The 115343-nt window shown below is 37.3% G+C and carries 117 protein-coding genes, 1 pseudogene and 1 riboswitch (1 of these 119 running past the window's edge); of the genes and pseudogenes, 57 read left to right on the forward strand and 61 right to left on the reverse strand.

Going from position 1 to position 115343, the window contains the following annotated elements; all coding sequences use genetic code 11:
* Positions 1–1784: pseudogene (locus MNY27_RS01020) on the forward strand (hypothetical protein); the annotation flags it as partial.
* Between the two features lie 18 nt (positions 1785–1802).
* Here the strand turns inward: MNY27_RS01020 and MNY27_RS01025 are convergent.
* From MNY27_RS01025 to MNY27_RS01040, 4 genes are read right to left on the reverse strand one after another with little or no spacing between them, the layout of a single operon-like run.
* Positions 1803–2408: a LuxR C-terminal-related transcriptional regulator gene (locus MNY27_RS01025; RefSeq protein ID WP_346391772.1), complete on the reverse strand. Its 606-nt coding sequence runs from the start codon at positions 2406–2408 to the stop codon at positions 1803–1805.
* A 1-nt stretch (position 2409) separates the two neighbouring features.
* Positions 2410–3747, reverse strand: a complete 1338-nt coding sequence (locus MNY27_RS01030; RefSeq protein WP_346391773.1) for an HlyD family type I secretion periplasmic adaptor subunit — start codon at positions 3745–3747, stop codon at positions 2410–2412.
* Positions 3737–5905, reverse strand: a complete 2169-nt coding sequence (locus MNY27_RS01035) for a type I secretion system permease/ATPase (RefSeq protein ID WP_346391774.1) — start codon at positions 5903–5905, stop codon at positions 3737–3739. The genes MNY27_RS01030 and MNY27_RS01035 overlap by 11 nt, the downstream gene beginning before the upstream one ends.
* 9 nt (positions 5906–5914) lie before the next feature.
* Positions 5915–7222 (reverse strand): TolC family outer membrane protein, encoded by a 1308-nt coding sequence (locus MNY27_RS01040; protein WP_346391775.1) that lies wholly within the window; start codon positions 7220–7222, stop codon positions 5915–5917.
* 182 nt (positions 7223–7404) lie between these two features.
* Between MNY27_RS01040 and MNY27_RS01045 the strand changes: the two genes are divergently transcribed.
* Positions 7405–10449: a DNA mismatch repair protein gene (locus MNY27_RS01045; RefSeq protein ID WP_346391776.1), complete on the forward strand. Its 3045-nt coding sequence runs from the start codon at positions 7405–7407 to the stop codon at positions 10447–10449.
* Between the two features lie 3 nt (positions 10450–10452).
* Here MNY27_RS01045 and MNY27_RS01050 read toward each other — a convergent pair whose 3' ends face one another.
* Positions 10453–10896 (reverse strand): GatB/YqeY domain-containing protein, encoded by a 444-nt coding sequence (locus tag MNY27_RS01050; protein WP_152183890.1) that lies wholly within the window; start codon positions 10894–10896, stop codon positions 10453–10455.
* A gap of 71 nt (positions 10897–10967) precedes the next feature.
* On the opposite strand from MNY27_RS01050, the gene flgH reads away from it, so the two are divergent.
* From flgH to MNY27_RS01065, 3 genes are read left to right on the forward strand one after another with little or no spacing between them, the layout of a single operon-like run.
* Entirely contained in the window at positions 10968–11693 is a 726-nt protein-coding gene (gene flgH, locus MNY27_RS01055) for a flagellar basal body L-ring protein FlgH (RefSeq protein WP_152183889.1), read from the forward strand.
* Positions 11638–13092 (forward strand): hypothetical protein, encoded by a 1455-nt coding sequence (locus MNY27_RS01060; protein ID WP_188109455.1) that lies wholly within the window; start codon positions 11638–11640, stop codon positions 13090–13092. Before flgH ends, MNY27_RS01060 begins: the two co-directional genes overlap by 56 nt.
* Positions 13093–13140: 48 nt before the next feature.
* On the forward strand, positions 13141–14385 hold the full coding sequence (locus tag MNY27_RS01065) for a GGDEF domain-containing phosphodiesterase (protein WP_346391777.1): 1245 nt from the start codon (positions 13141–13143) through the stop codon (positions 14383–14385).
* A 6-nt stretch (positions 14386–14391) separates the two neighbouring features.
* Here the strand turns inward: MNY27_RS01065 and MNY27_RS01070 are convergent, their stop codons facing one another.
* The 4 genes from MNY27_RS01070 to MNY27_RS01085 form a co-directional block, all read right to left on the reverse strand.
* Complete coding sequence (locus MNY27_RS01070; RefSeq protein ID WP_152183886.1) at positions 14392–15171, reverse strand: ion transporter; 780 nt, start codon at positions 15169–15171, stop codon at positions 14392–14394.
* Positions 15172–15180: 9 nt separating this feature from the next.
* Entirely contained in the window at positions 15181–16719 is a 1539-nt protein-coding gene (locus MNY27_RS01075) for a SulP family inorganic anion transporter (RefSeq protein ID WP_346391778.1), read from the reverse strand.
* 1 nt (position 16720) lies between these two features.
* The gene (locus MNY27_RS01080; protein WP_152183884.1) at positions 16721–19348 is read right to left on the reverse strand and encodes a valine--tRNA ligase; all 2628 of its coding nucleotides are present in this window, start codon (positions 19346–19348) and stop codon (positions 16721–16723) included.
* 82 nt (positions 19349–19430) lie between these two features.
* Positions 19431–20249: a GGDEF domain-containing protein gene (locus tag MNY27_RS01085; protein ID WP_152183883.1), complete on the reverse strand. Its 819-nt coding sequence runs from the start codon at positions 20247–20249 to the stop codon at positions 19431–19433.
* A 123-nt stretch (positions 20250–20372) separates the two neighbouring features.
* Between MNY27_RS01085 and MNY27_RS01090 the strand changes: the two genes are divergently transcribed.
* Entirely contained in the window at positions 20373–22451 is a 2079-nt protein-coding gene (locus MNY27_RS01090) for an ATP-dependent helicase (protein WP_152183882.1), read from the forward strand.
* Here MNY27_RS01090 and MNY27_RS01095 read toward each other — a convergent pair.
* The 11 genes from MNY27_RS01095 to MNY27_RS01145 all read right to left on the reverse strand — a co-directional run bounded on the left by MNY27_RS01095 (position 22448) and on the right by MNY27_RS01145 (position 32761).
* On the reverse strand, positions 22448–23233 hold the full coding sequence (locus MNY27_RS01095; protein ID WP_152183881.1) for an EI24 domain-containing protein: 786 nt from the start codon (positions 23231–23233) through the stop codon (positions 22448–22450). The two genes, MNY27_RS01090 and MNY27_RS01095, sit on opposite strands and share 4 nt — an antisense overlap.
* Complete coding sequence (locus tag MNY27_RS01100; RefSeq protein WP_152183880.1) at positions 23234–23755, reverse strand: YtfJ family protein; 522 nt, start codon at positions 23753–23755, stop codon at positions 23234–23236.
* A complete protein-coding gene (locus MNY27_RS01105; RefSeq protein WP_152183879.1) occupies positions 23752–24711 on the reverse strand; it encodes a DUF3137 domain-containing protein in 960 nt (319 codons plus the stop codon). The genes MNY27_RS01100 and MNY27_RS01105 overlap by 4 nt, the downstream gene beginning before the upstream one ends.
* Before the next feature lie 5 nt (positions 24712–24716).
* Positions 24717–25274: a LemA family protein gene (locus MNY27_RS01110; RefSeq protein WP_152183878.1), complete on the reverse strand. Its 558-nt coding sequence runs from the start codon at positions 25272–25274 to the stop codon at positions 24717–24719.
* A gap of 101 nt (positions 25275–25375) precedes the next feature.
* Positions 25376–26569: an NAD(P)/FAD-dependent oxidoreductase gene (locus MNY27_RS01115; RefSeq protein ID WP_188109454.1), complete on the reverse strand. Its 1194-nt coding sequence runs from the start codon at positions 26567–26569 to the stop codon at positions 25376–25378.
* Complete coding sequence (locus MNY27_RS01120) at positions 26569–27264, reverse strand: TIGR01621 family pseudouridine synthase (protein ID WP_152183877.1); 696 nt, start codon at positions 27262–27264, stop codon at positions 26569–26571. The genes MNY27_RS01115 and MNY27_RS01120 overlap by 1 nt, the downstream gene beginning before the upstream one ends.
* A 2-nt stretch (positions 27265–27266) precedes the next feature.
* Positions 27267–29489 carry an endonuclease MutS2 gene (locus MNY27_RS01125; protein ID WP_152183876.1) on the reverse strand — a complete coding sequence of 741 codons (2223 nt, stop codon included), beginning with the start codon at positions 29487–29489 and terminating at the stop codon, positions 27267–27269.
* Positions 29480–29809 carry a hypothetical protein gene (locus tag MNY27_RS01130; RefSeq protein WP_152183875.1) on the reverse strand — a complete coding sequence of 110 codons (330 nt, stop codon included), beginning with the start codon at positions 29807–29809 and terminating at the stop codon, positions 29480–29482. Before MNY27_RS01130 ends, MNY27_RS01125 begins: the two co-directional genes overlap by 10 nt.
* Positions 29810–31123: a UDP-N-acetylmuramate--L-alanine ligase gene (gene murC / locus MNY27_RS01135; protein WP_152183874.1), complete on the reverse strand. Its 1314-nt coding sequence runs from the start codon at positions 31121–31123 to the stop codon at positions 29810–29812.
* A 5-nt stretch (positions 31124–31128) separates the two neighbouring features.
* Positions 31129–31629 (reverse strand): hypothetical protein, encoded by a 501-nt coding sequence (locus MNY27_RS01140; protein ID WP_152183873.1) that lies wholly within the window; start codon positions 31627–31629, stop codon positions 31129–31131.
* Positions 31622–32761: a succinyldiaminopimelate transaminase gene (locus tag MNY27_RS01145; RefSeq protein WP_152183872.1), complete on the reverse strand. Its 1140-nt coding sequence runs from the start codon at positions 32759–32761 to the stop codon at positions 31622–31624. Before MNY27_RS01145 ends, MNY27_RS01140 begins: the two co-directional genes overlap by 8 nt.
* Positions 32762–32826: 65 nt before the next feature.
* On the opposite strand from MNY27_RS01145, the gene MNY27_RS01150 reads away from it, so the two are divergent.
* Together MNY27_RS01150 and MNY27_RS01155 are read left to right on the forward strand one after the other, a co-directional pair.
* The gene (locus MNY27_RS01150; protein WP_152183871.1) at positions 32827–33681 is read left to right on the forward strand and encodes a hypothetical protein; all 855 of its coding nucleotides are present in this window, start codon (positions 32827–32829) and stop codon (positions 33679–33681) included.
* An 18-nt stretch (positions 33682–33699) separates the two neighbouring features.
* Positions 33700–34212, forward strand: coding sequence for a c-type cytochrome (locus MNY27_RS01155; RefSeq protein WP_152183870.1), 513 nt, complete (start codon positions 33700–33702; stop codon positions 34210–34212).
* Here the strand turns inward: MNY27_RS01155 and MNY27_RS01160 are convergent.
* Complete coding sequence (locus MNY27_RS01160; RefSeq protein ID WP_152183869.1) at positions 34209–34937, reverse strand: response regulator transcription factor; 729 nt, start codon at positions 34935–34937, stop codon at positions 34209–34211. The two genes, MNY27_RS01155 and MNY27_RS01160, sit on opposite strands and share 4 nt — an antisense overlap.
* Positions 34938–35036: 99 nt before the next feature.
* Between MNY27_RS01160 and thiS the strand changes: the two genes are divergently transcribed.
* Entirely contained in the window at positions 35037–35237 is a 201-nt protein-coding gene (thiS, locus tag MNY27_RS01165) for a sulfur carrier protein ThiS (RefSeq protein ID WP_152183868.1), read from the forward strand.
* On the opposite strand, the gene acpS is transcribed toward thiS, so the two are convergent.
* From acpS to MNY27_RS01200, 7 genes are all read right to left on the reverse strand, one after another.
* Entirely contained in the window at positions 35205–35582 is a 378-nt protein-coding gene (acpS, locus tag MNY27_RS01170; protein ID WP_152183867.1) for a holo-ACP synthase, read from the reverse strand. The two genes, thiS and acpS, sit on opposite strands and share 33 nt — an antisense overlap.
* 12 nt (positions 35583–35594) lie before the next feature.
* Positions 35595–36152, reverse strand: a complete 558-nt coding sequence (gene fliL, locus MNY27_RS01175) for a flagellar basal body-associated protein FliL (RefSeq protein ID WP_152183866.1) — start codon at positions 36150–36152, stop codon at positions 35595–35597.
* Between the two features lie 61 nt (positions 36153–36213).
* Positions 36214–36861, reverse strand: a complete 648-nt coding sequence (locus MNY27_RS01180; RefSeq protein ID WP_152183865.1) for a carbonic anhydrase — start codon at positions 36859–36861, stop codon at positions 36214–36216.
* A 10-nt stretch (positions 36862–36871) separates the two neighbouring features.
* Positions 36872–37135 (reverse strand): hypothetical protein, encoded by a 264-nt coding sequence (locus MNY27_RS01185; protein WP_152183864.1) that lies wholly within the window; start codon positions 37133–37135, stop codon positions 36872–36874.
* Between the two features lie 73 nt (positions 37136–37208).
* Positions 37209–38555, reverse strand: coding sequence for a DNA repair protein RadA (gene radA / locus MNY27_RS01190; protein WP_152183863.1), 1347 nt, complete (start codon positions 38553–38555; stop codon positions 37209–37211).
* A gap of 401 nt (positions 38556–38956) precedes the next feature.
* Complete coding sequence (ftsY, locus tag MNY27_RS01195) at positions 38957–39838, reverse strand: signal recognition particle-docking protein FtsY (protein ID WP_152183862.1); 882 nt, start codon at positions 39836–39838, stop codon at positions 38957–38959.
* Positions 39838–40398, reverse strand: a complete 561-nt coding sequence (locus MNY27_RS01200; protein WP_152183861.1) for a TlpA disulfide reductase family protein — start codon at positions 40396–40398, stop codon at positions 39838–39840. The genes ftsY and MNY27_RS01200 overlap by 1 nt, the downstream gene beginning before the upstream one ends.
* A 57-nt stretch (positions 40399–40455) precedes the next feature.
* On the opposite strand from MNY27_RS01200, the gene MNY27_RS01205 reads away from it, so the two are divergent.
* Together MNY27_RS01205 and rny are read left to right on the forward strand one after the other, a co-directional pair.
* Positions 40456–41028 carry a 5-formyltetrahydrofolate cyclo-ligase gene (locus MNY27_RS01205; RefSeq protein ID WP_152183860.1) on the forward strand — a complete coding sequence of 191 codons (573 nt, stop codon included), beginning with the start codon at positions 40456–40458 and terminating at the stop codon, positions 41026–41028.
* A 3-nt stretch (positions 41029–41031) separates the two neighbouring features.
* Complete coding sequence (gene rny / locus MNY27_RS01210; RefSeq protein ID WP_152183859.1) at positions 41032–42600, forward strand: ribonuclease Y; 1569 nt, start codon at positions 41032–41034, stop codon at positions 42598–42600.
* A 23-nt stretch (positions 42601–42623) separates the two neighbouring features.
* On the opposite strand, the gene MNY27_RS01215 is transcribed toward rny, so the two are convergent.
* Positions 42624–43205, reverse strand: coding sequence for a DUF3365 domain-containing protein (locus MNY27_RS01215; RefSeq protein ID WP_152183858.1), 582 nt, complete (start codon positions 43203–43205; stop codon positions 42624–42626).
* 109 nt (positions 43206–43314) lie between these two features.
* On the opposite strand from MNY27_RS01215, the gene MNY27_RS01220 reads away from it, so the two are divergent.
* The gene (locus MNY27_RS01220; protein WP_152183857.1) at positions 43315–43989 is read left to right on the forward strand and encodes a F0F1 ATP synthase subunit A; all 675 of its coding nucleotides are present in this window, start codon (positions 43315–43317) and stop codon (positions 43987–43989) included.
* A gap of 10 nt (positions 43990–43999) precedes the next feature.
* On the forward strand, positions 44000–44263 hold the full coding sequence (locus tag MNY27_RS01225; protein WP_152183856.1) for a hypothetical protein: 264 nt from the start codon (positions 44000–44002) through the stop codon (positions 44261–44263).
* 12 nt (positions 44264–44275) lie between these two features.
* Here the strand turns inward: MNY27_RS01225 and MNY27_RS01230 are convergent, their stop codons facing one another.
* On the reverse strand, positions 44276–44545 hold the full coding sequence (locus tag MNY27_RS01230) for a hypothetical protein (protein ID WP_152183855.1): 270 nt from the start codon (positions 44543–44545) through the stop codon (positions 44276–44278).
* Positions 44546–44631: 86 nt separating this feature from the next.
* Positions 44632–44711, reverse strand: a riboswitch (cyclic di-GMP riboswitch).
* 133 nt (positions 44712–44844) lie between these two features.
* Between MNY27_RS01230 and gatB the strand changes: the two genes are divergently transcribed.
* Genes gatB through MNY27_RS01255 form a run of 5 tightly spaced genes read left to right on the forward strand, consistent with a single transcriptional unit; the run spans position 44845 to position 50782 of the window.
* A complete protein-coding gene (gene gatB / locus MNY27_RS01235; RefSeq protein WP_152183854.1) occupies positions 44845–46275 on the forward strand; it encodes an Asp-tRNA(Asn)/Glu-tRNA(Gln) amidotransferase subunit GatB in 1431 nt (476 codons plus the stop codon).
* Positions 46276–46280: 5 nt separating this feature from the next.
* Entirely contained in the window at positions 46281–47843 is a 1563-nt protein-coding gene (locus tag MNY27_RS01240; protein ID WP_152183853.1) for an ion transporter, read from the forward strand.
* On the forward strand, positions 47836–48555 hold the full coding sequence (locus tag MNY27_RS01245; protein WP_152183852.1) for an NAD-binding protein: 720 nt from the start codon (positions 47836–47838) through the stop codon (positions 48553–48555). The genes MNY27_RS01240 and MNY27_RS01245 overlap by 8 nt, the downstream gene beginning before the upstream one ends.
* Positions 48527–49414 (forward strand): NAD(P)H-dependent glycerol-3-phosphate dehydrogenase, encoded by an 888-nt coding sequence (locus MNY27_RS01250; RefSeq protein WP_152183851.1) that lies wholly within the window; start codon positions 48527–48529, stop codon positions 49412–49414. The genes MNY27_RS01245 and MNY27_RS01250 overlap by 29 nt, the downstream gene beginning before the upstream one ends.
* A gap of 9 nt (positions 49415–49423) precedes the next feature.
* Complete coding sequence (locus tag MNY27_RS01255; protein WP_152183850.1) at positions 49424–50782, forward strand: DASS family sodium-coupled anion symporter; 1359 nt, start codon at positions 49424–49426, stop codon at positions 50780–50782.
* Here MNY27_RS01255 and MNY27_RS01260 read toward each other — a convergent pair.
* Entirely contained in the window at positions 50779–50994 is a 216-nt protein-coding gene (locus tag MNY27_RS01260; protein WP_152183849.1) for a hypothetical protein, read from the reverse strand. The two genes, MNY27_RS01255 and MNY27_RS01260, sit on opposite strands and share 4 nt — an antisense overlap.
* Positions 50995–51060: 66 nt before the next feature.
* Here MNY27_RS01260 and MNY27_RS01265 point away from each other — a divergent pair, with 66 nt between their 5' ends.
* The 10 genes from MNY27_RS01265 to MNY27_RS01310 all read left to right on the forward strand — a co-directional run bounded on the left by MNY27_RS01265 (position 51061) and on the right by MNY27_RS01310 (position 58890).
* Positions 51061–51366, forward strand: coding sequence for a Dabb family protein (locus MNY27_RS01265; protein WP_152183848.1), 306 nt, complete (start codon positions 51061–51063; stop codon positions 51364–51366).
* Positions 51367–51519: 153 nt separating this feature from the next.
* Positions 51520–51729, forward strand: a complete 210-nt coding sequence (locus tag MNY27_RS01270) for a hypothetical protein (RefSeq protein WP_152183847.1) — start codon at positions 51520–51522, stop codon at positions 51727–51729.
* A 12-nt stretch (positions 51730–51741) separates the two neighbouring features.
* Positions 51742–53001 carry a M48 family metallopeptidase gene (locus MNY27_RS01275; protein ID WP_152183846.1) on the forward strand — a complete coding sequence of 420 codons (1260 nt, stop codon included), beginning with the start codon at positions 51742–51744 and terminating at the stop codon, positions 52999–53001.
* Complete coding sequence (gene prmC / locus MNY27_RS01280; RefSeq protein ID WP_152183845.1) at positions 52983–53816, forward strand: peptide chain release factor N(5)-glutamine methyltransferase; 834 nt, start codon at positions 52983–52985, stop codon at positions 53814–53816. The genes MNY27_RS01275 and prmC overlap by 19 nt, the downstream gene beginning before the upstream one ends.
* Before the next feature lie 3 nt (positions 53817–53819).
* Positions 53820–54302 carry a DUF4149 domain-containing protein gene (locus MNY27_RS01285; RefSeq protein WP_152183844.1) on the forward strand — a complete coding sequence of 161 codons (483 nt, stop codon included), beginning with the start codon at positions 53820–53822 and terminating at the stop codon, positions 54300–54302.
* 332 nt (positions 54303–54634) lie between these two features.
* Positions 54635–55306: a nitrous oxide reductase accessory protein NosL gene (locus MNY27_RS01290; protein WP_152183843.1), complete on the forward strand. Its 672-nt coding sequence runs from the start codon at positions 54635–54637 to the stop codon at positions 55304–55306.
* Complete coding sequence (locus MNY27_RS01295) at positions 55299–56474, forward strand: FtsX-like permease family protein (protein ID WP_346391779.1); 1176 nt, start codon at positions 55299–55301, stop codon at positions 56472–56474. The genes MNY27_RS01290 and MNY27_RS01295 overlap by 8 nt, the downstream gene beginning before the upstream one ends.
* Positions 56471–57127, forward strand: coding sequence for an ABC transporter ATP-binding protein (locus tag MNY27_RS01300; protein WP_152183841.1), 657 nt, complete (start codon positions 56471–56473; stop codon positions 57125–57127). Before MNY27_RS01295 ends, MNY27_RS01300 begins: the two co-directional genes overlap by 4 nt.
* The gene (locus MNY27_RS01305) at positions 57127–58086 is read left to right on the forward strand and encodes a hypothetical protein (protein WP_152183840.1); all 960 of its coding nucleotides are present in this window, start codon (positions 57127–57129) and stop codon (positions 58084–58086) included. The genes MNY27_RS01300 and MNY27_RS01305 overlap by 1 nt, the downstream gene beginning before the upstream one ends.
* Positions 58087–58158: 72 nt before the next feature.
* Complete coding sequence (locus MNY27_RS01310; RefSeq protein ID WP_346391780.1) at positions 58159–58890, forward strand: complement resistance protein TraT; 732 nt, start codon at positions 58159–58161, stop codon at positions 58888–58890.
* A 56-nt stretch (positions 58891–58946) separates the two neighbouring features.
* On the opposite strand, the gene MNY27_RS01315 is transcribed toward MNY27_RS01310, so the two are convergent.
* From MNY27_RS01315 to MNY27_RS01330, 4 genes are read right to left on the reverse strand one after another with little or no spacing between them, the layout of a single operon-like run.
* Positions 58947–59252, reverse strand: a complete 306-nt coding sequence (locus MNY27_RS01315) for a J domain-containing protein (protein WP_246153821.1) — start codon at positions 59250–59252, stop codon at positions 58947–58949.
* A gap of 2 nt (positions 59253–59254) precedes the next feature.
* Entirely contained in the window at positions 59255–60367 is a 1113-nt protein-coding gene (ftsZ, locus tag MNY27_RS01320) for a cell division protein FtsZ (protein WP_152183838.1), read from the reverse strand.
* 11 nt (positions 60368–60378) lie between these two features.
* Entirely contained in the window at positions 60379–61737 is a 1359-nt protein-coding gene (gene ftsA, locus MNY27_RS01325; RefSeq protein WP_152183837.1) for a cell division protein FtsA, read from the reverse strand.
* 1 nt (position 61738) lies between these two features.
* Entirely contained in the window at positions 61739–63193 is a 1455-nt protein-coding gene (locus MNY27_RS01330) for a peptidylprolyl isomerase (RefSeq protein WP_346391781.1), read from the reverse strand.
* 106 nt (positions 63194–63299) lie between these two features.
* Here MNY27_RS01330 and MNY27_RS01335 point away from each other — a divergent pair, with 106 nt between their 5' ends.
* Positions 63300–64595 carry an adenosylmethionine--8-amino-7-oxononanoate transaminase gene (locus tag MNY27_RS01335; protein WP_152183835.1) on the forward strand — a complete coding sequence of 432 codons (1296 nt, stop codon included), beginning with the start codon at positions 63300–63302 and terminating at the stop codon, positions 64593–64595.
* Positions 64596–64598: 3 nt separating this feature from the next.
* Here the strand turns inward: MNY27_RS01335 and MNY27_RS01340 are convergent, their stop codons facing one another.
* The gene (locus tag MNY27_RS01340) at positions 64599–65189 is read right to left on the reverse strand and encodes a class II aldolase and adducin N-terminal domain-containing protein (RefSeq protein WP_152183834.1); all 591 of its coding nucleotides are present in this window, start codon (positions 65187–65189) and stop codon (positions 64599–64601) included.
* A gap of 6 nt (positions 65190–65195) precedes the next feature.
* A complete protein-coding gene (gene dnaJ / locus MNY27_RS01345) occupies positions 65196–66320 on the reverse strand; it encodes a molecular chaperone DnaJ (RefSeq protein ID WP_152183833.1) in 1125 nt (374 codons plus the stop codon).
* Between the two features lie 87 nt (positions 66321–66407).
* On the opposite strand from dnaJ, the gene MNY27_RS01350 reads away from it, so the two are divergent.
* Genes MNY27_RS01350 through MNY27_RS01360 form a run of 3 tightly spaced genes read left to right on the forward strand, consistent with a single transcriptional unit; the run spans position 66408 to position 68985 of the window.
* Positions 66408–67514, forward strand: a complete 1107-nt coding sequence (locus MNY27_RS01350; protein ID WP_152183832.1) for an MltA domain-containing protein — start codon at positions 66408–66410, stop codon at positions 67512–67514.
* On the forward strand, positions 67507–68076 hold the full coding sequence (recR, locus tag MNY27_RS01355) for a recombination mediator RecR (RefSeq protein ID WP_152183831.1): 570 nt from the start codon (positions 67507–67509) through the stop codon (positions 68074–68076). Before MNY27_RS01350 ends, recR begins: the two co-directional genes overlap by 8 nt.
* Entirely contained in the window at positions 68077–68985 is a 909-nt protein-coding gene (locus MNY27_RS01360; RefSeq protein WP_152183830.1) for a phospholipase A, read from the forward strand.
* A gap of 5 nt (positions 68986–68990) precedes the next feature.
* Here MNY27_RS01360 and MNY27_RS01365 read toward each other — a convergent pair whose 3' ends face one another.
* The 5 genes from MNY27_RS01365 to MNY27_RS01385 form a co-directional block, all read right to left on the reverse strand.
* Complete coding sequence (locus tag MNY27_RS01365) at positions 68991–69782, reverse strand: shikimate dehydrogenase (protein ID WP_152183829.1); 792 nt, start codon at positions 69780–69782, stop codon at positions 68991–68993.
* Entirely contained in the window at positions 69779–71194 is a 1416-nt protein-coding gene (locus MNY27_RS01370) for an anthranilate synthase component I family protein (protein WP_152183828.1), read from the reverse strand. The genes MNY27_RS01365 and MNY27_RS01370 overlap by 4 nt, the downstream gene beginning before the upstream one ends.
* 33 nt (positions 71195–71227) lie before the next feature.
* Positions 71228–71869, reverse strand: a complete 642-nt coding sequence (locus tag MNY27_RS01375; protein WP_152183827.1) for an SPOR domain-containing protein — start codon at positions 71867–71869, stop codon at positions 71228–71230.
* A 103-nt stretch (positions 71870–71972) separates the two neighbouring features.
* A complete protein-coding gene (locus MNY27_RS01380; protein WP_152183826.1) occupies positions 71973–72515 on the reverse strand; it encodes a DUF1882 domain-containing protein in 543 nt (180 codons plus the stop codon).
* A gap of 15 nt (positions 72516–72530) precedes the next feature.
* Positions 72531–73778, reverse strand: coding sequence for a serine hydroxymethyltransferase (locus MNY27_RS01385; protein ID WP_152183825.1), 1248 nt, complete (start codon positions 73776–73778; stop codon positions 72531–72533).
* A gap of 160 nt (positions 73779–73938) precedes the next feature.
* On the opposite strand from MNY27_RS01385, the gene MNY27_RS01390 reads away from it, so the two are divergent.
* Both MNY27_RS01390 and MNY27_RS01395 read left to right on the forward strand, forming a co-directional pair.
* Positions 73939–74598, forward strand: coding sequence for a ferritin family protein (locus MNY27_RS01390; protein ID WP_152183824.1), 660 nt, complete (start codon positions 73939–73941; stop codon positions 74596–74598).
* 71 nt (positions 74599–74669) lie between these two features.
* The gene (locus MNY27_RS01395) at positions 74670–76097 is read left to right on the forward strand and encodes an acetyl-CoA carboxylase biotin carboxylase subunit (protein ID WP_152183823.1); all 1428 of its coding nucleotides are present in this window, start codon (positions 74670–74672) and stop codon (positions 76095–76097) included.
* A gap of 21 nt (positions 76098–76118) precedes the next feature.
* Here the strand turns inward: MNY27_RS01395 and lysS are convergent, their stop codons facing one another.
* The 4 genes from lysS to MNY27_RS01415 are packed head-to-tail and all read right to left on the reverse strand — an operon-like array spanning position 76119 to position 79680.
* The gene (lysS, locus tag MNY27_RS01400) at positions 76119–77636 is read right to left on the reverse strand and encodes a lysine--tRNA ligase (protein ID WP_152183822.1); all 1518 of its coding nucleotides are present in this window, start codon (positions 77634–77636) and stop codon (positions 76119–76121) included.
* 11 nt (positions 77637–77647) lie between these two features.
* Positions 77648–78133: a Fur family transcriptional regulator gene (locus MNY27_RS01405; protein ID WP_152183821.1), complete on the reverse strand. Its 486-nt coding sequence runs from the start codon at positions 78131–78133 to the stop codon at positions 77648–77650.
* A 1-nt stretch (position 78134) separates the two neighbouring features.
* On the reverse strand, positions 78135–78767 hold the full coding sequence (locus tag MNY27_RS01410; RefSeq protein ID WP_152183820.1) for a CvpA family protein: 633 nt from the start codon (positions 78765–78767) through the stop codon (positions 78135–78137).
* On the reverse strand, positions 78757–79680 hold the full coding sequence (locus MNY27_RS01415; RefSeq protein ID WP_152183819.1) for a GGDEF domain-containing protein: 924 nt from the start codon (positions 79678–79680) through the stop codon (positions 78757–78759). The genes MNY27_RS01410 and MNY27_RS01415 overlap by 11 nt, the downstream gene beginning before the upstream one ends.
* A gap of 132 nt (positions 79681–79812) precedes the next feature.
* Between MNY27_RS01415 and MNY27_RS01420 the strand changes: the two genes are divergently transcribed.
* Positions 79813–81162, forward strand: a complete 1350-nt coding sequence (locus tag MNY27_RS01420; RefSeq protein WP_152183818.1) for a 3-deoxy-7-phosphoheptulonate synthase class II — start codon at positions 79813–79815, stop codon at positions 81160–81162.
* A gap of 15 nt (positions 81163–81177) precedes the next feature.
* Here the strand turns inward: MNY27_RS01420 and MNY27_RS01425 are convergent, their stop codons facing one another.
* The gene (locus MNY27_RS01425; RefSeq protein WP_346391782.1) at positions 81178–82584 is read right to left on the reverse strand and encodes a DASS family sodium-coupled anion symporter; all 1407 of its coding nucleotides are present in this window, start codon (positions 82582–82584) and stop codon (positions 81178–81180) included.
* Positions 82568–84517, reverse strand: a complete 1950-nt coding sequence (gene abc-f, locus MNY27_RS01430) for a ribosomal protection-like ABC-F family protein (protein WP_152183816.1) — start codon at positions 84515–84517, stop codon at positions 82568–82570. Before abc-f ends, MNY27_RS01425 begins: the two co-directional genes overlap by 17 nt.
* 95 nt (positions 84518–84612) lie before the next feature.
* On the opposite strand from abc-f, the gene MNY27_RS01435 reads away from it, so the two are divergent.
* On the forward strand, positions 84613–85095 hold the full coding sequence (locus MNY27_RS01435) for a hypothetical protein (protein WP_152183815.1): 483 nt from the start codon (positions 84613–84615) through the stop codon (positions 85093–85095).
* A gap of 18 nt (positions 85096–85113) precedes the next feature.
* Here the strand turns inward: MNY27_RS01435 and MNY27_RS01440 are convergent, their stop codons facing one another.
* From MNY27_RS01440 to MNY27_RS01455, 4 genes are all read right to left on the reverse strand, one after another.
* Positions 85114–85302, reverse strand: coding sequence for a DUF2442 domain-containing protein (locus MNY27_RS01440; protein WP_152183814.1), 189 nt, complete (start codon positions 85300–85302; stop codon positions 85114–85116).
* A 257-nt stretch (positions 85303–85559) separates the two neighbouring features.
* Positions 85560–86438: a DUF808 domain-containing protein gene (locus tag MNY27_RS01445; protein WP_346391783.1), complete on the reverse strand. Its 879-nt coding sequence runs from the start codon at positions 86436–86438 to the stop codon at positions 85560–85562.
* Between the two features lie 4 nt (positions 86439–86442).
* On the reverse strand, positions 86443–87072 hold the full coding sequence (locus MNY27_RS01450; protein WP_152183897.1) for an NAD(P)H-dependent oxidoreductase: 630 nt from the start codon (positions 87070–87072) through the stop codon (positions 86443–86445).
* Positions 87062–87382, reverse strand: a complete 321-nt coding sequence (locus MNY27_RS01455) for a hypothetical protein (protein WP_152183812.1) — start codon at positions 87380–87382, stop codon at positions 87062–87064. Before MNY27_RS01455 ends, MNY27_RS01450 begins: the two co-directional genes overlap by 11 nt.
* 151 nt (positions 87383–87533) lie before the next feature.
* Here MNY27_RS01455 and htpG point away from each other — a divergent pair, with 151 nt between their 5' ends.
* Positions 87534–89465 carry a molecular chaperone HtpG gene (gene htpG, locus MNY27_RS01460; RefSeq protein ID WP_346391784.1) on the forward strand — a complete coding sequence of 644 codons (1932 nt, stop codon included), beginning with the start codon at positions 87534–87536 and terminating at the stop codon, positions 89463–89465.
* Positions 89466–89573: 108 nt separating this feature from the next.
* Positions 89574–90095, forward strand: a complete 522-nt coding sequence (locus tag MNY27_RS01465) for a hypothetical protein (protein ID WP_188109453.1) — start codon at positions 89574–89576, stop codon at positions 90093–90095.
* Positions 90096–90100: 5 nt separating this feature from the next.
* On the opposite strand, the gene MNY27_RS01470 is transcribed toward MNY27_RS01465, so the two are convergent.
* Both MNY27_RS01470 and MNY27_RS01475 read right to left on the reverse strand, forming a co-directional pair.
* A complete protein-coding gene (locus MNY27_RS01470; RefSeq protein ID WP_188109452.1) occupies positions 90101–90271 on the reverse strand; it encodes a hypothetical protein in 171 nt (56 codons plus the stop codon).
* Between the two features lie 11 nt (positions 90272–90282).
* Positions 90283–90588 carry a hypothetical protein gene (locus MNY27_RS01475; protein ID WP_152183810.1) on the reverse strand — a complete coding sequence of 102 codons (306 nt, stop codon included), beginning with the start codon at positions 90586–90588 and terminating at the stop codon, positions 90283–90285.
* Between the two features lie 184 nt (positions 90589–90772).
* Here MNY27_RS01475 and MNY27_RS01480 point away from each other — a divergent pair, with 184 nt between their 5' ends.
* From MNY27_RS01480 to MNY27_RS01490, 3 genes are read left to right on the forward strand one after another with little or no spacing between them, the layout of a single operon-like run.
* Positions 90773–91006, forward strand: a complete 234-nt coding sequence (locus tag MNY27_RS01480; RefSeq protein ID WP_152183809.1) for an OadG family protein — start codon at positions 90773–90775, stop codon at positions 91004–91006.
* A gap of 8 nt (positions 91007–91014) precedes the next feature.
* Positions 91015–92817, forward strand: a complete 1803-nt coding sequence (locus tag MNY27_RS01485) for a biotin/lipoyl-containing protein (protein ID WP_152183808.1) — start codon at positions 91015–91017, stop codon at positions 92815–92817.
* A 4-nt stretch (positions 92818–92821) separates the two neighbouring features.
* Positions 92822–94159 (forward strand): sodium ion-translocating decarboxylase subunit beta, encoded by a 1338-nt coding sequence (locus tag MNY27_RS01490; RefSeq protein WP_152183807.1) that lies wholly within the window; start codon positions 92822–92824, stop codon positions 94157–94159.
* Between the two features lie 226 nt (positions 94160–94385).
* Here the strand turns inward: MNY27_RS01490 and MNY27_RS01495 are convergent, their stop codons facing one another.
* Positions 94386–95342: a chemotaxis protein gene (locus tag MNY27_RS01495; protein WP_152183806.1), complete on the reverse strand. Its 957-nt coding sequence runs from the start codon at positions 95340–95342 to the stop codon at positions 94386–94388.
* A gap of 119 nt (positions 95343–95461) precedes the next feature.
* On the opposite strand from MNY27_RS01495, the gene MNY27_RS01500 reads away from it, so the two are divergent.
* The 5 genes from MNY27_RS01500 to MNY27_RS01520 are packed head-to-tail and all read left to right on the forward strand — an operon-like array spanning position 95462 to position 101391.
* Positions 95462–96271, forward strand: coding sequence for an HlyD family secretion protein (locus MNY27_RS01500; protein ID WP_152183805.1), 810 nt, complete (start codon positions 95462–95464; stop codon positions 96269–96271).
* Positions 96261–98009, forward strand: coding sequence for a molybdopterin-dependent oxidoreductase (locus tag MNY27_RS01505; RefSeq protein ID WP_346391785.1), 1749 nt, complete (start codon positions 96261–96263; stop codon positions 98007–98009). Before MNY27_RS01500 ends, MNY27_RS01505 begins: the two co-directional genes overlap by 11 nt.
* Before the next feature lie 9 nt (positions 98010–98018).
* Complete coding sequence (locus MNY27_RS01510) at positions 98019–99200, forward strand: aspartate aminotransferase family protein (RefSeq protein WP_152183803.1); 1182 nt, start codon at positions 98019–98021, stop codon at positions 99198–99200.
* Positions 99157–100386 carry a TolC family protein gene (locus MNY27_RS01515; protein WP_152183802.1) on the forward strand — a complete coding sequence of 410 codons (1230 nt, stop codon included), beginning with the start codon at positions 99157–99159 and terminating at the stop codon, positions 100384–100386. The genes MNY27_RS01510 and MNY27_RS01515 overlap by 44 nt, the downstream gene beginning before the upstream one ends.
* Positions 100387–101391 carry an SAM-dependent methyltransferase gene (locus MNY27_RS01520; protein WP_152183801.1) on the forward strand — a complete coding sequence of 335 codons (1005 nt, stop codon included), beginning with the start codon at positions 100387–100389 and terminating at the stop codon, positions 101389–101391. It abuts the gene before it with no gap.
* Here the strand turns inward: MNY27_RS01520 and MNY27_RS01525 are convergent, their stop codons facing one another.
* A complete protein-coding gene (locus MNY27_RS01525) occupies positions 101392–101766 on the reverse strand; it encodes a metalloregulator ArsR/SmtB family transcription factor (protein WP_152183800.1) in 375 nt (124 codons plus the stop codon).
* 155 nt (positions 101767–101921) lie between these two features.
* On the opposite strand from MNY27_RS01525, the gene MNY27_RS01530 reads away from it, so the two are divergent.
* Positions 101922–102404: a rhodanese-like domain-containing protein gene (locus tag MNY27_RS01530; RefSeq protein WP_152183799.1), complete on the forward strand. Its 483-nt coding sequence runs from the start codon at positions 101922–101924 to the stop codon at positions 102402–102404.
* An 8-nt stretch (positions 102405–102412) separates the two neighbouring features.
* On the opposite strand, the gene MNY27_RS01535 is transcribed toward MNY27_RS01530, so the two are convergent.
* Genes MNY27_RS01535 through gatC form a run of 3 tightly spaced genes read right to left on the reverse strand, consistent with a single transcriptional unit; the run spans position 102413 to position 104163 of the window.
* Positions 102413–103516, reverse strand: a complete 1104-nt coding sequence (locus tag MNY27_RS01535; RefSeq protein WP_152183798.1) for a type IV pilus twitching motility protein PilT — start codon at positions 103514–103516, stop codon at positions 102413–102415.
* Between the two features lie 12 nt (positions 103517–103528).
* Entirely contained in the window at positions 103529–103870 is a 342-nt protein-coding gene (locus tag MNY27_RS01540; RefSeq protein ID WP_152183797.1) for an arsenate reductase family protein, read from the reverse strand.
* A gap of 2 nt (positions 103871–103872) precedes the next feature.
* Entirely contained in the window at positions 103873–104163 is a 291-nt protein-coding gene (gene gatC, locus MNY27_RS01545) for an Asp-tRNA(Asn)/Glu-tRNA(Gln) amidotransferase subunit GatC (RefSeq protein ID WP_152183796.1), read from the reverse strand.
* A gap of 133 nt (positions 104164–104296) precedes the next feature.
* Between gatC and MNY27_RS01550 the strand changes: the two genes are divergently transcribed.
* The 10 genes from MNY27_RS01550 to MNY27_RS01595 all read left to right on the forward strand — a co-directional run bounded on the left by MNY27_RS01550 (position 104297) and on the right by MNY27_RS01595 (position 114754).
* Complete coding sequence (locus tag MNY27_RS01550; protein WP_346391786.1) at positions 104297–104893, forward strand: hypothetical protein; 597 nt, start codon at positions 104297–104299, stop codon at positions 104891–104893.
* A gap of 3 nt (positions 104894–104896) precedes the next feature.
* Entirely contained in the window at positions 104897–105886 is a 990-nt protein-coding gene (locus tag MNY27_RS01555) for a hypothetical protein (protein ID WP_152183794.1), read from the forward strand.
* On the forward strand, positions 105886–106713 hold the full coding sequence (locus MNY27_RS01560; protein WP_152183793.1) for a tyrosine-type recombinase/integrase: 828 nt from the start codon (positions 105886–105888) through the stop codon (positions 106711–106713). The genes MNY27_RS01555 and MNY27_RS01560 overlap by 1 nt, the downstream gene beginning before the upstream one ends.
* Positions 106710–107186 carry an HD domain-containing protein gene (locus MNY27_RS01565; protein WP_152183792.1) on the forward strand — a complete coding sequence of 159 codons (477 nt, stop codon included), beginning with the start codon at positions 106710–106712 and terminating at the stop codon, positions 107184–107186. The genes MNY27_RS01560 and MNY27_RS01565 overlap by 4 nt, the downstream gene beginning before the upstream one ends.
* A 23-nt stretch (positions 107187–107209) precedes the next feature.
* Positions 107210–107713 (forward strand): hypothetical protein, encoded by a 504-nt coding sequence (locus MNY27_RS01570; RefSeq protein WP_152183791.1) that lies wholly within the window; start codon positions 107210–107212, stop codon positions 107711–107713.
* The gene (locus MNY27_RS01575; RefSeq protein WP_152183790.1) at positions 107714–108421 is read left to right on the forward strand and encodes a sulfite exporter TauE/SafE family protein; all 708 of its coding nucleotides are present in this window, start codon (positions 107714–107716) and stop codon (positions 108419–108421) included.
* A gap of 76 nt (positions 108422–108497) precedes the next feature.
* Positions 108498–109316, forward strand: coding sequence for an HDOD domain-containing protein (locus MNY27_RS01580; RefSeq protein WP_152183789.1), 819 nt, complete (start codon positions 108498–108500; stop codon positions 109314–109316).
* The gene (polA, locus tag MNY27_RS01585; RefSeq protein WP_346391787.1) at positions 109316–112042 is read left to right on the forward strand and encodes a DNA polymerase I; all 2727 of its coding nucleotides are present in this window, start codon (positions 109316–109318) and stop codon (positions 112040–112042) included. The genes MNY27_RS01580 and polA overlap by 1 nt, the downstream gene beginning before the upstream one ends.
* 53 nt (positions 112043–112095) lie before the next feature.
* Positions 112096–113235, forward strand: a complete 1140-nt coding sequence (locus MNY27_RS01590; RefSeq protein ID WP_152183787.1) for an FIST N-terminal domain-containing protein — start codon at positions 112096–112098, stop codon at positions 113233–113235.
* The gene (locus MNY27_RS01595) at positions 113228–114754 is read left to right on the forward strand and encodes an EAL domain-containing protein (protein WP_152183786.1); all 1527 of its coding nucleotides are present in this window, start codon (positions 113228–113230) and stop codon (positions 114752–114754) included. Before MNY27_RS01590 ends, MNY27_RS01595 begins: the two co-directional genes overlap by 8 nt.
* Here the strand turns inward: MNY27_RS01595 and MNY27_RS01600 are convergent.
* Positions 114746–115006: an EscU/YscU/HrcU family type III secretion system export apparatus switch protein gene (locus tag MNY27_RS01600; protein WP_152183785.1), complete on the reverse strand. Its 261-nt coding sequence runs from the start codon at positions 115004–115006 to the stop codon at positions 114746–114748. The genes MNY27_RS01595 and MNY27_RS01600 overlap by 9 nt on opposite strands.
* On the reverse strand, positions 115003–115343 hold the final stretch of the coding sequence (locus tag MNY27_RS01605) for a hypothetical protein (RefSeq protein ID WP_346391788.1). The gene runs 934 nt beyond the window's last position; the window shows 341 of its 1275 coding nt (coding positions 935–1275); its start codon lies beyond the right edge, outside the window; the stop codon is at positions 115003–115005. Before MNY27_RS01605 ends, MNY27_RS01600 begins: the two co-directional genes overlap by 4 nt.

Raw genomic sequence — 115343 nt, forward strand, 5'->3', positions numbered from 1 at the left:
CGAGTGCAGCAGACAAAGCGGCAGCAACAGCATCAGAGAATCCAACTCCAACAAATCTTGCAGCCGCAGAGAGTGCACAAAACATTGCAAAAGATGCAGCCGATGCAGCAAAAGATGCAGCCAATACCCTAGAAGCAGCAATCTCTACACTAAGCGATGCAGCAGACGCGGCTAATGAGAGTATTAATCTAGATGATGCCAATGCAGCCCTAGACGCAGCTAAAACTTCAGCAGATGTAGCCAATGAGGCAGCTGAAATTAATGATAGAGTTTCTTATGTATCTGATAGTGATACAACAGCAAATACAGTGACAGAAAATGTGCCTGATGGAACATATACTGGTGTAACATTAAGTGCTATTGATGTAGATGGAGATGCAGTAACTTATTCATTAGCAGATGATGTACCATTCAGAGTTGAAGCTGATGGTAGGGTTGTAGTTGATAGTGATAATGCTATTGATTTTGAAACAAAACCAAGCTATACATTTGATGTAACAGCAACAAGCACAGATGGGACAAGTTCAACTCAAAGTGTTACTATAAATGTAAATGATGTAGTTGAAAATGTGGCACCAATTGCAATAGATGATACTGGAGACACTGCAGCTACAGGCGAATTATTGATTTCAGAAAACTTTGAAAATGGGGCAGAGGGATGGACAAACAATACGGTAACTGAAACAGATGGAAATGCAACAAATTTCTTAGGACAATTTGGTGGCACAAATGGAGAAGAGGGAATATCTAAAACATTTAATTTTGGTCCGGAACATGCAGGTGAAACTGTAAATATTGAATTTGATATGTACGAGATAGACAGCTGGGATGATGAGCAGTTTAATGTCTTTGTAAATGGAGAAGAAGTATCTAGTGATTATATGTCTCATTTTGGTAGAACTTGGAGTACACATGCAACAGATGAACAAGATGGCGGAACAGAAATTGACAATGTAGGAAGTAGTGGTCAATTTTGGTTAGATCACAATGAAGTACATCATTATACAGTTCAGGCAACTGTTGATGACAATGGTCAAGTTAAACTTGGATTTGGCTCGACATTAAATCAGTCTTTAAGTGATGAATCATGGGGAATTGATAATGTAATTATAACTGCCGGTTCAGATTGGAGTGGTGGTGCAATCACAACAGATGAAGACACATCAATTACAGACAGTGATGAGAATACTTTAGGAATAGCAACAGCAGCGACAGATTCTGAGACTATGACAAAAGATCATGATGAGAAGAAAGATCATGATGAGAAGAAAGATCATGATGAGAAGGATACAAAAGAGGATCACGGACATCATGGTGACAAAGGTCCACATGGAGATCATGAAAAAGCTGAATCAAAAGAGGATCATGAGAAGAAAGAGCATGATGAGAAGGATACAAAAGAGGATCACGGACATGATGATAATCTAGAAGGGCTGGTTATGTTAGTAGAAGGGGGTGAAAATATTGATCTGCATACTTTGAAAGATAATAGTTTAAACATAGATTCTATTACTTTAGATACTGGGAATCAACATGTTGAAAATATAAAATTAGAAGATGTTGTTGATATGACAGATGATGATAATATATTGAGAATTGATGGAACGGAAGGAGATACTGTAACTTTAAATACGACAGAAGATGGAAGTGGAGAATGGAAACTTGGTGATTTTAAAACAGATTCTGAAACAGGTCAGACGTATCAGGAAATTACAGGGACAACAGCTGATGATCAAACAGTGACATTGGAAGTAAATACGGAGATACATATAGAACAACATTAAATAAAATGTTAAAGAACTTTATTTGAGTAATAGAACCAAAGAGAGTCTGTCATTTACATGAAGTTTCGAGAAGATTGAACTTATATGTGCTTTGACAGTTCTTGTTGTAATATTCAATGTATTAGCGATTGCATCATTGGTTAAGCCTTCCATAACCAAGAAAAGGACATCTTTTTCTTTATTCGTAAGTCTATGTTCAATTAACTCTTTGGCTTCATCTGAAAGTTTCTCTTGTTTTACTGTTTTTGCAAGAGCAGCAGTAAGCTCTGGATAGGTCCAGACCTTTCCATCTGCGACACTTTGTATCATCTGCTGATAATGAACTTTTAGCATACGAGAGTTTCCGTAAGCTTTGACTCCATGGGAGATCAGCATTTTTCCCGTGACAATTTCGGGAGCATTCTCTAAAACAATAAGTTTATTTGGAAGTTGATTGGATGCTATCATTTTATTGACTTCAGGAGCTACGGAATCATAATCCGCAATAATGATATAGTTGTTAAATTTATCAATATGTTTTTGAAGTGACTCAAAGTCATAGAAAGAGAAGTGTTTACTGTCAGTATCTCTTTTTTCCCACTCTTCAATTCGATTGATATTAGCACTGAAAAAAATTATCTGCATCTTATCGCTCCGTAAAGATATACTGTTTTGATTTAAGGATAGGTTTTAGGATATACTGCATAACAGTCTTTTTACCAGTTATTATATCAACAGTTGCCGTCATACCCGGAATAATCTCCAAAGGATGTTCTTTTGAACCAAGATAGTTTTTATCAGTCTCTATATGAATAAGATAAAAAGTATTGCCATCTTTATCTGTAATTGTATCTGGTAAGATATTAACTACTTTTCCTTTAAGGCCTCCATGAATTGCAAAATCATATGCAGAGATTTTCACCATTGCCTCCGCCCCTGGATGGATAAAAGCAATGTCACTTGGTTTAATTTTAATCTCTAAGTAGAGCTTTTCATTTGTCGGTACGATTTCTACTAAGTCTGCACCAGGTTTTACAACTCCACCGATAGTATTTACAAAGAGTTTTTGGACAATTCCATCTACAGGAGATTTTACCATTGTTCTGTTGACTTGGTCATTATAAGCAACCTGTTGAGTTTTTAGTCTTGCTATCTCTGCTGTTACTTCATTGAGCTCTTTTTTCGCTCTGTTGATAAATTCTTGTTTTGATTCAATGCGTTTGTTTCTATATTCTTTGATAGCAGATTTCAGTCGAGGAAGAGAGAGTTTTGTAGTGAGAATATCATTTTGAATACCATTTGCTTCTCGTTTTAGCTTTAAAAATTCCACTTTTGATTTGATACCCTCTTTAACCATCGGCTCTGTCATTGCTATCTCTTCGGTAACATAGGATAGGGACTTTTTAAGAGAATTAATTTTGGACTTTGCCTCACGCAGTTCCTGTTTTCTCTGTTCTATCTGTTGAACAAGTGCATTATCTTTTGCTTGAAATTCCAATTTGTTAGATTCGTAGAGCTTTTTCGCTAGCTCAATCTGTCTTGCTAAATCTTTGTCATCTGTATCTATCCCTTTAAACGGAAGTCCATTGGCCTCGGCATGGAGTCTGAGTCTTTTTGCAAAGAGCTCATTATATGTCATTGTATTTGTTTTACTAGAAGAGATACTTTTAAGATTATTGATCTTAAGAAGTACCTCACCACGTTTGACTTTTTCTCCTTCATGAACTAAGATTGCTTCAACAATTCCACCCTCAAGATTTTGAATAATCTGGTTTTGTCCATAAGGAATGACTTTACCGCTTCCTCGTGTTATCTCATCTATTGTCGCAAAAGATGCCCACAGGATAAAGCCAAAAAGTGTTATAAGCCATAGCTTAATGACAATACTCATCTTTTTTGGTGATTGTTCTAAAATTGCAGAACTCAAAGAGTTCATAAATTCATAATCTTTTTCGTTATACTCGATACGTTTATTATTTTTCATTTTGAGAACCTCCACCTTGGAGTCTGCGTATTGCATCTTCTTTTGGCGCATCAATAAAGACTTGACCTTCATTCATGACAATGACTCTATCTACTATTTTTAGCAGTGTCATTTTTTGCGTTACTATGATTGCTGTTTTATCTTTGAGTGCATTTTGTAAATTCTCAAGAAGTTTTGCTTCAGTAACTTGATCCATCGCATTGCTTGGCTCATCCATTAAAATGATAGGAGCATCAAGTAAAAAGGCACGAGCGACACCTATACTTTGTCGCTGACCTCCAGAGAGACCTTGACCGCGTTCACCTACCGGCATTTCGTAACCTTTAGGATGCTTTGTTATAAACTCATGTGCACCACTGATTTGTGCGGCACGCATCATTGCATAATCAGTTGCATTGGAAGCTTTAAAAATGATATTGTCTTTTACCGTTCCTCGAAAGAGCATGACATCTTGTGAAACATAACCGATGTTTTTTCTCAAGTCTGCAGGATCAATCTGTGCGATGTCAATACCGTCAATAAGAATCTGTCCCGAATCAGGCTCATAAAGTCCTAAAATGAGTTTCTCAATCGTACTTTTTCCAGATCCAATTCGCCCAATTATGGCTACATTCTCTTTTTGATGGATGACAAAAGAGACATTTTTCAGTGCTGGTACATCTGCACCCGGATAGGTAAAGGTAACATCTTTAAACTCAATATGTCCTGTAAATGCAGGGGTTTCAAGAAACTTTTTCCCATCTGGTCTTTCACTTGGCTGTGAGATGATACTCTCTATCATTTCATAGGATGTTTTTGCATCATGATAGTTTGTAACGAGTGCAGCAACTTGTCCCATAGGTGCAAGTGTTCGTCCCGTAAGGATAACAATGGCAATCAATCCACCCATAGAGAGTTCAAAATCTTGAATCTTATAGACACCAACAACAATGATTATGACAGTATTAAGTTGAATCAGGAGCTGGGTAATTGTCGGAATCGAGGCTGAGAGGAGACGGGATTTGAGACTTTTTGAAGCAATCTCTCCTGTTGCTTCTTCCCATTTCCATTGTGCCTGTCCAAGAGCTCCAAGTGTTTTTAGGGTCTCTATATTATTGAGTGATTCAATCAAGATGGCATTTTTCTTTGCACTTGCTTCATGTGTTGACTCTATACTCTCACGCAGAGGCTTCTTTATAAAGAAAGCATATGCTAAAATGAGTGCCATTGTAAACATTGGAACAAAGACAATATTACCACCAATGTAGGCAATGACCGCTAAAAAGATAACAGAAAAGGGTAGATCAATAACTGCTGCCATTGTTGCATTGGTAAGAAAATTTCGAATATTGTCAAAATCTCTGATATTGTTTGCAAAAGAACCAACGGATGCCGGAATATGTGACATTTTTAGTGATAAAACTTTTTCAAATATGATGGATGACATAATAATATCACTCTTTTTTGCTGCTGTTTCAAGCAGGTAAGTCCGTGAAAATTTTGCAAAGGTGTCAATGACATAGACTATAACGACTCCTGTAGCAAATACCCAAAGTGTCTCTATCGCATTGTTTGGAACAACTCTATCATATACATTCATTGTAAAAAGAGGAGAGGCAAGAACAAAAAGGTTTACTAATAATGAAGCATAAAGAACATCTTTATAGATACCTGCTGAGAGTTTCAGTGTGGACCAAAACCAGTGTTTTTGTTTGATATGAAGCGTTCTGTCGTTTTCATCTTCATAATCGAAGGCTTTTTTTATCATAAAACCATAGCCAATGTATTCATCTTCTAAGTCTTCAACATCAACCCACTGCTCGATAGGCTCTTCTGCAGGCATAATTATCTTTGCTTGTGTTCTATCTTCACTAAATCTGTCCAAGATGCAAGCACCCTGATTGGAGAGTAAAATAATCATTGGAAGTTGCAGGTTGGAGATCTGTTTAAGTGGACGATGTACAAGGGATGATTTTAGTCCAGCACGAGCCGCAGCACGAGAGAAAAGCCCTTTGGCATTATTGATAGAAAAAAGTTCAGGTGCTTCTGCCCCCGGTTCTATAGGAAGACCTGCAGTCAATGCTTCAGCAGAGAATGGTTTATGGTATTTTTTTGTAAAAAGTACTAGTGTATCTAAAAGGGCATCCATTCTAAGGTTATCAGCTTGGGTAATTAGCATAGAGGATTCCTACTTTTTATTTGTATCAAGATTGACATTTGCATAGATATTGTTTGTATCATGCATAATTGTTGGTAGTAAAATTCCCATAGTATTTAAAATACGGTACTCTGCATATAAAATACTGTAGCGTGTTGTAATGATTTGTGCCTTTGCACGTATAAAGTCATTTTGTGCAGAGAGCAGATCAAGGAGTGAACGACGTCCTAGATCATATTCTTTGGCATAAAGCGCTAATGTCTTGTGTGAAAAATCTTTATATTCAATAAGGTATGTAAGTTGTTCCTGGAGTTTTTGACGTGCTGTCCATGAAAGATTGAGACTTTGAACAATATCACGTTTAATGCTGTTCTTATTTTCCACTTCCTGATAGACCTGTGAGAGACTTTTTTGTAAAGCAGCTTTGTCATTAAAACCATTGAAAAGATTATAAGATACAAAAGCCATGGCGCGAAAAACATTGTCTTTTCCCTCGATAGCACTGACATTATGGTTCAGTGTTTGTGAAACTTCAATATCTAACTTCGGATAAAATTGTGATTTTTTCTCTTTGTTTGTCGCTTGTGCAAGTTTGATATTGTACTCACTTACAAGTAAAGAAGGATTGTTCTTAAGAGAAAAATCAATGGCATCCTGTTTTGTTTTTGGAAAGTTTTTCTCATCAATCGTAGGTTTTGACATTTTTGCAGGGTCAAGCGTACGACCTAAAACTTTTTCTAAATTATAAGCAGCATCTAAAACATTGTTTTCTTGAACAACAAGGTTTGATTGTGCCAATGCCAAAGAAGATTCAATTTTATTGACCTCTGAGAGTGTTGTAAGTCCTGCTTTATACAATTTTTTGACTTTTGTTAATATCTCTTTATTAATTTTTACATTCTCAAGGGCAGTATCCATCAACTCTTGATTCTTTATAACTTCTAGGTAGGTGTTGACCATATCAAAAGAAGTCGTATTGACTGTATCTATATAACTATAAGCTGCAGCTAATGTTCTGTACTCTTGTTCTTTTACAAGGTAGGTTGTATTGAAACCGTTAAAGAGATTATGTGTATAAGTAAGTGAATTCTCATATATTGTATAGTTTTTACTGTATAGCTCTCTATCCGTTTTTTCTTCTCCTCCACCTAAAACCAAATCTATTTTAGGATAATAGCCTGACTCAGCACTTGTAATATCTATTTTTGTAGCATTATAGTTTCGTAACCTCTCTTGAATTGTTGGATTTGTCTCTAAAACTTCATTCATGACAGTTTGTAGAGTTTCTGCATTAAGAGTAGTAAGAAGTGTCAAAGTTAAAATAATTTTTTTTAGCATAAAAAAACCTATGTAATTAATTTTTTCTTATATCGTTTTAGATATGCTTTGATTATATCCAAGAAAATTTTCTAATTCAATATGAATCACCTAAAAATCGGTATTTTTGGCACTATTTTTACTTTTTATGCTTAATTTCTTATGATATAATCACAATATTATAAAAAAAGCAAAAGAGTCTTATGCGTTCATCAGAAATTGATAAAATATTAAATAACAAAGATAAACTTTTAACGCAGATTTATTTTGATTTGCAGCGTCATTTTGAAGACAAATACGGTCATGATACTGTAGTATTTATGGAAATTGGAACTTTTTTTGAAGTTTATGAAGTAAATAATGATGATGAACAGGTTGGAAAAGCAAAAGAGATAGCTGAACTTTTAAATATTCAACTGACAAAGAAAAATAAAAACATTGTAGAAAACTCTGATAAAAATCCACTCTTAGCCGGTGTACCCGCTGTTAGTTTTGAGCGCTATCTTAATCGTCTTATAGCAGAGCAAAAATATACGGTTATTGTTGTCAAGCAAAAAGGTAATCCTCCAAAAATCAGCCGTTATATCGCACAAATTGTCTCTCCTGGAACGAACTTTGACCATATAGTAGATAATGATGACAACTACATTGTCTCAATTTTAGTAGATAAGTTTCGTGATATCTATACTGTAGGCTACTCGGCTATTGATGTGACAACGGGAAAAACATGGCTCTATGAGACACACGGAACAAGTGAAGATCCGGCTTATGCACTTGATGAGGTTTTTAATCTTTTAAATGTCTACAGAACGAGTGAAGTAGTGATGACATTTTTGGATGGGATTGATAACCAAAAGCATGTGATGCAGTACCTTGAAATTCCTGAACACTATCATTATTCAGTCAATAATCAAAGACCAAAAATCGACTTTCAAAACGAACTTTTTAAAGAGGTCTATCAGATTCAATCTCTTCTCTCTCCGATAGAACATTTGGATTTAGAACGCAATCCTATGATTACGGAGTCTTTAGCGATTCTCATTAACTTTGTAATAGAACATGATTACCACATCGTTCAAAAGATGGCAATGCCGCGCATCATTGACAACCGCCGTTTTATGTATCTTGGCAACAATGCCTTAGAGCAGATGGGTATCATCTCAAAAGACCGCAAAGAGTTTACACTGCTCAAGATGCTTGATAAAAGCTCAACTGCCATAGGGCGTCGTCTTTTAAAAGAGAGACTGCTTAATCCGATTATGGACAAAGAGGAGCTTGAACGTCGTTATAATTTGATAGAGAAGGTAAACTCTCACGTGCGTTATCTTGATGAGATGATGCGAGGAATCTATGATATGGAACGTCTCTCACGCAGACTCTCCCTAGCACGCCTGCATCCTTTTGAGATGAATCATCTCTATGACTCAATGGTGAGTGTTAAAGAGTTGATGCAATATGTAAAGAAACATAAGATTCAGCGTACACCTTTTCATGAGAGTGAGCTAGATGAGTTTCTGCGTGAGATAGAAAAGAGCATCGATTTGGATGTCTCACGCAGGTTTACGAATGCTACAGTTGATGAGAACTTCTTGATGAGTGGTGTGGATGAAAGTATAGACACACTTGTAAAAGAGAACAGTGTTATGCTTGTTGCATTTGAAGATATTATGAAAAAGATAGAGGTAATGCTTGAAGATGCAGGGGCAAGCAGCAGTGCAAAGGTTGTCTCTTTAGGACTTTTGGAAAAAGAGGGTTACTATATCTCTTTAAGTAAAAACCGTTTTTCATTCATTGAGAGTGCATTTAAAAAAAATGAAGAGTTCTCCAAGTTTGTTGTCAAAAAGCTGACAAATTCCGTAAAAATTACCTCTACTTTTACGGATGAGCTCTCTGACAGAATCATGAAAAATCGTCGCAAGATCGTTACGCTTGTAAAAGAGCGTTATATTCAACTTCAAAATCTTTTTGAGCGACGTTATTCACTTCTTTTTGAACGTGTCATTGCCTATGTTGCAGACTTGGATGTCGGTGTGAGCTCTTCAAAGATAGCGCAGGAGCATAAGCACTCCCGACCGATGATAGTTGAAGCCAAAGAGGATGAGAACTTTATGCAGATTATGCAGCTGCGTCATCCGCTCATTGAGGTGCAAGAACGTGGTGGTATCTATGTGCCAAATGACATCGTTATGGGAAACCGTGACTACCTTGACCTACCGCATCCGACAACAGTGATGCTTGATGTACGTGTCCATGACGGACATGATATTAACGGTGTACTCTTGTATGGGATTAACTCGAGTGGAAAAAGCTCATTGATGAAGAGTATCGGTATAGCCGTTCTTATGGCGCAGTCCGGTTTTTTTGTAAGTGCAGCTGTGATGAAGTTCTCTATCTTTGATTCACTTTTTACCCGTATAGTATCTAAAGATAACCTTGCAAAGGGGCTTTCAACCTTTGCTGTGGAGATGTTAGAGCTCAAAAACATATTTAACCGTTCAAGTGTCCGTTCTTTGGTTTTGGGTGATGAGATAAGTCATGGTACTGAAACACTTTCGGGTGTTGCTATTGTTGCAAGTGCCATTCAAAAGCTCTCAAATGTACGTTGTCTCTTTTTGTTTGCAACACACCTGCATCAACTCTCAACAATGCCGGAAATCACGCGTTTAAATAATGTAGTGGATTTACACTTGAGTGTAGAGTATGATGAGGAAGCAGATAAGCTCATCTTTAATCGTGTGCTACAGGCTGGAAGTGGAAGTAGTATCTATGGATTGGAATTTGCAAAATCACTGCATATGGACAGTGAATTTTTAGAGACAGCAAATACCATCAGAAAACGTCTAGCCAATGATTTTGATGAGTTAGAGTTACTTGTGAAGAAGAAAAAATCAAAATACAACAAAGAGTTGTATGTAACTAAGTGTATTGTCTGTGGTGCTGTTGCAGAGGATGTGCATCATATCTCACATCAGTCTTTGGCAGATAAAGCAGGATTTATCGGACATTTTCATAAAGACAATAAACATAACCTTGTACCACTCTGTAAGGAACACCATAAGCAGATTCATGATGGAAAACTCCATGTAAACGGTTTTATCATGACAAGTAAAGGTTTAGAGTTACAGTTTGAAGAGCAGATGGCGAAGCCTGAACCTAAAAAAGTACAAGAGCCTGAGATAAATAAAAACGTGGAAGTAAAAAAGATAGAAGATGACGAGCCAAAAGGCTTCGTCTTGGATGATTGGTAGAATTTAAGAGAGTGACTTCTTCACACATTCGCTGACACGTTTACCGTCAGCTTGACCAGCAAGCGCTTTGTTGGCTGCTCCCATTACTTTTCCCATCTCTTTCATACTTGTTACTCCAACTTCAGCTATTATCTTTGTGATAGCTGTACAGAGTTCATCGTCACTAAGCTGAGCAGGAAGATAAGGCTCATAGTAAGCAATCTCCTCAAGTTCTATTTGCATCAGATCCTCACGGCCAGCCTCTTTGTATTGGTTAGCTGCATCATTTCTGCGTTTTATCTGTGTCTGGATAATTTTGATAACATCGTCATCTGTGAGCTCTTTTCTCTCATCAACTTCAATTTGCTTAAATGCTGATGTAAGCAGACGAAGTGCATCTCTTTTTTTAGTATCTTTGGCTTTCATTGCCTCTTTGACATCTGTATTTATTTGTTCGCGTAAACTCATGATATATTATCCTTATATGTGGAACTGAAATTGCTAGAATTATACACAAATATAGATATTAAAGAGATTTAATGCAAAAAAAATTAACTATTCCCTTATCTGTTGTAGTGATGGCTTACTTTTTTTCCGGATGTACAGCAAAACTAACAGACCCTGAGATCAATTTTGAACCACCGGCTTATGTTGAGCAGATGCCAGCACGTGAAGAGAAACAGGATTTTGCTTCAACAGGCAGTCTTTTTGGAAAAGGGGATAATCCTCTTTTTTCAGATCATAAAGCAATGCATGTTAATGATATTGTTACCGTTGTTATCTCAGAGACTGCAAAAAGTTCGAACACGGGTACAAAGCAGTTAAGTGAGAGTGATGAGTCAAATCTTGGTGGAGGTATCTTCTCCTCTGCCGGTGCTGCAAACGGAAATGTCAATGATGCCATAACAAAAGTCAATGGCTACAGTGATATCGGTTTTAAAACAAAATCTGACAATACCTATAAAGGGCAGGGTAGTGCTACAAAAGATGCTAGCTTTACGACAACAATTTCTGCTAGAATAGTAAAAGTACTTCAAAATGGAAACTATTTTATATCTGGTACACGTGAGATACTTGTGGATGATCAAAAACAGATCATCCAAATAAGTGGGGTTATCCGTCCGTATGATATCGACCAGTATAATAAAATAAACTCTACACAGATAAGTGATGCGAAGATTCTTTATAAAACTGAGGGAGATATGGACCGTGCAACAAAACAGGGATGGGGAACGAAACTTATTCAATCCGTTTGGCCTTTTTAGCCTTTTTATTTTACTCTGGGCAAATGGTCTCTTTGCCGAGAGTTTTGCTGACTTTAAAAGAGTACAGTCAGCTGCATACACAGAGTATAAAGATGAAAGGGACAATGCTTTTAATGCTTACTTAAAAGCACAGTGGAAAGAGTATAAGGCATACATCACACCTCCGATGTATACAGAGCCAAAACCAAAATCAATAAGGCCGAAAGAGGAACAAAAAGCTCCAGAAGTTGGACCTGCAGTCAAGATTCAGTTGCCAGAAAAAGAAAAGATAAAAAAAGCGACGCAGCCAAAAAAAGAGATAAAAAAAGATATCAATTTTTACTTTTTTGGTTCTGAAGTCGCTTTTAGTTTTGACAAAAACATCAAAAAAGCAAAGTTTTATCCACAAAATCAGGCAGGGATATCGAACTTTTTTAGTATATTGGCCTCTAGTAACTACAATACAACACTTAGCGAGATAGAAAACTACAGAGACACACTGCAACTAAATGACTGGGCCCTGTACCTTTTAATCTCAAAACTTTCACAACATATTTACACAGAACAAAATGAGGCAAAGATTTACAAATGGTTTTTACTTAACAAGCTTTCATATAATGTAAAGATAGCTCTGAGTGAAAGTCAAAGTATATACCTGCTGCACTACTCCAAAGATACAATCTATGCAACACCTCGTTACAGTTTTGATGATAAGTACTATTACATCATCTCAAAGTACAATCAACAAAATATCGAGCGTATCTATACCTATGAACAGGAGTATCCTCAAGCTGACAAACCGATAGATTTTAGGCTCAAAACACTCCCTCTTTTTAAAAAACAAAATGTTTCTAAACGTATCTCTTTTCAAGATTATGGTAAAGTTTACGAAGCATCATATAAGTACAATGAAAACATTTTAGACTTTATGAATACATACCCACAGGTGGATTACAGAGTCTACTTTAATGCACCGATGGAGCATGAAACCTACAGAGATTTGGCAGAAGATATCAAAAAATATACAGATGGTAAAAAGATAAGTGAGGCGATGAACATTGTGCTTCGTTTTGTACAAAAAGCTTTTAAGTATGAGCGAGATAATGAACAGTTTGGACATGAAAAAGTGATGTTTGCAGAGGAGACACTTGTCTATAATGCATCAGATTGTGAAGACAGAGCCATACTTTTTTCTTACTTGATAAGAAAACTTTTTGGTGTGAGAGTTATTGGTGTAAAATATAGCGACCATATGAGTACAGCACTCTATATCCCCTTAGAAGGGGACTCCGTAAGGTATAACAGACGTAGGTATGTATTGGCTGATCCAACGTACGTAAATGCTAATATCGGTCAGGAGATGCCAAAGTATAAAAATATAGAACCGGAGTCTTTTATCAAATTAAGAACCTATAAATAAAAATAAGATATAATATTTATTATTTTATTTTATATTATTAGGATAGATATGGAATTTACTTTAGAGAAAAAAGAGTGGGACTATTATACAGACCAGTTAAGTGGTTTGCCTAACCGTTTTGCACTTTTAGAGTATATCAAACTGCACAGCCGACTTAATATCTTTGTTGTAAATATAGATAACTTTAACAACATAAACAATGCCTACGGATATGTCGTAGGGGATGAGATACTTACTGAACTTGCAAAAAGATTACAGCTTCTAAAACCAAAGAATGCAAAACTTTTCCGTTTCGATGGAGATGAATTTGTATTTATTGTCAATGATTTTTTTAACTTTCGTGAGTTAAAAGATTTTTCTGAATCCATCATTTCATTTTTCAATCAAACAGAAATCGAACTTGAACACGATAATATCATCGTAAAAATTTCTGTAACCATCGGTGTTGCGATGGGTAATGGTATCATCACACTCAATCATGCAGCCGCTGCAGTACATGAAGCACGTCTTTATAAAAAAAGCTCTTACAAAATCTTTGAAACCAAATCAGAATATGCAAAGAAACAACAAGAGAACATCTACTGGATCAATAAGATACGCAGTGCGATAGAAGAAGAGAAACTACTTGGTTTTTTTCAACCTATAAAAAATCTACACAGTGGAGAGATAGAAAAATTTGAGTGTTTAGCAAGAATAGATGATGACGGAGGTTTGGTATCGCCTATCCGTTTTATGGAAGCGTGTAAGATGACCGGGACACTCTCTTTGATTACACGGCGAATAGTAACAAATGCTTTTCGTGTTTTTAGTGATACAGACTATGAGTTTTCCATTAACATCACATCAAATGATATCAACTTGGGGTATTTGGAAGAGTTTTTACTCCTTAATGTAAAAAAGTATAATATTGACCCTTCTCGTGTTGTACTGGAGCTACTTGAAGATATTGTGACACTTACAGAGTCTAATATGCTTGAACAGATCAACTCTTTAAGAAAAAAAGGCTTTAAGATCGCACTTGATGATTTTGGAGTTGAAAACTCTAACTTCTCACGTCTGTTAGAACTCAATCCTGATTATTTGAAAATTGATGGGATATTTATTAAAGATATTATTGAAAATGAAAAGAGTGAGCTGATTGTTGAGACAATAGTGCACTTTTGTAAACGAAGAGGCATTAAAATCATTGCTGAGTATATTCATAATGAAGTAGTGCTCAATAAAGTAAAAGAGATGGGTATTGACTATGCCCAAGGCTACTTTATAGGAGAGCCAAAAGAGAGTATAAAGTAAAAGATACTACTTTTTACTCTCAAGGAGGAGTTCTTTGAGCTCTTTTATCTCATTGTGTAACTCTTTTATCTCATCTTTTGCAACTACCTCTACTTGTGCTTCCTGATTCTCACTGAGATGATTCATAGCATCAACAACTACGGCAACAATCAAGTTAATCATGATAAATGTAACTATAAAGATAAATGGAACAAAAAAGAGCCATGCGTGAGGATATATCTCCATAATAGGACGTGCAATACCCATAGACCATGATTCTAATGTCATAATTTGAAAGAGTGTATAGAGTGAGCTTCCAAGAGAGCCAAACCAGTCAGGGAAACGATCTCCAAAGAGTTGTGTCGACATAACAGCTGCAATATAAAAGAGTATGGACATCAGTCCTGCAATAGAGGCCATACCGGGGATAACACTTGCAAGCGCCATAACAATTTTTCGCATTTGGGGAACGATTGTAATAACACGCAAAAGTCTGAAAATTCTTAAGATCCTAAAAATCTCAAAAACAGAATTTGCTGGGAACATTGAAACAAGGACAATACTTAGATCAAAGAGGCTCCAACCGTCCTTAAAAAACGAGACTCTGTGTGCATAGATGCGTAAGCCTATCTCTATGATAAAAATAGTGATGACAACAGTATCAAAAAGATAGAGTTCATCTTTAATATGTTCGTGGATGCTGGGATAGGTTTCTATTCCCATCGTTATACCATTTAAAAGGATAACTAAGAGAATAAAGTTTTTAAATTTTGGTGACTCGACTAAGTTGTATACTTTTTTATGCATGACTCCCTCCTAATAGTTAAATGCAACCTTGTATGTTGGATCATCCTCTTCATAGGTACAGTGTGGTCCTGCTTTTTTCATGATAGCTTTACAATCTCTGCTTAAGTGGCGCAACAGAAGGTTTTTCCCTGTATCTTCATATTTTTTTACAAGGGCATCAATCGCTTCAACGCCTGAAAAGTCTAGAACACGAGCATTTTTAAAATCAATAACCACTTTAGGAGGGTCATTTTTAATGTCAAAATTATCTGAAAATGTTGTAGCGCTTCCAAAAAAGAGCGGACCTTCTAGCTCATAAACCTTTGTTCCGTCTGCTTCTACGTGAGTCTTTGCCCAGATACGTGCATGTCTCCAAGCAAAAACAAGAGCAGAGATGATAACTCCGGCAATCACAGCTACCGCCAAATCTTCAACAACGGTAATGATGGTCACAACTACCATGACAAAAACGTCAGCACGTGGCATATGCTTGAGATGTGAAAAACTCGACCACTCAAATGTCCCGATACTCACCATAAACATGATTCCAACAAGAACACCTACAGGAATGGCATTGAGAACATCTGTAAGTGAGACTACCAAAATGAGAAGACCGACCGCTGCAGTAAATGAAGAGAGACGTCCAAGTCCACCAGAAGTGTAATTGATGATAGATTGTCCAATCATTGCACAACCTGCCATACCACCGAAGAAACCACTTGCGATATTTCCACATCCAAGAGCGATACACTCTTGGTTCCCACTGCCCCGTGTACCGCTCATCTCATCAAGAACAGCCAAAGTAAGCAGGGACTCAATAAGCCCGACAAGCGCCATAATAACAGCATATGGGAGCACCATAATGATAGCATCAAGACTAAAGAGAGTATCTGGAATGATGAGGTGCGGCAGCTGTCCTTTAAACTGACTCAGATCTGCCAAATCACCAACTGTAAGCGTATCAATACCTGCAAAATATACTACAAGGGAGATAAGTACAATGGCAACAAGACCAGATGGTACTGCTTTTGTGAATTTTGGAAGTATATACATGATGAGCATAGTAATAATTACTATGGCATACATTATCCAGCTTTGTCCCTCAAAAAATTTAAACTGTGCCATGGCAATAACAATAGCCAGTCCGTTCACAAAACCATAAAGTGCCGGTTGCGGTACAAGACGAATGAATTTTCCAAGTTTGAAAACTCCAAAAAGTACTTGAATAAGACCTGCAATGATAGTAGCAAGCAGGACATAATTGAGCATATGTATATAGAGTTCATCTCCGGTGTAGCCTTGGCCTTTTAGAAGGTTGTTTGCTTCAATAACAAGACCAATGATAACAACAGCAACACTTCCCGTCGCACCACTAATCATACCCGGTTTTCCACCGATCAGTGCAGTGATAAGACCTAAGATAAAAGCAGTATAAAGCCCGACAATAGGGCTTACTTCTGCGATGAAACTAAAAGCAATAGCTTCTGGTACAAGTGCAACGGCAACGACAAGCCCAGAGAGAATATCATTTTTGATATTTGGTGATGTATATTTTCTTATATCAAACAAATTATGCCTTTAGAGAGCTAAGCTGCTCTAAAACTTTTTCTCTTTTCGCTTGGGCTTCTGCAAGTGCTTCACGATTTTTCTCGAGTACATCTGCAGGAGCATTGGCTACGAAACGCTCATTATTAAGCATGCCATTTAGTTTTCCTATCTCTTTTTGGAGTTTTTCAGCCTGTTTTGTAAGTTTGTTGATGATAGGTGTCAGATCAATTGAGTCAGTAGGGATGAAAGTCTCACATTTGTCTGCGATGTCACTGACCGCATTTTCGATTTTTTCTTCTGTAAACTCCAGGTTTTCTACTTTTGCAAGTTTTGCGATAAACGGTGTCATCATTGCTTTATCTTTGTCAGATATACCATCAATCTTCACAAAAGCTTTCTCGATTTTTTGGTTTGCCATATCAACAAGTACTTTTGCACGGCGGATTGAGACAATAGCATCCATGATAATTTCAAATTTTGCTTCTTCTTTACGCTGTTTTGTTTTATGAGGGAATTTTTGAATCATAATGGACTCACCATCTTCAAGGCTAGTTCCACTGAGTTGATGGTAAAGATGCTCTGTGATAAACGGCATAAAAGGGTGGAGTAGTTTCATTGCTTCTTTAAAGATAGCACCAAGTTCTACTACAGCACCTTTGTCTGCTTTAGAGAGTTCGATTCCCCAGTCACAAAACTCGTTCCATAAAAATCTGTACATCGTAAGGGCTGCATCATTGAATTTATACTCATCAAGATAGGCACGTACCTCTTTTGTTGCTAGGTTCAAGCGGCTCATCATATAGCGACCTAAATCACTCTCAACACAAAATCCTGCCATATCAGGGAAAGTCTCTACATTCATCTGCAGATATTTTGCTGCATTGTAGAGCTTGTTCGTAAAGTTACGGTTGAGTTGGAGTTTCTCCTCGCTCATTCTGATATCACGCCCTTGTGCAGCAGAGATTGCCAGAGTAAAGCGTAAAATATCTGCAGAGTATTTATTAACCATATCAAGTGGATCGATAACGTTACCTTTTGACTTACTCATCTTTTGACCATGCTCATCACGTACAAGTGCGTGCAGATAGATATCTTTAAACGGTAGTTCACCAATGAAGTGCTCACCCATCATCATCATACGTGCTACCCAGAAGAAAAGAATGTCAAAACCGGTAATAAGAAGTGCATTCGGATAGAACTCTTTCATATCTTCTGATTTGAAAAGTTTGTCCATCTCGACATCACCATTCCCCCAACCAAGAGTTGAAAATGGCCAGAGTGCAGAGCTAAACCAAGTATCAAGTACATCAGGGTCCTGATGGAAATTTTTAGAGGCACATTTTGGACAAGCTGCCGGGTGTTCTTCAGTAGAAGCAAACTCATGTCCACAATCATCGCAGTAAAATACAGGAATCTGATGTCCCCACCAAAGTTGGCGTGAGATACACCAGTCACGAAGTTCACCCATCCAAGAGTTGTAAGAGTTTATCCAGTGTGGTGGGAAGAATTTTGCTTCACCTGCATTTGTTTTTTCGATGGACTTATCTGCTACCTCTTTACGTACGAACCACTGTTTTGAGATGTAAGGCTCAACTACGTTTTTACATCTGTAACAGTGTCCTACCTGGTGTTTATGGTCTTCGATTTTTACAATAAAACCTTCTTCTTCAAGGCGTTTTACGATAATATCACGCGCTTCTAAACGCTCTAAACCTTTAAACTCTCCTGCATAATCGTTAAGAATTCCTTTTTCATCAAAAACAGTGATAAACTCAAGGTCATGACGTTTTCCAACTTCGTAGTCATTCTGGTCATGAGCAGGTGTTACTTTTACCACACCTGTTCCGAACTCCATATCTACGTGAGTATCGGCGATGATTTTTACTTTTCTCTCTAAAAGTGGAAGTTTTATCTCTTTTCCGATGATATCAATGTAGCGCTCATCATCAGGATGAACCATAACAGCAGTATCTCCAAAATATGTCTCTGGACGAGTTGTTGCGACTTCAACAAAACCGCTTCCATCAGCAAATGGGTACTTGATGTGGTAAAACTTTCCATCTTCTTCTTCGTGTTCTACCTCGATATCAGAGAGTGCACCATCATGTGTACACCAGTTGACCATGTAGTTTCCACGAACGATCAAACCTTCATTGTAAAGATGAACGAATGCCTCACGCACAGACTTTTGCAGTCCTTCATCCATTGTAAAGCGCTCTCTTTCCCATGCAGGAGATACACCCATTTTACGGAGCTGTTCTGTCATGATACCGGCAGATTCTGCTTTCCATTTCCAAGCACGTTCTAAGAAAGCTTCACGGCCTATCTCCTCTTTTGTTGTTCCTTCTGCTAGGAGCTGTTTTTCAACTACGTTTTGTGTTGCGATTCCGGCATGGTCAGTTCCTGGTTGCCAGAGTGTCTTGAATCCATCCATACGTTTGTAACGAGTGATGATATCTTGGAGTGTAAATGTGAGTGCATGACCGATATGAAGGCGCCCTGTCACATTTGGAGGTGGCATCATAATTGCGAAGTGTTTATCTTCTTCTTGGATGTTTTTGTTGCCATCTACTTCAAAGTATTTGCGCTCTTCCCAAATCTTGTAGTATTTGTATTCTGTCTCTTGTGGATTGTACTTGTTTTCTGACATAATATTATCGCCTTAAAATCTATTAAATTTCGCGATTATATCCAAATATAGGTGAGGATTTGCTTATGTATTCAGAGGTTGTCTATATACCTGTAATTCTACTTTTGATCTTTACTTTATCATTGTACATATTTTTATCTGCATTTTCGATGATTTCTGCTAAGGAGTCGTTTTGCTGAAAGCTTGCTAGACCGAAAGAAAAGCTCAGTGTAAACATCTCTTCATGTGCTTTTAATTTTTTGGCAAGAATACTCTCTCTTGTCTTATGCAGACGTTTTGTTGCAAGATTTTCATGAGTACTTTCTGGAAATAAGATGATAAATTCATCTCCTCCGTAACGAACGATATCTCTTTCAATACTTTTTAAGTGGTTTGCCATAAAGATGAGAACTTTATCACCTATGATATGGCCATAGGTATCATTGATGAGTTTAAAGTAGTTTAGATCTATAATAGCAAGCAGACCGTTTTTTGTAAATCTTTTCTCATCATCTATATAGTTGTCATGAAGCCATTTTCGATTATAAGTATGTGTCAGTTCATCTCGATATACAGACTCTTTAAGTTTTTCTACTTCTTGACGAAGTGCCTCTGTCTCTTTGAGGACATCTTGAAGCAGTGTTTCATTTTTGTCTCGCATAGCAGTGATGGCTTTGGTTGTCGTTTCACTGAGTATGTTGGCATTTTTACTTGTTTGTGATTGTAATTCTGTTAAAAAGGAACACTCTTTTTGTAAAATTTCGCGTGAAATCTCATCTTCATTTTCTAAGGACAGATCATGATCATCTGCATACTTTGAAAATACGGAAGCATAGATACTTGGTGTGACAATATCCATATTTAAGATACTGTCTCTAGTATCATTTGTTACAATCTGCAAGAGATTTTCACTGTTTTGCATTTTCACAAGTACTCCAAATAATATTTGAGGACATTCTAACATCTTTACTATTAAATGGATGTTATATTGGTTGTTAATAAATATAATTAGCACACTTTAATAGTTACAAGGTATAATTCCGCCATGCCATTATCGCGTTTAAATGAAGAGCAGTATGCAGCTGCTACTTCCTCGTCCAATCAAAACCTTATTATCGCTTCTGCCGGAACTGGAAAGACTTCTACCATAGTAGGTAGGATAGCCTATCTTTTAAACTCCGGTATAGCCCCGCAAGAGATACTTCTGCTGACCTTTACCAACAAGGCTGCCGCTGAAATGGTTGCTCGTGTAGCAGAGTATTTTGGTGCAGATGTAGCTAAGAGAATAGATGCGGGAACTTTTCATGCTGTAAGTTACCGATGGCTTAAAAAACGCGATAAACGAGTTGTACTCAAACAGCAACGTGAACTTAAAACGCTCTTTCGTTCTGTATTTGAAAAGCGATCTTTTATGCACATAGATGCAGATGTTCAGCCCTATGGAGGTAACTATCTGTATGATCTTTACTCCTACTATCAAAACACAGAGTTAGAGAAACATTTTGAGTCTTGGCTTGTTGAAAACTATCCTGAGCATGAGCTCTTTGCAATGATATATGCCGATGTGGTCGATGAGTTTGAAGCTTTAAAAAAAGAGTATGGTTTTTTAAACTTCAATGACCTGCTTTTGGAGTTTCGAAAGATGGCCAAAGAGGCAGAACTCGGCTACAAAGAGGTACTTGTTGATGAGTACCAAGATACCAATGCGCTCCAAGGCACACTTATCGATGCGATGAATCCACCATCACTTTTTTGTGTTGGAGATTATGACCAGAGTATCTATGCTTTTAATGGTGCAGATATCACGATCATTGGTTCATTTACGAAAAAATATCCTGATGCAGTTGTTCATACTTTGACAAAGAACTACCGTTCAACGATGCCAATTTTGTCTCTGGCAAATAAGGTTATAGAGATAAATGAGAGAATTTATCCGAAAAAACTAGAAGTTACCAGAAACTATGATGCCGAGCTTCCAAAACTTCTGGCATTCGATGAGCTTTTTGACCAGTATCACGGTGTAGCGGACAAGATCTCACAAACTGCTACACCACGTGAGGAGATAGCTGTTATTTTTCGTAATAACTCCTCTGCGGATGGTATAGAAGTAGGACTGCGTGAGCTTGGTATCAACTGTAAGCGCAAAGGTGGAACGAGCTTTTTTGATTCACGTGAGGTAAAAGCTGTCCTTGATCTGTATACACTGCTTGTCAATGAGTCTGATATGATGGCTTTCATTCATCTTTTTGAATTTGCACGTGGCATTGGGTCTGCGATGGCAAAAGAGCTTTACATCGCTCTGAAATCTTTAGGGCACGGCAGTATGTTTTATGGCTTGTATGCACCTGATGAATCACAGAAAAATCCTTTTGAGAAGCGTAAGCTCAACCATCAGCTCGGTCTCTTTGATGACTTTTTAGAACTCGGTGCAGTAGGGAAGTATGCAAAGCTTGGATTTGAATCAAAATTTATGAAAAATCCAATCCTCAAGCATCCGAAGCTCACAAAAGAGTCAGCAACTTTTTTACATAATTTCTATCTGCTTTTTCGTGATTTAAAGGGCATTAAACAGCCCCGAACAATCGTACGTAAGATTGCAGATTCTGAGCTTTTTAAATACATCAGTGAGTATCTCTCCACAAAAAGAGCAACTCTTAAAGACGGAAGTATTGATGAGAAGCAAAAAGAGGAGTCGATGGTACGTATCTCACGTAAGATGCTTCTACTGCAGGACTTGGCGAAACCTTACTCTGAGCATGACAGGTTTTTAAATGCGATGATACTGGGCTCATCTGACCTCACGCAGGGTGAAGGAGTGAACCTTTTAAGCGTGCATGCAAGTAAAGGTTTGGAGTATAAAGAGGTCTATGTAGTGGATTTAATGGATGGTCGTTTTCCAAATAGGAAGCTGATGCAGCGAGGTGGCAGTCTTGATGAAGAGAGACGTCTCTTTTATGTAGCAGTTACGCGTGCAAAAGATATACTTTATCTAAGCTATGCAAAGTATGACAAAATTAAAAAACAGAACTTTCTACCAAGTCAGTTTCTTTATGAAGCCGGCTTGGTTGCAAAAGATGAAAACTATCGAGCGCTTGTTATGAAGGAAGAGAAAGAGGAGGACTAAGCCTCATTTCTTAACTGTCTCACTGTTATAAAGTAACTGTGTCCGAGATAGATAACATAAAAAACCGAAGCAAAAAATATAACGAACGGGATAAGTGAGAGCAGATAGAGCCCCAAAGTTTTAAGTCTGAGTGTACTTTCATAAAAAAAGCGAATCTTCATGTCTTCCTCTTTTGTACAGATACTAGAACTTACATCATAAGTCATCATCTTATGGAAGAAGTAGTAAAGTGGTAGATTAAAGGCGATAACATTGATGAAGGGAATGAAGTAGAGCGGTATCATCACTAAAAAGAGAATGATCATTACAAAAATCCATTTCATTGCTAAAAAGAGACCCTCAATGGCATTGGAGTGTCCTATCATTTCTACATCCTGATAATGACGCATCTGAATCTCTTTTAAGATCATATGCGTTAAAAATCCGATAACAATCACTGCAACAAAGATGGAGAGATAAAGTGTCATAAAGCCACCAATGGTATAGACTAAAAATGTAGCTATCCATGAGGTAAGTGCAGAGCTCATTAAAAATTTGATAATAGCCGTACCTTCAAGTGTGGCTGTAAAACTATCTGTGTGAGGGATGCCATTTTCAATGGTAGTTTGTGTAGAGTTTACTTCCAATGTTCCAAGTTGCTCAAGCCCGATACCCGCTACTATGAAAAAGAGGATATAAAGTACTATCATACTGATAACAAAAGGGAGTATAGAGTACTGCAACATCTTTGCAGTAAAAAGATCTTGAATACTTTTTTTTAAAATTCCTGTTTCATCATTCATCTATAGGTTTTCCTCAATGAGAGTAAATGCTTTTTGTATATCATCTTCGCTCATTTTACCAGATTTATAAAAAAGGAGTTTTCCGTTTTTATCAAAAATGAGGACATTGGAAGCATCATCACCAAGTTCCCACTCTCCAACTAAGACTTTGTTTTTATCTTTTACATAGATAGTGTCAGGAAACTCTTCTTGTTTACCTTTGAGTATAGACTCGATAACAAAGTTTGGTTTCCATGTTGCAGCTAAGTTGATAATAGCGATACTTCCGTATGCACCTTTTTTTCTATACTCTTTTTTCTTCAACGCCTGCGTGAAATGTTCATTTACATCTTTTTCATCAGGATCAACATAAAACATTACATAGACATTCTCTTTAAGCATAGATGAACTCCAAGCAGCACCATCTTTAACGAGTCCACCATTCTCACCTGAAATGCTTACTTCTTTAGGTTTTTCACCAACCGTAACTGCAAAAAGATTCAGTGTAGCTAAGAGCGCTACTATTCCCATTTTTATTTTCATACTTTACTCCATAGTTTTTGATTGAGTTTTAACTCTTCAACGATTCCAATCACGAGATGCAGTGTTGAAACATACTCCATTGCTATTTTATAGTTTAATAGTGAATGAAAAACAGATGGCTCAAACATATCATCATTATACTCTATGGCCATGTAGATTTTTCCACCTACAAAAGAGACATATATTGGCTGTTTTGTTTTCTTTTTATAATTGAGAAGTTTTTGCATAAGCGTATGCGTGAGGATATATCTGGCTTCTACCTGATCTGTTCCATAGACAACGAACTCTTTTTCAAAATCAACATTGTCCATTTTAATGAGCTCATCGCGTGAGAAGTTATTTGCCTGTAGCCAGCCGCCGATGAGGTCTCCCAAGAGAGACTGTGCACTATCAGGGAGTATAACGGTCTGTCCATGAAATTTTTTATGAAAATCAGAGACGATAAAAAGCCCTTTAAATATTTTCTCCCATGATTCTCTGCCTTTTGAACCTTTATGCTTTTTTTCTGCATGAAAATCTGAAAAAGCGATATCGATGTTGTCGATTTTTCCTCGTACATAATCATTTCCACTCACTCTGTCTGGGCGGCTTGTAAAGAGTTTTGAACGGTTGAAGTTTGAAAGAGGAATATGAAGGTCCGGAAGATAGTCTAAGTTTTCATCTATCTCTTTGATAAGTGGAGCGATGATCTTTTGTTTAAAGTCACTTGCATAATCACTTATAAGAAACTTGTATATCCATGCCCATCCTGCAATATAAAAGATAGCTATATAGACAAAAGCTTCAAACTCCAGATATTTAAAGATAGAAAAGACGATACCAAAAACAATGAGTGTATAAAAGATTCCTATCTTTATCACTTTGCTTTTAACGGCTTCTCTCTCTTTCTCTAGCTCCTCTAAGACAGGGTAGAGTGTTTTATAGTAAAAGTCTGTAAGCTCACTGATAGTTTTCATAAAAATTATTTAGCAAAAAGTTCACTTACATTTACATTTTTTCGTTCATTTTTACTGATAACAAAGACATCTTTTGCTTTGTAGCCCATTATTGAAGCCATAAAATTTGTTGGTATCATCTCCAAAGCATTGTTGTAATCTGTCACAGCCTGATTGTAAGCACGACGAGCTGCAGCGATCTGCTCTTCTACTTCATTTAAAGAGCGTTGCAGATGCATCACGTTTTCATTTGCTTTTAAATCAGGATAGTTCTCTACTGCTATCATTATAGAGCCCAGTGTTTTTGTGGTCTTAGCATCAAGGTCAATTTTTTGTTTATCAGAGAGATTTGGTTTATTTGCTTCACTTCTAAGCTTTGTAACCTCTTCTAAAAGAGATTTTTCATGCTCCATATACTTTGATACCGAAGCAACAAGATTTGGGATGAGGTTATAACGCTTCTTTAACTGTGTATCGACACTTGCAAAAATATTATCTACCTGATTTTTCTTTGCAACTAAAGAGTTGTACATCAAAACAAGGATGATCGCTATTACAATTACTATGATCAAGGATGTTGACATATTGTGCCTTTTATCTGTTTTTATTAGACTTCTAGCATAACTCCTATATGTCTCAACACTTTATAGGAGTTATGCAAGAAGTCTATTATAGCAGAAGCAGATTAGTTTTTTATAATATCCTGTGCAGCCAAATAAGCAGAACTCCAGGCAAAGGCAAAGTTATAGCCTCCACGTCGTCCGACAATGTCTAAAACCTCTCCCGTAAAGTAGAGGTTTTTTTGCTTAAGTGACTCATATGTTTTTGGATTTATCTCACTGACATCTATGCCACCACCGCTTACTTCTGCATGACGAAAGCCGTGGGTATCTTCTACTTCAAAGCGCCAGTTTAGTATGGTGTTTGCTATTTTTTTAGCAAGTTTTGGTGTAAGTTCTGCTCCTTTTATTGCGTGAGAAAGTTGTAAGTAATCAAGCAGATTTGTCACTATTTTTATTGGAAGCAGGCCTGTTAAGATATCTAAGAGCCTAAAAGCAGGATGTTTTTTTGCTACATTTATGATGTGTGCAGAGAGTTTTTGCATAGTAAAGTTTGGCAGGAGGTTTAGTGCTATACTTACATGCGAAAACTCTAAAAGTGCTTCACTCGCACCTTGTGAGATGTCAAGTATGGCAAAACCTGATACGCCGTAGTTTGTAAAAAGAATATCACCACTTGTTGTTAGCTCTTTTTGGTGGTTTATAAAGAGTGTCACTTCACCATCTACTTTTGCTCCTGCCATTTTATGTACTATTTTGGAGTCTATTTCTAACTGAACCAAAGATGGATAGGCCGGAATGATGTTGTGTCCAAACTCTTGAGCGAATGCTTCTCCGTCACTGCACCCTCCAAGGTGACTTGCAGCTCGTGAGCCGGTAGCTACAACTACTGCATCATATTTGTTAAGAAACTCTTTTACAGAGTTGATCTTTGCATTGAGGTGAATGATAACGCCCAGCTCACGAGTACGCTCTTCAAAGATACGTGCTACACTCTTTGCTTCATTACTCAGTGGGTAGACTCTTCCATCAGTTTTGCTATCTAAAAGCAGTCCCATCGATTCTATATATTTTTTAAAATGGTTAAATCCAAAAGAGTTGAGTGCATAATTGACAAAGTCAGGATTTTGTCCAAAGTAGTCTGCAGCTGAGAGATTTTGATTGCTTATATTACAGCGGCCGTTCCCTGAGACTAAAATCTTTTTGGCAAGTTTGTTGTTTTGTTCAAACAGACTTACTTCACATCCTGCTTCTGCACAAAGAATTGCACAAAAAAGACCGCTCGCCCCTCCACCGATTATTGCTACTTTTTGTGCCATCAGAAGAGCCCCCATGGTTTTTGATATTTTTCCTGGAGTATCTCACGCAGATCATTCGTGCAAAATCGTTCTCCCTCACGTGGAGCTACAATATAACTATACTCTTTATTCTCAAAAGTAAAATGCAATCCATAGGCATGTAGATAGCCACGTTCTTCTTTTTTTGCAACAGTAGCATCTGCGTAGCGGATATCTCCTGCAACTGGAGCACCGATACTTTTAAGTGCCACACGAATTTGATGTGTTTTACCTGTATGTGGCTTAATAAGAAAAAGACGTTCATTTGGACGGGTGGAAGTCGAGAGAAACTGTGTTATGGCAGGATTGTTCTTTGTCTGTAACAGTTTATAACTTCCTCTGCGTGAGGGTACCATATCAGCTTTTATCCATCCCTGCTTTTTCTTTGGTTTACGCGTAGAAATGGCAAGATAAAACTTTTCTATCTTTCGCTCTTCAAACATTGTGGCAAATTTGTTGGCAGACTCACTTGATTTAGTAAGTAAAATAAGTCCTGAGGTCATTTTATCTAGTCTATGCACGCTGTAAAGCTCATTTGTGCTCAAAAGTTCTTGGGCTAAAACAACAAAACCTTGCTCACCGTCTTCACAGTGAAAGTTCATACCTGCAGGCTTGTAAAAAAGTACAAAATCTTTTTCATCGGCAATGATATCTGCCTGCGTGAGAACTTTTTGCATCACTAGAGATGTACCACTTTTGCACCAAATCCACCCATATGTTGCGGTGCATCTTCAAAGCTTTTGACGCGAGGATGCTGTTTTAGAAACTCTTTGACAGCATAGGAGAGTTTACCTGTACCTATACCATGATAGATAAGCACTTCATCCCAACCGTTGATAAGTGCATCATTTAAGAACTTATCAAGTGTTTCTGTTGCTTCCTCAGCTCGCATTCCATGCAAGTCGCATTTGAGACCTGCTTTTTTCGTGACATTAAGATTGACATCGGTACGTGGCTTTTGTTTGATGATTTTAGTTGGTTTGAGATGTTTTGTTTGAACACGAACTTTCATACCGTTTACTTCAACGATAGCCTCATTTTTGCCTTTCATAGCGACAATGACACCACTTTGTGAGTGGTATTTTACTTCATCGCCGACTTTAAAGGAAACATCCCGTTTGATGAGTTCTTTTTCCTCTTTTGGAAGCTGTTTTTTTGCTTTGTTCATGGCACGGTGAATGGCTTTTGTATCACCCTCACGTGCTGCTTTTTTCGCTTCATTGATAGCAAGTTCATACTCTTGTTTGAGTTGTGCTTTTTGTTTTTGCAGCTCTTGGTTCAATTGCTCTTTTTGCTCTTTTAAAGATTGCTCTTTTTTACGAAGCTCTTCTAGTTTTTTATCTGCTTCTTGATGTTTATGTTTTAGCTCGCGCTCTAGCTGACTTCCTCGTTCTATAAGCATGGAGAGCTTTTGGGAGTTATCACCATAGACTTTTTTTGCTTCATTGACAAGATTGTTTGCTATTCCATAGCGTGAGGCTGTTTCAAAAGCATAACTCTTACCGATGATACCTTGCATAAACTCATAGGTAGGACGGCGATTTTCTTCATCATAGATGGCCGCCATCAGTTCCACATCGTCACGGTCAGCCATAAGTGCGGCAAGACGTTTGTGGTGGGTTGTAACTACGACTTTGTGTCCCCGTTTTATCAAATCATCCAAGATGACCTTAAAAAGAGCCGCAGCTTCGTCAGAATCAGTCCCGAGTTCTATCTCATCGACACCGATAAGTGCATTTTTATAGCTAAAGAGATGAGCGAACTGCTGCATACGTCCCGCAAATGTAGAGATGTCATTTTTGACATTTTGCGGATCATCGATGATGGCTTCAATCGCTTTGAAGTTTCCGATGTGAGATTTTGCTGCATTGAGTTTCATCGGTATGATGTACTTTGCCATAAATGCAGCTGCTAGAATGGATTTTAGAAGCATTGTCTTACCACCGGCATTGACACCTGTTATCATTAGTATATTTTTTGAAAAATCAACACTGATGGGTTTTGCATGGTGTAGAGCAGGGTGAATGAATTCCTGCAAGAGTATTTTGGAATCTTTTTGACTCTTTAAGAGTTCAAGGTTTTTACTCTTAGCAAACAGTACACGTGCCTGATAGTTGTCAAACTTGGTAAACTCTTTGTCTATAAAATTTATAAAAGGAAGCAACTCTGTAAGTTTTTGTGAGAACTCTTTTGCATAGGTGTAAAATATTGCCTCACGCTCTTGTTCTATGTAGCGGATCTTCTCTTTTGTTTTTAAGATATTATCCGGTGCCACGTAGAAAAAGCCTCCGCTTGAACGCCCAATAACAGCACCTTTGAGTACATGATTAAAACCACCTCGAACAAGCAGACACTCTTCATTGTTGATGTAGTGAATCTGTGTATCGACGAGATAGCCGACAAGTTTGGAGCTGTTCATCATACGTTTGAGTGCTCCACTCATCTCATTTTTGTACTCTTTTATTCGCTGTGAGAGTCCAAAGAGTGTCTCATCAAGATTCTCTTCAAATTTTCCTTCGGTTGTGAAGTACTTCTCTATCTCAAAAAAGCTTGCAGGTACGACAAACTTCTTCATCCACTCACCGATAAGTCCGTCAAGCTCACGTTTTTGAAAGTAGCGAAAATATCTGACAATTTTGACTATCTCAAATATCTGATCAAAGTTCAACACACCATGCTTTTTAAGATGGAGTTTTATCTCTGTAAAGTCAGCAATTTTTGGCGGTGCTTTAAATTCAAGCTTGTCAAGTGCTGTAATGTAGCGAAAGTGAAGTTCTTGATCGCCTTCAATGTAGAGGGTATGTTTGCGTGAGAAAAAACTCTCAAACTCTGCAATGTGGTTTTGCAGGTCAAGCTGATGGATCAACTTTGTTATTTTATTGGACTTTGTATCTACTGACATGTGAAAGCATCAATCATCTCTGCATAGTGCGGAGTATTTTTCTTTCCTATAAAAGTGTAGGTGCCAATGCTAAGAGAGTAAGTTGAGCTGTTTATATCCCTATTGCCGCAATGGATGGTCTTTCCCTGTTCATATTTTACAACGACTTCAAGCATTTTCTCTCGCTGTTTCTTTTTGTAGTTGTTATAAGCAATAGCTGCCATGATTGTCAGAGTAAAAGTAAGTGCCACAGAGAGCTTCTGTCTTGTAGTGAGTTCTGTAAAGTAGTGCATTGCAAGGAAGAATATCCCTACAATGATGAGTCCGTAAATATAGCCCACTTAATTGACACCTCTGATCTGATAGGTTATATCACCCGCACCAAAACCGATGATAAGACCTTTATCAAGCGTTTCAAGCTCTTTTTTGTCTTTTACCACGGTAATAGTATTGTTGGCTCGTTTGATAGAGTCTGCCATTGTTAGATTGTAGTTTTTAAATTTCTTTTCAAAGTCAATCTCACGTGGAGCTTCACTCGCTGCCCAGACAGGGAGGATGATAAGCTCATCAGCACCCTCAAAACATTTGATAAACTCATCAAGATTATCAATCGTACGTGAGTACTTATGCGGCTGCCAGATAGCAGTGATCTTGTCAAAACCTTTAAGCTGTGCATACTCTTTTACTGATTCAAAAGTAGCTTTAATCTCAGTAGGGTGATGTCCGTAATCATCGATGATAACACTCTTGTCTTCTAGTCCCACAATATCAAAACGCTTTTTAATTCCTTTAAATGTAAGGAGTTTTCTGCGAATATCTTCAATATCCATAGAATCTGATGCTGCAAGGATTGCCAAAGCTGCATCTAATGCGATATGCTTTCCAAATCCCCAAACATCAAAGCTTCCAAGGTCACGAAACTTAAAGCGAGTGTGTGGCTCGTTGTTGATGAGTACATACTCAATGTCATAAATATCTTTTGAGGGGTAGAGCCACTTAGCATCCACTTCATCGATGAGTGTTGCTAAGAATGGATCTTCAGCATTGAGCACACGACATTTTGCTGATTTTATAAATGTTTTGTATGAGTCATAAAAACGCTCATAGTTATAGTCATAGTACTCCATATGTTCAGGCTCTGCATTGATGACAATGGCACAGTATGGGTTAGAGTTTAAAAAACTTCCGTCACTCTCATCGGCTTCAAATATCATGACATCTGTTGTATCATCATAATGAACATTGGAGCCAAATGCTTTGGACTCTGCTCCGATGATGGCTGAACCATTCATAATGGAAGCAAGAATTGCTGTTGTTGTACTTTTTCCGTGTGCACCGGCAATAGAATAAACCTTTTGGTCATCTAAGATTTTTAGCAGAGCTTCACGGCGAGCTAAGACTTCGATGCCTTTTTCTTTTGCTGCAACTATTTCAGGATTGTCAGGGCGTATGATGGCAGAGTGAACGACCAGATCCTGGTTTGTTATTGCAGAGCTTGCGTGAGGGATGGTTATATCAATATCAAGTGCACGAAGTTTTTTGGTGATAAGTGTATCTTTAATGTCAGAACCACTTACTTGATGCCCTTTGTGTTGCATATACTGTGCAAGTCCTGAAATACCTATACCACCGATGCCGATAAAATGAATCTTCATACTGTTCATCCCTCTTTGCTTTTGTTATTGTCTAGCAATTCTTGTGCCTTTTTTGTAAAGTAACTGACATAAAATGTTCCGGCTTTTTCAGTTGCCGGTAAGTCAGCTATCTTCTCTAGAAAATCGTCCAAAGAGAGATTCTCTGAAGCCGCTCTCTGATGGAGTTTCATAGCGTTTGAGAATTTTTCATCACGACTAAGTCCGCCAAGTACTTCAAAGAGTGCTGCCGCATCACTTGCTTTTCCTACACTATAGTGCTCCATTGCATACTCATAGAGCGCACGAAGGGTTGCGAAATCCTGAACATCACTCATATCCATCACGCGGTGAGATTCAAGTGTATCTGTCAGCTTTTCCAACGCTAAGTCCAAGATGTTTGCATAGTATCCGTGAAGTGTCTCTTCATCAAAAAGTTCATGCACTTCTTGCTCTAGTATGTACAAAGAGGCGATGTCTGCTGATTTTTGTGCCTCTAAGATTTTCTTTTTCAATGTCTCTTTACTCACCTAAACACTCCTTGATGTGCATTAATGCTTCTTTTGTTTTCTCTGAAGACTCTACAAGAGCGATACGGATGTATCCAACTCCGGGATTTTGACCTTTTGCATCTTCACGTGCCAAAAACTCTCCTGGTAGCACTTTCACATTGTACTTCTCATAGAGCTTTTGTGTAAATGCAAGTGCATCACCGACATCTATCCAGAGATAAAATGTAGCCTCTGGAATCTCTGTTCCCAAAATCTCTTTTGCAATAGCAAAATTTTGACGATAGACCTCACGTGAGCTCTCTACGTGAGACTCTTCATCCCATGCAAGAGCTGCTGCATGTTGCAGAGGCAGAGGTGAAGCACACCCTACGTAAGTACGATACTTCATATACTCTTTTAGTATCTCTTGGTCACCTGCGATGAAGCCCGAACGAAGTCCCGGTGCAGATGAGCGTTTTGAGATGGAGTTGATAACAAGAATGTTTTTAAAGTTTTCATTGCCAACAGCTTTTGCAGCTTCAAGCAGTGAAGGAATAGAGCTTTGTGTATAGATCTCGCTGTAGCACTCATCATTAAGCAGTACAAAATCATGTTTGAGAGCAAGTTTTACCCACGCACCCAACTCTTCGAGTGAGAGTGTTGCAGTTGTAGGATTGTTTGGAAAGTTTAAGATAACAAGGTCACAGCGTGCCAAATCTGCTTCATTGATTTGCGGTTTGAAGTCATTCTCTTGTGTGAGGTTGAGATGAATCACCTCAGAACGTGTTGCAATGGCAGCACCCTCATAGATCTGATAAAAAGGGTTTGTATAGGCCATCACGCTTTTTTCTTTGTCAAAAAGCAGGAATTGAGGGAAGTTGAAAAGTACCTCACGTGTACCGAACGTCGGAATTATCTCAGCATCACTGAGTGTGACATTGAATCTTCTTTTTACAAAGTTACGCATTGCCTCACGCAGCTCTATCTCACCTGTTGTCTTTGGGTATTTTTTTAGAAGTGGAGAGGCTGTTTGTAGCGCTTTTTGGATAAATTCCGGAGTTTCAAACTGTGGTTCACCGATTGTTAAAACAGAGGGTGCATAGTTTTTATTTGGTATAATGTTTTTTAGTAGTTCATTTAGTTTTTCAAATGGATATGGTTCAAAATGCATAGTTTTCTCTTATTTATTTCATGCAATTATATCGAAAAACTATTTATTAACCATTAGGAGTTTTTATGAAAGTTTGGCTGACACTTATAATCGCAGCTCTTTTTGTTTTCAATCTATTCTTAGAGATCGACAAAGAAGCGATGCAGATTTTGGATGCTTCGTTTGAGAGAGCAATGGTAGCTTTTGGTCTGGCAAAAGCACTCAATGCCGTTATCTCCCTGATTCAGGGTACCGAACTCTCTTTGACTCCTGTAGGTATTGGGTTTAATTTCAGTGTGGGAGAGGTGCTTGATCCTTTTAATGATATGGTCGAACGTTTTTCATGGGTGATGCTTTTTTCTTCCATATCTTTGGGAGTGCAAAAACTTCTTTTGACACTGAGTGGAAAAGTTTTTCTACAGTTTGCTTTGGGTGTGAGTGCTCTTGTCAGTATTGGAATTTTATGGATGAAACAGCTGCAAAACAGACTCTTTTTCAGTATAAGCTTAAAGTTTTTCGCACTTTTGATAATACTGCGTTTTAGTGCAATTATCTTCGTTTACAGTTCACAGTTGATGTATGATGCTTTGCTTGATGAGCAGTATCAAGAAGCGACACAGGTCATTACAACGACCAAAGAAGAGCTTGAAGATATTCAGACGAGAAACAAAGCAATTTTGCAAACGGAAAAAGAGAGTGGATTTTTTCATTCACTTGACAACAAATATAACAATATCGTTGATAGTCTCAATATCTCAAAACAACTTGATGCTCTGCAACAAAGCATTGATGATGCAACACATAACATCATTACGCTCATCACTGTTTTTGTATTTCAAACACTGCTTTTTCCTCTTTTTTATCTCTGGATATTGCTATGGCTGATACGATGGATATTTGCTTATGAAAATGATAAACTAAAATTATTGTACAATAACTAAAATCGATAAGGAGAAAAAATGAAAATAATTTTATCTGTAGCAGTAGCACTTTTTTTACTGGGATGTAGTGATAATAAATCAAACACGCAAGAGAGTAAAAGTGTAGCACCTGCACAAACAGAGGTCGTTGAAAAAGTTACTGCTGTTGAAAAAAAAACAGCGCCAACAGAAGAAAAAGTAGTTGTAGCAGAAGAGAAAACAACTCCTACTGAGACACAAGAGAGTGTTGTTGAAGAAGTTGTGTCTACTGCAACAACAGAAGCTCCTAAAGTTGAAACAGCAACTCCGGCAGTAGATGGAGCAAAACTTTTTACAGTATGTTCGAGTTGTCATGGAGCTCACGGTGAGAAAAAAGCACTTGGAAAATCACAGATTATTCAAGGTTGGCAGACTTCTCAGGTTGTTACTGCATTAAAAGGCTACCAGGATGGTACATACGGTGGTGCTATGAAAGGAGTGATGAAAGGTCAGGCTGCAAAACTCAGTGATGCTGAGATCAATGCTTTAGCAGAGTATATCTCAAAGCTCTAAGAGGCTGAGACAACTCTGTACCCAACTCCATAGACACTTTCTATGGAGTCTTGAGGAACTTTTTTACGAAGTTTCGAGACAAGTTTTCTAATGTTTTGAGCGTCAATGTTCTCATTTTGTTGGAGATAATAATTGACAATCTCTTCATTTGAAAATATCTTTCCTACCTGACCTGTTAAAAGATCAAGAAAAATAATCTCATATTTTGTTAAGTAGACATTTTCTCTACTATTCATAAGGAGTTTGTTTTCTCTGTCATAACTAAAGTTAGCATTTAAAGCGATAAGAGTGAGATTATTCTGTATATTTTCTGGCTCTTCTTTGTTTATTATCGATTTTGAAACCTTTAAAAGGGCATCAAGAAGCTCTTGGTAATCAATGGGTTTTTTTATGAACTTTGCGACACTCATATTGATAAGTGGAATAAGATACTTAGACTCATCATGAGCAGATAATATGATGATTTTTTGTGCTGGATTTAGCTCATAAATCTTCTTTGTAAGTTCGATACCATCCATCAGGGGCATTCTTATGTCAGATAAAACGATATCATATTGATTTTTCTGGTAAAGCTCAAGAGCTTCCTTTCCTTCAGATACGGCATCAACATGATGAAAAAAATTATTAAGTATCTCTGTTGTATTTTCTCGCAGCTCTGTATGGTCTTCTGCAAATAAAAGGCTAAGCTCTTTTGTATAGTGGAGTAACTCTTTTGAATGTATCATCTTTAATGTTTCTTTAGTTTTTTGGTAAGTATATCAACTATTGATTATATATTCAAGAAACAGTGATACAATTTTAAAAATTAATCAACAGGTTTTTAAATGAAAGTAATAATCAACGGTGAAACAAGAGAATTTACACAAGATATAACACTCCAAGAGATACTTAAACAGTTGTCTCTGGAGGGTAAAGTTATGGCTGCGGCCGTCAATATGAACATCGTAAAACAGGATGTGTGGGAGAGTTATGTTGTCCAGGAGGGAGATAAGCTAGAACTCCTTGATTTTGTCGGCGGAGGATGAAGATTCGACAGTAACAACAGCAATAGCATACTCTCCATCATGGGTGATAGAGAGTGCAACATCTCTAATATGAAATTTTTCAATAACTTTGCGTGAGAGGGCTATTTTTGGAGCACCTTTTTCATCTTTATAGATTTTAATGTCATGAAAGGAACACTCTTTTCCGATGCCACTTCCAATAGCTTTTGCAAGTGCCTCTTTTGCAGCCCAGTATCCTGCAGCATTTTTAGCATTTTTGACAAGAACTCTCTCATCTTTGGAAAGAAATCTATGGAGACCTTTCTCTCCAAAGCGCTCCATAAGGCTTTGCATTCGAGAGGTTTTGATTATGTCAATTCCTATCATCAAAGCGATTGTTTACTGAATAACAAACTCAGTAAAGTAGATACCTTTTATTCTACCATCTGTAAGCATGGCATTGAGCGTATCCATAATCTGTTCAGAGACTTTCTTCTTTCCTTTTTTTGAAGATATCTCTTCGAGTGTTTTTGAAGATAGTATACGGATAATTCTATCACGGAGAACCGGTGCTTTTGCATCAAGTTCTAAACTCAATTCTTCACCTTCAAGTTCAAGTGACATTGTAGCCTTAAGATATCTTCTTCCAGAATCACTCTTTAGATTTACTGTAAATGTGTCTAATGGATAGAGTATACCTATTTCATCAAGTTTTCTTACCTCGTTAAAACTACTGCTTGAACTTCGTGTCGTAGATTTTGACACTGTTCTCTCTTTTGCCTGTGGTGCAGCAGTCGCATCAACTGCCTCATCATCACCGCTCATTAGTAAAACAGCTACAACAGCTCCGATTATAATGATAAGAATTAACACAACGATGATAATTATCATCAGTAAATTACTTGATTTTTTCTCTTTGGGTGCAGATTCTTCTTCTGTTGTCTCTTCTTCAGCCATATTTCTTCCTTGAATTGTATAGTTTTGTTAGTATATCGAAAATTATGAAAAATAATTTAGGCTAATCTTGTAAAACTAGCTCTTTTAATGGTAAAAACTCATAAGTATCTGCATTATAGTACTCTATTTTACCTGTTTCGATGTCATAGCACCATCCATGAATGTGCAGTGAGCCATCTTCAAAACGTGTTTTTACACTTGGGTAACTTAAAATATTGTCTATCTGATTGATTACCGAGAGCTTTTCTGTTAGACGCAGTAGCGCCTCTTTATCAGCATCAGCTCCAAGACTTAAAATTGCTGATTTTTTTGCATTTTCACCAAGTTCCAGCCATTTTTTTGTATGAATGAGTGATGCATCTTCGATAGGCTCATAAAGGGCTTTGCATGCTCCACAGTGAGTATGCCCGCAGATGATTATCTCTTGAACCTTTAGAACGCTTACTGCATACTCTATTCCTGATGCTGTGGCATGAAAATCTTCATCGGGCTTGTATGGTGGCACAAAATTACCAACATTTCTAAGAACGAAAAGATCTCCCGGATTTGTCTGGAGCATCAGGTCAGGGATAACACGAGAGTCTGAACAGCCGATAAAAAGAGCTTTTGGGGATTGTCCACTCTTTACAAGTTCAAGAAGAGACTCTTTGTTTTTTTTAAAGTATGTTCTAAAGAGTTCGTTTCCTGCTGCATATTTTTGTAGATTCACTTTAGGACCTTTATGAACAACACGTAATATCTAAAGATTTCATGATATCTTCAAAGATATCACCAGCTTCACGACCACAATCATCATGATACTCAATAACTAATACTTCTTTGCCATTAGAGACCTTTGTTGTATACATCTCTTCAGGTTTACGGACATATTTTGCAAGGATAGAGTCAACGTGCTCATTTACACACTCTTTTTCTTCAGCTGTATCATAAGCAATAGACAACCTTGTAAATCTCTCTTCACTTCTAAATTCAGTATCAATCATTTTTTACCTTCAAAAATTTTTATTGCTTCATTATACAACTAATATAGATAAATTCAACTTACTATTGATTAAATTAATACCATTCTAAGAGTTTTGTTACTTCATCGACTATATATGTTTTAATTGTGCTTTTCTCCAGTGGTTTTTTAGCAACTAGTGCCTTTGTGATATTTTGCATTTTAGCCTCTTTGAGTCTTGCATCAAGAGCATAGACCTCACGTACATCACCAACAAGTGAGACTTCTCCGATAAAGACAGTTTCTTTTGAAATTGCACGGTCACGAAAGCTTGAAATGATTGCTGCAAGAATGGCTAGATCTGCCGCTGTTTCAGTGATTTTGATGCCTCCTGTGATGTTGATAAAGACATCATACCCCGAGAGAGGAATCTCTAGTTTTCTCTCTAAAAGGGCTAGGAGCATATTGAGACGATTATTATCAAATCCGGTAGCCTGTCGTTTTGAGTTTGGTGTGTGTGATTCAGAGACAAGGGCTTGGACTTCGAGTATGATAGGGCGGCTTCCCTCCATAATGACAGTAAGAGCTGAGCCACTCTGCTGCGAGTTTCGGTTAAAAAAACGTGATTCAATGTCTGTAGCACTCACAAGTCCCTCTTGTTTCATCTCAAAGACACCTATCTCACTTGTTGCTCCAAAACGGTTCTTAAAGCCTCTAAGAATTCGGAGCTCCTGAGATGAGTCTCCTTCAAAATAAAGAACTGTGTCAACCATATGTTCAAGCACTCTCGGTCCGGCAATCGAACCTTCTTTGGTAATATGTCCGATGATAAAGATGGCTAAATCTTTCTCTTTGGCAATACGCATCAACTCAAAGGTGATTTGGCGTACCTGTGTGACAGAGCCCGGAGCAGAAGTAATGTTCTCTGAGTAGATGGTTTGAATGGAGTCGATGATTAAAAAGTCATATTTTCTATGTTCAAGTTCTACCAAAATCTGCTCAAGACGTATCTCGCTTAAAAGATAGAGTGAGTCATGGTTGGACTTGAGACGATTTGCACGCAGTTTTATCTGAGAAGTGGACTCTTCACCGGTAACATAGAGGACATCTTTACCGCTTAAAGCGATATTTGATCCGACCTTTAGAAGCAGGGTGGACTTTCCAACGCCGGGACTTCCGCCGATAAGTGTCAGACTTCCCGGAACGATACCACCACCCAAAACATTGTCAAGTTCTGCGTCAAGACTGGAGAAGCGAAAAACTTCTTCTTCTATGACTTCATTGATACTTATCGCTTTTGCAGAAGTGGCTGATGTTGATTTGGTCTGTTTGACGACCTCTTGTTGATGTTCATTAAGCTCTATAAAACTGTCCCATGCACCGCAGTTAGTACATTTTCCCATCCATTTAGGAGTAGTGAGCCCGCAGTGTTGACACTCGAAGAGTATTTTTTTCTTTGCCATGATATTTTCTTTTTGTCTATTTTTTTAAATATGTTATAATTTGAGTCAGTTGGGACAGATGAGGAGCGCGAACTCCTCATAAGCTTTTTAATACAACCTTACTTCCAAGAGAAGCAAGATTATAACAATTACGAGGGTAAGTCGCATTGTTACTCCTTTGTGTTAAAGGCTGACCCTGTCCCACCTTTCACCTCACAATACAACTTTTTACCACATAATCGCCAACTGACAGTAACATAGTATAAAATCTTTCATTACTCTTTGTAAAATATTGCATTTTGTCATATTATTTTTCAGTCAATTTTTAAAACTTGAACATATAATAATAGATATTTTTAAGAGGGCTGAGTGATGGCAGATGAGTTCCTAAACAGGAGTTTGGGAATTAGAGAAAAAGTAATTTACTTCTCTTCCTCTACAAAAAGTGCATCCAAAAGTTCGTCAACAAATTCAAACTTATTAAACGGTGTAAGATTTTCCGGTTGTTCTCCTGTTCCCACGTAGAGTATTGGAAGTTCTAAAGCATAGGCGATAGAGAAGATGCTTCCACCTTTTGCTGTGCCGTCGAGTTTTGTGATGATGATACCGTCTATGCCTATCATCTCATTAAAGGCTTTTGCCTGTGTGATAGCAGAGTTTCCTTGAGTACCGTCAATGATGAGTAGTGTTCTGTGCGGTGCGCCTGCGTGCGCTTTATCACAGATACGTTTTATTTTTTTAAGCTCATTTGCAAGGTTTGTCTGCGTATGGAGACGTCCTGCTGTGTCGATGATGACATGTTTAATGCCTTTTGCTTTGGCAGAGTCTATGGCATCATAAGCAACTGCCGAGCTGTCATGTCCCTGTTTTGAAGCAACTATTGGGATGTCAAGCTTATTTGCCCAGAGTGTAAGCTGCTCAATTGCTGCGGCACGGAAGGTGTCTCCCGCACCAAGAAGAACACTTTTACCTTCTTGTTTGTACTTATAAGCGAGTTTTGAGATGGTTGTAGTTTTACCTGCACCGTTAACACCTATGACAAGCTCAACAAAAGGCGGTGTGAACTCCGGCTCTTGATAGTCGGCATAGCGCAGGGTTGCCAAGAGTTTTGAACGTAGTATCTCACGTGTTACCTCTTCTTGGTATATCTCACGCAGGATGATCTCAACAAGCTCGTACTCTACATCAGCCTCAAGCAAAATATCTTCGAGTTCATCTTTTGTAAAGGTGATTTTCTTTTTTGGTGCAACTGTTTTGATAGCCTCAACAGTTTTGCCAAGTGATTTTTTTATAAATCCAAACATTATATTTCCAACGCTCTTTTGATGTCACTCTCGATGAACTCCTCTTCAACAGCCCCCTGATAGTAGTGTACAAGTTTACCATCTTTATAGATAACAAGCAGAGGAATTCCGAAGTTGCTTCCAAGTTGCAGTTTCTCGGCGATCTCATCGACTAAACGTCTATTCTCTGGAGCGTTAACCAATGTATAGTTAGCATCATAATCTCTTTTAAAGCTCTCAAGTTTTGTATTTTGAATGTTGTCTTCGATGGTTACACCAATGATCTTGATCTTATTTTTGTACTTCTTTTGCAGTGAAGTAAGGTGTGATGCCTCAGCCTGACATGGCGGACACCATGTTGCAAAGATGTCTAAGATAAGAATCTTTGCATCTGAGTTGTCAAGTTTGAAGCCTTCATTGACTTTTTTGAGTACATATTGGCTATTGTCTGTTGCTGTAAGAACGATTTCATTTTTAGCCAGTAGAGCATTTGCTTCTGCTGCTTTGTCTTCATCAGACGAACAGGCTTGAAAGAGAAGAGAAAATGCAAGTAAAGATGATAGAAGTGTAATTTTTAACATGAAAATTTAACCTTAATTTGTGTAAAATGTTTGAAATTATATCCATAAAGTTTTAATATGACTCTTACAAAAAGCGAATTTAGAAAAAATTGTCTTAAAAAAATAAAAAATATACCCAGTCACAATAAAATATACAGAGACTACCTTTTAAACAAAAAGTTGCAGAGTATTTTAAAGGATGATAAAAGAGCTGATATTCTTCTCTATTATCCATTGAAAGGTGAAGCAAATATTATAAAAACATTGAAAAAATTAAGAAAAAAACATAATATTTTCATACCGTTTATGGTTGGCAAAAGTTTTAAAATGGTACCATTTAGATTACCGCTTAAGAAAAAAAAGTTTGGTGTTTTTGAAGCGGGAAATACATTAAAAGATATTAAAAAAATTGATATTGCCATAGTGCCTGTTGTTGGGGTGGATGGTAGCATGCAAAGAATTGGTTTTGGAAAAGGAATGTATGACCGTTTCTTTGAAAAATTACAAAAGAGACCTTATACTGTTTTTATACAGCCACAACTTTGCCATACAAAAGAAAAAATTTGTGATGTTTATGATGTCACCGGTGATCTGCTCATTACACCAACAAAGATGATAAAAAACAGGGCTATGCAAAAAAAGAGGAAATAAAAGATGTTAAATGAGATACTACTAGGCGGTGGCATTGCCACTGTCAGTGGAGTAGTAGGCTTTTTCATCTCTAAAAAAATTACGGGTGCTAATTTTGACATTTATGTTGAACAGGCTCAGGCAAAAGCAAAAGCGATCGAGAATGAGGCACAAACGCTACTGGAGCGTGCACATCTGAAGTCTCGTGAGATAGAGCTTGAGGCAAAGAAAGAGTTTGACACTGCAAAAGCCAGAGCAAAAGCGGATCTGCATCAAAGAGAAGATGAGCTGATTCGAAAAGAGCAGAGCTTTTTGCGTTATAAACAAGATGAAGAAAAAAAGATTCAGTTAGAACTCAAAGCTCTAAAAGCCCAAAAAATAAATTTAGAGAGAAATGAAAAGTCCCTTGCTTCACTGAAAAAAAAATATGAACAAAAGATAGACGAAGCACTCCATGCAGTAGAGCATTGTGCAGGAATGACGCAAGATGAAGCAAAAAAGATGCTGCTTGATACGATAGAAGAGAAATCACGTGCGGAGATAGCACATATCGTACGACGTTATGAAAATGAGGCAAAAGAGCAGGCTGAGAGAAAAGCAAACTACATATTAGCTCAGGCAACAAGCCGTTATGCAGGAGAGTTTGCAGCAGAGAGACTGACAAACTTAGTGCACCTTGACAATGATGAGTTAAAAGGTCGTATCATCGGTAAAGAGGGGCGCAATATCAAAGCGCTTGAGACACTTTTAGGTGTTGATATTATCATCGATGATACGCCAAATGCAATTCTTGTGAGTAGTTTTAATCTCTATCGTCGTGCAATAGCGACAAAAACACTGCAACTGCTTATAGAAGATGGAAGAATTCAGCCGGCCCGTATTGAGGAGATATTTAAGAAGGTCTCAGATGAGTTTGAGTCAAAGATTCTCTCAGAGGGTGAAGAGCTAGTTGCAGAGCTAAATATCGGAGTGATGCATCCAGAACTTATGAAGCTCATTGGTCGTCTGCGTTATCGTGCTTCTTATGGACAAAACGCACTGGCACATACACTTGAAGTGGCTCACTTGGCTGGTATTATGGCTGCTGAAATGGGCGGTGATCCGATTTTGGCAAAACGTGCGGGACTTCTGCATGATATTGGTAAGGCACTTACCCATGATGTCGATGGAAATCATGTAGATTTGGGTGCAGAGATATGCCGTCGCTACAATGAAGATGAAGTCGTCATTAATGCAATCTATGCGCACCATGGACAGCAAGAGATTCACTCAGTTGAGTGTGGTGCAGTGTGTGCAGCAGATGCTCTCTCTGCGGCACGTCCGGGAGCACGCCGTGAGGTGCTAGAGAGCTTCTTAAAACGTGTTACAGAAATTGAAGATATCGCTTCTGCACATGTCGGTGTTCGTCAGGCCTATGCCATCAATGCAGGACGTGAGGTACGCGTCTTTGTCAATGCAACACTTGTCAATGATGATGAGTCGGTTTTAATGGCTAAAGAGATAGCAAAAGAGATAGAACAAAAAGTTCAATACCCGGGTGAAATTAAAGTAAATGTAATTCGGGAGAGCAGAGCAGTAGAGTTTGCAAAATAAACGAGGAGTTCTCCTCGTTTGGCTTATTTTTTAATAGTGACTACAACAGCCCCACGCAGGTCACCCATTTTATAGTGTGTTGCTTTGTCCATTGGGTAACGCTCTTCAATCGCACGTTTTAATGCAACATTTTGAATATCACCATGACATTTCAGACATACTTTTTTATTGATAACCAAAGGTTTGTAGTATTTGTATGTATCTGCACTTACTTTTTGGACTACCTGTTTAGGCAGAATGACATTGGCATTTTTTAATTTTGCAAGTGCTTCTAAAACAGCTGCTTCATCTGCTTCAGGTTTGTTTGCAGGATTTCTGTACTTCATACTGATACGTTTTACTGTAACACCTTTTGGAAGCTCTTTGTTTACTTTCTCTGTCAGGTTGTAAGCTTCTTGTGAACAAAAATCCAAAGCTTTCATTGGACCGCCGGCTTTCATATTTTTTTTCATATTGGACCCAAGTGTCTTTAACAGAAGCTTTGAACTTTGCTTTCCTGTGTTTACTACACTCTGTAGCGCTTCATCTTTTTTCTTACCTTGCCCTTGGGCAATAAGCAGTGATGCCGTTAAACTCACTAGTGCAATAGATTTTATTAGTTTCATACTCTTTCTCCAATTTCTGATTTTTATTACTAATTATAGCAAGACTTATAATATTTTAATGCAACTTTGAATATAATTCCGTAATTTTTAAAGACAAGGGAGCAAGCCTATGGGTGAAATGTTTACTTTTTTCGGACTGATTTCAGAAAATCATGATTTTCTTTTTCTGACACATATGGTTCTAGCAGCATTAATTGCAATCGTATTAGCAAGAGTTGCTATGTCAAACTTACAACTTGTACCAAAAGGTACACAAAACCTTATGGAAGCATACATTGGTGGTGTTTTACAAATGGGTACAGATGTAATGGGTAAACTACATGCTCGTAAATACCTTGCATTAGTTGCAACAATCGGGCTTTTTGTTGGTTTTGCAAACTTAATCGGTATCGTTCCAGGTTTTGAAGCACCGTCTTCAAACTTAAATATGACACTTACTTTAGCACTTTCTGTATTTGTTTATTATAACTTTGTTGGTATCAAAACACACGGTATTATCAACTATTTAAAACACTTTACAGGGCCTGTATGGTGGTTAGCATGGTTAATGTTCCCTGTTGAAATCGTTTCACACTTTTCACGTATTATCTCTCTTAGCTTCCGTCTTTTTGGTAATATCAAAGGTGATGATATGTTCTTGGCAGTAATCTTAATGCTTGTTCCATGGGTGATGCCGTTAATCCCATTTGCTCTTTTAACATTTGGTGCATTCTTACAGGCATTTATCTTTATGATGCTTACTTATGTTTATCTTGCTGGTGCAATCATCGTAGAAGAGCACTAAACCTCCCTTTATGCAAAAAGATATATATGAGAGAATCATAAGCTTTTTGCTTGGAGCATCATGGGCGATAGTGCTCTTTGGTGCTCTTATCACTTTCAAATTTTTTATCATGCTAGGCACTGTTTTGGCAATTTTTGTAACACTACTTTATATTATCCTAGCACTCTTTTTGATTCTTACACTCGATGCTTTTATGGTCAATAAAGAACGACTTAAAGAGGCAAAAAAGCAGACAGAGCTTTTAGAAAAAATCTACGCAAAACATACAAAATAGCCTTAGCTCAATTTAAAATCTAAAATTGAGACTCATTTGCACATTTGTGTACTTATCATTAAGTGTATACTCTTGAACCGGCTTTTCAAAGCTAAAGAGTGTACTTACATATGAGAGTATAAATTGGAATCCGCTACTGTTTTTTGGTGTAATAGCCAGAGAAATGGCAGGAATAGATCTGTTGTATGCATCAACATTATAAATATCAAATTTATAATTATCTGCCGAAAATAACGATGTAGATAAAAACAGAAGCAAAATTGCTGAGATTAGAGTTTTCATAATTTTCTCCATAACAATCAAATAAGCAAATATTTGATTACAGTGAAATTATGATAGATATAGAAAAAATGTAGAATATAAATACATTTGGCAGTCTGGCGATCTTTTGGATAAAAGACCCATAACTTTCCGTGCTTACTTCACAGTAAGGTTGGCTTTTTCTTATATTTATCAATGTGATAATTATATCACAAAAGGAAGTTTTTTCCAAGCTTAAAGCTTCTTGCCGAAAATAACGTATTTTAAAGCATTTATTGGATAAAATAGATAAATTTAATTTATTTCATCTAAGGAAAACTATGTTTGAAGTCGTAATAGGGCTTGAGGTCCATGTTCAACTCAATACAAAAACAAAACTTTTTTGCTCGTGTCCTACGAGTTTTAATCATAAACAAAATACAAATACCTGTCCTACATGCTTAGCACTACCAGGTGCACTTCCGGTACTTAATAAAGAAGTTGTACATAAATCTATTATGCTTGGAACGGCTTTGGATGCTACGATCAACAGAGTTTCATACTTTGACAGAAAGTCGTACTTCTATCCGGATTCTCCATCTGCATATCAGATAACACAGCTCTATACACCAATAGTAGAGCATGGAAAACTTCAAATTGATTTCGAAGATGGCTCAAACAAGACTATTCGTGTAAATCGTGCACATATTGAAGCCGATGCTGGTAAAAACATTCATGACGGTGATATCTCAAAGGTTGACTTAAATCGTGCAGGAACACCACTTTTAGAGATCGTAAGTGAGCCAGATTTGAGAAGTGCAGAAGAAGCAATTCTTTATCTGAAAAAGCTACACTCTATCATCCGTTATATTGACATTGGTGATGCAAATATGCAAGAAGGAAGTTTCCGTGTTGATGTAAACGTCTCAATTCGTCCAAAAGGTGATGAGAAGCTCTATACTCGCGTTGAGATTAAAAACATCAACTCCTTTAAGTTCATCCAAAAAGCGATAGAAGTAGAAGTGTCTCGTCAAGTTGAAGCATGGGAAGATGGTACCTATGATGAAGAGATAGTCCAAGAGACGCGTCTTTTTGATCAGGTAAAACAAGAGACTCGTTCTATGCGTGGAAAAGAGGAAGCTGCTGATTATAGATACTTCCCAGAACCTGACCTTCTTAAATGTGAAGTTACTGATGAAATGATGGAAAAATATACAAAAATCCCAGAGCTTCCAGATGCGAAAAAAGAGCGTTTTGTATCTGAGTACGGTATGAATCAGTACAACGCTTCTGTTATCACATCTTCTGTAGAGATGGCAAACTTTTTTGAGACAATGATGGCTGAAGATGGTGTAAGTGCAAAAACTGCTACTACATGGCTTACAGTTGAGCTGCAAGCTCGTCTCAAGGGTGATGTTAATATAATGAACTCTCCGGTAGATGCGAAAAAACTTGGCTTTTTGGTAAAACGTATCGATGATAAGACAATATCTGGAAAAGCTGCCAAAGAGGTTCTTGATCATCTAATGGAAAATGAAGCAGTTAGTGTTGATGATGCTATTGATACACTGGGATTGAAACAAGTTACAGATACTGGTGCTATTGAAGCGATGTGTGATGAGATAATAAACGCAAATCAAGACAAAGTAGAGCAGTATAAAGCTGGAAAAGAGAAACTCTTTGGATTCTTTGTTGGGCAGGTTATGAAAGCTTCAAAAGGAAGTGCAAATCCGCAAGCTGTAAACGAGATACTCAAAGCTAAGCTAGGTTAAGAACAATGCTAAAACGCTGGATACTTGATTTTGCCTACTATTTAGATACATCAAAATCGTATCAGAAGCGTAAGCGTTTTTTTTATAATATTTTAGAAGATGATAAAAACAGGTATAAAAAATATATAGATATTTTTATGATTACACTTATCTTTATCAGTGTAGGTGTCCTTATACGTGAGGTAAAGTTCCATGTGAATGACTACCTTATGTTCTTTAGCAACTATATCATCTCTTTTATATTTTTTGTTGAATATATGTTACGGCTTTGGGTGAGTAGCAGTGTCAGTAAGATTATTGTAGCCCGTGCCGAACATGATACTTTTTTACATCGAGAGATCAATCTTGCAAAGGCTTTCAAACAGATCTTAAAAGTAAAACTGAACTATATGGCATCGCCAAAAGCAATTATCGACTTGTTTGCGATACTACCTTTCTTCCATGAGTTGCGACTCCTTCGAATTTTCATCCTCTTTCGTGTTTTTAAACTCTTTCGATATGCAAAAAGTTTTCAGACACTCTCTTCTGTTCTTGCTACGAAAAAGTTTGAGTTTTTAACACTTGGAATTTTTGCTTCGGTTGTAATTTTTGTCTCTTCGGTACTTATCTATGTGATGGAGGGAAATAACCCTGAATCTCCTATAAATACCCTTTTTCAAGCTCTTTACTGGTCGATCGTTACCATCTCAACTGTTGGATATGGAGATATTGTCCCTATTACGACAGAAGGCAGATTTGTTGCCACTTTGGTCATTATGGCAGGTATAGCGGTTTTGGCATTTACAACATCACTCTTTGTCTCTGCATTTACAGAAAAACTTGATGAGATTCGAGAGATAAAGACCATTGAAGATGTCTCAAAGCTCAAGAAATTCTATCTTATCTGTGGATATGAACAGGTCTCACGTGAGGTTGCAAGAAAACTCTCTGCAAGAGGTAGTTCAATCATCATTATGGATGATGATCAAAGTCGTGTTGCAATGGCAAAAAAAGATGGCTATACGGCACTCCATTACAATCCAGGAAGAGTGGACAGCTATGAAAAGCTCAATATCAATATGGACAAACAGATCAAAGCAGTTTTGTGTCTGCGTGAGGATGATATCGAAAATGTATATGCCGCACTTACAATCCGCTCTATTAACAAAGATGTCTTTATTCTCTCTTTACTTATGAGCGATGCAAATCGTAAGAAACTTGACTTTGCAGGGATAGATAAAATCGTCTATCCTCAGGAGCTTGTAGGACTTATTACAAAAGAGCTTGTCGGTAAACCTGTCGCCTTTGAGGTGATTCATGAACTGCGTAGTGAAAATGCCGATGTGAAGATTGACGAGCTTGGTATTACGCAGCGTATTGTCGATAATTTTCCAACAGTCGGTGACCTTGGAAACAAAGAGTTTCGGGTTGTTCTTTTAGGAATCTATAAATATGATCATGACCGATTCTTTTTCAATCCTATTGATGATACACTGCTTGAAGTAGGGGATTATCTTTTGGTTGTCGGGTATGAGATTTTTATTTTAGAATTTGAAAAATATCTGCATACAAAGGTTAGAAATGGCTAAGACAACAGCACTGATTTTTGGATATAACAAGTATGCGCATGAGATTATGGCAAATGTTGTCGATAAGTATAAACATGTGAAGATATACTCTTTACATGAAGAGGATGTAGAAAAAAGTGATGGTCGTGTTGAGATTTTTGATCTGAGTGATGAGTGGCTTGAGATTCGTAAGGATGTAGATATAGAGAACTCTATGGCGTTTTGTCTGCTTGAAGAGAATGCCCAAAATATCTTTTTAACCATCTCCTTACGTGCAAATTTTGAAAATCTGACAATTATCGCAGTAGCTTCAAATAATGAGAGTGCCAATAAGCTCAAAATGGCAGGTGCCAACAAGGTGATTCCTATTGTAGAAACAACATCGGATATCATTACAAATATGCTTGAAAAGCCAATATCGAGTAAAATTTTACATAGTATCTTGTATGAAGAGAGTGAGTTGAAAATAGCACAGATCAAGATCGATAAAGAGAGCCATTTCAAAGATGAACAATTAACAAGTATCGATTGGACACGTTATAATGGTATCATAGTACTATCGGTTATGCATAAAGATATGAAAAGTGAGTTTATCTACTCTTCAAAGGCCAAACATCATATTATCCAAGAGGGAGATATATTGGTTGTTGTGGGATATGAAGCCGATATCGCTGAATTTGAAAAGAAAATAGGGAGTAAACGATATGTCAATTGGAGTCATTGGAGCTGGTAAATGGGGAAGTGCACTTGCATTTGCACTCTCACAGAAGAATGATGTTCTTATTAATTCTCGAACACCAAGAGATATAAAGAACTTTGTCTCATTAGAAGAGATTCTCAAGTGTGACTATCTTATCATCACAGTACCTGCACAGCAAGTTGCATCTTGGTTGGAGGAAAACTTTGTTTTTAGCAATCAAAAAATCCTTGTTGCATCCAAAGGAATAGAAGCAAAAACTGGCAGATTTTTAAATGAGATCTACAGCCAATATGTTCCAGATGAAAATATCGCTTTTCTCTCAGGACCATCATTTGCAGCAGAAGTGATACAATCACTCCCTACGGCTTTAGTTGTAAGTTCTGTCAATGAGAAGCTTGCAGAAGAGTTTGCAAAGCTTTTTCCTTTATTTATCAAAACATATACATCCAATGATGTTGTTGGTGCAGAGATCTCAGGGGCTTATAAAAATGTCATTGCCATTGCTGCTGGAATTTGTTCAGGGCTTGAGCTTGGAAACAACGCTGCGGCTGCACTTATCTCACGGGGGCTTGTAGAGATGGAGCGTTTTGGTGCTGTCTATGGAGCAAAAAAAGATACTTTTTTAGGACTCAGTGGTGCAGGAGACCTTTTTCTCACAGCATCATCAACAATGAGTAGAAACTTTCGGGTAGGACTGGGACTTGCCCGTGGACTCTCTCAGGAAGATATTCTGCGTGAGCTTGGTGAAGTGGCTGAGGGTATCGGTACTGCATACGCACTTCGAGAAATTGCGCAAAAAAACAGTCTCTACCTGCCTATTGCCACAGAGGTGTATGCAACACTTGAAGGAAAGTCTCCACAGGAATCTCTACGAGATCTACTGACGAACTAAGGGAAAATGATGACCGAGTATAAATCAGAGTTTTTTAAAATTTTAACAGCGCTTTTTATAGGTGTTGTCATCTATTTTCTCGGTTTGACAATTTTCAATGAAACACAGAGCAGACTCTTAGGTGTTATAGCATTTTTGGTTACTTTGTGGACAAATGAAGCCCTGCATCTGGGTGTGATATCACTGCTTCCTATCATTTTATTTCCGGCGTTGGGAATTATTACGACAAAAATGACGACGGTAAATTATGCACATCCTATAATTTATCTGTTTTTAGGTGGATTTTTACTTGCTATTGCAGTAGAGAAGACGAAACTGCATATTTTTATAGCTGATAAAATTTTAGGATTTTTCCCTGAAACACCAAGGGGTATGATATTCTCTTTAGCACTTACGTCTGCGTTGCTAAGCTCAATTCTTTCAAATACAACAACAACATTGCTGCTTATTACAATAGCGATATTTATTACTGAAAATGCAAGACTGAAGATGCGTTTTGCATTGGCTATTGCCTATGGTGCAAGTGTTGGAGGTATACTCACACCTATTGGAACGCCGCCAAACCTTATACTCTTGGGTATCATGCAAGAACACAATATGGCGCTTATTCCATTTTTTCAATGGATGTGGATGGTTGCTCCCCTGGTCTTTATGATGCTTGTGAGTGTGAGTCTGCTTTTAAGTATCGGTGTTGGTGATATTGAAATAAATAGAGAGGTAAAGCCTAAAATTCTTGATGCAAATCAGAAAAAAGTACTTCTTTTACTCGGTTCGCTGATAGTTCTTTTACTTGTTAATGCACCGATGAAACCATTTTGGCATGGATTAGGCTTGAGTGAGAGTGGGATACTGCTTGGGTTTGGACTACTGTTGTTCTTACCTCCGTTTAAGATTCTAGAGTGGAGCAATGACAGTAAAAAAGTCCCTTATGCGATTATGTTTTTATTTGGTGCGGGTTTCTCCATTGCAAAGGCATTTTCACAAACAGGACTTGCAGATGAGTTGGCATCCTATCTGTTAGATATGACGACACTCACTCCGATACTGCTTCTTTTAACTATAGCGCTACTGATAACCTTTACCACAGAGATAACTTCCAATACGGCACTGATTTCCATTATGCTACCGGTTATCTACTCTGTTGCAGAGCAATCAGGCATCAATACAACACTCTTTATGATGGTCGCGGCTATCTGTGCGTCATATGCCTTTATGTTGCCAATCGCAACCCCGCCAAATGCGATTGCGATGAGTAGTGGGGTTGTAAATGTACGGGATATGATAAAGTATGGGATAGTTCTTAATATTTTAGGTGTATTCTTTATTGTAATGATTGCAAAATTTTTCTGGAGCGGTATACTCTCTTAAGAGGATGTATCGTCTTGATGCTCTTGTTTCTCTTTGGTTCGTTTATAAAAGGTATAAAAATCTTTGAGTATTAAAAAGAGAGAGTAGAGCCAAAGAACATCAAGAATATAATTCTCTTTATATCCGTTTAGACGCAGGTAGATATAACCTAAAAAGATAGGCCATTTTAGAAAATAAAAAAATAAAATGCCAACACCGTATAATTCTTTCATGCCTCTATATTATCCAAGTATAATGAAAAACTTGGTAAAATTTTGAAATTTTTTTAAGGTTGTGTGATGGTAGTACATATTGTAATGTTTCAGTTCAAAGAGGAAAACAAAGCAAGAAATATTGCGAAAGTTCAAGATAAACTTGAGCAGTTAGAAGAGAAGATAGATGTTTTAAAAACGATGGAGGTCGGTATCAACTTTAATGAGTCCGAGAGAGCAATGGACCTTTCTCTCTATTCGACTTTTGAGACTAAAGAAGACCTGCAGGCCTATGCCGTGCATCCAGAACACCTCAAAGTAGTAGAACTTATCAAAGAGGTGACCTTAGAGTCGAAAGTGGTAGATTATTATCTTGATTATCCAGTAGAGTAGGTATTTACCTACTTCTACACTTGCACTTTTAGAAAATGACGATAAAATAAAATAAAAAATAGACTTAAATCGTCAGATTACTTTTGATTCATTCTCTTTTCTTACAGGCTGTTGTGCTATTATCGTATAAAATTTTATAATTAAAGGATTATTATGGAACCAACATTAGAAAGTATTAGTGATTATGATACACTAAAAGGTGAAAAAAAGAAGATTGTATGGACAGTCATTATAGTTGGTCTTTTAATTGGTGTAGGCTACACGATTGCAGCAAAAGTTTATAATGCAAAAGATGAAACGATCCCGGTAAAAGAGAAGTTTGAAACAGCACCGTTTGGTGCACATACAATGCCGGTCAAATAAAAAGGTAGATAGATGTTAATGACAATTGTAGGTATATATACTCTTTATGTCGCTATTTCGATATATACGAGTGTGATGCAAATCGGTTATATCAATATAGCAAAAAGAAAAACTCCGGTTCTCTTAGGAGCAAGTGAATTTTTAAAAGCAGGTAATTATGCTGTTGCAAAAGAGAAACTTGCAATTGTCAATACTTTTATAGATTATCTTGTCTTTATTGCATGGATGGGTGTTGGTATCAAAGCCTTAGAGCATCAGTTTTTTATGTTGGAAAATGAAGCGATGAAGAATATCGTAATTGTGATGGGTTTTGTTGTTATCAACTACATTATATCACTGCCGTTTTCTTACTATGAAAAGTTTGTTATTGATACAGAGTACGACTTTAACAAATCGACACTCGGACAATGGATAAAAGATACCGTGATATCTTTTGTCACAATGATTCTCTTTGGCTCTTTGGTTGTATGGGGTATCTATGCGATTATGACAAATGTTGAACTTTGGTGGCTCTGGAGCTTTCTTTTTATATTTGCAGTAGTTATCGCTATAAATATGCTCTATCCGACATTTCGTGCAATGTTCTTTGATAAGGTCAAACCGCTTGAAGATGAAGAGCTTGACAGTGAGATAAAGCGTCTAATGGATGCAACAGGTTTTGTAAGCTCGGGTGTGTTTGTCAGTGATGCAAGTAAGCGTGATGCACGTCTGAATGCTTATTTTGGCGGATTTGGTAAAACAAAAAGAGTAGTTCTTTTTGATACACTTTTAGAGAAGCTCTCAACAAAAGAGCTTTTAGCAGTACTTGGACATGAACTTGGACACTTTGCTCACGGAGATATTTATAAAAATATAGCTCTAGTTGGTGGAATGCTCTTTGCAATGTTTGCAATTTTTGGAAATCTACCTGACTCACTTTATATGGAGATGGGACTCTCAAGAGAGCCGTATGTTGTTATGATACTTTTAATACTTTTTATGCCGGTTCTTGGCTTTATCATGATGCCGATTATGGGAGTGGTCAGCAGACATAATGAGTATGAAGCAGATAGAATGGGCAGTGAGCTTGGTGGAGCTTCTGGAGCGATTGAGCTTGCAAATGCTTTGCAGAAACTCGTTACAGAAAACAGAAGTTTTCCACTCTCACATCCGCTCTATATCTTTTTTCACTATACGCATCCTCCGGTAATTGAGCGTCTTAAAGAGCTTGGTGTGGATATTGGATATATAGATGAGAGTGGACTTGCGGGTAAATGCGACGCAAATATATAGTTGAAGCGTTATTGCGTGAGATAACGCAGACGCTTCAAGTCTCTCGGATTCCAAGAGCCGCACGTGAGGCACAACTGCTCTTGATGGCTTATTTTGATAAAGATGAGCTATGGCTGCTTACAAATCAAAAGAGTGAGATAGAGCTTGATGATACTTTTTTTGACTGGATTACACGCAGAAGCAGGAATGAGCCTTTTGAGTATATCGTCAATCGTGTCAGTTTTTATTCGCAGCAGTTTTATATAGACGAGGGTGCTCTTATTCCACGTCCTGAAACTGAGCTTTTAATCGATGAGGTTTTAAAAAATATCGAGGACAAAGAGGCAGCAATCAGACTTGTTGAGGTAGGGGTTGGTAGTGGCATCATCTCTATAATGCTTGCGCAACATCTTCCAAATGCAAAGATAATCGCCGTTGATATCTCTCCAAAAGCACTTGCAGTTGCTCAGAAAAATATTGAAAACTTTGGTCTGCAAAATCAAATAGAGTTGCGTGAGGGCTCACTTCTAGAATCAGTGGATGAACAAATTGATTATCTGGTATCAAATCCTCCTTACATTGCAGAGGATGAAGAGCTTGAATCAAACCTCTCTTACGAGCCTCAAAATGCCCTTTTTGGTGGTCAAATCGGTGACGAAATCATTCAAAAGCTTCTTGATGAAGTCTTAAGGCAAAAGATTAAGTTTTTTAGCTGTGAGATGGGTTATGACCAACAAGATAGAATACGTTCTTATTTACAGAACACAAAAATTAAAAGCCTCGAATTTTATCAGGACTACTCTTCATTTGACAGAGGCTTTACACTAAAGGTATAGCATATGTTAAAAAGAAATATTTATTTGGATTTTAGTTATCTACTTGTCATTGCTGCAAGTTTTGGTGCTGTTTTGGTACTTGGTGCCATTGTAGCGCCTGTTGTGTTTCACAGTGATAAAATTTTAGTAGGCATGCTGATAGACCATTATAATATGGGTATCATTATGGGTGAGATATTTCACAATTTTTCTTACTGGGTCTATTTTCTAGCAGGATATATCGCCTTTTATGAGGTCTATATGTATAAACGTGGACAGCGTGATGCCATTTTATTTGGAGCGGCTGTTACTGCTCTTTTTTCATCATTGATGTTTGCTGCTGTCTATGTACCTAAGATTTTAGCGATGCAGTCTATGGGGAAAGAAGCAACACAGAGTGATACATTTGCAAATATTCATATTGCCAGTGAGATAGACTTCAAATTTTTGGCTGTTGCGCTTCTTGTTCTTTTCATACGCAGATTGATGCTTCTACGCATTGATTAGTGCCTCCTTAACACTTTTTTAACTCTTTTTCGATATTATCTTAAGGGCACATCTAAAAGCCCTAACAATCCTCAGCATAAGAAAAAATTTCATAATCAAGGCAATCTTTTGAAGACCTAGCTGTAGCTAAGTTAAAAAAGATTAACGAAGAGTATGGACTTTTCTCTTATGCCCGTAGGGAGGGTAAAACAGAGCGAACTTGCAAAGAATTTTTCATCGCCGTAGCTTAGGCTATGGCTCAAAAAAAGTTCTTCACAACTTCATCTCTGTTTTATCTCTCTGAGGGTTGTTAGGGCTTTTAGATGTGCCCTAAATCATAGTAAGGTCGCATAATGTCGCTCTCTAAACTTCTGTTTCTCTTTTTTATTCTTATTACCAATCTTTTTGCGTATCCAAATTATTCAGATGCACTGAAATCTAAAAAGATATATCCAATGGGTAAAAAAATATTTCAAAAGAAATGTTCAAAGCTTAATGTAAATGCATTTAAAAGTTATGAGGCTCTCTTAGACTCTATAAAAGAGACAAAAGAGTGTGGAAATTTAAAAAGCAGTTATCAAGAAGCTTTGGCTCTTTACTTATGGGATGTACAAAGAGAAGCAAAAGTAGAGAGAAAATACCCTGATTTAAATGTTTCACAGAAAGAGAAATGCCCGATATGTGGTATGTTTTTATATAAGTATCCACGATGGGTCTCTATGATAGAGTATCAAGATGGTAAAAAACTCTACTTTGATGGTATGAAAGATCTCTTTACATACTACTTCAAGCATAAAGAGGGTATCAAAAACATTTATACACGAGCTTACTATACACAAGAGACCATTGATGCAGAAGATGCTTACTATGTCATAGGAAGTGATGTATATGGACCCATGGGGCATGAGTTGATAGGATTTAAAAATGAAAAAAGTGCAAAACAGTTTTTGTTCGATCATCGGGGCAAAACAATCGTTCGCTTTGATAATGTAACAGCTGCAATGGTGCATAAACTCGATGAATAAAATAAACTTCTATCTTTTAGAATACGCCTACAGTTATATTTTACGGCATAAAAACAAAAATATCTTTATTGTCACTGTATTTACGCTTTTAGTTGCACTGCTTGCCACGCTTTTTTTTGTGACAAGTTCTCTGCGTTATGAGCTAAAAGAGCGTATAGCAAATCAAAGTGATATCATCATACAAAACTACAAAGCCGGAATGCCTGCAGCTATAGATGTAAGTGTACTTGATAAGCTTTTAGAGATAGAGGGTGTTACAGCAGGAAAACTAGAAGTACAAGGAAAGTATTATTTCAGGCCCAAAGAGAGTACATTTTATCTGCTGGGCGTTGATGCTTTTGAGATGCAGGATGATCCTGTGGTCGCAAAGCTTTTAGAACAGTATGAGCTGAGTGACTCAGAAATGCTTGTGAGTAAAAATGTTCAAGATATCATGAACCAAGCCTATTATAAAGAGTACTTTAATTTTATAAAGCCTGATGGAAGCTTACATAAGGTCAGTATAAAAGCCAGTTTTGATGTAGGTGAGAGAGAGGAGTTAAAAAATCTCATCATAATGAGCAAAGATACGCTGCGAGAGATTTTTGGATATAGTGCAGATGAGGGAAGTGATATTGCTCTAAGTGTTGCAAATAAAAATGAGTTGGAGTTTATAAGCTCAAAGATTCGTCTGCTGCTACCAAATGCAAAAGTAACGTCCAAAGATGATCTACTGCTAGAGTATGAAAAGCTTTTTGACTATGACAGTGGTGTTTTTCTCTCACTCTTTGTTATAGCACTTTTTACATTTTTCATCATCATTTATGACAAAGCAAATGGACTCAGCAGTGAAGAAAAGCGTGAGATAGGGATATTAAAAGCGATAGGGTGGTGCGTAGAAGATGTACTGCACGCAAAATTCTATGAAGCTACACTGCTTTCATTTTTCTCTTTTACTCTAGGATTAGGTATCGCATTTGTTTATGTTTTTGTATTCAAAGCGCCACTGCTTGGTGCAATATTTACCCATGAAAATATGCTTGAGATTCATAACTTTCAATTAAATATACATATTGAATTATCATATATTCTACTTATATTTCTACTCTCTGTACCTGTTTATATCGCAGCAACACTGATTCCTTCATGGAGAGTTGCAACACTCGATGCTGATGAGGTCATGCGATGATAAAGTTAAAAAATGTTTCAAAAATCTATGGCAAAAATATCAAAGCACTGCAAGATATCTCATTGGAGTTTGGTGAGGGTGAGCTTATTGTCTTAAAAGGGGTAAGTGGAAGTGGAAAGAGTACCATTTTATCTTTGATTGCTGGGCTCTCAAAACCAACAATGGGTGAAGTGATCGTTGATGGTAAGAAGATATCAAAACTACCGGACCATTTTGCAGCTTCATACAGACGGGACAATATCGGTATCGTATTTCAAAAGTATAATCTTATTCCTGAATTAAGTGTAGAAGAGAATGTACTTTTGCCACTTTTTCCTCTCAATTTACCACGTGAGCTTATGCGTCAAAAAGCAAAGAGAGTTTTAGAGATGTTTTCTATAGCACATAAATCATCTTTGATGGTTAGAAATCTCTCAGGCGGAGAACAGCAACGTGTTGCAATTGCCAGAGCAAACATTAATGACCCAAAAATCATTTTAGCAGATGAACCAACAGCTAATCTTGATGAAAAACTCTCCTGTGAGTTTATAGAGATACTGCGTGAGCTAAAGTCAAAAAATCGAACAATTGTCGTTGCAACACATGATCCGCTCTTTTTTGAGCTTGATTTTGTTGACAGAGTCATTAATCTTGAACATGGAAAGTTACTCTGATGTTTTTAACACCTGAGATAATTACGTTGAGTGTTTTAAATCTTCTTTTTGTCATTTTTGCGACAATAGCGTTCATTAACTCTCTAAAAATTGTTTTGAAGTATGATGCAAATGCAACAACTTCCTATCAGTACGCTTTGGAAAAAAAGAGCTATCTCTCTGCAACTATCATCAAGTTTATATTTTATGTAAAGATTCCGCTTTTTATCTTTTTTGTCTATACCCTGGATGATATCTCAAATATCCTTCCTGGAGCAATGTGTGCTGCCGGTGTTGTCAGTGCTACAAGCTATGGAACACCGCTACTGTTTTTAAAGATACTCAACCTTTATGTTTTTGCCTTTTGGATAGTACTCAATGATGAGGATATAAAGTATGAACATCAACCTTATCTCAAGCAGAAGTTTTTGCTTTTTTGTGTTGCCTATTTTCTTCTTATATCTGAGATAGTTTTAGAGAGTTTTATGTTCAATGCTATGGACATAAGCAGTGTAGTGGATTGTTGTGGGGCAATTTTCTCCACCACTTCGGCAACATACTTAGCAGAGATACTGAGTGCATCACCGAGAGTTTTACTGACAGTTTTTTATGGACTCTTTGCCCTTTTAGTACTTTTGTATTTACTGAAAAACAGATATATCTATGCTGTTGTAAATATTTTGTTCTTACTTATTGCATTGATAACACTTATTGCATTTTTTGGTACATACATTTATGAACAACCGACACACCACTGTCCATTTTGTATTTTACAGAGTGATTACAACTATATAGGATATTTTTTATACATAGTGCTTTTTGTTGGAACATTTTTTGGTTTTGTCATTGGTATCATAGATTTTAAAGCTGAAGAGTTACGAAAGCATTTTAATATTTCACTTTTTTACAATACAGTTTATGTAATGACTGTTAGCTATTATCCACTGGCATATTATTTGAAAAATGGGGTATGGCTGTAGAAATAATACAATTCAGTTCTTTTTAATATATATATATAATTTTTTCTAAATTTTAATTAGGAGTATGAAAATATGTTAAGAAAAGGGATTGTTACAGTTTCATTAGTAGCATTAATGAGTATGGGATTTAGTGGATGTAGTGCTATGCATACAGCAATCAAAAAAAGAAATTTAGATGTTCAAACAAAAATGTCGGATACAATATTTTTAGAACCTGTGAGTCCAGATAAAAAAATTATTTATTTTAATATCAGAAACACATCAGATAAAGAAGTACATGTTAAGGATGCAATTGTAAATGAGCTTAAAGCAAAAGGGTATAAAATAACGAATGATCCTGCAAAAGCTACATATATGCTTCAAGGTAATATTTTAAAGGTTAGTAAGACTGATAAAAGGGAAGCTCAGGGACTTATGGGATCTGGTTATGGGGCAGCTGTTACTGGTGCTTTAGCTGGTGGTACAGCAGCGTATGCAATGAATGCAGGTGGTAGAGGAACTGCTGGAGTAGCACTTGGCTTTTTAGGAGATGCCCTTGTTGATGACACTTTTTATGTAATGGTAACAGATTTGCAAATTCGTGAAAGACCATTAGAGGGAGAGATTGTTACACAAACACAACAAGCTTCTTTAGCTCAAGGAAGCTCAACAAAGGTACAACAAGATATCAAAGGCGGTAAAGTTAAATGGAAAACATACCGAACTCGTATTATTTCTACAGCAGAAAAGGTGAATTTAGATTTTTCAGAGGCTGAACCAGTGCTTGAAAAAGCATTAGCACGTTCAATCGCAGGAACATTTTAATTATTTAATATTACAAAGAGTTTTAAGATACTCTTTGTAATTTTTTTCTTCATTTATTAAATCATATTTTTTTTATTACCAAATCTGTCTTTCATCCAATCTGAGGGTGACTGGTATTTTGCTTTTATACTCTCTTCATCAAAAGGGTATTCATAGTGGCTTGTGTACTCAAGGATGGTTTTGTAGGCTTCATTGATTTTAACACTCATCTTTGTAGCTTTTTCAATATTATCCTTATGCTTATCAGGATGCCATTTTTTCATAAGGTTTTTGTATTTGTTTTTAATCTCTTTAAGGGAGGATTTCTCACGCAGGCCAAGGAGTGATTTGGCCTTCATGATCTTTTCAAAAGAAGCAGACAAGGTTAATCTTGTTGTTGTCTCATATATGCAGGAATGTCAAGATAGTCACTATCTAAGTCACCACCAACTACAAGGCGAGGACGGATTTTTTCAACTTTTGGAGCTGGGTTTTCTGCTACAAAATCTTCATTGTTTGCCAGATCTTTTTCAAAACCTGTCGCAACAATTGTGATTTTTACGTAATTCTCATTCAGTGTAGCATCAGTAGATGTTCCCCAGATAACTTCAGCATCATCATGTGCACTCTCATGAACTACTTCCATAGCTTCTGCGAGTTCCATCATGGGAAAGTCAGGGTGCATACTAAAGTGTACAAGTACACCCATTGCGCCATTGATGGACATATTGTCAAGGAGTGGTGATTCAATAGCCGCTTTGATTGCTTCATAAGCAGCATTTTCACCCTCATGCTCACCAACGCCCATAAGTGCCATACCTTTATGGCTCATTACAGTTTGCAGGTCGGCAAAGTCAAGGTTGATGTCATTTTCACCGCTTGAGAGAATTACACCGGAAGTTCCACTTACTGCTTGCGCTAAAACAGAGTCAACGATTTTAAAGCTCTCTTTGAGTCCCAGTTTTCTGTCAATAATTGAAAGGAGTTTGTCATTTGGAATAACAACAATAGAATCACTCTCTTTTTTAAGCTCCTCTAAACCGCTCTCAGCAAGTTTAAGACGTTTACGCCCTTCAAACATAAAAGGTTTTGTAACGATGGAGATTGTAAGCGCACCAACCTCTTTGGCAATTTGAGCAACAACAGGAGCAGCCCCTGTTCCAGTTCCACCACCAAGACCGGCAGAGATAAAGACAATATCAGCACCTTCAAGAGCTGAGCGAATATCATCATAGTTTTCCAATGCAGAATCTTTACCAATGTTTGGTTTCATTCCAGCACCTAGCCCTTTTGTAAGCTTTGCACCGATTTGTATCTTTGTTGCAGCATTTGTTTCGCTTAACACCTGTGCATCAGTATTGATAAGCATCATCTCAATGCCACTGACACCTTCGTTAATCATATGTCCAATCATATTACCACCGCCGCCACCGACGCCTACAGCTATGATTCGTGCTCCACTTGGGTTATGTGTCTCTTCAATTACAAACGGTTCCATATTTCACTCCTTTAAAATAACTGGGTTGCCCAATTCCAAAATTTGCTTAAGCTTCCTGCTTCATCACTTTTTTTACTCTGTGCTTCTTCAAGATTGATCATTTTTGCTTCTTTCTCCTCTTTTACGAGAGGAGTAGTAAGGTTTTCTGTTGTGTCAGAAAGATCTACAGTTGTACTTTGTGTCGGTGTTTCATTTGTATGACGTACACGTTTGTTTACATCAATCTCATATGGTGTATACGGATATGCAGCATACATAATCAAACCAATTGCACTTGCATATTCAGGTTCTCTGAGTGTATCAAAGAGTCCATCCATCTCACGCGGCTTTGCAAGACGTACTGGCATAGATCCAAAGGTCGCAATTGCCAAGTCACGGATGCCTTCCATTTTTGAAAAGCCACCGGTGAGAACAACTCCTGCACCAATTTGATCTTTTAAACCACTCTTTTCAATAAACTGTGCAAGTATCATCAATGTCTCTTCCACTCTTGCAAAGATAACATTATGAACAACTTCCAAAGAGACTTCGTGTGTTGTCTCTTCATCACCGATTACAGGCAGTTCAATCAAGTCATTACTTGGAGTAAGGAGTGAGCCGTATGTCAGTTTTACTTTATCCGCAACATTGAGTGGTGTATGCAGTGCCATTGAAAGGTCACTTGTGACATGGTTGGAACCAACACCAAGATACTCATTGTATCTAATGGAGTTTCCAGAGTATATTGCAATATTGCTAGTATTACCACCCATGTCAATAACCGCAGCACCAAGTTCGCGTTCATCTTCATTAAGTGTTGCAATAGCTGATGCATACGAGTTAAGCACTATGTTTTCTACTTCTACTCCTGCACCTTTGACAGCTTTTTTGAGATTGTTAAGATTTGATTTTTGTGTTGTAATGATATGTGTTTCAACTTCTAAACGAGAAGCATTCATTCCAAGTGGGTCTTCGATATAGTCCTGATCATCTACTTTGAAGTTAAATGGCAGAGCATGAAGTACTTCATACTCATTTGGAATATTTGCATTATAAAGAGATGTATGCATAACACGTTTGATCTCTTCAAAAGATATCTCTTTTGATTGGATATTTACAATGCCGTTAGAGTTTAGACTTTTTGTATAGGCTCCCGAAATTGATACGATTGCACTCGTAACATTTGCACCGGAAACTCTTTTTGCATCTTCAACAGCTGTTTTAATACTGCGAGAGGCAAGTTCAATATTTGTGATACTTCCTTTTTTGAGGCCTTGTGCTTTTGTTGTTCCAGCTCCTGTAATGGAGATAGTGTTATCGTTAGCAATCTCAGCGATAACAGCACAAATTTTTGTTGAGCCAATGTCAATGGCTAAAACAGTTCTACTCAATTTAGAGTCCTTGGATAAATATCTCAGTTTGGTACTTGTTTTGGAGGGTTTTTAGAAGACCTTCACTAAACATTGTACTTTTTAATCGAGTGATAACATCACTTTGATTACTATTTTTGTTATTAAGCAGTTTTTGTTCCAAAATGTTGTATAAAACAACTTTTTCATCTTTTAATGTTATAAAAGCTCTTTTTTTATCAGAAGTAAAAAGCTTCTGAAGAAACTCTGCTGTCTCTGCTTTTGAAAGACCATTCATCGCATCTAATGAACTAACAGTGATAAAATCGGTAGTTTTTCCTTTAAATGTAGCTAATGAGTTGTTTGCTAACTCAAAGAGCTTCTCTTTTCTTTTTTGTTTTAGATAGAGTGGTAAAACTTCCGTACGTGCAGCTTCAAAAGATTTTGGCATTGCAGGGTTTGTTTTAACTAACTCGATTATATAATAAGTATCGTTAACAAGAACAGGTTTTGCATACGGTTTTGTAGCAGAAAGAGACTTTATCTTCTCAAGTACCTCTGTTCCTAGAGGGTTATTGGATGCTGAAACTGTCAGTGTCTCTTTCTGTATCGATGAATCAAGCTTTCCTTTTTTGAAAGCGATGTATGTTCTGAGCGCTGTATCTTTAGATGCTTTTGTATTTAACTCTTTTATTACTGCCTCTTTTGCTTCTTTGAGTGGAAGTATCTTACCTTCGCTGTCTTTAAAGTGTGTTCTGTTGGCTTGGTAGTATTTTGTAATGGCAGCTTCATCGTACTCTTTTACTACAGGAGACTGTTTGACAAAGTTGATCTCATAACTTACATCTGTCATAAAGTTGTTTTTCATACTCTCCCAGAATGCTTTGAGTTTTGCATCTGATGTATCAACACTGATCATTGATTCTGAAAGTATTTTATATTCAATCTTATCTGCAATGTTCAACAGTGTATCTAAGATTTTTGCTTCATTTTTTGAAGTTTTTACAGGAAGAAGGGCAAGAGTTTTTTGTAAAAGCAGTTCTCTTCTAAGTCCTGTTTCATACTCTTTTGGAGTCATTCTGTTTTGTGAAAGAACCTGTTTGTATGTATCTTTGTCAAAAGCACCGTTTTTATAAAAAACCTTTTGCGATTTTATAACTTTGAAAAGTTCCAGGTCACTGACCATTAGGTCATACGACTGCGCAAGATTAAGAAGATACGCTTGTTGGATGAGTTGTTGTAAAGCCTGTTTCTGTAAGCCAAACTGTTTCGCTTTTTCTTCATCAAAATTACCTTGCATCATCTGGTTATATTGCTGATAGAGACGAGAGTAGGTTTTTTGCAGTTCGCTCATAGATATCTCAACATCACCGACTTTTGCAACAGCACTTGCTTTGTCTCCATATTTATATTGTCCCCAACCGACAAAACCAGCACCGATAAAAGCGATAGTTGAAATCCAAATGGTTATAATAAGCCATTTCTTATGTCTTTGCATCCATGTAATCATAATAGTAAAAAACCTTCTTCATCAAATTTATGTAATTCTATGTAAATTCGCCTTTAAACTTGATAAAGAGGAGAGAGAAAGATATAATTTTGTTATGAAAAATGAAGAATTAAAAAACAGAGACTTGGATGTCCTTTGGCACCCCTGTACACAGATGAAAGATCATGAGAGATTGCCGCTAATACCGATAAAGAAAGCCCATGGAGTCTATCTGGAAGATTTTGAAGGAAATCGTTATATTGATGCTATAAGCTCATGGTGGGTAAATATGTTTGGACATACTAACAGTTATATAAACGAAAAGATAAAAAAGCAGTTAGATACATTAGAACATGTTATACTCGCAGGGTTTACTCATGAACAGGTTGTGAGGCTTTCTGAGCGTCTTGTAAAACTAACACCTAATGGTTTAGATAAATGTTTTTACTCAGATAACGGCTCATCTGCAGTTGAAGTTGCACTTAAGATGAGTTATCACGCTCATTTGAACTCAGGAGAGAAAAAACCACTCTTTGTTTCACTAACGAATTCATATCACGGAGAGACAATAGGAGCTCTCAGTGTCGGTGATGTAGAACTTTACAAAGATACCTATGAACCACTTCTTATGAAGACTGTTCAAACTCCCGTACCACAAGATATGAGCAAAGAAAGTGCTATAACAGCAGCCCAGGAGTTTGAGCTACTTTGTCAACAAAGAGCCGATGAGATAAGTGCTATTATTGTTGAGCCTTTGATCCAAGGGGCAGGGTATATGCATATGTATCATCCTCACTTTTTAGTTTTACTGCGTGAGATATGTGACAGATTCAATGTACATCTTATCGCGGATGAGGTAATGGTTGGTTTTGGTCGTACCGGAGAGCTTTTTGCTTGTCAAAAGGCTGGAATCTCACCTGACTTTTTAGTTCTTTCAAAAGGACTTACCGGCGGATATCTCCCACTCTCTGTAGTGCTTACTTCTAACGATGTTTATGCAAAGTTCTATTGTGACTATAATGAGCATAAAGCGTTTTTACACTCACACTCTTATACCGGTAATGCTTTGGCATGTTCTGCTGCAAATGCAACTTTGGATATCTTTGAAAATGAAAATATTATTGAGAAAAACAGAGAAAAAGCAGCTTTGATGGCAAAAGAGCTTGAAAGATTTAAAAGCTTGCAAAATGTGGCAGAAGTACGTCAAACCGGTATGGTTTGTGCAGTTGAGCTCAAAGGGTACACAGCAGAAGAACGCATAGGGCTAAAAGTGTACGAGTATGGGCTTAATAATGGAGTACTTTTACGTCCGCTTGGACATATCGTCTATTTTATGCCGCCGTATATTATTAGTGAAGAAGAGATAAAGAAGATGATGGATGTGGCTTATAAAGCGATTGAAGCACTTTAAAAATTAGTCGAACTCACAATTGGCTGCATCATTGTCAAGCATTAAAAGTCTGCAGCTTTTCTCCAAGATGGCTAACTGTTTGGCCATCTCATGCATATCTCTGCTGTAGGCATAAACACCGTATCCGCGAATTACCATGATGTTTGTTTTATTTGTCTGAAAATAGTAGGCTATCTCACTCTGTGCTCTCTCATACCAATCTTCAAACTGTTTTGGGTCAAAAATTTCAATGGAGCCAATCTCTTTATGCCCAAAATAATCCTTAGGAACGATGATGTTGTGGTTAAGTGAATAAGCAGTTGTAAATTGCGGCATAGAGAAGCAGACAAATTTTGCTTCTGATATCTGTGAGTAGATAGAGTGGTGGATACTTGCATCGATACTTGCTTGCTTCCATCTATAATCTTTTTTAAAGTAGAGTTCAATCAGTGAATTGTTATCAATTGCATCAAAGACAGCTTCTTTTGTGTTGATAAGAAAACGGCTTGACTCAGTTTTTGCTGAGAGCGAACCGTGATATATTCCAAAAAAGTCTTTTCGAAACATAGAAAGAGCTAATGATGATAGCTTGTCTTTAAGATGCTGTTTATTCATAATATTTTATTTAAACCAACTTTTCATTTTATCTATAGCAGAGTCAAGCAGACTCTCATGCGGTTTTGACTCAATACCGAAGGACTCTTGGAGTTGATTTAGCAACTCTAATTGCTCATCACTCAGTTTTTTAGGATACTGGATGTTGATGATAGCAATTAAGTCACCTTTTCCATGTCCATGAACATTATCGATACCTTCACCTCTAAAAGTATAGCGTTGTTTGTCTTTTGTTCCAATATCAAGCTTTAATTCAAGCTCACCTGTAAGTGACGGAATTGTTAAAGTATCGCCCTTTACAGCCTGTGTAAAGAATACCGGAATTTCAATATAGACATCATTGTCGTTTCTTATAAAGTGTTTGTCCGGTTTGACCTCAAATGTGATGTAGAGATCACCTCTATTACCGTTTTTACCAATGTTACCTTTACCAGAGACTCTAAGACGATTTCCAGAATCAATCCCTTTTGGAACGGTGATAGTGATCTTCTCACGTACCTCTTCATAACCACTACCGCGACATACTTTACACTTCTGGGCTGCAGAGGAACCTGTTCCGTGACATACTGGACATGTTTGAGAGAAGGTCATAAAGCCTTGCTTCATATAAACCTGACCTTGTCCTTTACATTGTGGACAGGTAGAGAGCTTACCATCTTTGGCACCTGTACCTTTACAAGCTTCACATGCTTTTTTATATGTGTACTCTATCTCTTTTTCACAACCAAAGATAGCCTCTTGGAAGCTGATGTACATATCGACGTTCATATCAAGTGGATATTTGTCCATATCTGCCGGATTTTGACGTCTTCTGCCACCGCCTCCAAAACCACTGAACATCTCTTCAAAGATAGCTCCTAAGTCATCAAATCCTGCGTGAGAAGCACCATGGCCTCCACCCATACCTTGGAGACCTTCTTTACCATATCTGTCATAGATACTTCTTTGCTGGTCATCACTAAGGCACTGATAGGCCTCATTACAGAGCTTGAATTTATGTTCAGCTTCTTTGTCTCCCGGATTTTTATCGGGATGGTATTTTTTTGCCATTTTTCTATAAGCTTTTTTGATTGTTGCCTTATCTGCGTCACGTGATACTTCTAAAATCTCATAATAGCTTAACTCTTCCATTTATAATCCTATATTTGTTTAAAATTTTTGTGAAATTATACCCATTTTGTAATTTAAAATAAATACTTTGATGATATAATCTCACTCATGAAAATAGTAATCATCACTTTATTCTTTTTTCTCTTTTTTGTATCCTGCTCAAAAGAGCCAAAAGTGCATCTTAAAGAGCTGTCAAATACAGAATTGCGAAAAACGACGTTTGAATCTCTACCTGATTTTCATAAAGAGAATTTTGATGAGGTGCTACAGCTGTTTGTAAAAAATTGTCAAACTAAAAAAGTTTTTGATATCTATACAGATTTATGTAATAAAGCACAAGAAACACAAAACGCTCAAGAATTCATTACAGCAAACTTCCAACCTTTTCTTATTTTAAATAACAAAGAAGATAATCAAGGAACACTTACAGGCTACTATGAAGCCGAAATTCACGCCTCTTATGAACAAACAGAACGTTACAGATACCCAGTATATGCGACACCGAAAGATTTAGTTACTATTGATTTGGCAAGAATATATCCTGAACTTAAACACTACAGACTGCGTGGTCGTTTGGTAGGGAATAAACTTGTGCCTTACTACGCTCGAGGAGAGGTGGCTTATAATGATTTGAATGCATCAGTAATCTGTTATTGCGATTCTTTGATAGATAAGTTTTTTTTAGAAGTACAGGGATCAGGAATCGCAAAATTTGATGATAACAGTTCTATCTATTTAGGATACGATAATCAAAATGGGCATAGATACCGATCTATCGGTAAATATCTTGTAAAAAGAGGTAATCTGACACTCGAAGAAGTTTCACTTCAAAGCATAAAAAAATGGTTACAAGAACATCCGCAAGAACTTGATGAAGTACTCAATTACAACAACTCAATGGTCTTTTTTTCAAAAAGAGAGCAGGGTGCTACAGGAGCTTTAGGTGTAGAATTGACACCGATGCGCTCTATTGCAGTGGATAAAAGGTATATTTTGTTAGGAAATATGTTATACTTGAGCGCAAATTTACAAGAGAAGAAAATCAACAGAATTGTATTCGCACAAGATACGGGTGGTGCAATCAAAGGAAGCGTAAGAGCTGATTTGTTTGTAGGAAGTGGTGATGAAGCACTCCAACTTGCAGGCAGGCTCAATGCACCCTTAAAGCTTTGGTTGCTCGTTCCTAAAGAGAAAGCAGTAGATAGAGATGAATAATTCATTAGAAAAATTCAACAGGCTTGTTGATGCATTGCAAGAGTTACCTACGATTGGTAAAAAATCTGCTACAAGACTTGCCTATTTTATGATTATGAACAATACATATGTCGGTTTGAAAATATCTCACGCAATAGAGGATGCGATAGGGAGTTTGAAAAAGTGTCGTATGTGCGGTGGTATGAGTGAAGATGAACTCTGTCATATATGCTCTGACGAGACACGTGATACTACACTTTTATGTATTGTTGAAAATGCAAAAGATATACTACTTTTAGAAGAGAACGGCTTGTTTGACGGAAAATATTTTGTCCTGGATTCACTAGAAGAGCTCTCTATATCACATCTTGAAAATATAGTAAAAAATGGCATAGAAGAGATACTTTTTGCCCTGACTCCTTCCATTGCAAATGATGCTGTTATTCTTTATATTGAGGATAAATTGAGCGCTTATCATGTGAATTTTTCTAAAATTGCTCAAGGTGTGCCTACAGGAGTAAGCTTGGAAAATATTGACTTGCTCTCGTTGACACGAGCCTTGGAAGACAGAGTGAGGGTATAAATGAAGTTTTTTATAAGTATATTATTGATTGCACTCTCTTTATCAGCGGTAGAAGTGTGTGATAAACCTGCACCGATTGATGCAACAAAAAGTAAAATAAATATAGAAAATATTAAAAATGACCGTTCAAAAGAGAGTATGCAAAATTGGCTAGATGATGTTTTTGGTCTGCAACCATATAAGGCAAATTATATCTTACCTTTTGCGATTGCAAACCGGCCATATACTTCACATCTGCCAAATGTCATTAACTATGATAAAAAAGAGGCAGAGATTCAGGTGAGTTTGAAACTACAAATTGCATACAATCTTTTTGGTTTGAATGAAAAATACTATCTCGCATATACGCAACATGCATTTTGGCAGATTTATATTGAATCTTCGCCTTTTAGAGAGAGTTTATACAATCCAGAGGGCTTTGTAGTCTTCCCTATTAGTGATAAAAAGTCGATGTTTCATATGCGCTCACTTAAAGTAGCTATTGCGCATAAATCTAATGGACAGCCAAATACTGAAAATATTCCAGAGTTTAATAGATTCAATCTTTCCAAAAGTATTAACTACCTTTATGGAACTCTACGTCTACAGCATAGTACCTTAATTACCGACTTAACACTATTGTATCCTTTTCCTGGTAGCTCAAACTTAAGTGATAACCCGGATCTAATGAAGTATTTGGGATATACACAAGTAAAATTTACTTATTTCTATAATGAAAGCATGTTTAGTCTTATGGTTCGTGGTAATATTGAAAGTATGCGAGGAGCTATGGAAGCAACATATTCATATCCGTTACGAAAAGATAAATCATATCTTTACATGAAGCTTTTTAGTGGTTATGTTGAATCTCTGATTGATTATAATAAAAATATTACAAAGTTTGCTATAGGTTTTTCTTTCTCACGCTAGAAGTTTTAAAGCAGAAAGCTTTTTTGCATTGATGCTTTTATCTGCTCTTTTTTAAGTTTACCCTGAACAAAAAGTTCGTTGGCAAGGACTCCTTGTCCTAGAAGCATATCCGCACCATCTTTGTATGGAAGATTCTTCTCTTTCGCAAGTGCCAAAAAAGGAGTGAGTTTCCCATAAATGGCATCTGCTGCGTAGCGAGTAGCATCTAAAACAGATGTAACTAGCTCTTTTGGAGCAGGAAGTTCTGTATCATTCAGTCCTGCACTTGTCGTATTTACAACTAAATCATAGGATGAGAGTTGAAAATCATCCCATGTGAATGTTTTACAGCCAACTGTTTTAAAGAACTCAAGACGTCCAGCACTTCTGTTTAAAACACTTACTTGCATATTTTCTTCTAAAAACTTTGCTGCTAATGCTTTTGCAGTACCGCCTGCACCAAGAATGAGTACACTTTTGACATTCTCAAACTCTAGGATAGCGTATAAAAAGCCATCAGCATCAGTATTGTAGCCGATGAGCTTTCCATTTTCTTCTACAATAGTATTGACAACACCAACTTTGTTTGCAAAACCACGTATCTCATCACAGGCTGCAAAGGCTGCTTCTTTATGTGGGACTGTTATATTTGCACCACTCAGTTTTAAATTAAAAAAAGTCTCGCGCAGAGTTGAACCATCTTCAAGATGTGTACGTGTATAGCAAGCCGGATAGCCAAGGTGTTTAAATACACTGTTGTGCATCAATGGAGAACGAGAGTGTGATACGGGATTTCCAAAAATTGTAAAAAGTTTCATGAGTCTTTTGGATCAAGATCTTCTAAAGAGTGAATAAGTGCACCAAGTTTATTTTTCACTTCCAAGTACTCTAACTCATTAATACTGTCCGCAACTACACCGGCACCAGCTTGAAGTACTACCTTCTCTTTTGTGACAAGAGCCGTTCTGATGGTAATAGCACTATCCATATTTCCATCAAATCCAAAGTAACCGATACTTCCACTGTAAAAACCACGCTTGAGACCTTCATACTCAGCGATGAGTTCCATTGCACGGATTTTTGGAGCACCGGTCATTGTTCCAGCTGTAAAAGTTGCCATAAACAGATCAAACATATCTTTATCATCCCGAAGTTCGGCAACAACATCGGAAACGATGTGCATCACATGGGAAAAACGCTCTATATGCATCATATCTTCTACTTTGACAGTTCCTGTCTTTGCAACACGACCGACATCATTACGTCCTAAATCAATTAGCATCAAATGCTCTGCCAACTCTTTTGGATCATTAAGAAGCTCAGCTTCGAGCTCTTTATCTCGCTCTTTTGTTTTACCGCGTTTTCTTGTTCCTGCAATCGGTCGTAATAACAGCTCACCATCAGTCAGACGAACCATAACCTCTGGAGAAGAGCCAACGATGCTAAAATCTTCATACTCCATTAAAAACATATATGGTGAAGGGTTTTTAGCACGGAGGATTCTATAAAAAGAGAATGGGTCTACCTTGATATGACGGGTGAAGCGGTTTGTCATAAGAATCTGAAAAACATCACCGCTTTTTATCATCTCTTTTGATTTATCTATCATCTCAAAGAACTTCTCTTTAGAGTGAGCATAACTGCCTTTATCATTACCGATATTATAAACTCTGTGTTTATAAGTATAGGTACCTTTGAGATCTGCTTCAATGTTTTCAAACTTCTCTGCATACTCTTTAAGTGTAGAGATAAGTGTGATTTTATGATTTTTATGCGAATAAACCAAAACAAGTTTAGGCAATATCAGGTCTAAATCAGGAGTATGCAGTTCATCGACTAAGTGGTCCATACTGGAACCCAGTTTTGGTTCAAAGACTTTTACCATATCATAACCGATAAAACCGATAAAGCCATCTACATAACCGACACCAAGCTCTTTTGTAGCTTGCTTATAGATAGTTGTATCTATCTTTTTATAGTACTTTTTTAAAAAAGTAAACGGATTCTCTTCTTTTGTATGTTGTACGCCTTCTATGTCAGTATAGACTGTTTTATCATCGATATATTGTAAACGTTCTCTAGCGCCAATACAGATGAAAGAGTAGTTGCCCTCACTTCCACCGGCGCTTTCAAAAAGATAAGATATTTCATCCGAAAACATCTCACGTATTTTTGAGTAGACCGCTATCGGTGCTAACTGGTCAAGCGTAAATTGTTTTGAGTGTATCAAAGTCTGCCTTGAAAAATATTTGTTAATAAATTATTATAGTTTTACTAAGAATGCACCCGGTTCAACTTTAGCACGAAGAACTCTTTTGGCATTGTTAGCTTCTTTTCTTGTATTAAACGGTCCAACAAGAACCTTATTAAGATTACCAACCTTATGGTATCTATAGTTAAAACCTAGATTTTTGATAGATCTTAAGAATTTTTTATTTGGTTCATATCTTGAGAAAGAACCAACTTGAATATAATACTTGATACCTGTTGTTGCTGTTTGTGCAACTTTTTTCGTTGTTGTTTTTACTGGTTTATTCACCGTTTTCGTAGCATCAGGAGCTTTTTTGACAGGAGCAGTAGCTGCTTCTGTTTGACTCTCTTCTTTGAGTTTTTGCGCGATTTTATCAAGATCGGCATCAGTCGAAGAGTCATCCTCGATTACTTGCACTTCTTCAAAAAGTGGTTCTTCTTGAACATTCTCCTGAACAGTTTCTTTTTGTGGTTTTGGTGGTAAAACTGCTTGAGGTAAGTTGTCAGTTGAGCCTGAGTTCATAGAGCTCATAAGCATTAAGACAATAATTAAAACTACACCTAATGTTGCTATTGCCAGTATAATTTTTTTATTAGAACCTGACGCATTTCCTTTATTAAGTACAATATCACTCAGTTCGTTTTTATCATCCATAATCTTACCTCTTGTTAAATCTCTTGTTTATAATACCAAAAATAGGCTAAAGAAACAAGCCAGATAATTTTCTTTAGAAATCAGATTATTTTCTAAAGAAACACTACATGTGTTTTGACCAAGAAGCACCACGCTCTTTGGCATAGACATCATACGGTAAAACAAGAATATTATACTCATCCGGCATATCATTGTTTGGAAACATTCTCCACTGTTTTGGTTGTTTGGCTGCCAGTTTCATACTGAGCATTTTTCCAAGCTGTATAGCCTCTTGAAGTGTTGTATGACCTTTGTGAATGTAAACGTGTAAATGGCCTTCTGTCTTACTCTTATACGCTGTAAAGTTTATAAAACCTTCTTCACGGAGAAGAAGTTGTGTCTTGTGGTAGAACCGTTCAGGGTCACGACCATTATAATCGATAACGATATTTTCTACTTTATTCATTTTATTGACCAATGAATGTGCAACTGTTATCTCACCTTTGAGGTGTTGGTTGATAACCGATTGGGTAAGTGGAGCATTGACTCTTTCAAACTTGTTATAAAAAGTACGCCCTTTAAATGAGATTTTATCTACTACTGTATCACGTTTGATCCAGTAGTGGTCACTTACCATTTTAATGAGTTTTAAGTCCATTGAAGTCATAAAGTTATATACCTGTTAATACGTTGCTTGATTATAAATTACAAAGTTTTGTGCTAACTCTTTTAGCTCTTCTTTGATTTTTGTCTGGAGCTCTGTATTGTTGATATCATCTAAAACATCAGCCATACGGTTTGCAATAAGTTCAAACTCTTTTTCTTTCATACCACGGCTTGTAAGTGCAGGGCTTCCTACACGGATACCAGAAGTTACAAACGGACTTCTTGTCTCACCCGGAACAGTGTTTTTGTTAACAGTGATACCGGCATTTCCAAGAGCAGCATCTGCATCTTTTCCAGAGATCTCTTTACCAACAAAGCTCACAAGTACAAGGTGGTTGTCTGTTCCACCTGATACAACATCATAACCACGCTTCATCAGTACATCAGCAAGAACAGCAGCATTTTTCTTCACTTGTTGTGCATACTCTTTCCATTCTGGGCTAAGGTTATGTTTAAAACCAACAGCTTTTGCAGCGATCACATGAACAAGCGGTCCACCTTGGAGGGCAGGGAAGATTGCAGAGTTGATTTTCTTAGCGATATCTTCATCATTTGTCATGATCATACCACCACGAGGGCCTGCAAGAGTTTTGTGTGTAGTCGTAGTGACCACATGTGCGTGAGGGAATGGGCTAGGATGTTCACCTGCAGCTACCAGACCTGCAATGTGTGCAATGTCAGCAAATAAAATAGCACCGACTTCATCTGCGATCTCACGGAATTTTGCAAAGTCAATCTCACGTGCATATGCAGAAGCACCACATACGATAATCTTAGGCTGAACGATTTTAGCAATGTCTAAAACTCTCTCATAATTGATGCGACCATCAAGCTCAACACCATATGTAAATGATGAGTAGTTTTTACCAGAAAAGCTTGGCTTGGAACCGTGTGTAAGGTGTCCACCATGACTTAGGTCCATCCCTAAGAGTTTATCACCTGCTTTTAAAAGCGCTGCATAAACTGCACCGTTTGCCTGAGAACCTGAGTGAGGCTGTACATTTGCATATTTACATCCAAAAAGCTTGCAAGCTCTGTCTATTGCCAGTTGTTCTACACCATCAGCATATTCACATCCACCATAGTAACGTTTTGCAGGGTAACCTTCTGCATATTTGTTTGTAAATACAGAGCCCATTGCTTCCATAACTGCAGGAAGTGTAAAGTTCTCTGATGCAATCATCTCTAAGTGGTCTGTTTGTCTCTCTAGCTCTTTTTCGCATAAGTTATATACTTCTTCGTCAAACTCTTTTAAAAAACTCATGGTTTGAAATTCCTTGTAAAAATAAAAATATGCAGATTATACTCAAAATATAATAATATAGTACTGAAGATACTTTGGAATTGATTTTCAAAAGATAATAATTTTCCTTTAAGTTGCTTTGTGTAACAATAGTCCTATCTAAACTATAAAAGGATAGAAGATGAGACAGTATGAATCGTACAGATGTAACAAATGTGGCAATATTGTAGAAGTTCAAGATGTTGGTGGCGGTGAGCTTCATTGTTGTGGAGAGGCTATGAAGAGGATTACTGAAAATCTCACTTTAGTTAACCTGATGAAAGCAGTTGCAGGAGAGTCAATGGCTAGAAACAGATATGAGTTTTATGCCAAAGTAGCGCAAAAAGAAGGATATCGTGATATTGCAGTACATTTTCAAAGAGCAGCTGATAATGAAAAGACTCATGCGAAATTACAACTCTCTCTGCATAACCGTATGAAGTTCGAGAGAGAAAACAACTTTGGCAACACAGAAGAGAATCTCCAAGATGCTATCAATGGTGAAAGCTATGAAAATACGACAATGTATCCTGATTTTGCAGCAATAGCAAAAGAGGAGGGGCATCTTGAAGCAGCAACGCTCTTTAAAAACATAGGAAAAATAGAAGTAGAGCATGAGAAGATGTACAGAATGCTTTTAGAGAGACTCACATCACACAAAGAGTTCTTAAGTGATAATGAAGAAGAGGTGTGGATTTGTGAAGTGTGTGGACACATTCATTATGGGCCAAAAGCTCTGGAGGTCTGTCCTGTTTGTAAACATCCACAAGCGTATCAATCACGTTTAGTAGAGCCAAAGTAGGTTCTACTCTACTGAGGCAAGCATTTCCTTTTTAGTTCTATAATTGTAGAATACAATGAAAAAGGAAAAATATGAATACAATAAAAAGAATTTTGATTGCCAACAGAGGAGAGATAGCACTGCGAATTATCCGTGCATGTAAAGAGTTGCAAATTAAAAGTGTTGCAATATTTTCAGAAGTGGATGCAGAGGGTGTCTGGGTAAAAAAAGCTGATCTTTCATACAAGATAGATGGCAATCCTGTTGAAGCATATCTGGATGTTGATAAAATTATCGATATTGCAAAAAGATTGCGCTGTGACGCCATTCATCCAGGCTATGGATTTTTATCAGAGAGCGCTGAATTTGCCGAGGCGTGTCAAGAGAATGATATCATTTTTATAGGCCCACGGACGGAACATATTGCACTCTTTGGTGATAAGATGGCTTCAAAAACTGCTATGAAAAATGTAGGTGTTCCTATCCTCGAAGGTACAGTTGAACCTGTAATCACTGCTCAGGAGGGTGAGAAAATTGCCAAAGAGATAGGATTTCCAGTTATCATCAAAGCTGCATTTGGCGGTGGTGGCCGGGGTATGCGAATCGTTCATAGTGAAGCAGAATTTCAAGAGCTCTTTGATTCCGCTACGAATGAAGCAAAGAAGTACTTTGGAAAAGGTGATGTTTTCATTGAAAAGTATGTCCAAAATCCTCGTCATATTGAAGTACAGATTGTTGCAGACAAGTTTGGAAATGTTGTCCATCTGGGTGAGCGTGATTGCTCCATTCAAAGAAGACATCAAAAAGTCGTTGAGATAGCACCTAGTCCAAGGCTCAATGATGCAACAAGAGAAAAACTCTACACTATTGCCGTCGATGCCGTGAAAAAGATAGGCTATGAAAATGTAGGTACAGTTGAGTTTTTGGTAGATGATCAAGATAATGTCTATTTTATAGAGATGAACACACGTGTTCAGGTAGAACATCCTGTAACAGAGATTATCTCAGGGATAGATATCATTCAAAGAATGATAGAGATAGCCGGTGGAGATAAGCTGAAATATAGACAAGATCAGATAAGCTTTAAAGGCTATGCGATCGAGTTTAGGATCAACAGCGAAAACCCGGAGAAAAACTTTATGCCGACAGTTGGAAAAATTGTCAACTATATGGCGCCGGGTGGTCCTGGAGTACGTCTTGATACAAGTATCTATGCGGGTTATGATATTGTGACAAATTATGACTCTATGATTGGAAAACTGATTGTTTACGCTCTTGAATGGGATGGTGTCGTGAAAAAAGCTATGCGCGCACTTGATGAGTTCTATATTGACGGTATCATTACAAATATACCATTACATAAAGCAATCGTTAATGATGAAGATTTTAGAGCAGGGGTATTTGACACTTCGTATTTAGAAAAGAAATTACCAAACTTTGATTTTAGGGAAAATAAAACTGCAGAAGTTATAGAGGATAAAAGCTATGTGCTAGAGGGATCAAACTCTCTTCTTTATTAAAAGAGAGTAGAGGAGAAGTCTTTACTTCTCTTCTTCATCTTCCTCACAAATATCTTGTGTTAATGGTTTCATAGCAGGGAAGAGGAGTACATCACGGATGCTGTGCTCATTTGTCAGTAGCATTACAAGTCTGTCTATTCCGATTCCCTGTCCTGCAGTTGGTGCCATACCATAACTGAGTGCTTCAACAAAATCTGTATCCATAGCATGAGCTTCATCATCTCCACAATCTTTTGCTGCCATCTGACCTTCAAAACGCTCTAACTGGTCAAGTGGATCGTTAAGTTCTGAGAATGCATTTGCAATTTCGCGTCCTGCTATGAAAAGCTCAAATCTCTCTGTAATAGCAGGATTTTCATCACTTCTTCGAGCAAGTGGAGAGATCTCTACCGGGTATTCTGTGATAAAAGTAGGGTCAATGAGTTTTTCTTCAACGAACTCATCAAAAAGTTCACCTTGCAGTTGTCCGAGATTCATTGCTTCATTGACATCAATATTTTTCTCTTTAAGGTAAGCAATGATCTTTTCTTTATCATTAACGATATCAGCTGGTACACCACCGATTTTTGTCAGTGATTCAATAAGAGGAATCTCAGTAAAGTTTTCAAAGTTTACTTCCAAGTCTCCATAAGGCAGCAGTGTTGGCAGGTCTAAATGCTCAAAAAGATATTGAAAATACTCTTTTGTGATTTCTATGAGGTCTTTATACGTTTTATATGCCCAGTAGAATTCAATTGAAGTAAATTCTGGATTGTGTGTTGCATCCATCCCTTCATTTCTAAAGTTTCTGTTGATCTCAAACACTGCTTCAAAACCACCAACAATGAGACGTTTTAGATAAAGTTCCGGTGCGATTCTAAGGTATCTGTCAACACCAAGTGCATTATGGTGTGTCACAAATGGTTTTGCATTTGCTCCACCGGCGATTGGGTGCATCATAGGAGTCTCAACTTCCAAGAAACCTTTATCTTCAAAGAAACGGCGTGTCAAAGAGATTACTTTAGAACGAATTTGGAATGTTTTTCTTACTTCGGCATTCATAATCAGATCAAGATAACGTTTTCTGTAACGTACTTCTTTGTCTGTAATACCATGAAATTTCTCTGGAAGCGGAGAGATGGCTTTTGTAAGAATTCTAAAATCATTTACATGAAGCGATAGCTCACCTTTTCCCGTAACAAAAGGGTAGCCCTCTACTTCAATGATATCTCCAACTTCGATATTTTTCTTGAATATAGTGTTGTAAAAACCTTCAGGAAGATTGTCACGTGCAACATAGACTTGCAGCATCCCACTCTCATCTTCAATCTTTACAAAGCTTGCTTTTCCCATAATACGTAAAAATTTAATACGTCCGCTTACTGTATAGATGCGGTTTTCATCACGTTTGTTCTCTTTTTGTTCAATATCCGAGTTTACATTTAAAAATTTTTCTACTGTTGTATTTCTTCGTGAGTTGTTTGCATACGGATTTATTTCCGCTTCTCTTAAAACATTTGCTTTTTCAATTCTTTGTTGAATGAATTTGTTACTAAACAATTAATTTTCCTTTATTTATTTGTTTTTTCTTGACACTTTTTACAAATACCGTAAATCTGCATAGAGTGGTCTAACATTTTAAAGCCAAGCTCATCTGTAATGGCATGTTGGCGTTTTTCTATCTGCTCATCTACAAATTCGGTAATCTCGCCACATTCTGTGCAAATAAGGTGGTCATGATGCTCTTTGGCACCAAGTTCGTATTTCTTTCCCTGTGCACCGAATGAGAGTGAAGTGACAACATTTGAGTCTTCTAAAAGTGAAAGTGTTCTGTAAACCGTTGCAATTCCTGTTTTTAGATTAGGGTGTCTCTCTTGAATCAAGTGGTGCAGAGCTTCAGGAGTAAGATGTTCGTTTGAATTATAGAGTGTTTCTAAGATCACTTCTCTCTGGATAGTAAACTTGAGATTGTTTTTTTTGAGCAGTGTTTTAAAATCCTCTAAAAGTTGTTTATACTCAATTGTTCTGTATTTAAAGTTTGTTGTTACATTTGGCATATCAATTCTCTTTTTTCAACTCGTTTTTTATTTCTTGGATATTTTCCTGAAGTTTTTCCTGAGCAAGCTCTTCGGTTTTTTCTTGAATCGTATCAGAAACCTTTCGTGTCGCATCTTCTACAGAGTTATTGATATCTTGTGTAACATCACTTGGGTCTATTTTCATGATGAACCCACCTGTAGAGACAAGTACAGGGAAAAGAACCGAGTTTGAAAATGCAGAGTCAAGTGTCGGTTTGAATGCTTTGACATTGTTTACGGCAAAAGCAATAACTGCAGCAATCAAAAAGAATTTGCTCGCGCCAAAAATAAAGCCCAATATTCTGTCAAATATACCAAGCCCACTCATAACACTGAGCTTTTTAAACACATAGCCTATGGCAATCATGACTATCCAAAAAAGTGTAAGCGTTACTAAAAAACCTGTAAAGCTGATAGCTGCATGGTTTGAAAAGTTAAAGATAAGTTCGCTGAGGTGCTCTCCGACACTGTCACCTACACGTGAAGCTACAAAGATACCGCCAATAATGCCGATAAGTCCAAAAAGCTCTTTAAAAAAGCCATTTAGAATGCCTTTTAACCCAAGAAGCAGAATAATTATGGCTGCTATAAGGTCAAAATAATTAATGTCCATTTGTAAATTCCATATTCAGTTGATTTTTTCCACGCTCTTTTGAATGATAGAGTGCCTTGTCTGCTCTGTCTATAAGTGAATCTGGGGTATCCCCTTCTATATATTTTGTAACACCGATACTGGTAGTTACATTGACAGAGTTGTCTTTGTATATGAGTTTACTGGTGCTGATTGTCTGAAGAATTCTCTGTGTAATCTCTTGACATTTCTCTTTTGTAATTCGGTTGAGAATGATTACGAACTCCTCTCCGCCGTAACGGAATATCTTATCACCATCACGCAGTGTAGAACGTAAAAGGTTGGCTATAAAAATAAGAACTTTATCTCCCACAATATGACCATACATATCATTGACACTTTTAAAGTCGTCAATATCTAAGATAAGCAAGTAGAGTTCATGTTTAAGAGAGCCTTTTTGCATGATTTTTTTTAGGTATCGCTCAAGTGCCCGGCGGTTAAAAACCTTCGTTAATGCATCAAGATTGGAGTCATCTTCCAACTCTTTTATCTGGTGTGTCAGTTGGGAAATAATAGCGTTTGCCTTTTCTACCTCTTCTAGCATATATGACTGAATCTCATCGAACTTTTCTGTTATATTTGGAATATCAATGAGATGATCTTTTGCTTCATCAAGTGTCATCTTGTGTAGTTTGCTCAACTCTTCAAATTTACCGTTTGTATGTTTGTAAGAAGATATACTTTTTTGTGCGATTTCTTTGTAGGCATTGGTAAAAGCAAGTTTGGCATGTTCGATAGAGTCTATCTCGTCATCATGGATTTTCTTAATGCTTTTTATCGCATCTGTCAGGTAAGAAATAAGCATCTCTTTATTAACTTCTTTTTGGGAGTCAATATTATTGAGTAGCTCTTTATGCATTTGTGAAACCAAAGATTTCAAATCATCTTTTTTCATAATTCTCCCAATAAAATGGTTATTTTAGATATGCGATTATACTCATTTAATCATAAAAATAGCTTTTATCATAGCTATTTTATCTATATTTGGATAAAATTGCAAAAATTATTTATAGATAAGGTTTAGACAATGAGTACTTGGAGTCCATCTTCTTGGAGAGAAAAACCAATTTTACAACAACCGACATACCCGGACAAAGCAAAACTTGATGCTGTTTTAAATGAACTCAAACATTATCCGCCACTTGTTTTTGCGGGAGAAGCACGCTCTTTAAAAGAGCAACTTGCAAATGTTGCAGAGGGCAAAGCATTTTTACTTCAAGGCGGGGACTGTGCAGAGAGTTTCTCTGAATTTCACGCAGATAATATCCGTGATACTTTTAAAGCATTGATGCAGATGGCAGTTGTTATGACATATGCTGGTGGGCTTCCTGTTGTAAAAGTAGGCCGTCTTGGCGGGCAGTTTGCAAAACCTCGTTCATCTGATACGGAAACGCAAGGGGGTATTACACTTGATTCATATCGTGGAGATATCATCAATGGTATTGAGTTCAATGAAAAAGCACGTGTTCCAGACCCTGAGCGTATGATAAAAGCGTATAATCAGGCAACTGCGACACAAAACCTCCTTCGTGCATTTGCATCGGGTGGTTTAGCTGACTTGCATCAGGTGAGTAAATGGAATCTTGATTTTGCTCATAAATCCGAAGTAAGTGAAAAGTATGAAAAACTAGCAGAAGATATCGAAAAATCACTCAAATTTATGGAAGCATGTGGTGTTACTTCAAAAACATACAGAACACTGCGTGAGACTGACTTCTATACATCACATGAAGCACTTTTACTTCCTTATGAGGAAGCGTTCACTCGTAAAGACTCTATCACAGGTGACTGGTACAATGTAGCAGCACATATGGTTTGGATAGGGGACAGAACACGTCAACTAGACGGTGCGCATGTTGAGTATATGAAAGGTATTAAAAACCCTATCGGTATCAAAGCTGGACCATCTATGGACCCTGATGATTTAGTACGTCTTGCAAATGCAGTGAACCCTGATAATGAAGCGGGACGTCTGAACATCATCGTTCGTATGGGTGCGAACAAAGTTGCTGAGCATATGCCACAACTTATCCGTGCTATCGAGAGAGAAGGACTGAATGTTGTATGGTCATGTGATCCGATGCATGGTAACACTATCAAATCTTCGAACAACTATAAAACACGTCCGGTTGATGATATCTTAACTGAGATGAAACAGTTCTTCCAGGTTCACAAAGCAGAAGGTACTTTTGGTGGCGGTGTTCACTTGGAGATGACAGGTAAGAATGTAACTGAGTGTATCGGAGGAAGCTTTACGGTAACAGAAGAGGACTTAAGTTCTCGTTATCATACACACTGTGACCCACGCCTTAACGCTGATCAGTCTTTAGAGCTTGCATTTTTAATCGCAGACTCACTCAAAGACGCGCATAAATAATTTTTTATGATGATGCTATAAAATAAGCATCATCCACGCAGTTCCAACACCAAGATAGATAATGGTGTTGGCAAGTGTTACAAGCCCTCCGTATTTATAAACCTCACGACTCTCAATATATCCAGAACTCAGATAAATGACATTGGCACTAGATCCTTGCGGTGTGATGACTGCATTGAAGTTCGTTGCAAAAAGAAGCATAAGTGCAAGCATCTCTACGGGTACTCCAGCACTCACACCAACACCTAAAAATACAGAAAAAAGAGCCAGCATTTGTGCTGTTTGTGATACAAAAAAGTAGTGTATAAAGACATAACCAAGCACAAGTCCTACATAGACTATCACCCAGCTCTGTCCCATGATAAGTGTTGAGATATGGGCACCAAGCCATGACATAAAGCCAAATTCATTGAGATAGCTACTCATGGCATAGAGCGTTCCAAACCAGATGAGTGTTCCAAGCGCTCGCCCTTCATGTGCTAGGTCATCGAGTGTAAAGATATTACTCAGCATTAAGATGCCAAGACCTAAAAAAGCAATGGCAGTTTTGTCAAGACCCAGTGAGTCTGAAAATATCCAAAGTGTTATCATAGCAATGAAAGTAAAGCCCATAATATACTCATTTTTATGAACATTTCCCATATGTTCTAATTGTTCCTGGGCAATACGTGGAGCATCAGGAGTCTCTTTGAGTTCGGGTGGAAAGATTTTAAAAAGCAGCCATGGAATGACAATAAATGCTACAAGTGAAGGTGCCAGTGATGCAAGAGCCCATGAACCATAACTTATCTCAACACCAAACTCTTTTGCCATCTTCGCTCCGGCAGGATTTGCAGCCATTGCTGTAAGCCACATAGCTGAAGATATGGTAAGTCCTGCCATGGAAGTCATCATAAGGTAAGATCCAAGCTTTTTTCGTGTGCCATCGGCTACTTTCGAGCCGCTATCCGAAGAGAGAGCCTGCACAATTGGGTAGAGGACACCTGAGCGGGCAGTATTGCTTGGAAATGCAGGAGCGATGAACATATCTGCAGCTACTATGGAGTATCCAAGTCCAAGAGAGGATTTACCAAAACGTTTGATGATTAAAAAGGCTATGCGTTTACCAAGACCTGACTTGATAACGCCACGAGCGATTAAAAAAGCAACGATAATAAGAAGGATAAAGCCTTGGGAAAATCCACTGTATGCCTGCTTTGCAGTAAGTGTATGGGTTATGATAACAAAGCCAAGACCGATGATGGAAGCTGTGAAGATAGAAGTTGCTTCAATGATGACTGCTAAGATAATAGAGATAAAGATGCTAAAGAGGTGCCATGCTTCTGGTGTTAATCCAGCAGGAGTGGGTAAAAACCAAAGAAGTAAACCAAAGGCAAAAACGAAGAGTTGTTTATAGTGGGCATTTTTAGTTCTCTTGCGCATTGATCTCTTCCTCTTTTTCTTGAATCGTCAACAGTTCTTCTACTTTTTCTTCATACTCTGCTTCTATATCTGCCAACTCTTTTGCAAGCGCAGTAATGCTGATCTCCTCGTAGCAGTTAGGATCTGCTAAACAGTTGTTCTTCTCTTCCATAAGCAGCTCTAACTCTTCTATCTCTAAGGGGAGTTTCTCAAGTGCAATTTTTTCTTTGTAGGTGAGTTTGAGGACTTTTGGTTTCTCTCTTTTTTGCTCTTTTGGTTTGACTGTTGTTGCCTCTTTCTCCATATCTTCTAATTCATGGAGTTCTTTTTCCAACTCAAGGTACTCAGAGTAGTCCTGATAAGACTCTTCTATGGTCTTGTTTGGTTTAAAGATAAAGAGTTTTTTTGCAATCTTGTCAACAAAGTATCTATCGTGAGAAACGATAATGACGGCACCTGCAAAGTTTGTTAACTGTTCTTCTAAAATGTTGATAGTCGGGATGTCGAGGTCATTTGTAGGCTCATCGAGTATCAAGATATCAACATCTTGTGTAAAGAGCAGGGCAAGGGCAACTCTGTTTTTCTCGCCACCGCTGAGAACACCTATCTTCTTGTCTAAAAACTCACGTGGGAAGAGGAAGTTTTTAAGATATCCGTAAACATGTAGGTCACTGCCACGTACATTGACTCTATCACCTCCATGCGGACAGAAAGTCTCGATGAGGTTTTTATCATCATCAAGCATCTCACGATGCTGGTCGAAATAGCCAACTTTGAACTCTCCACGTTTAATCTTTCCACTTGTTGGCTCTATACGCCCAAGCAGAGCCTTTAAGAGGGTTGATTTTCCACTGCCGTTTGGTCCGACGATAGCGATGACATCTTTTTGGAGGATTCTTGTTGAGAAGTCACGCAGGAGTTCTTTGTCACCGAGTTTCAGCCCTAGATTTTTTACTTCAAAGAGCATTTTTTGCTTATTGACACTTTTGTCACGGTTAAAATGCTTTGCCTCACGCTGCAACTCAACACTCATCTTGCGAATCTTTGTCGGATTTGTTTTTGCAGCCTCACGCAACTGCATCAGACGCTCTTTTCGTCCTTCATTACGCTTCAGACGTGCTCTTACACCTCTTGCAAACCACTCATTTTCACGCTTGAGCAGTCCTAAGAGATTTTCATGCTGTTTTTGCAGGGTTCTGAGGTACTCCTGTTTTTGTTGCAGGTAGTCATTGTATCCGCCACGATATTCACGCAGTTTACAATCTTCAACCTCCACAGACTTTGTTGCAACACGGTCTATGAAGTAACGGTCGTGAGAGATAAAGACAAGGGTAAACTTTTCCTTGAGTAAAAGCTCTTCTAAGAATTCAACCATATAGACATCAAGGTGGTTGGTAGGCTCATCAAGGAGTAGGACATCTGGTTTTTGCAGGAGCAGTGATGCAAGTGCGACACGGCGCTGTTCTCCACCACTGAGCAGTGCTACTGGCTTGTGCTCGTAAGGTTTTAGCTGAAAGTGTTGGATGATACGTTCTATCTTGTCATCTAAGTTCCAGGCATTGTGATGTTCGATGTAGCGTGAAAGCTTTTCATGCTCATCAAGTAAGATTTTGTTTTCAAAATCCTCTGCAAGCAGGTAAGAGAGCTCATTGTAACGCTCTTTTGCAGCATTTATCTCTGTAAGTCCTGCTTCAACAGCCTCACGCACAGAGTGTCCTTCTTCAAACTCTGGACGCTGGTCGAGCATCTTGATCTCAAGGTCATTTTGGACAATGCGTTTACCGCCATCAGGTTCCAAAGAACCATTGACTATCTTCATAAGAGTAGATTTTCCACTTCCATTTTTGCCGATGATAACGATACGCTCACCCTCATCAACATGAAAGTCAACTTCTGTAAGAATTTTTTGTGCCGAATAGTGTTTTGATACTTTTTGCAGGTCGATTAATGCCATAAACAGTTTACTTTTTTTAGTTTTTGTAATAATAGCACTTAGGGGGTTAATAGGGGCTTATGATATAATCATAAAAAAATAGTAAGGAACTATTTATGCAGAAAATATTTTTAATGATTTTGTTGTTTATCTCATCACTTTACGCAGTTGAAATGGGGAAAATCGGAGGGTGCACCCTCACGCAAAGCGGTATCGTAAAAGTCGGTTACAATGATGTAAAACTCGAAACAGTAAAATACACACCAAATGAAAAAGTCGGAAAAAACTTTCGTGAGCTTTTTGTCGGTGCAAAGCTTGAAGTTGAAGTGCCTGCAAAAGCAAAAAAACTCTCAGCAGAAGTCCTTGACTATAAACCAAACAAACGCATCAAAGGAAAACCAAAAACAGGTCTTTTTATCGTAAAATTTCAATATGATGATAAAGAAAAAACCATCTCAATGCCATATATCTTTAATAAGGGCGTGATGAAAATCTCGAAAAATTTAGAAGAAGATACAAGAAAAGAACTTGGCATAAAAGAGGCAATGAAAATCTGGTTTGAGACAGATGTAGCTTACTCTTTGTGTTATGTGAAGTAAGTATAATTGACTATATTCCTATGCAACATCTTGCATTGAATTTTCAAGCATGCTTTCTATATTGAGGTGATAATCAATAGATTCCCATTCTATGCCTGTATTCATACAGATAAATTTATAGTTTTTGAGTTCTGTAATAGAAGCATTTTTGAGTGGTTTATACCACTCCATAGGAGTGAGGAGTGATTTTTCCACTATTGAAGACATTAATTATAGAACCATTTGTAAATTTTATTTGTTTTCCATGTTGAATATCATTCTCTTCGCTTAATTTAAAACCATTTGATTCTAATAAACTTATAATATCTTGAGTTGTCATGTATAATTCCTTTTAAATATAACTGCACCTCGTTGCTCTGGATGCGTAGCGTCCAGAGTAAATATTAATTTAACAAACATTATATCCGAAACAACTCTAAATCACAAAATTAAATTTCATTGTCATTAAAAGGAGATAATATCCCTTAAGTTTTAATATGTGTTTGTTTAAAAAGTTTTATATAAGTAAGGTGTACTCCAAATGCCATACTTCCCACGATAATCCCAACAAAAAGTTCTCCAAGTAGTGATGGCATAAAGTGGAGTACTTCATGTATCTGATGAACATTATGCATAAAGATGCCACCGGCAACGAGTAGCATTGCAAATGTTCCTATGACTGTGAGGGCTCGGATGACTTTTGGTAGTGATATTACTAACAGACGGCCGATTTTATGGATGAAGCTCTTTTCATCTTGAGCTTTTTCTATGAGAGTAAACCCGAAATCATCCATACGTACTAGTAGGGCTACAAAACCATAGACGCCTATGGTTGCTAAAAAGGCTACTACTGTAACAGCAATGATCTGAATCATAAGAGATTGTTCTAGTACAGTTCCAAGAGCGATGATGACTATTTCAATGGAGAGGATGAAGTCTGTTGTGATAGCGGATTTTACTTTTTTGGCTTCGATTTTTAGCATTTCATCTTCACTGAGCTCAGTTTGAGTTTCTTTCTTGCTCTCTTTATGATCTGCTATGTATTCATAGATCTTCTCCACACCTTCATAAGCCAAGTAGATACCACCAAGCATAAGGATGGGGACAATTGTCCATGGTGCAAAGGCTGAGAATAAAAAGGCAATGGGCAAGATGATGAGTTTATTTCGAAATGAGCCCTTTGTTATGGCCCAAAGAACCGGAAGCTCACGTGAGGCTGCAAAACCGGATGCTTTTTGCGCATTGACGGCTAAGTCATCACCGAGGATGCCGGCTGTTTTTTTCGTAGCGACTTTACTCATCGCTGCTGCATCATCTAAAAGCGAAGCAATGTCATCAAATATTGCAAAAAATCCACCGGTCATAAAGTTACTCTATAAACTCGACAACTTCATCAAAGGAAAGTCTCATTTGTGATGGTTGTGGTTTGATTCTATAGCCAAAAGGCAGTATGAGTGCTACTTGGTATTTTTTCGTATCAAGTTCGAGGACTTTTTCAACATTATCTTTCTCAAAACCCTCTATAGGACAAGAGTCTATGCCGATGTATGCAGCTGCACTCATCATATTTGCCGCTGCTATGTAGGTTTGTTGTGTACTCCAGCAGTAGATGTTCTCATCAGAACTGAGTGTCTTTTGTAGATGTTTTGCATAGAGATCTAGATAGGAATCAAGTTTCTCTTGTGGCATCTTTCTACGCTCAAATCTTTTTAAAGGTATACCACTTTGAGGTTTGAGACTCTCAATGGCAGCTAAAATGACAACTAAATGAGAACAAGAAGTAATCTGTGGCTGATTCCAGCAGAGCGGACGAAGTTTCTCTTTAATCTTTTGATTGGTGATGACTAAAAACTTCCACCCTTCCATTCCAAAAGAAGAAGGAGATTTTCTTCCCATCTCCAAGATGTAATGCATCTCCTCATCAGGGATCTTTTTTGTTTCATCAAAGACCTTACAGGCGTGGCGAAAGTCCATCGCCTCAGTAAATTTATTTTCTATCATTTTCTTCCTCCATGCATAAGATTTTGGCACTGTACCAGTCCGCAATGGCTGCATCACTGTAGTGGTATTCACGTTGCGTGAGCGGTATGACCGAGTTTCTCAGTTTCGCTCGAATGATACCAATGATGATAAAGCCAAGCAAAAAAGCAGCACCTGCAATAAAGTAGTCATAAAAGTACCATACAGCCAAGCCAAAAGGGTAGATGGCATACTGTAAAAAAATGCGCAACAGCAGTGCAATCAGTTTACATTTTTTTGAGTGCAGTTTTGGCGTCGGCTCTATAAGGTTTATATACTCTTTATTCATAATAAGATTATAACCAAAAAAAAGAAAACCAGATGAATTAGATGGAAAAACTAAAGTAACTTTAGTCAAATTCACTAAACTTTCTTGATAAAACTTGCAACTATTAGCTTTTTTTGCTAAAATTCTCTAAAAAATTAAAAGGATTATGAAAATGGCAAAACATCAATTTCAAACAGAAGCAAATCAGATTTTACAATTAATGATACATTCACTTTACTCAAACAAGGAGATATTCCTGCGTGAGCTTATCTCAAATGCATCGGATGCACTTGACAAGCTCAATATGTTGGTTTTAACAGATGAAAAATATAAAGGGGTAAAGTTTGATCCACGTATCGACATTAAACGTGACAAAGATGCAAAACTTTTAACAATTGCAGATACCGGGATCGGGATGAATGAAGAGGATCTTATGAACAACCTCGGAACGATTGCCAAGTCTGGTACAAAAGCATTTTTAGAGAACCTTACGGGAGATCAAAAAGTTGACTCTCATCTTATCGGTCAGTTTGGTGTTGGATTTTACTCTGCATTTATGGTCGCTGACAAAGTAGAGGTTGTTACGAAAAAAGCGGGTGAAGAGAAGGCTTACAAATGGGTAAGTGACGGTAGTGGTGAGTTTGAGATCGAAGAGACTACAAAAGAGGGACATGGTACAGAGATTACACTGCATCTCAAAGATGATGAGAGTGAGTTCTTAGAAGAGTATCGCATTGAAGCGATCGTGAAAAAGTACTCAAATCACATTCCATTCCCAATCTTTATGGACAAAGAGAAGTTCATTCCTGCAAAAACAGATGATGACGGTAAAGAGATCGAACCAAGTAAAACAGAGATCGAAAATGTACAGATCAACTCTGCAAATGCACTCTGGACACTTCCTAAGAGTGAGCTAAAAGATGAAGATTACATCTCATTCTATGAAACATTGGCACACTCAAATGAAGAGCCGCTTAAATGGATGCACCATAAAGCTGAGGGTGCTATAGAGTATACGACACTCTTTTACATTCCAAGTAAGGCACCGATGGATATATACAGAGTTGATTATCAACCAGGTGTGAAGCTCTACATCAACCGTGTATTTATCACTGATGATGACAAAGAGCTTATGCCAACATACCTGCGTTTCTTACGTGGTGTGATTGACTCTAAAGACTTGCCTCTGAATGTCTCACGTGAGATACTGCAGTCAAATCCAGTAATGGCAAAAATCAGAAATGCATCAGTGAAAAAAGTACTCTCTGAGCTTGGAAAAATGATGGAAAAAGAGCCAGAGAAATATGATACTTTCTATAAAGAATTTGGAAATGTACTCAAAGAGGGGCTTTATAACGACTTTGCAAACCGTGAGAAGATTTTAGAGCTGCTCAAATTCCACACGCTTAACTCTGATGAAATGACAACGATTACTGAGTTTGTTAAAAATGTAGATGAAGACAAGGTGAATGACGAAGTCAGAGAGGGTGACCTGGGTCAGAAAAAAGAGATCTACTACCTTGCAAACAAAGCATCTGTTGATATGCTCAAACACTCTCCTGTTTTAGAGAAGTTTAAAGCGCGTGGTATTGATGTACTCTTGCTTAATGAAGAGGTAGATACGATCATCTTCCCAATGGTAACAGAATACAAAGAGTACAAACTCATCCCAGTAGCTGATGCAAAATTTGAAGAGAGCGAAGAAGAGAAAAAAGCTAAAGAGGAGCTTGTAAAAGAGTTTGAAGGACTTGCAAAAGAGTTCAAAACTACTCTAAGTGATGCTGTCAAAGAGGTCGAGGTTACAACTGAGCTAACAGACTCTCCTGTGGCACTCAAAGTTGATAAAGATGATCCGGCATTTATGATGGCTCAGATGATGAAACAGATGGGTCAAGCTGGTGATGTGGAAGAGCCGGCACCGATTTTACAAATCAATCCGAAACACGAGCTTATTGCAAAACTCAAAGAGTCAAGTGACCAGAACCTCATTGAAGATGCTGCGCATGTTCTTTTTGATCAGGCAAAACTCTTTGATGGTAGAGAACTTGATGATACAGCAGAGTTCGCAATGCGACTCAACCGCATAATCACAAAAGCAATATAATTTTTTTGAATGGGTGTAATTGTAGCACCCATTCGTTTTTTTTCTATTTCTCCATTTTTAGTTTACTTTTTATTTACTTTTAACACAGAAATATGATATGTTTCTTCTATGTTACATAAATTAAACTTTTTCCGTAAACCAGTTGTAAAAGAAGCAGAATCAAATGATGTTGAACTTTTAAAGAAGAGTGCTACAGAAGTGTGCAATACTCTCTTTTCAGATAAATTAGCACATCTTAAGATACAAAATTATACGTATGATACAAAAGAAGCTGTTGCTGAACTAGGACTCGATAAAGAGATGGTAGAGCAGTTAGTGGATGATTATGTGGCGCAGATAATAAAAGCGATCATTCAATTTGATGAGTATATGGAAAAATTGCAGCACTCTGAAGCAAATCAGATAGAGTTAGATTATACACTTTTTAGAGACCTTGCACATAAAAACTTGGGCGTAGCCCGAAATCTTCGTATAAAAGATGCTGAAGTGCTTCTTTATGAGCTTATGAAAAAAGATGACCTAGAGTACCTGCTTATATGCTTGGAAGCTTTGAAGGTATGTGCAATAAAACTTCGTCCAAAATGTGCCTATGACACAATCAAACTTATACAGATAAAAAACTCTCTTTAAGGGTTTTATCTCTCACGTAGAGACTGTGAAATCTGTTCAAGCTTTCCTTTCGGTTTTGTGATAACCTGAACTTCTTCTTTTTGAGGCGGTAGAATAAAGGCAAGCAGTATAAAGATAAAAGAGAAGGCAATTCCCCCTAATATACTGAGTAGCACTTTTAATTTAAAGTCATCCATTTTTTGCCTTTTTAGGAACTTTTTTCCTGCTCACTTGTCATATATATCCAAAACTCTTTATGTGTGTAGCCTTTGTTTAAAAAGAAGAACTGTAAGATAGCTACTCTGTAGAGGGTGATAAACATTTTTGCATAAGGAATAAAAAGACTTAAACGAACAAGCAGGGACTGCTCTTTATTTCCTTTGGACTCTATCATCTCCTGCATGCCGATATTTTTGCTTAGATAGACTCCAAACATCATCGACATAACAAAGTTGAGAATAAGTCCAAATATCATATATGCAATAAAATCTTGTTCATACATTCCTGCTATCATAACTGTTAAATCCTTGAAAAATTATCTCTCTTAGAAGTATTTTATCTAAAAAGATATCAATTAAAGATTAGACTTCGAAAAAGTAACAGAATTCTAATATTAAAAAAGATTAAGTAAAAGAAAAACTTTCTTTAAACATCTTTGTACTATACTACCTGCACAAATTATGAATAAAGGTAATTTTATGGAGACTAACCTCGTAATAGAGGGAGTTAAATTTATGTTTTTAGGAATGGGAACAGTGTTCGCATTCCTAATTATAATGATATTATTTATGAATTTAATGTCATATGTAATACATAAATTTTTCCCTGAGCCACAGCCAAGTGCGGATATGCAACAAGCAGGTGCACAAAAAGACAATAAGAAAATAATTGCAGCAATCACAGCAGCAATTGCACACCATAGACAAGGTTAAGGATTATAATGGCTAAGAAATATATAGATGTAATGGATACAACTTTTAGAGATGGTTTCCAGTCAGTTTTTGGTGGTCGTGTATTAATGGATGACTTTTTTCCGGCAGTTGAAGCGGCTAAAATGGCTGGTATTACTCACTTCGAGTTTGGTGGAGGAGCGAGATTTCAATCGCTTTACTTTTACCTGAGAGAAGATGCATTTGAGATGATGGACAAGTTCCGTAAGATCGTTGGACCAGATGCAAACCTTCAAACACTTGCTCGTGGTGTAAATACAGTAATGCTTGATACTGGTAGTAAAGAGCTTATTGACCTGCATGCAAAAATGTTTAAGAAGCATGGTGCAACGACTATTCGTAACTTTGATGCTTTAAATGATGTAGAAAACCTGAAATACTCAGCTGAGAGAATTACACATCATGGTCTTAAGCATGAAGCTGTTGTTACAATGATGGATCTCCCACCAGGATGCCATGGTGCACATACGGTTGAGTTCTATGAAAAAACACTTCGTGATATCTTAGACAGTGGACTTCCATATGACAGTATCTGTTTTAAAGATGCAAGTGGTACTTCAAACCCTCAAAAAGTTTTTGAAACGATTCAAATGGCTAGAAAACTTTTAGGTGATGATACACATATTCGTCTCCATACACATGAAACTGCCGGTGTTTCTGTAGCTGCTTACATGGCTGCACTTGAAGCTGGTGTTGATGGTATCGATATGGCAGCAAGTCCTGTGAGTGGTGGGACAAGTCAACCAGATATCTTAACTATGCTTCATGCAACTAAGGGAATGAACTATGACCTTGGTGGTTTAGAGCTTGGTAAGATACTTACATATGAAAAAGAGCTTCAAGCATGTCTTGAAGATTACTTTATGCCGCCAGAGGCGACTATGGTTTCTCCTATTATTCCATTCTCTCCAATGCCAGGTGGTGCACTTACTGCAAATACGCAAATGATGCGTGACAATGGTATTATGGAAAAATTCCCAGAAGTAATTGCTGCAATGCAGGAAGTTGTAGAAAAAGGTGGGTACGGTACATCAGTAACACCGGTTTCACAGTTCTATTTCCAACAGGCACTCAACAATGTTATGCAAGGTCCTTGGAAAGCAATTGCTCCAGGTTATGGAAAAATGGTTCTTGGATACTTTGGTAAAACTCCGGTTGAACCAGATCCAGAGATAGTTAAAATTGCTTCAGAGCAGTTAAAACTTGAGCCAACAACTGAAAAAGCTTTAGATCTGGCTGATGCTGATCCTGCAAAATCTTTAGAGAGCTGGATTAACAGACTTAAAGATGAAGATATCGAGATCACTGAAGAAAATATCTTTATCGCAGCAGCTTGTCAGGAAAAAGGTATCGCATTCTTAAAAGGTGAAGGCGAATTAAACGTACGTAAAATTTCAGAAATGAAAAAAGATTGTGAAGAAGGAAGTTCAAATATGGGTAGTGGAAATTATACAGTAGTAGTAGATGGTCAAAAATTTAGTGTTCAAGTAGCAGAAGGTGATGCAGATATCCAAGTAACTGCAGTAAATGGTGAAAGCGCAGCTCCAGCAGCAGCGGCTCCAGCAGCAGCATCAGGTGAAGGTGTAGATATCAAAGCATTACTTCCGGGTAATGTTTGGAAAATCGTAGCGAATCCAGGTCAGAGCGTTAATGAAGGTGATGTAATCATGATTCTTGAGTCTATGAAAATGGAGATAGATGTTGTTGCACCAAAAGGTGGAGTAATCAAATCTATCAATGTAGCTACAAATGATAAAGTTGTAGAAGGTCAAGTCGTAGCAGTCTTAGGATAAGCAGATGAAAAATATTGTAATTAAACTACTTGCATCATTGATGCTTTTTGCATTTGCATTTTCTGCAAATGCTGCTGCATCAGAACATGCAACAACAGAACAGCAAGTATCATCAACGCATAAAGAAGAGAATTATCAATCTAAACCTTTTTCAGAGATGATAACAGGATTCTTGGAGTCAACAGGTATCGTAGCACTTGTAAATCCACGTGAGGATGAGATGAGTGCAACTGGTCAGCCAATGAGTGATTTTCATAAAGGTTTAGGCCGTGTAATTATGATTCTTGTAACATTTTTACTTTTTTGGCTTGCAATTGCTAAAGGTTTTGAACCACTTTTACTCCTACCTATTGCTTTTGGTGGACTTTTAGCCAATATTCCGGTAGCTGGTATCGCAGGAGATCACGGCTTTTTGGGAGTCATCTATCAGATGGGTCTCTCGAATGAAATGTTCCCTATCATCATTTTTATGGGTGTTGGTGCGATGACAGATTTTGGTCCACTATTATCTAACCCTAAAACAGCGCTTCTTGGTGGTGCTGCGCAATTTGGTATCTTTGGTACACTTGTTGGTGCAGTTGCACTCTCTCAAGCTAGTCTTGTTGACTTTACACTGCAGCAAGCATCTGCGATTTCAATTATTGGTGGAGCGGATGGTCCGACATCTATCTTTATCGCAACAAAACTTGCACCTGAGCTTCTTGGAGCGATTGCGGTTGCATCATACTCATATATGGCGATGGTACCAATCATTCAGCCTCCGATTATGAAAGCGTTAACAAGTGAAGCTGAGAGAAAAATCAAAATGAGTACACTACGTCACGTATCTCGTTTAGAGAAACTGATTTTCCCTATTTTAGTACTTGTTCTTGCGATTTTAGTTTTACCAGAATCTACACCACTTATCGGTGCGTTTATGTTTGGTAACTTCTTAAAAGAGTCAGGTGTAGTTGAGCGTTTGAATGATACGCTTCAAAATGCACTTATCAACATTACAACGATCTTCTTAGGTCTTGGTGTTGGTTCTAAACTGGCAGCAGATCAGTTCTTAGTACCTGAGACTATGTTTATTATGGTTCTTGGTATCGTTGCATTCTCTGTTGGTACTGCAGCAGGTGTACTTATGGCTAAGATTATGAATCTTTTCCCAGGTCATAAAATTAACCCACTTATCGGTTCAGCAGGTGTATCTGCAGTTCCTATGGCAGCTCGTGTATCAAATAAAGTTGGTATGGAGTATGATAGAACGAATATGCTTCTTATGCATGCGATGGGGCCTAATGTTGCGGGTGTAATCGGTTCAGCCGTAGCAGCCGGAGTATTAATCTCACTCTTTCAATAACTAAAATGTAAATAGCGACGCACTTGCTGCGTTGCTTCTTTCTCATACCCCAAGAGTACTTCCTCGTTTCACTCACAGCGCATACGAAAGTACGCTTCGTCATCAGCGCCTTGTACCCCAAGGGCATTTCTTTCAGGGCACTTTACATCACTCTTTAAATTTATTCGACGTAATTATTTTATAGATTTTTGAAAAATTAACAAAAGAAAAAAGAAAAAAGAAAAAACTACGCTTGGGCAGTTTTTTTCATGATTGAAGCGATAAGAGGGATGATGTTATGGCTTTTTGTTTTATCGATAAAGCCATCTGCTCCAAGGACTTCTGCTTCACGTTTATTATTGTCACCTGTCATTGATGAGTTTATAACGATTGGGATATTGCTTGTTTTTGGATTTGACTTTAAGAGTTTAACAACAGTAAATCCTGACATCTCCGGCATCTCAATATCTGTAATGATAGCAGAGACTTGTTCAATCTGTGCTTCATCGAGCTCATTGATATAATCAAGAAGTTTTTTTCCATTGTCAAAAAGTTTCATAGTAATATTTGCACGTGCGAAGAGTTGTACAAGATGTCTTTGTGCCGTTTTAGAGTCCTCTGCAATGAGAACTGTTCCAAATTTGAGCTTATCAGGAAGATCTATGTCTTTAAGCATCTCTGTATCTCTGTCTACATCAACAAGTGCTTGTGGTAGCACATCTGCAAGAAGTTTTTCATAATCAAGTATCAAACAGAGTGAGCCGTCTTCCAGGCGTGTATCGTTCATGACAACACCATCTTCTTTAAGTCTGTAACTATCAGGGGCATGCATCTCATTCCAGTTTTTCTTGATAACTCTATATGCAGACATAATACGAAGACCGATAATCACGCCGTTAAAGTCACATATTAAGATATTTGAGCGTTCAATCTCCTCTTTTGTAAGAGTCACCCCTAGCCATGCCGGTAGGTTTAATATAGGAATCTGCAGACCACGAAGAATGATAGTGCCTTCTAAAAGAGGATGTGGTGAAGGTATCTGTGTTAAGAAATGATTTTTTGATTCAACGACTTCTCTTGTTTTGAAAACATTGATAGCATAGTATGCAGAGTCCTCTTTTTCGCTTACACGAAATACCAAAAGTTGCAGTTCGTTGTTTTTTGCCAGATTTGTAGCAGCATCAACATTATCTAATACAGACATTAAATACCTTTTCGTTAAATATGCCTTAATAGTAGCAAAAATAAAATGAAATATGCTTGAATATTAGCTAGGAAATGTTAAAATAGAAACTATTAAAATTAAAAAGAAGGCATAATTAAGTGAGAATACTACTCTATCTATTTTTAACTTCACAACTTTTACTCAGTGAGGTCTATTACTCAAAAGTACAACCTTACAAGTTTAAAAAAATTACATCGAATGTCATTGGAGAAGTGACTTTTATTGATGAAAATATGCTGGGTAAAAAGCTCTCTAAAAAGCCGTTTCTTCTTATAGATTCTGAAATTGACACAGCAGAACTAGCAGATGTGAGAAAAAAACTCATAAGTTTGAAAGATACACTGAAACTAAATCAAGAGATATTACAAAATTTAAAAGAAGTACTTAAAAGAAAAAGAGCAAATTTTAAAAAAACAGAAGCATTAAAAATAAAATCCCGTATTGATAAAGATAGAGAGTTCTATGATTTGATTGTAAGTGAGAACTCATTTATCGCAACACAAAAAGAGGTAAACTCACTGAAAAACTCCATTGCTGACCTAGAGTTGCGTGAGATACAGCTGCAAAAAAACATACGAGATAAAAAAGCTATACAAGAGGGCTATTTACTCTATTCTATTGATGTTGAAGAGGGACAGGTTGTCAATATTGGTACTCCATTAGCAAGAGTAGCAGATATGTCAAAAGCACTGCTGACAGTTTATGTAGATACAGATGAATTACAAAATATTCAAGATAAAATTATCTATATTGATGACAAAAAGAGTAATTATAAGATTTTACGAGTCTTAAATATTGCAGACAGTATCAATATATCAAAGTATAAAGTACAAATTGCTATAAATGCACCAAAAGTTTTCTCTCAATTGGTAAAAGTTGAGTTTAAAGGACAAAAAGATGAAAAGTAGTATTACGGCTTGTCCATTGGATTGTTATGATGCCTGTGGCATTGTTTATGATGATGGCAAACTAAAAGCTTTTAAAGACGGACATACAAATGGTTTTTTATGCCCTCATATTAACCATTATGATGCTCATGCAAGAATAGAAAAAGCTCGTTATAAAGGTCAAGAGATTAGTATGGATGAGGCTCTTGCTAAACTCAAGGAGATACTTGATGCTAATCTGAAGAGTGAAACGCTCTGTTATCGTAGTAGTGGAAACTTCGCATTGATGCAGGGTGTAACAGAGCATGTTTTTGCTCAAATGGGAACGTATGTTACAGAGGGATCACTTTGTGACGGAGCAGGAGAAGCGGGAATCATTGAAGGCAGAGGAAGCAATAAAAATATGCCACTCTCTGAGATTGCAAAGTCTGAAGTTATTGTTTTTTGGGGAAGAAACCCTCACGTAACATCTTCACATCTCTTACCGCTCATTAAAGACAAGACAGTTATTGTTATTGATCCTGTAAAGACAAAGATTGCAAAGATGGCAGATCTGCATATTCAGATCAAGCCGCATACTGACATCTTTTTAGCGATGCTTCTGTACCGTTTTTTGCACATTGAAGATTCGTGTGATGATGCATTTTTAAAAGAGTTTGCAAGTGAGCATGAAGATTATTATGAACTTACGCAGACGATTCGTATTAAAGCGATACTTGAAGATATCGGTATGACACTTGGGCAGATTGGTGATTTCTTACATCTTGTCGTCGGCAAAAAGACGGCTATCGTTTGTGGTGTCGGTATTCAGAAGTATCGTGACGGTGCAGATGTTATGCGTGCTATCGATGCTTTTGCCGTAGGTCTTGGTCTTTTTGGAAAAAAGGGGTGTGGTGTTGCCTATCTAGGTAATTCAAAAGAGGCTATAAAGATGCCATTTGATCTCAGTAAAGCAAAAAAAGTCTCTAAGGTAGATACGCCTTTTGATGAGTTTAAAACAGTTTTTATCCAAGGTGCAAACCCACTCTCTCAGATGCCAGACTCAAACAGAGTGCGAGACAGTATCGAACATGTTGAGAATGTTGTCTATTTTGGTTTGTATGAGAATGAGACAAGTGAGATCGCAGATCTGGTCATTCCTGCCAAAACATTTTTAGAAAAAGATGATATCAGAACATCTTATTCACATAACGGCATGATGTTAATGCATCAACAGCAAGAGAGTGATATTGGGATATCTGAGTATGATTTAGCGGTATTTTTAGCCAAAGAGTATGATATTGCGCTAAAAAGTGAGGCTGAGTATCTTGAACACTTTAAAAATCATGCTGTCGTGAAGATTGATGGCTCTTTTGAAGTAGAAAAGCGTGAAGCAATACCTTATCAAGAGGGCTTTGATACGGATGATGGTGAATTTGTTTTTTTAGAAGAATTTGAAGTACCGCAAAAGGTCGAAGAAAATGAGTTCTATCTTATCACTGTCAAATCACCGAAGTCACTCAATTCTCAATTTTACAGAGAAGAGAATGTCTATCTTCACAGTGCTCTAGGATATAAAGAGGGTGAGTTGGTAAAACTTATCTCAAATGTAGGTGAAGTAGAGTTGCCGGTAAAGCTGAATGATGACTTGCGTGAGGATTGTGTTCTTATTTACAGCGGGACTAAGGGCGTAAACAATTTAACGACTTCAAAACATTCCTATGAAGGTAAAAGTGCAATCTGTCAAGAGAATTTTGTCAGAATTGAAAAAGTAAATTAAAGGATTTTTATGAATATAGAAGAGCTAGATAAAAAATATGTGTTGCCGACATATGCGAGAGCAGATGTTGAGTTTGTAAAAGGTGAAAATGCAACACTTTTTGATGCAGATGGGAAAAAATATATAGATTTTACTTCGGGAATCGGTGTGGTTTCTGTCGGACATGCCAACAAAAGAGTTGCACAGGCTTTGTGTGAGCAGGTCTCACAAATAACACACATCTCAAATCTTTACTATATTGCGCCGCAGGCTAAAGCAGCACAGAGAGTGGTAGAGGCAAGTGGCTATGATATGCAGTGTTTCTTTGGAAACTCCGGTGCAGAAGCAAATGAGGGAGCTATTAAGATAGCACGTAAGCACGGTGAACGTGATGGAGAGATAAAACGCTATAAAATCATTACACTCAACCACTCATTTCATGGGCGTACAATTACAACCGTAAAAGCAACAGGCCAAGAGTCTATGCATAACTACTTTGGACCGTTTCCTGATGGTTTTGTTTATGCCGATGGCATTGATGAGATAGAATCTCTTTTAGATGACCATACAGCAGCTGTAATGATAGAGCTGATTCAAGGTGAGGGTGGTGTTGAACCGCAAGACAAAGAAAAAGTGCAGGCTCTGGAAAAACTGCTTAAAGAAAAAGAGATTCCGCTTATCGTTGATGAAGTACAGACTGGATGTTATCGTGTAGGTGAATTTACAGCTTCTCAGGCTTATGGTATTGAACCTGAAATCATTACTTTAGCAAAAGGTGTTGCTGGAGGAGTTCCTGTCGGTATAGTTATGACAACACTTAAAAATGTGCTCTCAGCAGGTGATCACGGCTCAACTTTTGGAGGAAACTATCTCTCAGCTCGTGCAGTATGTGAAGTAGTTGATATTCTCGATGAGCTAAAAAAGAGCGGTGATTTGGAGAGTACATCTTTGATTTTCAACCAAGCTCTTGAAGCATTTTACAAAGAACATCAAGATATTTTTACTCAAAAAGTCGGCTTTGGTATGATGTGTGGACTCCGTGTAAAAGATGCCGAGACTTTGTCAAATATCATCAATAGTGCAAGAGAAAATGGAGTGATGGTGCTTAAAGCCGGAAGAAACACACTTCGTTTCTTACCACCACTTACAATTACAAAAGAGGAAATTGATGAAGGCTTTAAAGCTCTCACTGCTGCTGTTTCTGGGCTCTAGTCTTTTTGCCAATGAGAACAATGCAAGTTTAGATGCTTATATCTCAAAATACAAGCAAGATGCATTTGGGTATGATTATGAAAAGAATGCAGCAGAGAGCTCAAAACTGCGTGATTCATGGATAGCACCGCTCAATATAAACTACTCATTTTCACGCTCAAAACCCTATGAAAAAGAGCAGCAAAATGAGAGTGCTGCCATTAAGATGGACCAACCGATTTTTCAAAGTGGTGGTATCTATTATGGTATCAAATTTGCCAATGCAAGCAGGCGCTATTCGGACTACAGCATTGATGTTGCAAAACGAAAGATGATAAAAGATGCCGTAGCACTGCTTATGCAGATAAAGCAGACTGCTTTAAAAGTAAAAAAACAGAAACTTTTAATCAAAAACTCCGAAATAAATCTGGCACAGAAAAAAGAGCAGTATCTTAGTGGACAGCTGGATTCTGGTTTCTTGGACAATGCAATCATTCAAAGAAATATAGTCATCCAGACACTTTATGATATAGAGACAGTAAAAGAAAAACTTGTGACACAGTTTCAGACCTTGAGTGATCTGGACTATAAAACAGCAAGGATTCCACATCTTGAATATTTGACACCAGAGCAGTTTATCAAACATAATATCGTACTTAAACAAAGAGATGCTGAGATTCAAAAAAACAGATATGCTAAAGATGTGCGTGTCGCAAAGTATCTTCCTCGCGTAAACATCACAGCCGGGTATAACTGGAGTAAAAGCAGTGGGCAGCAGTTCTATGCTGGTGGTAGTCTCTTTGACAGTTCGAACGAGTTAAATTATTATGATTATGGTTTTCGGGCAACTGTTCCTTTGGATATCAATACATTTCGTGATATTGAATCAGCACGTGTAGATTATCTCAAAGCACAGCTACTTAAAAAAGACAAACAAAGAGAACTGCAGGCTCTTTTTGAACAGGTCATGCATAATATTGAAAACTTTGACAAGAAAATAGCACTTTCAAAAGAGAACAAAGAACTCTATAGTAAGTTACTTCGTGATACAAAAGAGCTTTTTGCTGCAGGGTACAAGACAGAGTACGATGTCGATACGCTCAAAAACTCTTTGGAGATACAAAATATAGATACAGAGATATATGAGATAGACAAGCAGTTAGAGTTGTTAACACTCTATGAGATGTATGTAAATAGTGGAGAGTAGATGAAATTCAGTGAATATATGACAGAGTGGCTCTATGGTGAAGATGGTTACTATACGACCTATAAAAACATAGGGAAAGAGGGTGACTTCTATACAGCAGTAAGTACAAGCAAGTTTTTTGGTGGTACCATTGCCAAGCATATCATTGCTTTGGTGGATGAGGGATTTTTACAGCCTGATGCAACGATTTGTGAGATTGGTGCGCATCATGGTTACTTTTTGGCTGATGTGTGTGAGTTTCTTTATACGTTAAGACCGGCATTGCTCTCTTCGTTTAACTTTGTCATCATTGAGCGTTTTGATGATCTGCAGAGGCAACAGAGAGAATATTTTGCAGAGAGTTTTGGTGATGTTGTAAAGCTCACACACTATAAATCTCTGCGTGAGATGCATGTCGAGAATGCTTTTTTTATTGCAAATGAGATATTTGATGCATTTCCTTGTGAACTCTACTTCAAGGGTGATGTGGCACGAGTTGAAGATCATGAAGTGATATTTGATCAAAAAGATGATTGGGTAGAGCAAAAAGCGAAAAAGTACCATAAAGACAGAGGTGAGATAGCTGTTGGCTATGAAGAGTTTGCACGTGAGATGGCAGGAGCTGCAGAGCAGTTTGAATTTATGAGCTTTGATTATGGTGAGATGCAGGCTCGACCAGATTTTTCACTGCGTGTCTATACGAAACATAAAGTACTTCCTTTTTTTCTCCCTGAAGATAATGAAGATTACATTCCAAGAGAACAGCTTTTTAAAAAGAGTGATATTACCTATGATGTGACCTTTGAGCATGTAAAAGATGCTTATATTGAAGCTGGAGTTGATTTTGTAGAGTTTAAAGCACAGATGGTGGCTCTTGTTGATATGGGACTTTTAGAACTTTTGGAGATGCTTCAAAAAAATGCAGATGAGAAGATCTATAAACAAGAGTTAGAAAAAGCAAAAATCCTTATCATGCCAAACTTTTTGGGTGAGCGTTTTAAAATGATACGTTTTCGCAAGCAATAATCAGCTGAGGGTTACTTCTCCAAAAAAGGCTTCTCGGTTGTTTTCAAAATTCTCAACGAGTGTACTAAAACAACTGCCGAGCTCTCGTATTGTTTCAATATTTGGTTCAATATAGATTTTATTCCCTTTTTTCTCCATAGTGACAATATTGGCCTCACGCAACTCTTTTAAATGCTTTGAAATAGTAGGTAAAGAGAAGTTAAAATGCTCAGCGATAGTGCTTACACATGTTGCATGAGGGCTTACCTGAACATTTGGGTCTTTTTTATCAATGGAACAGGTATAACCACCTGTAAATATATTTTTAAAAATAAGAAATCGTGTTTCATTCCCCAATGCTTTAAAAATTTTTATCTTCTGCTGCATATCTAACATACATACCCTTATTCATTGCTTGACATTTTATAAAAAAGATTATAGCATACTTGAAGCTATTTAGCTAAATGCCTAAATTCGAATTTAGCTAAATAGATTTTATATAAATTTTACAGACTCTTGATAGAGTATGTAAAATCAAATCAAGGAATGAAATGAAAGATAGATTCTTAAAAGTTGTGTTTATAGGTATCTTGGCATCAAGTACATTGGTAATGGCAAAAGAGATGAGCAAGATGGACTTAATCAATGAAGCTAAAAAAGAAGTTGGGGAAATAACACCTCAAAAGCTCAAGTATATGTTGGATGAGGGTGAGGATGTTATCGTTCTTGATGTACGTGAGAGCGAGCAGCGTTCGGAAGGGAGTATCCCTTATGATGAATTTAATAAAGAGAATTTCCATACTATCACACGTGGGAATTTAGAGTGGAAAGTAGATAAAGAGATAAAAGACAAAGATGCTGTTATTGTGACATATTGTCGTCGAGGTGGCCGTGGAGCATTGGCTGCAGAAGTGCTGCGAAAAATGGGTTATAAAAATGTAACAACACTCAAAGGTGGTCTGAAAGGTTGGGCAAAAGCCGGCTATCCTGTTAAAACAGGTTTGGGAAATGTTGTTCTAAAAAAAGAGGAGTAGAAAGGCTTTTACAGCCCTTCTATCATTTTCATTAACTCTTCTGGACGGTTCGAGTTTTTGATAGCATTTTCTTTTGTAATAACTCTTTTTTGAAGGAGTTCAATTAGCTGTTGTGTTTGTGTAGTCATAAATGTCTCTTGTTGGTTGAGTTGCATTTGTGAGTAGATTTGGTGTACTTTATCTTCACGAATCTGATTTTGAATTGCAGGATTTGTGATCAAAATCTCTTGTGTTGCCACTTTACCACTTCCGATACGAGGAATCAGTGTCTGAGAAATTACAGCGACTAAAGAAGATGCCAACTGTGCACGAACCTGAGCTTGCTCTTCACCACTAAAAACATCGATAATACGGTTAATAGTACTAGGAGCTGAGTTGGTATGGAGTGTTCCAAAAACCAAGTGACCGGTTTCAGCGGCAGTCAGAGCTGCACCGATTGTCTCGGCATCACGCATCTCCCCGATGAGAATAATATCAGGGTCTTGACGGAGTGAATACTTTAATGCTGTTGCAAATGACTCTGTATTACTTCCTACATCACGTTGTGAAAAGAGTGACTTGATGTTTTTATGCACAAACTCTACCGGGTCCTCAATCGTGATAATGTGACGACGTTCTGTCATATTGATCTCATGTAACATGGAAGCTAGTGTCGTTGATTTACCTGAACCTGTTGGACCGGTAACTAAAATAAGCCCTTTTTCTTTTTTTACAAGTTCTTTAAAGATTGGAGGGTTTCCATACTCATCTAGAGTAGGAATATCAATTGGAATCATACGAAAAGCACAACCGATTCCGTGAATAGTACGGTAGTAGTTGGCACGAAAACGTCCAATATCTTTCAACTCAAAAGAGAAGTCAAGTTCATTATGCTCTTCAAACTCTTTTTTCTGCTTGTCTTCGATGAGAGAGTAGGCCATCTCTTCAACATCATTTGCTGTTAAAACCGGAAGATTTAGAGCACGTAGCTCTTTATCTATTCTGATTTGTGGTTCACTTCCAACAACAAGGTGTAAGTCAGAAGATTTGAACGCTAAAACACTTTTGAGTAATTTTTTGATGTCTAATCTTTTGTTTGCACCTTCGGATGGTGTTGCAACTTCTTCACTCATAAAAGCTCCTGTTTACTTGAAATTTTGAATATATTCTTGCTCATTATAGCCTACTGTAAGCTTATCGTCAAACTCTACAACAGGTCTTTTAATGAGAAGATTTTCTTTGCAAAGCCATTCTGCTTTTTGGGCATCATCAAGATTGAGCTCTTTTAGTTTGAGATTTCTATATGTCGTGCTTCGTGAATTAAAAAGCTTGTTGATATCTACTTTTTCTAACCACGCGGTGATTTTTTCACATGGAAGTGGCTCTTGTTTAAAGTCGATGAGTTCAAATGCAATGTTGTTTTCTTTAAAAAACTTCAGTGCCTTTTTTACACTGTCACAGTTTTTGATACCGTAAACTTTTATCATTGCTACTCGATGATTTTTGGTACTATAAAGAAGTCATCTGCACTTTTTGGTGCATGTTTGAGAATCTCTTCATGGATTTCTGGATTGCAGTCTGGCGTATCCTCACGCAAAGGAGTAGCTGCATCACTCATTGCAAATGTTGCATCGACACCTTCGGTATCTAATTCGCTGAGGTTATCTACAAAGCCGACAATCTCGGAGAGTTGTTCAATGATTTCTTCACGTTTGTCTTCACTTATTTTTAAAAATGATAATTTTTCTAATCTGCTTAATAGTGCGTCATCTACTTGCATAATTTCTCCGTATATAATTTAATTTGTAGATTTTAACATAGAAACCTTATTTGTTTGATGAAACTTTAACAAACTATGCGATAATATTATGAAATTTTAAAATGCAGATGTATGTATAGATAAGGGAAAAGTTTTGAATTTAAAAGAAAATATAGAGATGGTAAAAGATGAGCTGAATTCAGAAGAGAAGTTTTTTGAAAAAGCGGTGATTACAGAGAGATTTGTAAAAAAATATAAAAAGCCTTTGATTGGTACTGTTGTTGCAATTGTTTTAATTGTTGTTGCAAATCTTACATATGAAGCAAGTGAGCAAAACAGAATTGAGTCTGCAAATGAGACTTTGGCAGAGCTGCAAAAAAATCCTAAAGATGAACTAGCACTCGCAAGACTTGAATCACTTTCGCCTCAGTTACATGATGTATGGCTTTATTCTCAGGCAATAGCTCAAGAGAGTGCGGCTGAACTGGAAAAACTTAAAAACTCAAAAGCTTTGATAGTCAATGATACAGCGCAATATGAAGCAGCGGAGTATAAAGAGGATTTAGCAGCACTAGAGGCATACTCAGGAAAACAAAATGCCATCTATAAAGATTTGGCGATGGTTATGAGCGCTATTCTCTTAATGCAAGAGGGTAAAATTGACGAAGCACATAACAAACTCAGTATGATCAGTGCAAACTCTTCTATGGCTCAGGTAACAAGTGCATTAATGCATTACGGAGTAAAATAGATTTTGAAGCAGAATATATTTTTACTATCATTTCTTGTACTTTTATTGAGTGCATGTAGTACAAAAGAGGTTTATGAACCGAAAAAACTCTCCAATGATTGGGAGAAAACATCTGCAATGGATGAAAGTATCGTCGATACTTCTGCAAATGTAGCACTGCTAGAAAACAGAAAAGTTCTCTCAGAAAATGGTGAGCTTAATGTAACGATTCCTGAGAATCAAAGAGTTATCTCACTGAGTGACAATAGAGTCATCAGTGCATCGATTGATGGAAACGTAACACTCACTTCTACAAAAGATGGTACGAAGACAAACATTGATCTAAAAAAGACCATCGCAGGTGCAAGTGTTTCTGGAAACATCTTAGCCGTACTCTTTACAAATGATGATATAGCTCTCTATGATACGCAAACAAAAGAGATACTCTTTAGAGAACAGGGTGGCAAGGTCATTGCCAATGATATGCGTATTGTAAACCCTTTCTTTTTAAATGATTTAGTACTTTTTTCTACTTTGGACGGAAAAGTAATTATTGTAAATACAAAGCTAAAAAAGCGTTTAAGAACGGTTATAGTCTCTTCGGAAGATTATTTTAACAATGTCATCTATTTTAATATCGCAGACAATAAAATTCTGGCAGCGACTTCGTATAAACTCCTTGCAATGGCACAAAAAGAGCTGCGTCAAAAGTATGAGATTCGTAATATTGTTTTTGATGGCAAACTTATCTATATTACAACAAAACAGGGAGAGATTCTTGCACTCACTCCTGACTTACAGGTAGATTCAAAAATCAAGCTTCCTTTTGCACACTTTCTTGGGATGATAAATCATAATGATAAGCTCTATATCCTTGAAAAAGAAGGTTATATGATAGTTGTGGATAAAAAAAGCTTTGACTACACTGTACATGAAGTTGATTTTGATGATGGTTTTGTTTTTGTCGGTGATAATGTTTTTTATGTAGATGATGAGAAAATCCTCGTAGAATAATGTCAAATGAGTTAGAGGCTTTTATAGAGTATATAACAGTCACAAAGGCACTCTCAAAAAAAAGTATTGAAGCCTATAGGAGTGATTTACTTTTTTTTGAAGAGAAGCTCAAAAAACCGCTTATAAAGCTCGATACAGTGACACTCCTTTGGGCACTAGAGAGTTATGAAAACAAAAGAACGCTCAATCGTAAACTCTCTTCAATCAATGCTTTTTTCGATTTTTGTTACAAGTCACAGTTTTTAGATAAACGCTCAAAGCTTCGTCTTGCAAAAATTCCCAAGCTCTTACCAAAGTTTCTCTCTTATGAAGCGATTCAAAAAGGTCTGGAGCTTATTGACAGAAGTAGCTGGATAGGTTTGCGTGATTATGCACTTATTCTCTTTTTGTATGCAAGTGGAGCGAGAATCAGTGAAGCGTTAGAGCTCTCACGCAATGATATTGAAGGAGAATGGCTGCATATTCGTCATGCAAAAGGGGAAAAAGAGCGCATAGTTCCATTGGCAGTCATAGCACGTGAGGCAATTGATACGTACTTGCGTGAGGCTCCGTTTGAGAAAGATTACTTATGGTATAACTACAGAGGTGGTAAACTGAGTCGTATATCTGCCTATAAAATCACGCAGAAGTATCTTGGAGTATCTCCTCACATACTGCGTCACTCTTATGCGACTTCGCTCATTCGAGGTGGTGCGGATTTACGAGTAGTGCAGGAGTTGCTTGGACATGCATCACTACTGACAACACAGGTCTATACACACATACAAAAGCAGGATCTAAAAGATACGGTATCTGTATATCATCCTATAACAAAGGAGAGTTTATGAATGAAGTAAATAATAAAATATTTTCAAAGCCATTTTTAGACTCACTCTTTTTTACACAAAACAAATGGCATCAACATGGAGTCTTGTGGCATACCTTGCGTGTTGTATATTATACGCTTAAACATGGTGATTTTAAGATGTTATCTGCTGCATTATTACATGATATCGGTAAGCCTTTTGTCGCTTTTAAAAAAGATGAAGAGGATAGGGAGTTTAATGAGTGGAGTTTTACAAACCACGAAGAGACAAGTTATCAAATCATTAAAAACTGGCCTCTGATCAGTGACTATACAAAAGATTTAGTACGCTATCATTATCTTATTCGCGATCTGAAAAAATCAAAAAAAGAAGATCTGGAACGATATGCAAAAAAGAAGCTTATATGGGATGCTTTGGATGATGATTTTAAAAAAGATTTAGAGAAGTTTTTACATTATGATGACCTTGGAAAAGGCAAAAAGAGACGAGATTAACTCAAAGGGAGTATAATACGCACATGAAAAAATTCGCACCGCTACTTATAGTAATCGTTATTATTGTTCTTATAGTCACACTCTTCTTATCACTTGGCAATGCACAGAAAATGGTAGTTATTAAGGAGGGAAACCTGAAAAAAGTTCCTCTAAAAATGGAAATAAATAAGTGCCAAGACAGCTTTTGTGGTATGGTAATTACTGAACTAACTTATGCTTCTCAAGTTGTTGGACCTGATGGAAAAACCTGGTTTTTTCATGACCATGGAGATTTTGTAGAGTGGCTCAAAGACAAACCGTTTGCAAAAGATGCAGTTATCTGGGTCATGAGTCGTGACACGCGTAGATGGATTGATGGACGAAAGGCGTATTATACAGTGAATGAACTGACACCTATGGGCTATGGTTTTGGGGCTTATGAGAAGAAGGGTGAGGGGATGATTGACTTTGAGAGTATGCGATTAAAAGTATTACGTGGAGAGACTATGAAAGACCCTAAAATTCGTAAACAGCTTTTAGGGAAATAGATGGATACAATCAACCTTTTAACTATTGTCTCTATCGCTTTTTTAGGCTCTTTTGGGCACTGTATCGGAATGTGTGGCGGCATTGTACTAGCATACTCTACGATTAAAATAGAGCCAGAGAGTTCAAAAGTCTCAAAAACAGTAGCACATCTGCTTTATAACTTCGGTCGAGTACTTACCTATACGCTTCTTGGTGCTATCTTTGGTGCTATTGGCGGAGTGGCAACATTTTCAAACAGTGCAAACGGGATACTTTTAATCATTGCGGGGGTTGCGATGATACTTGCAGGACTTTCCTTGATGGGAAAAATAAAGTTCTTGACAGTGATAGAGCACTCTATCTCTTCTTCAAATTTCTATAAACAATCTTTTCAAAAGATACTGCGCTCAAAATCAAATATCAGTTTTTTTATACTGGGGATGCTCAATGGTTTACTTCCTTGTGGATTTGTTTACTTCTTTGCCATCACTGCAGCAAGTACAGCAAGCCCGTTTTATGGTGCTTTAGTGATGTTTATCTTTGGAATCAGTACGATTCCTGCAATGTTTTCACTTGGATTTCTCTCATCTCTTGCATCAGCGACAAGCTTTAGAAATATGATGATGAGCCTCTCTTCGGTTGCGGTAATTTTATATGGTCTTTTTACGTTATATAACGGCTATGATTATCTGACAAATCCGTTACGTACAATTCTGCAATGCCACTAGAAAAAGAGCATTGGATATCGACCTTTTAATTTAATGCTAGTGTGATATAATAAATAAAAAATCAAAGGCCAATAGTATGAAAAGTTCAATCGCTGACAGTATAAAATCACTTCCTCCTCTCTCAAAAACAATAGCAGATATCAATAGAGTATATGCGGATGAAGAAGCTGGGATTGGGGAGTTGGCAAAAGTTATTGAACATGATCCTATGATTGTAGCAAATCTCTTAAAGGCTGCAAATTCACCTCTGTATGGCTTTGGCAAAGAGATTAAAAATGTCTCTCAGGCAGTAAGCCTTTTTGGTATGAGTATGACACGCTCCATTGCTCTTGGAAATGCTGTGAGAAAACTTTTAAATGTTGATATGCAGCCCTATGGCATAACAAGTGACAAATTTGCAGAGATATCTTCTATGCAGGCAACATTGATGAGTAAATGGTATCAAAAAATTGACAAACAAAAAGCTGAAAAACTCTATCTTGCGGCTTTTCTTCAAGAAACAGGTAAGATATTAATTGCGAGTGATGTCATTAAAGAAGATGAAGATATCAGTTTTAAATCAGAAGTAGAGATGTCAAATAATCTCGCTCAAGTTGAAAAATCTTATGTAAATGTTACAAGTTCAGAAGTAACGGCCCTTATTTTTGAACATTGGGGATTTGAGGATGAATTTGTAGAGATGATTCGTTATGCAGACAATCCCGCTGCAGCACCAAAAGAGGTCAGAGAGTATGCAACAGCACTGCATATTGTAAAAACTGTCTTACCTGTTAACAAACCTTTTAGCGAACAAGCTATAAACTTTGGTCTAAGAAAAGCAAGAGACGCTGGTTATGACCATGAGATACTAGAGGATGCCATCGATGATATACTTGATGTCATAAAGGCTTCTTAATGTCAAAAACTGTCACAATAATAGATACTTTTGGGTTTTTCTTTCGAAGCTTCTATGCACTACCACAGCACCTAAAGACAAAAGAGGGTTTTCCAACGGGACTTTTAACAGGATTTACGAACTTCATCTCTACACTCTCACGTGACCATGACAGTGACTATATCATCTTTGCAGTTGACTCCAAAGGAGAAACATTTCGTAATGAGATAGATGCAAACTACAAAGCAAATCGTCAAGCACCGCCACCAGAGCTCACTCAGCAGCTCCCGGTTGCTATGGAGTGGATTAATAAGATGGGTTACAAGACACTTGGTAAAACCGGCTATGAAGCGGATGATATCATTGCTACACTGGTGAAATGTGCAAAAGAGAAGGGTTATAAGGTACGTATAGTTTCTCATGATAAAGATCTCTGTCAGCTCATCGATGATGATAATGTAACACTTGTTGATGCCATCAAGAAAAAAGTGATGAATGAGCGAGCTTGCTATGACAAGTATGGTGTCACACCAAAGCAGTTTATAGATTATCAGTCTATTCTGGGTGACAGTGCTGATAATGTTCCCGGTGTAAAAGGGATAGGAAAAGTAGGAGCTGAAAAACTTTTAAAAGAGTATGGTGATTTGGACAGTATCTATGCGCATATCGATGAGATAAAAGGTGCCACGCAGAAGAAGCTCATTGAGTCGCGTGAGGCTGCTTACATGTCAAAAGAACTTGTAACTCTGCATCCTGATGTCTTTTCCTGTGATGAGTTCGATTTTGAAACCTATAAGATGGATATTGAGAATCCCTTTATAAATATCTATGATGAGCTTGTAGAGTATGAACAAAATGCAATTCTTCGAACACTGCATGCAAAAAAAATGGTGAGTGAAGAGCAAAAAGCAGCAGCTGTTAAAAAAGTAGCTAATAACAGAAGTGAGGAGTGTACAAATAGTGAATACACTGCAAAACTACTGACAAACAGAGACGAGCTTTTTAAGGTACTGGATGGACTTGATAAAGATACTTTAATAGCTTTTGATACAGAGACAACAGGACTGGATTATGAAAAGGATAAGCTTGTCGGTTTTAGTTTCTGTATGAATGAAGAAGAAGCCTATTATGTACCTTTTGGGCACTTCTATCTTGGTGTACCGGACCAAATCAGCAAAGATGATGCAAAAGAGGCTATGCGCAAGATATTTGAACACAGAGTAGTCGGTCACAACATTAAGTTTGACCTGCATTTTGTAACACGTTTTTTAGGTGTTGAGAGCCTACCGATAGAATCTGACAGTATGATTTTAGCTTGGCTTATCAATCCTGAGAGTGCACTTTCACTTGATAAGCTTGCAAAGGCACTTCTCAATCATGAGATGATAGCCTTTAAAGATACGGTCAAAAAAGGTGAGAGTTTTGCTTCTGTTGAGCTTGAAGATGCCTGTATGTATGCTTCTGAGGATGCACTTATCACCTACAAGCTCTACAAACTCTTTTTACACAAGCTGGAGCTTCAAGATGCACTTCATTTGATAGAGGAAGCTAAAGAGGTTGAGATTCCTTTTATAAGTACGCTGCTTTGTATGGAGCGACGTGGAATAAGAGTTGATGTGAACTTTTTAGAGGATTTTCTAGTTGAGGTAAAAGCAACATTAGAGAGTCTGACAAAAAGTATCTACGCATTAGCCGGGACAGAGTTCAATATCAACTCCACCAAACAGTTAGGTGTTGTACTCTTTGAGACACTTGGTCTGCCGGTTGGGAAAAAGACAAAGACAGGTTACTCAACAGATGAGAAAGTACTGAGCTCCCTCAAAGATAAGCATGACATTATTCCCAAGCTTTTAGAGTACCGTGAGGTCTATAAGCTCTACTCTACCTATATTGAACCACTTTTGAAATTGGCATATGAGGATGAAGCACATCGTATTCATACCTCTTTTGTACAAACGGGTACTGCAACAGGAAGACTCAGTTCTAAAAATCCAAATCTGCAAAATATTCCAACGCGTTCACCGCTTGGTGCAAAGATACGTGAGGCTTTTGTAGCAGGTAAAGGAAAAAAACTCATTGGCATTGACTACTCACAAATTGAACTGCGTCTTTTAGCACATTTCTCAAAAGATCCAGTTTTACTAGATGCCTTTATGCATGACAAAGATATTCACTTACAGACTGCCATCATCCTTTTTGGACAAGAGGAGGCAAAAGCAAAAAGAAACATTGCCAAAACGGTAAACTTTGGTTTACTTTATGGAATGGGACAAAAGAAACTCTCTGATACTCTGGGAATAACTACCAAAGAGGCAAAAGCAATCATTGAGAAGTATTTTGAGTCATTTCCAACGGTTAAGCAATACTTCCGCTCTATAGTTGATTTTTCAAAAGAGAAGGGTTATGTTGAGACACTCTTAATGCGCCGTAGATACTTTGACTACGAGCGTGCTACACCGATGTTTAAAGCTGCCTATGAGAGAGAATCTGTAAACAGTGTTTTTCAAGGAAGTGCGGCTGATTTGATTAAACTGAGTATGAATAAAATTCATCAAGTTATTTTAGAAGAAAATCTGTCGGCAACGATGCTACTACAGATTCATGATGAACTGATTTTTGAAGTAGATGCGGATGATGCAGATGTTTTAGGAGATAAATTTAGAGATATTATGCAGAACATTTATAAACTTAATATTCCACTCAAAGCATCACTGAATATCGGAGACAATTGGAGTCAGTTGAAATAAGTTAATTTTTAATTAATATTGAAAATAATATAATAGTTTCTAAAGGATACTGTATGCTTTTAGAAACTTATCTCTACACTGACAGGTGGAATACTTCGCTCAATGCTACGCTGGATTCCTCCAATACACTTATTATTGTCTTTGCGAGTTCAAAAGTCGAAATTATAAAAACCCCTCTGTTGGAACTCTCTCAAACCTTTCTTAATGCTGTTATTATCGGTGCTTCGACTGCAGGAGAGATTTACCAAGATGAGTTGTATGAAGATTCGCTTGTTGCATCTGTGATGAAATTTGAACATACTAAACTAAGGCACTCTTTATGTACACTCATTTCAACCGAAAACTCCTTTGAAGATGGTGTAAATATTGCACAAGATTTGTATCGTGATGATTTAAAAGGTGTTTTTATACTCTCTGACGGTCTCAATGCAAATGGTTCAAAACTGACAGAGGGGCTCTCTTCAGTGATTCCTTCACATATACCGATTACCGGTGGACTTGCAGCTGATGATGACAGGTTTGAGTCTACCTGGGTAGTGGTTGACAGTAAGCCAATGAGTGGTTTTGTCTGTGCTATTGGTTTTTATGGAGAGCATGTACATATTGCCCATGCTTCCAAAGGTGGATGGGACAGACTCGGTATTGAGAGGATTGTCACAAAAAGCAGAGATAGTGTTCTTTATGAACTTGACAAACAACCGGCTTTAGAGATATATAAAAAGTATTTGGGAGAGAAGGCTGCGGGTTTACCCGCAACAGGACTTTTGTTTCCTCTAGAACTAAGAGATGAAGCAGATTCGGATGAGAGTAAAGTGCGGACCATTTTGGCAGTTAATGAAGAAGAACAGTCCATTACCTTCGCAGGAGATATTCCGCAAGGATCGCATGTTACATTGATGAAAGCAAATTATAACCGCATTATTGATGGTGCGAGTGAGGCTGCTGAGAGTCTGTATCTGAAAGACTATAAAGAAGAAGTTGTTCTCTCAATAGCAATTAGCTGTGTAGGAAGACGTTTGGTACTTAAAAGCAGGGTAGAAGAGGAACTTGAAGCGATATTGGATGTAGTACCACAAAAAACAAAACAGATAGGTTTTTACTCTTATGGTGAGATATCACCACTGGCGTCAGGAAAGTGTGATTTGCATAATCAAACGATGACATTGACGCTTATATGGGAAAGTGATGCATAGGCTTTTACGAAGACAGCTGAAAAAGATCAACTATACAAAAGGAGATGTCTTAGAAAAAGATTTTAAGATTTTTCTAGATCTGGTTGAGAAAGCATATAGAGATGATGATGAAGACAGAGAGTTTCTAGAGCATACCTTAGAGGTCTCTTCAAAAGAGATGCATGATCTTTATGAAGAGTTGGAAAAGAAGTCTCGTTCAAAACTGGCACAAAGTGAGGCCCGTTTTCGGGCACTTGCAAAACATGATACTCTGACAGGTATATCAAATAGATTTTCATTAGAAGAAGAACTCTCCCGTTTAATCTCCACATCAAGACGAACGAAGACTCAGTTTGCTCTGCTCTTTTTGGATTTAGATCATTTTAAAAATATCAATGATAGTTTGGGGCATGATTTTGGGGATAAACTTTTAAAAGAGGTTGTAAACAGAGTCGCTCCAAAATTACGAAAAGAGGATATATTTGCTAGACTCGGCGGAGATGAGTTCGTTATAGTCCTTACAAATATCGATGAGACAAAACTCTCTATTATTTTAGAAAAGATTATCTCGTTATTTCGAAAACACTGGGAGGTTGACGGACATGTATTGAATATCTCTACAAGTATCGGTGTTGTTTTATATCCAAAAGATGGTAATGAAGCATCAGAATTGTTAAAAAATGCTGATATAGCAATGTATAGGGCAAAAGAATTAGGACGTGATAAGTTTAGCTTTTTTACACAGGAACTTAATGAGAGGATAGCATATGAAATCCAACTGGAAGAAGATATGTTCCATGCTCTCAAAAGAGCTGAGTTTGAACTTCATTTTCAACCAAAAATAGAAGCTTTAAGCGGAAAAATTGTTGGAGCAGAAGCACTGATACGCTGGAATCATCCAAAATTTGGATTCTTGCTGCCCCATCAATTTATAGAGTTGGCTGAAGATCATGGATATATAATTAAAATAGGTGAATGGGTACTTTCTGAAGCAAATAGAGTTATCAAGAGTATTAATGCATTAAATCTTTCCAATGAGATGCATATAGCAGTGAATGTCTCTTTAAAACAGTTGCAGGTCTCTGAGTTTTATAATATTGTACAAAGAGCACTTGTAGGCATTAAGCCTAGTCAGTTAATTATTGAAATTACTGAGAGTGTTATGGCTGAAGATATTGATTTTGCTCTGCATCTGCTCCAAAAGATACAAAAACTTGGTGTTAAAATAAGCATGGATGATTTTGGTACAGGTTACTCATCTTTAGCTTATCTTACAAAACTGCCGATAGATTCCATTAAAATAGATAAAAGTTTTGTTGATGAGATTCCAAAAGATGAGAGTAATAAAAAAATATTAATCGATACTATTATTGCAATGGCAAATACACTTGATAAATGTGTTATTGCTGAGGGTGTTGAACACCCTTATCAGCGAAAGTATCTTCAAAAGAAAGGGTGTAACTATTTTCAGGGATATCTTTTTAGTAAGCCTATAGATGAACAGAACTATATGGAACTATTAATGAAAGAATCACTCTGATTTTTTCGTCATATTGTAAATAAATGTAAAAACCTCTGCAACAGCTTTATACATCTCAGCTGGTACTTCTTTGTCAAGTTCTACTTTTGAGAGCAGTTCTACCAAATCTTCATCTTTTTTTATCGGTATGTCATTTAACGCTGCAAGTTCAATGATCTTTTGTGCAGTTTTACCTTTTCCCTTTGCAGTAATCCTTGGTGCTTTGTTTTTTGCTTGGTCATATTTGAGTGCAACAGCCTCCTGCTTTTTCATGCTTTTACCTCAAAACCAAGTTGTAACTCTTGTTCATTCGTATATGCTGGGGCATTTTCATTTGAACTTTTGATAAAACGGATATCTTTGGGATGTATTCCTGCAGAGAGAAGATTTCCTTTAAGTTGCCCAATATTACTTTTCATTTTTGTTTCCAGTTCAACGGACTCACACTCAATGTTGATGTTAAGCTGATTCTTTTCAAACATACCAAGCCGTAGTCTCAAAAAACCATACTCTTTTAACTGGAGCTCTATATCACAAAAGAATTTTTCATTCTTTGCAGATTTAAGTGTGATATTTCCATCTTCTAAAGCATCAAAATAGTAAGGTAGAT

Source organism: Sulfurimonas sp. NWX79 (assembly GCF_039667035.1).
In the GTDB taxonomy this organism is placed as follows: domain Bacteria; phylum Campylobacterota; class Campylobacteria; order Campylobacterales; family Sulfurimonadaceae; genus Sulfurimonas; species Sulfurimonas indica.

Bases quoted from the DNA above. Each gene is read 5' to 3' on its own strand.
- MNY27_RS01125 (WP_152183876.1), bottom strand. From the start codon at position 29,489: ATGTCAGTAGATACAAAGTCCAATAAAATAACAAAGTTGATCCATCAG.
- MNY27_RS01115 (WP_188109454.1), bottom strand. From the start codon at position 26,569: ATGGCACAAAAAGTAGCAATAATCGGTGGAGGGGCGAGCGGTCTTTTT.
- MNY27_RS01435 (WP_152183815.1), top strand. From the start codon at position 84,613: ATGCAGAAAATATTTTTAATGATTTTGTTGTTTATCTCATCACTTTAC.
- flgH (WP_152183889.1), top strand. From the start codon at position 10,968: ATGCAAAAAAAATTAACTATTCCCTTATCTGTTGTAGTGATGGCTTAC.
- MNY27_RS01230 (WP_152183855.1), bottom strand. From the start codon at position 44,545: ATGAAAACTCTAATCTCAGCAATTTTGCTTCTGTTTTTATCTACATCG.
- murC (WP_152183874.1), bottom strand. From the start codon at position 31,123: ATGAAGATTCATTTTATCGGCATCGGTGGTATAGGTATTTCAGGACTT.
- MNY27_RS01300 (WP_152183841.1), top strand. From the start codon at position 56,471: ATGATAAAGTTAAAAAATGTTTCAAAAATCTATGGCAAAAATATCAAA.
- MNY27_RS01040 (WP_346391775.1), bottom strand. From the start codon at position 7,222: ATGCTAAAAAAAATTATTTTAACTTTGACACTTCTTACTACTCTTAAT.
- MNY27_RS01275 (WP_152183846.1), top strand. From the start codon at position 51,742: ATGTTAATGACAATTGTAGGTATATATACTCTTTATGTCGCTATTTCG.
- MNY27_RS01260 (WP_152183849.1), bottom strand. From the start codon at position 50,994: ATGAAAGAATTATACGGTGTTGGCATTTTATTTTTTTATTTTCTAAAA.
- MNY27_RS01535 (WP_152183798.1), bottom strand. From the start codon at position 103,516: ATGAGTGAAGAAGTTGCAACACCATCCGAAGGTGCAAACAAAAGATTA.
- MNY27_RS01290 (WP_152183843.1), top strand. From the start codon at position 54,635: ATGTCGCTCTCTAAACTTCTGTTTCTCTTTTTTATTCTTATTACCAAT.
- MNY27_RS01080 (WP_152183884.1), bottom strand. From the start codon at position 19,348: ATGTCAGAAAACAAGTACAATCCACAAGAGACAGAATACAAATACTAC.
- MNY27_RS01375 (WP_152183827.1), bottom strand. From the start codon at position 71,869: ATGGATGATAAAAACGAACTGAGTGATATTGTACTTAATAAAGGAAAT.
- MNY27_RS01225 (WP_152183856.1), top strand. From the start codon at position 44,000: ATGCAAAAAGATATATATGAGAGAATCATAAGCTTTTTGCTTGGAGCA.
- MNY27_RS01100 (WP_152183880.1), bottom strand. From the start codon at position 23,755: ATGAAAATAAAAATGGGAATAGTAGCGCTCTTAGCTACACTGAATCTT.
- MNY27_RS01580 (WP_152183789.1), top strand. From the start codon at position 108,498: ATGAAAAGTTCAATCGCTGACAGTATAAAATCACTTCCTCCTCTCTCA.
- dnaJ (WP_152183833.1), bottom strand. From the start codon at position 66,320: ATGGAAGAGTTAAGCTATTATGAGATTTTAGAAGTATCACGTGACGCA.
- MNY27_RS01425 (WP_346391782.1), bottom strand. From the start codon at position 82,584: ATGCGCAAGAGAACTAAAAATGCCCACTATAAACAACTCTTCGTTTTT.
- MNY27_RS01045 (WP_346391776.1), top strand. From the start codon at position 7,405: ATGCGTTCATCAGAAATTGATAAAATATTAAATAACAAAGATAAACTT.
- MNY27_RS01410 (WP_152183820.1), bottom strand. From the start codon at position 78,767: ATGGACATTAATTATTTTGACCTTATAGCAGCCATAATTATTCTGCTT.
- MNY27_RS01215 (WP_152183858.1), bottom strand. From the start codon at position 43,205: ATGAAACTAATAAAATCTATTGCACTAGTGAGTTTAACGGCATCACTG.
- MNY27_RS01220 (WP_152183857.1), top strand. From the start codon at position 43,315: ATGGGTGAAATGTTTACTTTTTTCGGACTGATTTCAGAAAATCATGAT.
- MNY27_RS01415 (WP_152183819.1), bottom strand. From the start codon at position 79,680: ATGAAAAAAGATGATTTGAAATCTTTGGTTTCACAAATGCATAAAGAG.
- radA (WP_152183863.1), bottom strand. From the start codon at position 38,555: ATGGCAAAGAAAAAAATACTCTTCGAGTGTCAACACTGCGGGCTCACT.
- MNY27_RS01470 (WP_188109452.1), bottom strand. From the start codon at position 90,271: ATGGATGACTTTAAATTAAAAGTGCTACTCAGTATATTAGGGGGAATT.
- MNY27_RS01600 (WP_152183785.1), bottom strand. From the start codon at position 115,006: ATGAAAAAGCAGGAGGCTGTTGCACTCAAATATGACCAAGCAAAAAAC.
- MNY27_RS01120 (WP_152183877.1), bottom strand. From the start codon at position 27,264: ATGCAAAAAGTTCTCACGCAGGCAGATATCATTGCCGATGAAAAAGAT.
- MNY27_RS01200 (WP_152183861.1), bottom strand. From the start codon at position 40,398: ATGTTAAAAATTACACTTCTATCATCTTTACTTGCATTTTCTCTTCTC.
- MNY27_RS01160 (WP_152183869.1), bottom strand. From the start codon at position 34,937: ATGATACATTCAAAAGAGTTACTCCACTATACAAAAGAGCTTAGCCTT.
- acpS (WP_152183867.1), bottom strand. From the start codon at position 35,582: ATGATAGGAATTGACATAATCAAAACCTCTCGAATGCAAAGCCTTATG.
- MNY27_RS01105 (WP_152183879.1), bottom strand. From the start codon at position 24,711: ATGAAAACTATCAGTGAGCTTACAGACTTTTACTATAAAACACTCTAC.
- MNY27_RS01575 (WP_152183790.1), top strand. From the start codon at position 107,714: ATGGATACAATCAACCTTTTAACTATTGTCTCTATCGCTTTTTTAGGC.
- MNY27_RS01485 (WP_152183808.1), top strand. From the start codon at position 91,015: ATGGCTAAGAAATATATAGATGTAATGGATACAACTTTTAGAGATGGT.
- MNY27_RS01395 (WP_152183823.1), top strand. From the start codon at position 74,670: ATGAATACAATAAAAAGAATTTTGATTGCCAACAGAGGAGAGATAGCA.
- MNY27_RS01515 (WP_152183802.1), top strand. From the start codon at position 99,157: ATGAAGGCTTTAAAGCTCTCACTGCTGCTGTTTCTGGGCTCTAGTCTT.
- prmC (WP_152183845.1), top strand. From the start codon at position 52,983: ATGCGACGCAAATATATAGTTGAAGCGTTATTGCGTGAGATAACGCAG.
- htpG (WP_346391784.1), top strand. From the start codon at position 87,534: ATGGCAAAACATCAATTTCAAACAGAAGCAAATCAGATTTTACAATTA.
- MNY27_RS01070 (WP_152183886.1), bottom strand. From the start codon at position 15,171: ATGCATAAAAAAGTATACAACTTAGTCGAGTCACCAAAATTTAAAAAC.
- MNY27_RS01285 (WP_152183844.1), top strand. From the start codon at position 53,820: ATGTTAAAAAGAAATATTTATTTGGATTTTAGTTATCTACTTGTCATT.
- MNY27_RS01150 (WP_152183871.1), top strand. From the start codon at position 32,827: ATGAAAGTTTGGCTGACACTTATAATCGCAGCTCTTTTTGTTTTCAAT.
- MNY27_RS01295 (WP_346391779.1), top strand. From the start codon at position 55,299: ATGAATAAAATAAACTTCTATCTTTTAGAATACGCCTACAGTTATATT.
- MNY27_RS01520 (WP_152183801.1), top strand. From the start codon at position 100,387: ATGAAATTCAGTGAATATATGACAGAGTGGCTCTATGGTGAAGATGGT.
- rny (WP_152183859.1), top strand. From the start codon at position 41,032: ATGTTAAATGAGATACTACTAGGCGGTGGCATTGCCACTGTCAGTGGA.
- MNY27_RS01510 (WP_152183803.1), top strand. From the start codon at position 98,019: ATGAATATAGAAGAGCTAGATAAAAAATATGTGTTGCCGACATATGCG.
- MNY27_RS01305 (WP_152183840.1), top strand. From the start codon at position 57,127: ATGTTTTTAACACCTGAGATAATTACGTTGAGTGTTTTAAATCTTCTT.
- gatB (WP_152183854.1), top strand. From the start codon at position 44,845: ATGTTTGAAGTCGTAATAGGGCTTGAGGTCCATGTTCAACTCAATACA.
- MNY27_RS01540 (WP_152183797.1), bottom strand. From the start codon at position 103,870: ATGATAAAAGTTTACGGTATCAAAAACTGTGACAGTGTAAAAAAGGCA.
- polA (WP_346391787.1), top strand. From the start codon at position 109,316: ATGTCAAAAACTGTCACAATAATAGATACTTTTGGGTTTTTCTTTCGA.
- MNY27_RS01205 (WP_152183860.1), top strand. From the start codon at position 40,456: ATGACTCTTACAAAAAGCGAATTTAGAAAAAATTGTCTTAAAAAAATA.
- MNY27_RS01265 (WP_152183848.1), top strand. From the start codon at position 51,061: ATGGTAGTACATATTGTAATGTTTCAGTTCAAAGAGGAAAACAAAGCA.
- MNY27_RS01035 (WP_346391774.1), bottom strand. From the start codon at position 5,905: ATGCTAATTACCCAAGCTGATAACCTTAGAATGGATGCCCTTTTAGAT.
- MNY27_RS01380 (WP_152183826.1), bottom strand. From the start codon at position 72,515: ATGACTTCAATGGACTTAAAACTCATTAAAATGGTAAGTGACCACTAC.
- MNY27_RS01440 (WP_152183814.1), bottom strand. From the start codon at position 85,302: ATGTCTTCAATAGTGGAAAAATCACTCCTCACTCCTATGGAGTGGTAT.
- recR (WP_152183831.1), top strand. From the start codon at position 67,507: ATGAATAATTCATTAGAAAAATTCAACAGGCTTGTTGATGCATTGCAA.
- MNY27_RS01525 (WP_152183800.1), bottom strand. From the start codon at position 101,766: ATGTTAGATATGCAGCAGAAGATAAAAATTTTTAAAGCATTGGGGAAT.
- MNY27_RS01465 (WP_188109453.1), top strand. From the start codon at position 89,574: ATGTTACATAAATTAAACTTTTTCCGTAAACCAGTTGTAAAAGAAGCA.
- MNY27_RS01050 (WP_152183890.1), bottom strand. From the start codon at position 10,896: ATGAGTTTACGCGAACAAATAAATACAGATGTCAAAGAGGCAATGAAA.
- thiS (WP_152183868.1), top strand. From the start codon at position 35,037: ATGAAAGTAATAATCAACGGTGAAACAAGAGAATTTACACAAGATATA.
- MNY27_RS01240 (WP_152183853.1), top strand. From the start codon at position 46,281: ATGCTAAAACGCTGGATACTTGATTTTGCCTACTATTTAGATACATCA.
- MNY27_RS01475 (WP_152183810.1), bottom strand. From the start codon at position 90,588: ATGATAGCAGGAATGTATGAACAAGATTTTATTGCATATATGATATTT.
- MNY27_RS01145 (WP_152183872.1), bottom strand. From the start codon at position 32,761: ATGCATTTTGAACCATATCCATTTGAAAAACTAAATGAACTACTAAAA.
- MNY27_RS01490 (WP_152183807.1), top strand. From the start codon at position 92,822: ATGAAAAATATTGTAATTAAACTACTTGCATCATTGATGCTTTTTGCA.
- MNY27_RS01385 (WP_152183825.1), bottom strand. From the start codon at position 73,778: ATGAGTTTTTTAAAAGAGTTTGACGAAGAAGTATATAACTTATGCGAA.
- MNY27_RS01245 (WP_152183852.1), top strand. From the start codon at position 47,836: ATGGCTAAGACAACAGCACTGATTTTTGGATATAACAAGTATGCGCAT.
- MNY27_RS01565 (WP_152183792.1), top strand. From the start codon at position 106,710: ATGAATGAAGTAAATAATAAAATATTTTCAAAGCCATTTTTAGACTCA.
- MNY27_RS01110 (WP_152183878.1), bottom strand. From the start codon at position 25,274: ATGTCAACATCCTTGATCATAGTAATTGTAATAGCGATCATCCTTGTT.
- MNY27_RS01455 (WP_152183812.1), bottom strand. From the start codon at position 87,382: ATGAATAAAGAGTATATAAACCTTATAGAGCCGACGCCAAAACTGCAC.
- MNY27_RS01340 (WP_152183834.1), bottom strand. From the start codon at position 65,189: ATGAATAAACAGCATCTTAAAGACAAGCTATCATCATTAGCTCTTTCT.
- MNY27_RS01330 (WP_346391781.1), bottom strand. From the start codon at position 63,193: ATGCAAAGACATAAGAAATGGCTTATTATAACCATTTGGATTTCAACT.
- fliL (WP_152183866.1), bottom strand. From the start codon at position 36,152: ATGGCTGAAGAAGAGACAACAGAAGAAGAATCTGCACCCAAAGAGAAA.
- MNY27_RS01155 (WP_152183870.1), top strand. From the start codon at position 33,700: ATGAAAATAATTTTATCTGTAGCAGTAGCACTTTTTTTACTGGGATGT.
- MNY27_RS01560 (WP_152183793.1), top strand. From the start codon at position 105,886: ATGTCAAATGAGTTAGAGGCTTTTATAGAGTATATAACAGTCACAAAG.
- MNY27_RS01365 (WP_152183829.1), bottom strand. From the start codon at position 69,782: ATGAAACTTTTTACAATTTTTGGAAATCCCGTATCACACTCTCGTTCT.
- MNY27_RS01310 (WP_346391780.1), top strand. From the start codon at position 58,159: ATGTTAAGAAAAGGGATTGTTACAGTTTCATTAGTAGCATTAATGAGT.
- MNY27_RS01595 (WP_152183786.1), top strand. From the start codon at position 113,228: ATGCATAGGCTTTTACGAAGACAGCTGAAAAAGATCAACTATACAAAA.
- MNY27_RS01590 (WP_152183787.1), top strand. From the start codon at position 112,096: ATGCTTTTAGAAACTTATCTCTACACTGACAGGTGGAATACTTCGCTC.
- MNY27_RS01495 (WP_152183806.1), bottom strand. From the start codon at position 95,342: ATGTCTGTATTAGATAATGTTGATGCTGCTACAAATCTGGCAAAAAAC.
- MNY27_RS01085 (WP_152183883.1), bottom strand. From the start codon at position 20,249: ATGCAAAACAGTGAAAATCTCTTGCAGATTGTAACAAATGATACTAGA.
- MNY27_RS01030 (WP_346391773.1), bottom strand. From the start codon at position 3,747: ATGAAAAATAATAAACGTATCGAGTATAACGAAAAAGATTATGAATTT.
- MNY27_RS01270 (WP_152183847.1), top strand. From the start codon at position 51,520: ATGGAACCAACATTAGAAAGTATTAGTGATTATGATACACTAAAAGGT.
- MNY27_RS01250 (WP_152183851.1), top strand. From the start codon at position 48,527: ATGTCAATTGGAGTCATTGGAGCTGGTAAATGGGGAAGTGCACTTGCA.
- abc-f (WP_152183816.1), bottom strand. From the start codon at position 84,517: ATGGCATTAATCGACCTGCAAAAAGTATCAAAACACTATTCGGCACAA.
- ftsY (WP_152183862.1), bottom strand. From the start codon at position 39,838: ATGTTTGGATTTATAAAAAAATCACTTGGCAAAACTGTTGAGGCTATC.
- MNY27_RS01095 (WP_152183881.1), bottom strand. From the start codon at position 23,233: ATGAATGATGAAACAGGAATTTTAAAAAAAAGTATTCAAGATCTTTTT.
- MNY27_RS01255 (WP_152183850.1), top strand. From the start codon at position 49,424: ATGACCGAGTATAAATCAGAGTTTTTTAAAATTTTAACAGCGCTTTTT.
- MNY27_RS01360 (WP_152183830.1), top strand. From the start codon at position 68,077: ATGAAGTTTTTTATAAGTATATTATTGATTGCACTCTCTTTATCAGCG.
- MNY27_RS01445 (WP_346391783.1), bottom strand. From the start codon at position 86,438: ATGACCGGTGGATTTTTTGCAATATTTGATGACATTGCTTCGCTTTTA.
- MNY27_RS01025 (WP_346391772.1), bottom strand. From the start codon at position 2,408: ATGCAGATAATTTTTTTCAGTGCTAATATCAATCGAATTGAAGAGTGG.
- MNY27_RS01185 (WP_152183864.1), bottom strand. From the start codon at position 37,135: ATGATTGATACTGAATTTAGAAGTGAAGAGAGATTTACAAGGTTGTCT.
- MNY27_RS01335 (WP_152183835.1), top strand. From the start codon at position 63,300: ATGAAAAATGAAGAATTAAAAAACAGAGACTTGGATGTCCTTTGGCAC.
- MNY27_RS01390 (WP_152183824.1), top strand. From the start codon at position 73,939: ATGAGACAGTATGAATCGTACAGATGTAACAAATGTGGCAATATTGTA.
- MNY27_RS01065 (WP_346391777.1), top strand. From the start codon at position 13,141: ATGGAATTTACTTTAGAGAAAAAAGAGTGGGACTATTATACAGACCAG.
- MNY27_RS01480 (WP_152183809.1), top strand. From the start codon at position 90,773: ATGGAGACTAACCTCGTAATAGAGGGAGTTAAATTTATGTTTTTAGGA.
- MNY27_RS01505 (WP_346391785.1), top strand. From the start codon at position 96,261: ATGAAAAGTAGTATTACGGCTTGTCCATTGGATTGTTATGATGCCTGT.
- MNY27_RS01350 (WP_152183832.1), top strand. From the start codon at position 66,408: ATGAAAATAGTAATCATCACTTTATTCTTTTTTCTCTTTTTTGTATCC.
- MNY27_RS01405 (WP_152183821.1), bottom strand. From the start codon at position 78,133: ATGCCAAATGTAACAACAAACTTTAAATACAGAACAATTGAGTATAAA.
- MNY27_RS01090 (WP_152183882.1), top strand. From the start codon at position 20,373: ATGCCATTATCGCGTTTAAATGAAGAGCAGTATGCAGCTGCTACTTCC.
- MNY27_RS01420 (WP_152183818.1), top strand. From the start codon at position 79,813: ATGAGTACTTGGAGTCCATCTTCTTGGAGAGAAAAACCAATTTTACAA.
- MNY27_RS01530 (WP_152183799.1), top strand. From the start codon at position 101,922: ATGAAAGATAGATTCTTAAAAGTTGTGTTTATAGGTATCTTGGCATCA.
- gatC (WP_152183796.1), bottom strand. From the start codon at position 104,163: ATGCAAGTAGATGACGCACTATTAAGCAGATTAGAAAAATTATCATTT.
- ftsZ (WP_152183838.1), bottom strand. From the start codon at position 60,367: ATGGAACCGTTTGTAATTGAAGAGACACATAACCCAAGTGGAGCACGA.
- MNY27_RS01570 (WP_152183791.1), top strand. From the start codon at position 107,210: ATGAAAAAATTCGCACCGCTACTTATAGTAATCGTTATTATTGTTCTT.